Annotated in this window: 99 protein-coding genes and 2 tRNA genes (1 of these 101 cut by a window edge); 57 read left to right on the plus strand and 44 right to left on the minus strand. The window is 65.5% G+C overall.

What is annotated here, in order from left to right:
* On the plus strand, positions 1-3,506 hold a 3,506-nt coding region (locus QMB55_RS04805; protein ID WP_497587537.1), incomplete at its 5' end, for a tandem-95 repeat protein.
* 103 nt (positions 3,507-3,609) lie between these two features.
* On the opposite strand, the gene QMB55_RS04810 is transcribed toward QMB55_RS04805, so the two are convergent.
* The gene (locus QMB55_RS04810; protein WP_497587538.1) at positions 3,610-5,529 is read right to left on the minus strand and encodes a bifunctional diguanylate cyclase/phosphodiesterase; all 1,920 of its coding nucleotides are present in this window, start codon (positions 5,527-5,529) and stop codon (positions 3,610-3,612) included.
* 36 nt (positions 5,530-5,565) lie between these two features.
* Entirely contained in the window at positions 5,566-6,285 is a 720-nt protein-coding gene (locus QMB55_RS04815; protein WP_497587539.1) for a transglutaminase-like cysteine peptidase, read from the minus strand.
* Between the two features lie 147 nt (positions 6,286-6,432).
* Here QMB55_RS04815 and QMB55_RS04820 point away from each other — a divergent pair, with 147 nt between their 5' ends.
* The 7 genes from QMB55_RS04820 (at position 6,433) to QMB55_RS04850 (ending at position 17,864) form a co-directional block, all read left to right on the plus strand.
* On the plus strand, positions 6,433-8,361 hold the full coding sequence (locus QMB55_RS04820) for a TolC family outer membrane protein (protein WP_497587540.1): 1,929 nt from the start codon (positions 6,433-6,435) through the stop codon (positions 8,359-8,361).
* Between the two features lie 10 nt (positions 8,362-8,371).
* Complete coding sequence (locus tag QMB55_RS04825) at positions 8,372-9,277, plus strand: amino acid ABC transporter substrate-binding protein (RefSeq protein ID WP_497587541.1); 906 nt, start codon at positions 8,372-8,374, stop codon at positions 9,275-9,277.
* Between the two features lie 105 nt (positions 9,278-9,382).
* Positions 9,383-10,912, plus strand: coding sequence for a threonine ammonia-lyase, biosynthetic (ilvA, locus tag QMB55_RS04830; protein ID WP_497587654.1), 1,530 nt, complete (start codon positions 9,383-9,385; stop codon positions 10,910-10,912).
* 151 nt (positions 10,913-11,063) lie between these two features.
* Positions 11,064-12,059: a sulfate ABC transporter substrate-binding protein gene (locus QMB55_RS04835; protein WP_497587542.1), complete on the plus strand. Its 996-nt coding sequence runs from the start codon at positions 11,064-11,066 to the stop codon at positions 12,057-12,059.
* A 66-nt stretch (positions 12,060-12,125) separates the two neighbouring features.
* A complete protein-coding gene (gene cysK, locus QMB55_RS04840) occupies positions 12,126-13,064 on the plus strand; it encodes a cysteine synthase A (RefSeq protein WP_497587543.1) in 939 nt (312 codons plus the stop codon).
* Between the two features lie 2 nt (positions 13,065-13,066).
* On the plus strand, positions 13,067-14,230 hold the full coding sequence (locus QMB55_RS04845; protein WP_497587544.1) for a MalY/PatB family protein: 1,164 nt from the start codon (positions 13,067-13,069) through the stop codon (positions 14,228-14,230).
* 70 nt (positions 14,231-14,300) lie between these two features.
* Positions 14,301-17,864 (plus strand): bifunctional diguanylate cyclase/phosphodiesterase, encoded by a 3,564-nt coding sequence (locus QMB55_RS04850; RefSeq protein ID WP_497587545.1) that lies wholly within the window; start codon positions 14,301-14,303, stop codon positions 17,862-17,864.
* Between the two features lie 175 nt (positions 17,865-18,039).
* Here the strand turns inward: QMB55_RS04850 and QMB55_RS04855 are convergent, their stop codons facing one another.
* On the minus strand, positions 18,040-18,648 hold the full coding sequence (locus QMB55_RS04855; RefSeq protein ID WP_497587546.1) for a 5-formyltetrahydrofolate cyclo-ligase: 609 nt from the start codon (positions 18,646-18,648) through the stop codon (positions 18,040-18,042).
* 43 nt (positions 18,649-18,691) lie between these two features.
* Between QMB55_RS04855 and QMB55_RS04860 the strand changes: the two genes are divergently transcribed.
* The 6 genes from QMB55_RS04860 to QMB55_RS04885 all read left to right on the plus strand — a co-directional run bounded on the left by QMB55_RS04860 (position 18,692) and on the right by QMB55_RS04885 (position 25,743).
* Positions 18,692-20,641, plus strand: a complete 1,950-nt coding sequence (locus QMB55_RS04860; RefSeq protein ID WP_497587547.1) for a lytic transglycosylase domain-containing protein — start codon at positions 18,692-18,694, stop codon at positions 20,639-20,641.
* Between the two features lie 79 nt (positions 20,642-20,720).
* Positions 20,721-21,686: a complex I NDUFA9 subunit family protein gene (locus QMB55_RS04865; RefSeq protein ID WP_497587548.1), complete on the plus strand. Its 966-nt coding sequence runs from the start codon at positions 20,721-20,723 to the stop codon at positions 21,684-21,686.
* A gap of 24 nt (positions 21,687-21,710) precedes the next feature.
* A complete protein-coding gene (locus QMB55_RS04870; protein WP_497587549.1) occupies positions 21,711-22,337 on the plus strand; it encodes a glutathione S-transferase family protein in 627 nt (208 codons plus the stop codon).
* Between the two features lie 10 nt (positions 22,338-22,347).
* Positions 22,348-23,568: a multifunctional CCA addition/repair protein gene (locus QMB55_RS04875; RefSeq protein ID WP_497587550.1), complete on the plus strand. Its 1,221-nt coding sequence runs from the start codon at positions 22,348-22,350 to the stop codon at positions 23,566-23,568.
* 41 nt (positions 23,569-23,609) lie between these two features.
* Positions 23,610-24,227 carry a glutathione S-transferase family protein gene (locus QMB55_RS04880; protein WP_497587551.1) on the plus strand — a complete coding sequence of 206 codons (618 nt, stop codon included), beginning with the start codon at positions 23,610-23,612 and terminating at the stop codon, positions 24,225-24,227.
* Positions 24,228-24,456: 229 nt separating this feature from the next.
* Positions 24,457-25,743 (plus strand): sensor domain-containing diguanylate cyclase, encoded by a 1,287-nt coding sequence (locus QMB55_RS04885; protein WP_497587552.1) that lies wholly within the window; start codon positions 24,457-24,459, stop codon positions 25,741-25,743.
* A gap of 51 nt (positions 25,744-25,794) precedes the next feature.
* On the opposite strand, the gene QMB55_RS04890 is transcribed toward QMB55_RS04885, so the two are convergent.
* Positions 25,795-25,998 carry a putative motility protein gene (locus QMB55_RS04890; RefSeq protein WP_497587553.1) on the minus strand — a complete coding sequence of 68 codons (204 nt, stop codon included), beginning with the start codon at positions 25,996-25,998 and terminating at the stop codon, positions 25,795-25,797.
* An 88-nt stretch (positions 25,999-26,086) separates the two neighbouring features.
* Positions 26,087-27,259 (minus strand): class I SAM-dependent methyltransferase, encoded by a 1,173-nt coding sequence (locus QMB55_RS04895; protein WP_497587554.1) that lies wholly within the window; start codon positions 27,257-27,259, stop codon positions 26,087-26,089.
* Between the two features lie 95 nt (positions 27,260-27,354).
* Here QMB55_RS04895 and QMB55_RS04900 point away from each other — a divergent pair, with 95 nt between their 5' ends.
* Positions 27,355-27,534 carry a hypothetical protein gene (locus QMB55_RS04900; protein WP_497587555.1) on the plus strand — a complete coding sequence of 60 codons (180 nt, stop codon included), beginning with the start codon at positions 27,355-27,357 and terminating at the stop codon, positions 27,532-27,534.
* A gap of 86 nt (positions 27,535-27,620) precedes the next feature.
* Here the strand turns inward: QMB55_RS04900 and QMB55_RS04905 are convergent, their stop codons facing one another.
* The 7 genes from QMB55_RS04905 to cobT all read right to left on the minus strand — a co-directional run bounded on the left by QMB55_RS04905 (position 27,621) and on the right by cobT (position 33,409).
* Complete coding sequence (locus tag QMB55_RS04905; RefSeq protein ID WP_497587556.1) at positions 27,621-28,511, minus strand: DMT family transporter; 891 nt, start codon at positions 28,509-28,511, stop codon at positions 27,621-27,623.
* Positions 28,512-28,533: 22 nt separating this feature from the next.
* Positions 28,534-28,890, minus strand: a complete 357-nt coding sequence (locus QMB55_RS04910; protein ID WP_497587557.1) for a hypothetical protein — start codon at positions 28,888-28,890, stop codon at positions 28,534-28,536.
* A gap of 62 nt (positions 28,891-28,952) precedes the next feature.
* The gene (locus QMB55_RS04915; RefSeq protein ID WP_497587558.1) at positions 28,953-30,107 is read right to left on the minus strand and encodes a GGDEF domain-containing protein; all 1,155 of its coding nucleotides are present in this window, start codon (positions 30,105-30,107) and stop codon (positions 28,953-28,955) included.
* A 12-nt stretch (positions 30,108-30,119) separates the two neighbouring features.
* Positions 30,120-31,010, minus strand: a complete 891-nt coding sequence (locus QMB55_RS04920) for a DMT family transporter (RefSeq protein ID WP_497587559.1) — start codon at positions 31,008-31,010, stop codon at positions 30,120-30,122.
* Positions 31,007-31,552, minus strand: coding sequence for a histidine phosphatase family protein (locus QMB55_RS04925; RefSeq protein ID WP_497587560.1), 546 nt, complete (start codon positions 31,550-31,552; stop codon positions 31,007-31,009). Before QMB55_RS04925 ends, QMB55_RS04920 begins: the two co-directional genes overlap by 4 nt.
* On the minus strand, positions 31,537-32,295 hold the full coding sequence (locus QMB55_RS04930) for an adenosylcobinamide-GDP ribazoletransferase (RefSeq protein WP_497587561.1): 759 nt from the start codon (positions 32,293-32,295) through the stop codon (positions 31,537-31,539). The genes QMB55_RS04925 and QMB55_RS04930 overlap by 16 nt, the downstream gene beginning before the upstream one ends.
* Before the next feature lie 58 nt (positions 32,296-32,353).
* Positions 32,354-33,409: a nicotinate-nucleotide--dimethylbenzimidazole phosphoribosyltransferase gene (gene cobT, locus QMB55_RS04935; protein WP_497587562.1), complete on the minus strand. Its 1,056-nt coding sequence runs from the start codon at positions 33,407-33,409 to the stop codon at positions 32,354-32,356.
* A gap of 55 nt (positions 33,410-33,464) precedes the next feature.
* Here cobT and cobU point away from each other — a divergent pair, with 55 nt between their 5' ends.
* The 7 genes from cobU to uxaC all read left to right on the plus strand — a co-directional run bounded on the left by cobU (position 33,465) and on the right by uxaC (position 39,132).
* Complete coding sequence (gene cobU, locus QMB55_RS04940; RefSeq protein WP_497587563.1) at positions 33,465-34,013, plus strand: bifunctional adenosylcobinamide kinase/adenosylcobinamide-phosphate guanylyltransferase; 549 nt, start codon at positions 33,465-33,467, stop codon at positions 34,011-34,013.
* Between the two features lie 50 nt (positions 34,014-34,063).
* Complete coding sequence (locus tag QMB55_RS04945) at positions 34,064-34,516, plus strand: universal stress protein (protein WP_497587564.1); 453 nt, start codon at positions 34,064-34,066, stop codon at positions 34,514-34,516.
* A gap of 125 nt (positions 34,517-34,641) precedes the next feature.
* On the plus strand, positions 34,642-35,460 hold the full coding sequence (locus QMB55_RS04950) for an IclR family transcriptional regulator domain-containing protein (protein WP_497587565.1): 819 nt from the start codon (positions 34,642-34,644) through the stop codon (positions 35,458-35,460).
* 177 nt (positions 35,461-35,637) lie between these two features.
* Positions 35,638-35,991: a cupin domain-containing protein gene (locus QMB55_RS04955; RefSeq protein ID WP_497587566.1), complete on the plus strand. Its 354-nt coding sequence runs from the start codon at positions 35,638-35,640 to the stop codon at positions 35,989-35,991.
* The gene (kduI, locus tag QMB55_RS04960) at positions 35,988-36,824 is read left to right on the plus strand and encodes a 5-dehydro-4-deoxy-D-glucuronate isomerase (RefSeq protein ID WP_497587567.1); all 837 of its coding nucleotides are present in this window, start codon (positions 35,988-35,990) and stop codon (positions 36,822-36,824) included. The genes QMB55_RS04955 and kduI overlap by 4 nt, the downstream gene beginning before the upstream one ends.
* A 43-nt stretch (positions 36,825-36,867) precedes the next feature.
* The gene (kduD, locus tag QMB55_RS04965) at positions 36,868-37,638 is read left to right on the plus strand and encodes a 2-dehydro-3-deoxy-D-gluconate 5-dehydrogenase KduD (protein WP_497587568.1); all 771 of its coding nucleotides are present in this window, start codon (positions 36,868-36,870) and stop codon (positions 37,636-37,638) included.
* A 72-nt stretch (positions 37,639-37,710) separates the two neighbouring features.
* Complete coding sequence (uxaC, locus tag QMB55_RS04970) at positions 37,711-39,132, plus strand: glucuronate isomerase (protein WP_497587569.1); 1,422 nt, start codon at positions 37,711-37,713, stop codon at positions 39,130-39,132.
* A gap of 125 nt (positions 39,133-39,257) precedes the next feature.
* Here the strand turns inward: uxaC and blaOXA are convergent, their stop codons facing one another.
* Positions 39,258-40,073 carry a class D beta-lactamase gene (blaOXA, locus tag QMB55_RS04975; protein WP_497587570.1) on the minus strand — a complete coding sequence of 272 codons (816 nt, stop codon included), beginning with the start codon at positions 40,071-40,073 and terminating at the stop codon, positions 39,258-39,260.
* Positions 40,074-40,190: 117 nt separating this feature from the next.
* Positions 40,191-41,666, minus strand: coding sequence for a DASS family sodium-coupled anion symporter (locus QMB55_RS04980; RefSeq protein ID WP_497587571.1), 1,476 nt, complete (start codon positions 41,664-41,666; stop codon positions 40,191-40,193).
* A 478-nt stretch (positions 41,667-42,144) separates the two neighbouring features.
* Between QMB55_RS04980 and QMB55_RS04985 the strand changes: the two genes are divergently transcribed.
* From QMB55_RS04985 to QMB55_RS05000, 4 genes are all read left to right on the plus strand, one after another.
* The gene (locus QMB55_RS04985; protein WP_497587572.1) at positions 42,145-43,719 is read left to right on the plus strand and encodes a tetrathionate reductase family octaheme c-type cytochrome; all 1,575 of its coding nucleotides are present in this window, start codon (positions 42,145-42,147) and stop codon (positions 43,717-43,719) included.
* Between the two features lie 11 nt (positions 43,720-43,730).
* A complete protein-coding gene (locus QMB55_RS04990) occupies positions 43,731-44,324 on the plus strand; it encodes a cytochrome b/b6 domain-containing protein (RefSeq protein WP_497587573.1) in 594 nt (197 codons plus the stop codon).
* 64 nt (positions 44,325-44,388) lie between these two features.
* Positions 44,389-44,781: a hypothetical protein gene (locus QMB55_RS04995; protein ID WP_497587574.1), complete on the plus strand. Its 393-nt coding sequence runs from the start codon at positions 44,389-44,391 to the stop codon at positions 44,779-44,781.
* Between the two features lie 25 nt (positions 44,782-44,806).
* Positions 44,807-45,961, plus strand: coding sequence for a rhodanese-like domain-containing protein (locus QMB55_RS05000; protein WP_497587575.1), 1,155 nt, complete (start codon positions 44,807-44,809; stop codon positions 45,959-45,961).
* Between the two features lie 44 nt (positions 45,962-46,005).
* On the opposite strand, the gene QMB55_RS05005 is transcribed toward QMB55_RS05000, so the two are convergent.
* Positions 46,006-46,182, minus strand: coding sequence for a hypothetical protein (locus tag QMB55_RS05005; RefSeq protein ID WP_497587576.1), 177 nt, complete (start codon positions 46,180-46,182; stop codon positions 46,006-46,008).
* Between the two features lie 186 nt (positions 46,183-46,368).
* Between QMB55_RS05005 and QMB55_RS05010 the strand changes: the two genes are divergently transcribed.
* The 4 genes from QMB55_RS05010 (at position 46,369) to QMB55_RS05025 (ending at position 49,643) form a co-directional block, all read left to right on the plus strand.
* Positions 46,369-47,730, plus strand: coding sequence for a sigma-54 interaction domain-containing protein (locus QMB55_RS05010; RefSeq protein ID WP_497587577.1), 1,362 nt, complete (start codon positions 46,369-46,371; stop codon positions 47,728-47,730).
* Positions 47,731-47,842: 112 nt separating this feature from the next.
* Positions 47,843-48,292: a YeeE/YedE family protein gene (locus tag QMB55_RS05015; RefSeq protein WP_497587578.1), complete on the plus strand. Its 450-nt coding sequence runs from the start codon at positions 47,843-47,845 to the stop codon at positions 48,290-48,292.
* 7 nt (positions 48,293-48,299) lie between these two features.
* Positions 48,300-48,731 (plus strand): DUF6691 family protein, encoded by a 432-nt coding sequence (locus QMB55_RS05020; protein ID WP_497587579.1) that lies wholly within the window; start codon positions 48,300-48,302, stop codon positions 48,729-48,731.
* A 30-nt stretch (positions 48,732-48,761) separates the two neighbouring features.
* Positions 48,762-49,643, plus strand: coding sequence for an MBL fold metallo-hydrolase (locus QMB55_RS05025; RefSeq protein WP_497587580.1), 882 nt, complete (start codon positions 48,762-48,764; stop codon positions 49,641-49,643).
* Between the two features lie 31 nt (positions 49,644-49,674).
* Here QMB55_RS05025 and QMB55_RS05030 read toward each other — a convergent pair whose 3' ends face one another.
* Complete coding sequence (locus QMB55_RS05030; RefSeq protein WP_497587581.1) at positions 49,675-51,162, minus strand: cobyric acid synthase; 1,488 nt, start codon at positions 51,160-51,162, stop codon at positions 49,675-49,677.
* A gap of 41 nt (positions 51,163-51,203) precedes the next feature.
* On the opposite strand from QMB55_RS05030, the gene cbiB reads away from it, so the two are divergent.
* From cbiB to QMB55_RS05055, 5 genes are all read left to right on the plus strand, one after another.
* Positions 51,204-52,166 carry an adenosylcobinamide-phosphate synthase CbiB gene (gene cbiB, locus QMB55_RS05035; protein WP_497587582.1) on the plus strand — a complete coding sequence of 321 codons (963 nt, stop codon included), beginning with the start codon at positions 51,204-51,206 and terminating at the stop codon, positions 52,164-52,166.
* A complete protein-coding gene (gene cobD / locus QMB55_RS05040; protein WP_497587583.1) occupies positions 52,159-53,175 on the plus strand; it encodes a threonine-phosphate decarboxylase CobD in 1,017 nt (338 codons plus the stop codon). The genes cbiB and cobD overlap by 8 nt, the downstream gene beginning before the upstream one ends.
* The gene (locus tag QMB55_RS05045) at positions 53,172-54,062 is read left to right on the plus strand and encodes a cobalamin-binding protein (protein WP_497587584.1); all 891 of its coding nucleotides are present in this window, start codon (positions 53,172-53,174) and stop codon (positions 54,060-54,062) included. Before cobD ends, QMB55_RS05045 begins: the two co-directional genes overlap by 4 nt.
* 202 nt (positions 54,063-54,264) lie before the next feature.
* Positions 54,265-54,341: transfer RNA gene (locus QMB55_RS05050), tRNA-Arg, on the plus strand.
* Positions 54,342-54,445: 104 nt separating this feature from the next.
* Positions 54,446-56,026 carry a DUF6538 domain-containing protein gene (locus QMB55_RS05055; protein WP_497587585.1) on the plus strand — a complete coding sequence of 527 codons (1,581 nt, stop codon included), beginning with the start codon at positions 54,446-54,448 and terminating at the stop codon, positions 56,024-56,026.
* A 182-nt stretch (positions 56,027-56,208) separates the two neighbouring features.
* On the opposite strand, the gene QMB55_RS05060 is transcribed toward QMB55_RS05055, so the two are convergent.
* The 4 genes from QMB55_RS05060 to QMB55_RS05075 all read right to left on the minus strand — a co-directional run bounded on the left by QMB55_RS05060 (position 56,209) and on the right by QMB55_RS05075 (position 58,787).
* On the minus strand, positions 56,209-57,042 hold the full coding sequence (locus QMB55_RS05060; protein ID WP_497587586.1) for a hypothetical protein: 834 nt from the start codon (positions 57,040-57,042) through the stop codon (positions 56,209-56,211).
* Positions 57,011-57,229, minus strand: a complete 219-nt coding sequence (locus tag QMB55_RS05065) for a hypothetical protein (RefSeq protein WP_497587587.1) — start codon at positions 57,227-57,229, stop codon at positions 57,011-57,013. The genes QMB55_RS05060 and QMB55_RS05065 overlap by 32 nt, the downstream gene beginning before the upstream one ends.
* A 4-nt stretch (positions 57,230-57,233) precedes the next feature.
* The gene (locus tag QMB55_RS05070; protein WP_497587588.1) at positions 57,234-57,560 is read right to left on the minus strand and encodes a hypothetical protein; all 327 of its coding nucleotides are present in this window, start codon (positions 57,558-57,560) and stop codon (positions 57,234-57,236) included.
* Between the two features lie 219 nt (positions 57,561-57,779).
* On the minus strand, positions 57,780-58,787 hold the full coding sequence (locus tag QMB55_RS05075; protein WP_497587589.1) for a hypothetical protein: 1,008 nt from the start codon (positions 58,785-58,787) through the stop codon (positions 57,780-57,782).
* A gap of 107 nt (positions 58,788-58,894) precedes the next feature.
* Between QMB55_RS05075 and QMB55_RS05080 the strand changes: the two genes are divergently transcribed.
* Complete coding sequence (locus tag QMB55_RS05080) at positions 58,895-59,299, plus strand: hypothetical protein (protein ID WP_497587590.1); 405 nt, start codon at positions 58,895-58,897, stop codon at positions 59,297-59,299.
* Positions 59,300-59,309: 10 nt separating this feature from the next.
* Here QMB55_RS05080 and QMB55_RS05085 read toward each other — a convergent pair whose 3' ends face one another.
* Positions 59,310-59,876: a recombinase family protein gene (locus QMB55_RS05085; RefSeq protein ID WP_497587591.1), complete on the minus strand. Its 567-nt coding sequence runs from the start codon at positions 59,874-59,876 to the stop codon at positions 59,310-59,312.
* A gap of 641 nt (positions 59,877-60,517) precedes the next feature.
* On the opposite strand from QMB55_RS05085, the gene QMB55_RS05090 reads away from it, so the two are divergent.
* Positions 60,518-60,594: transfer RNA gene (locus QMB55_RS05090), tRNA-Arg, on the plus strand.
* Positions 60,595-60,677: 83 nt separating this feature from the next.
* Here QMB55_RS05090 and QMB55_RS05095 read toward each other — a convergent pair.
* Positions 60,678-62,396 (minus strand): methyl-accepting chemotaxis protein, encoded by a 1,719-nt coding sequence (locus QMB55_RS05095; protein ID WP_497587592.1) that lies wholly within the window; start codon positions 62,394-62,396, stop codon positions 60,678-60,680.
* Positions 62,397-62,921: 525 nt separating this feature from the next.
* Between QMB55_RS05095 and QMB55_RS05100 the strand changes: the two genes are divergently transcribed.
* From QMB55_RS05100 to QMB55_RS05115, 4 genes are all read left to right on the plus strand, one after another.
* A complete protein-coding gene (locus tag QMB55_RS05100; RefSeq protein ID WP_497587593.1) occupies positions 62,922-63,995 on the plus strand; it encodes a lysylphosphatidylglycerol synthase transmembrane domain-containing protein in 1,074 nt (357 codons plus the stop codon).
* A gap of 159 nt (positions 63,996-64,154) precedes the next feature.
* Positions 64,155-65,840, plus strand: coding sequence for a formate--tetrahydrofolate ligase (locus QMB55_RS05105; RefSeq protein WP_497587594.1), 1,686 nt, complete (start codon positions 64,155-64,157; stop codon positions 65,838-65,840).
* 81 nt (positions 65,841-65,921) lie between these two features.
* Complete coding sequence (ada, locus tag QMB55_RS05110; protein ID WP_497587595.1) at positions 65,922-67,061, plus strand: bifunctional DNA-binding transcriptional regulator/O6-methylguanine-DNA methyltransferase Ada; 1,140 nt, start codon at positions 65,922-65,924, stop codon at positions 67,059-67,061.
* Positions 67,062-67,066: 5 nt separating this feature from the next.
* Entirely contained in the window at positions 67,067-68,278 is a 1,212-nt protein-coding gene (locus QMB55_RS05115; protein ID WP_497587596.1) for an MFS transporter, read from the plus strand.
* A 59-nt stretch (positions 68,279-68,337) separates the two neighbouring features.
* On the opposite strand, the gene QMB55_RS05120 is transcribed toward QMB55_RS05115, so the two are convergent.
* Positions 68,338-69,510, minus strand: a complete 1,173-nt coding sequence (locus QMB55_RS05120; RefSeq protein ID WP_497587597.1) for a sugar diacid recognition domain-containing protein — start codon at positions 69,508-69,510, stop codon at positions 68,338-68,340.
* Between the two features lie 184 nt (positions 69,511-69,694).
* Between QMB55_RS05120 and QMB55_RS05125 the strand changes: the two genes are divergently transcribed.
* The 5 genes from QMB55_RS05125 (at position 69,695) to QMB55_RS05145 (ending at position 77,132) form a co-directional block, all read left to right on the plus strand.
* Positions 69,695-71,029, plus strand: coding sequence for an MFS transporter (locus QMB55_RS05125; protein ID WP_497587598.1), 1,335 nt, complete (start codon positions 69,695-69,697; stop codon positions 71,027-71,029).
* A gap of 69 nt (positions 71,030-71,098) precedes the next feature.
* Positions 71,099-72,382 carry a glycerate kinase type-2 family protein gene (locus tag QMB55_RS05130; protein WP_497587599.1) on the plus strand — a complete coding sequence of 428 codons (1,284 nt, stop codon included), beginning with the start codon at positions 71,099-71,101 and terminating at the stop codon, positions 72,380-72,382.
* A 33-nt stretch (positions 72,383-72,415) separates the two neighbouring features.
* Positions 72,416-73,834, plus strand: a complete 1,419-nt coding sequence (pyk, locus tag QMB55_RS05135) for a pyruvate kinase (RefSeq protein WP_497587600.1) — start codon at positions 72,416-72,418, stop codon at positions 73,832-73,834.
* Between the two features lie 288 nt (positions 73,835-74,122).
* Entirely contained in the window at positions 74,123-76,735 is a 2,613-nt protein-coding gene (locus tag QMB55_RS05140) for a response regulator (RefSeq protein ID WP_497587601.1), read from the plus strand.
* A gap of 82 nt (positions 76,736-76,817) precedes the next feature.
* The gene (locus QMB55_RS05145) at positions 76,818-77,132 is read left to right on the plus strand and encodes a hypothetical protein (RefSeq protein WP_497587602.1); all 315 of its coding nucleotides are present in this window, start codon (positions 76,818-76,820) and stop codon (positions 77,130-77,132) included.
* On the opposite strand, the gene QMB55_RS05150 is transcribed toward QMB55_RS05145, so the two are convergent.
* The gene (locus QMB55_RS05150; RefSeq protein ID WP_497587603.1) at positions 77,129-78,040 is read right to left on the minus strand and encodes a LysR family transcriptional regulator; all 912 of its coding nucleotides are present in this window, start codon (positions 78,038-78,040) and stop codon (positions 77,129-77,131) included. The two genes, QMB55_RS05145 and QMB55_RS05150, sit on opposite strands and share 4 nt — an antisense overlap.
* A 244-nt stretch (positions 78,041-78,284) precedes the next feature.
* On the opposite strand from QMB55_RS05150, the gene QMB55_RS05155 reads away from it, so the two are divergent.
* Positions 78,285-79,814, plus strand: a complete 1,530-nt coding sequence (locus QMB55_RS05155) for an SLC13 family permease (RefSeq protein ID WP_497587604.1) — start codon at positions 78,285-78,287, stop codon at positions 79,812-79,814.
* A gap of 40 nt (positions 79,815-79,854) precedes the next feature.
* A complete protein-coding gene (locus QMB55_RS05160; protein WP_497587605.1) occupies positions 79,855-80,460 on the plus strand; it encodes a histidine phosphatase family protein in 606 nt (201 codons plus the stop codon).
* A 70-nt stretch (positions 80,461-80,530) separates the two neighbouring features.
* On the opposite strand, the gene QMB55_RS05165 is transcribed toward QMB55_RS05160, so the two are convergent.
* Both QMB55_RS05165 and QMB55_RS05170 read right to left on the minus strand, forming a co-directional pair.
* Entirely contained in the window at positions 80,531-81,004 is a 474-nt protein-coding gene (locus QMB55_RS05165) for a threonine/serine exporter family protein (protein ID WP_497587606.1), read from the minus strand.
* Positions 81,001-81,813: a threonine/serine exporter family protein gene (locus tag QMB55_RS05170; RefSeq protein WP_497587607.1), complete on the minus strand. Its 813-nt coding sequence runs from the start codon at positions 81,811-81,813 to the stop codon at positions 81,001-81,003. The genes QMB55_RS05165 and QMB55_RS05170 overlap by 4 nt, the downstream gene beginning before the upstream one ends.
* A gap of 267 nt (positions 81,814-82,080) precedes the next feature.
* Here QMB55_RS05170 and QMB55_RS05175 point away from each other — a divergent pair, with 267 nt between their 5' ends.
* The 7 genes from QMB55_RS05175 (at position 82,081) to QMB55_RS05205 (ending at position 90,838) form a co-directional block, all read left to right on the plus strand.
* Positions 82,081-82,257: a hypothetical protein gene (locus QMB55_RS05175; RefSeq protein ID WP_497587608.1), complete on the plus strand. Its 177-nt coding sequence runs from the start codon at positions 82,081-82,083 to the stop codon at positions 82,255-82,257.
* 78 nt (positions 82,258-82,335) lie between these two features.
* A complete protein-coding gene (locus QMB55_RS05180; RefSeq protein WP_497587609.1) occupies positions 82,336-83,454 on the plus strand; it encodes a Y-family DNA polymerase in 1,119 nt (372 codons plus the stop codon).
* A gap of 1,014 nt (positions 83,455-84,468) precedes the next feature.
* Positions 84,469-86,730: a formate C-acetyltransferase gene (pflB, locus tag QMB55_RS05185; RefSeq protein ID WP_497587610.1), complete on the plus strand. Its 2,262-nt coding sequence runs from the start codon at positions 84,469-84,471 to the stop codon at positions 86,728-86,730.
* Between the two features lie 7 nt (positions 86,731-86,737).
* Positions 86,738-87,517: a pyruvate formate-lyase-activating protein gene (gene pflA, locus QMB55_RS05190; RefSeq protein WP_497587611.1), complete on the plus strand. Its 780-nt coding sequence runs from the start codon at positions 86,738-86,740 to the stop codon at positions 87,515-87,517.
* A gap of 55 nt (positions 87,518-87,572) precedes the next feature.
* Entirely contained in the window at positions 87,573-88,499 is a 927-nt protein-coding gene (locus QMB55_RS05195) for a formate/nitrite transporter family protein (protein WP_497587612.1), read from the plus strand.
* Between the two features lie 131 nt (positions 88,500-88,630).
* Complete coding sequence (locus QMB55_RS05200; protein WP_497587613.1) at positions 88,631-89,881, plus strand: hypothetical protein; 1,251 nt, start codon at positions 88,631-88,633, stop codon at positions 89,879-89,881.
* Between the two features lie 102 nt (positions 89,882-89,983).
* Entirely contained in the window at positions 89,984-90,838 is an 855-nt protein-coding gene (locus QMB55_RS05205; RefSeq protein WP_497587614.1) for an NAD(P)-dependent oxidoreductase, read from the plus strand.
* Between the two features lie 48 nt (positions 90,839-90,886).
* On the opposite strand, the gene QMB55_RS05210 is transcribed toward QMB55_RS05205, so the two are convergent.
* The 15 genes from QMB55_RS05210 to QMB55_RS05280 all read right to left on the minus strand — a co-directional run bounded on the left by QMB55_RS05210 (position 90,887) and on the right by QMB55_RS05280 (position 108,511).
* Positions 90,887-91,597 carry an ABC transporter ATP-binding protein gene (locus tag QMB55_RS05210; RefSeq protein WP_497587615.1) on the minus strand — a complete coding sequence of 237 codons (711 nt, stop codon included), beginning with the start codon at positions 91,595-91,597 and terminating at the stop codon, positions 90,887-90,889.
* Positions 91,597-92,361 carry an ABC transporter ATP-binding protein gene (locus tag QMB55_RS05215; RefSeq protein WP_497587616.1) on the minus strand — a complete coding sequence of 255 codons (765 nt, stop codon included), beginning with the start codon at positions 92,359-92,361 and terminating at the stop codon, positions 91,597-91,599. The genes QMB55_RS05210 and QMB55_RS05215 overlap by 1 nt, the downstream gene beginning before the upstream one ends.
* Positions 92,361-93,446 (minus strand): branched-chain amino acid ABC transporter permease, encoded by a 1,086-nt coding sequence (locus QMB55_RS05220; RefSeq protein ID WP_497587617.1) that lies wholly within the window; start codon positions 93,444-93,446, stop codon positions 92,361-92,363. The genes QMB55_RS05215 and QMB55_RS05220 overlap by 1 nt, the downstream gene beginning before the upstream one ends.
* Positions 93,446-94,339, minus strand: a complete 894-nt coding sequence (locus tag QMB55_RS05225) for a branched-chain amino acid ABC transporter permease (RefSeq protein WP_497587618.1) — start codon at positions 94,337-94,339, stop codon at positions 93,446-93,448. Before QMB55_RS05225 ends, QMB55_RS05220 begins: the two co-directional genes overlap by 1 nt.
* A 240-nt stretch (positions 94,340-94,579) precedes the next feature.
* Positions 94,580-95,728, minus strand: coding sequence for an ABC transporter substrate-binding protein (locus tag QMB55_RS05230; protein WP_497587619.1), 1,149 nt, complete (start codon positions 95,726-95,728; stop codon positions 94,580-94,582).
* A gap of 276 nt (positions 95,729-96,004) precedes the next feature.
* Positions 96,005-97,642, minus strand: coding sequence for a methyl-accepting chemotaxis protein (locus QMB55_RS05235; protein WP_497587620.1), 1,638 nt, complete (start codon positions 97,640-97,642; stop codon positions 96,005-96,007).
* A 201-nt stretch (positions 97,643-97,843) separates the two neighbouring features.
* Entirely contained in the window at positions 97,844-98,662 is an 819-nt protein-coding gene (locus tag QMB55_RS05240; protein WP_497587621.1) for a M55 family metallopeptidase, read from the minus strand.
* A gap of 162 nt (positions 98,663-98,824) precedes the next feature.
* Positions 98,825-99,931 carry a DmpA family aminopeptidase gene (locus QMB55_RS05245; protein WP_497587622.1) on the minus strand — a complete coding sequence of 369 codons (1,107 nt, stop codon included), beginning with the start codon at positions 99,929-99,931 and terminating at the stop codon, positions 98,825-98,827.
* Positions 99,932-99,944: 13 nt separating this feature from the next.
* Positions 99,945-100,853, minus strand: coding sequence for a glutathione ABC transporter permease GsiD (gene gsiD, locus QMB55_RS05250; RefSeq protein WP_497587623.1), 909 nt, complete (start codon positions 100,851-100,853; stop codon positions 99,945-99,947).
* A 5-nt stretch (positions 100,854-100,858) separates the two neighbouring features.
* Positions 100,859-101,779 (minus strand): glutathione ABC transporter permease GsiC, encoded by a 921-nt coding sequence (gene gsiC, locus QMB55_RS05255; RefSeq protein ID WP_497587624.1) that lies wholly within the window; start codon positions 101,777-101,779, stop codon positions 100,859-100,861.
* A gap of 62 nt (positions 101,780-101,841) precedes the next feature.
* Positions 101,842-103,398, minus strand: a complete 1,557-nt coding sequence (gene gsiB / locus QMB55_RS05260; RefSeq protein WP_497587625.1) for a glutathione ABC transporter substrate-binding protein GsiB — start codon at positions 103,396-103,398, stop codon at positions 101,842-101,844.
* A gap of 63 nt (positions 103,399-103,461) precedes the next feature.
* Positions 103,462-105,339, minus strand: coding sequence for a dipeptide ABC transporter ATP-binding protein (locus QMB55_RS05265; protein ID WP_497587626.1), 1,878 nt, complete (start codon positions 105,337-105,339; stop codon positions 103,462-103,464).
* A 40-nt stretch (positions 105,340-105,379) separates the two neighbouring features.
* Positions 105,380-106,360: an isoaspartyl peptidase/L-asparaginase family protein gene (locus QMB55_RS05270; protein WP_497587627.1), complete on the minus strand. Its 981-nt coding sequence runs from the start codon at positions 106,358-106,360 to the stop codon at positions 105,380-105,382.
* Positions 106,357-107,349 (minus strand): MurR/RpiR family transcriptional regulator, encoded by a 993-nt coding sequence (locus QMB55_RS05275; protein WP_497587628.1) that lies wholly within the window; start codon positions 107,347-107,349, stop codon positions 106,357-106,359. The genes QMB55_RS05270 and QMB55_RS05275 overlap by 4 nt, the downstream gene beginning before the upstream one ends.
* A gap of 151 nt (positions 107,350-107,500) precedes the next feature.
* The gene (locus QMB55_RS05280) at positions 107,501-108,511 is read right to left on the minus strand and encodes a glycerophosphodiester phosphodiesterase (protein ID WP_497587629.1); all 1,011 of its coding nucleotides are present in this window, start codon (positions 108,509-108,511) and stop codon (positions 107,501-107,503) included.
* Between the two features lie 139 nt (positions 108,512-108,650).
* Between QMB55_RS05280 and QMB55_RS05285 the strand changes: the two genes are divergently transcribed.
* Positions 108,651-110,666, plus strand: a complete 2,016-nt coding sequence (locus QMB55_RS05285) for a methyl-accepting chemotaxis protein (protein ID WP_497587630.1) — start codon at positions 108,651-108,653, stop codon at positions 110,664-110,666.
* Positions 110,667-110,699: 33 nt separating this feature from the next.
* On the opposite strand, the gene QMB55_RS05290 is transcribed toward QMB55_RS05285, so the two are convergent.
* The 3 genes from QMB55_RS05290 to QMB55_RS05300 form a co-directional block, all read right to left on the minus strand.
* Complete coding sequence (locus QMB55_RS05290; protein ID WP_497587631.1) at positions 110,700-111,122, minus strand: hypothetical protein; 423 nt, start codon at positions 111,120-111,122, stop codon at positions 110,700-110,702.
* Between the two features lie 69 nt (positions 111,123-111,191).
* On the minus strand, positions 111,192-112,475 hold the full coding sequence (locus tag QMB55_RS05295; protein WP_497587632.1) for a Y-family DNA polymerase: 1,284 nt from the start codon (positions 112,473-112,475) through the stop codon (positions 111,192-111,194).
* Positions 112,476-112,491: 16 nt separating this feature from the next.
* Positions 112,492-112,932 carry a LexA family protein gene (locus QMB55_RS05300; RefSeq protein ID WP_497587633.1) on the minus strand — a complete coding sequence of 147 codons (441 nt, stop codon included), beginning with the start codon at positions 112,930-112,932 and terminating at the stop codon, positions 112,492-112,494.
* 126 nt (positions 112,933-113,058) lie between these two features.
* Here QMB55_RS05300 and norR point away from each other — a divergent pair, with 126 nt between their 5' ends.
* Positions 113,059-114,461, plus strand: the 5' portion of a protein-coding gene (norR, locus tag QMB55_RS05305; RefSeq protein ID WP_497587634.1) for a nitric oxide reductase transcriptional regulator NorR. 181 nt of this gene lie beyond the right edge of the window; only the first 1,403 of its 1,584 coding nucleotides appear in the window; its start codon is at positions 113,059-113,061; its stop codon lies off the right edge, out of view.

Genomic DNA, 114,461 nt, shown 5'->3' on the forward strand with positions numbered 1-114,461 from the left:
TCACCGACGGGGTCAATACGGACACCTCGACGCTGAGCCTCACGGTCACCCCGGTGGCCGATGGGCTCACCGACGCCAATGAAAACGTCACGATTGACGAAGACAGCAGCGCCAGCGGCAACGTGCTGGCGGGGACCACGAGTGTCGACGGCACGCTGAGCGTGACCGGCTTCACGGTGGGCGGCACCACCTACACCGCCGGCCAGAGCGCGACGATTGCGGGCGTAGGCACGCTGACCATTGGCGCGGACGGCGCCTACAGCTTCGTCCCGGTGGCCAACTACAACGGCCCGGTGCCGGTGGCCACCTACACCGTCACCGACGGGGTCAATACGGACACCTCGACGCTGAGCCTCACGGTCACCCCGGTCAACGACGCCCCGGTGGACGGCGACGAAAGCAACACGGTGACCGAAGACGTTACCTTGACGGTTACGAACGGTGCGATAGGCGACCTGCTCAATAACGCCACAGACGTGGACGGTAATTCGCTGAGCATTACGGGATACACCATTGCCGGCATGAACGGCACGCAAGCGGTGGGCAGTGCGGTGAGCATTGCCGGGGTTGGCAGTCTCACCATCAACGCCAACGGCAGTTACAGCTTCGTTCCAGCGGCCAATTACACGGGTGCGATTCCGGTGATCACCTACACCGTGAGCGATGGGCAGGGCGGTAGGGACACTTCGACGCTGACGCTGACGATCAACCCGGTGAACGACGTGCCGGTCCTAAACAATGTGACGGCGATCGTTTCCGAAGAGGGGCTGGCCAGCGGACTGAAGGATACAACGGGTTCACCGAGTGACAGTACGGATACGACCGTGGCCACCGGGAAATTGTTTACTGATGTCGATGGCGACGCACTATCGGTCACCCTGACAGGTCCGGCAAGTCTGACTTCAGGTGGGGTGGCCGTGACCTGGAGTGGAGGGGCAAACGGAGCACCGCTGGTTGGTTCTGCGGGCGGAGTTGAGGTTTTGCGCGTAGCTGTATCGAGTAACGGCGACTACACAGTAACACTGTCGAAACCCATCGATCATGCTAGCGGCAATGGTGAAAACATCCGTTCTTTGCAGTTCGGAGTCTCGGGGAGCGATGGCAAATCTCCGGCGGTGACGGGTAATTTGACGGTCAACATCGAAGATGACGCACCAACTGCGCAGAGCAGCAGCCAAGTGGTGACGTTGCCGACCTTGAATACCAATCTGCTCATCACCCTGGATCTTTCGGGGAGCATGAACGATCCTTCCGGCGTTGGTACAAAGACCAGGCTGCAGGTGGCCAAGGAGGCGATTGCCCAACTGCTAGATCAGTACGACAACTTCGGCGACGTCAAAGTCCAATTGGTGACCTTCAGCACCTATGCTTCAGTTCCGAGTGCTTCTTGGATGACGGTTGCCGATGCCAAGGGACTCATTGCTTCCTTGACTGCCACGGGAGGAACCAATTACGACGATGCTTTGGCGAAAACGGAAACCGCATATGCCGGGACCGGAAAAATCTTAGGTGGGCAGAACGTCGCCTACTTTTTCTCGGATGGGGTGCCGACCTATGGCATGGGTAATACGAGTTCCTATTCTGGAGGATCTCTGAATGGCACTGGATACGATACCACGGGTCGAGATGTCGGCATTCAGGGTAACGAAGAAACGCTTTGGAAGCAGTTTCTGACGAGTAACGGTATTTACGCAAATGCAATCGGTTTAGGAACCGAGATTACGGCGAGCTATCTCGGCCCCATTGCCTATGATGGTGTGAACAACACCGATCTCAATGGACAGGTCGTGACTGATCTCAATGATCTGACCAATGCCCTGCGTGACACAGTTATTCCGCCGAGTGTGGGTAGCTTGCTGACCGGTGGCTCCATCGTCGATGGCGTGGGGCTTGGGGCTGATGGCGGAAGTTTGCAAACTTTGATCATCGATGGCACGACCTATACCTACAATCCGGCTAATGGCGGGTCGTATACCGCCACGGGAACAAACCGTGCTGTCTTTGATACCGCTGAGAACATCCTGACGATCCAAACATTGCTCGGAGGTAAGTTCGTCATCGATCTCGATACCGGAGCTTATACCTACACGGCCCCGCCCACGATCGTCGTCGCTAAGAACGAAACCTTCAATTTCACCGTACGAGACAGCGATGGTGATACTGCAAGCGGAACGTTGACGATCAAGGTGCGGCCTTCGCTTAATACTCCTCCGGTAGCTGCCGACGACTACGCATTCACGACGGCAAATACTCCGGTCACGGTTGCCGTCCTTGCCAACGATGGCGATGCTCAAGGTGATCCCTTGGTGGTGGGGGCGCCGACCTTGATTTCCGGACAGGGGAGTGTGCTCCGCAATGCAGACGGTTCTCTGACGTTCACGCCAGCTCCCGGGTTTATCGGCGAGGCCCGGATCGGGTACACGGTCAGCGACGGTTACGGCGGAACGGATAACGCGGTGCTGGTGATTACGGTTGCCAATCCGCGAGATGCCATCCGTGGTGACAGCGGCAATGACCAGATCACCCTGATGTCTGGTTTGGAGGATACGTACTACCTCCAGCTTGGAGGTTTCGGTAGCACGCCAAGCCAGGTTCAAACGGTTGTTTCCGCGACGCTCGATCAAATCATCGACTCGCGTGGTGGTAACGATTATGTTGAAACCGGGCGCGGCAACGACGTGCTCTTCCTCGGCGATTCGGGTGCCAATGCGCATCCGGTGAGCGGTCAGTTGCCGACCGTGGCCAACGTGATGGCGACCAATCTGATGCAGCTTGCAGATGGGTCAATGGTGGGCAGTGACGGCAATCTGAATCCGTCGGCTCGGTACACGACGGCCAGCGACAACCGTTCCGCAGCGGAATGGGCTGATCTGGGCCATTCTGGAGCCGGGGCGGATCGGGTCTACGGGCAGGCCGGCGTCGACCTCATCTACGGAGGCGCAGACAACGACACGCTGTCTGGCGGCGAGGGTATCGACGGCGTGCGCGGCGGTAGCGGAAACGACATCCTGTCTGGCGGATCGGGAAGCGATGTTTTGCGCGGCGACCTCGGTGCGGACGTGTTTGCGTGGACACTCGGCGACGAGTCTCAGACATTCGGCAGTTCTGCGGCAGGAAGCGGCAATCCGTATGGGCTGACGAATACCGCGGTCAATGTGGTCAATGGAGCGACCGACGTCATCCTCGACTTCAATCGCAGTAACACGACGACCGATCATGACAAGCTCGACCTGCGCGATCTCTTACAAGGCGAAGCACGTAGCGGCACGGATGTCGGCAATCTCGCTAATTTCCTGCACTTCGAGAAGTCAGGCTCGGATACGGTGATTCATGTCAGCACAATCGGTGGATTCGCTAACGATACCCACACGGCAGGCGGGAGCTACAGCGCCATGAGTGAAAATCAGACCATCATTCTGAAGGGGGTTGATCTGACCCTCGCAGGGACGACGGACACGGCGATCATTCAGGACCTGCTCAACAAGGGAAAACTGATTACCGACTGAAGAATCGCAATGCCGTAGCCATGACAACGGGCACCGGATTTATCCGGTGCCCGTTTTTATTTTGTCGAGTAAGTACGGGTGTCCAGGCAAAGCCAGCAATGGATTAATTTACCGGCGTTGTGATGCCCGGCCCCGTCGCCCCGTCAAAGCCGAGCTCACCCAGTGCCGCGAGGTCGTCGGGGTGGGCGACGCCTTCGGCGATGACCTGCAGGCCGATGCTGTGGGCGATGGCGGCGAGCCCTTTGAGGAACGCGGCGTTGCCGAGGTTGCCGGCGACGCCGCGCACGAAACTGGCGTCGATCTTGAGGTAGTCGAGGCCCAGGTCGTGCAGTTGGCCGATCTGGCTGAAGTGATGCCCGTAGTGTTCGAGCCCGACCCGACAGCCGGCCGACTTGAGTTCGCGGCACAGCGCACGCAGGTCCTGCAGGTGGCGTAGGGCGCCGCTTTCCGGAAGCTCGAACCACAGACGGCGCGCGGCCTGCGGCTGGGCGGCGAGAAGCACGGCGAGGGCCGGGCGGAAGCTGGCATGGGTCAAGGAACTGGCCGAGAGGTTGATCGCCAGGCCGGCAAGCTCCGGTCGGGCGGTGAGTTCGGCAAGCCCGAGGCGGACGGCAGCGAGGTCGAGCTGCGAGGTCAGTTGCAGGCGTTCGGCGACCGGGAGGAAACGGCCGGCCGGCTGCCATTCCTCGCTGTCGGCAAATTTCAATCGTAACGGGCATTCGACGTGCAGCGAGCGGCCATCGAGGGCGACGACCGGGAACGCGATGAGCTTGACCCGCTCAGCCTCCAGCGCGCCCAGGATTTGCCGCGCCCAGGCTTCGGCGTTGCCAGGCTGGTGTTCGATGCCGCCGACTGCGATGCGGCTGACGCTGCGGCCGCAGGCTTCGGCTTCGGCGAGCGCAGAGTCGGCCTGCGCCAGCAGTTCGCCGATCGGCATGCCCGGTGCGTAGTGGGCGCCGCCGAGGCAGACGCAGGGTTCGACATCGAGGAAGGGGGCGACGACGGTACAAAGTTCCTCGCGCAGCCGTTCGGCCGCGCCCGCGAGGTCAGTCTCGGCCGGCAGGACGAGCCCGAAGTCGGCGCCGTTGAGGCGCGCGGCAAAGCCTTGCGGGCGAGTCGCGGCGCAGGCCGCGACGCGGGTCGCGGCAAGCTTGAGGTAGTCGTCGGCGACGGTGCGTCCGAGACGGCGGTTGACGCCCGCCAGGTCGGGCAGGCGGACGAGAAGCAAGGCGCCGCCGGCCGTTTCCTCGCTGGCGAGCACGGCGCGCAGGCGGGCCATGCCGTGCTCGCGGTTGGCGAGTCCGGTGAGCGCGTCGCACATGGCTTCGCGGCGCACGCTCTCCAGGCGCGCGGCTTCCTCGGCGAACATCGTCTTGAGACGAATGACGGTGGCGTTCATCGCGGCGGCCAGTTGCTTGAGTTCGGGCACCCGCGGTTCCTCGATGGTGACGAAGCGACGTTCGGTGATCGCCTTGGCCTGTTCAATCACGGCCCCCAGCGGCGCCTTGAGGCGGCGCAGGATGCGTGTGCCGAGGAGGCCGGCGAGGAGGCCGGCGAGGGCCAGCGCGGTCAGCATCTGCAAGGCGCTCTGCCACAGTGCGGCATAGGCGAAGCGGCTATGGCTGACGAGGATGACGGTGCCGAACTGACTCCACCCATCGGTGATGCGGGCTTGCCCGGGCGTCGCGCGCAACGGCAGGAGGTGGGCGAACCAGGCTGGGGCGTCGATCTCATCGACGCTGACGACGCGTTCGACGATCAGGCGCTCCATCGGATCGACGACGCGGATGGCTTCGTAATGGCCGCTGTCGAACAGGGCGCTGACCGCAAGCTCGACGCTGACCGCATCGGGCTTGCCCTGGCTGAGCGTGAGGGCAAGCGCCGCGGCATTGTCGGTATTCTTCATCGAGAGCTGCGTCTCGAGATAGCTGCGGGCGCTGAGCAGCGAGGCCAGCAGGCTGCCCGTGAGGGCGAGCAGCGTGCTGACGACGATGGCGAGCCAGAGTTGGCGGTACATGGACATGGTCGGTTACTCCCGGGTAAGCATGGGTTCTTGGCCTCAGTCGAGTCCTTCTGCGGCGATGCGGCGCAGAACGTCGGCCCAGCGCGACAGGCGGCCGACACCGGAGGCCGCTTTGTCGCGGCCGGAGATGCCGGCGTAGATGCCGTCGCTGTTGAAACTGAAGACCGGGGTCAAGTCTTGGCGTTTACCGGCGGGCAGGATCGCCGGATTGAGGTTGTCGAGGACCAGCGGTTCGGCGTTGGGCGTCGCGTAATAGGCGAGGACCATGTGTGCCTGAACCTGCGGGCCGACCGGCGTTTGCAGGCGGGCCTTGACGTAGATGAGGCGCAGGTGTGAGTCCTGCACGCCCGCCTGACGCAGCGAAACGTACTTGAGAATGGCGAAATCCTCGCAATCGCCGCGCCCCTGGCCGATGGTTTCGATCGGCGTTGCCCAGTAGTCGGACTGCTGCCAGACGCTGATGTCAGACTCGAAGTTGATGTTGCGATTGACGAAATCGTTCACCCGCCGCAGTTTGGCGTCGTCGCCGCCCTGGCTGCGGGCCTGGTTGAGCATCTGCAGCCAGTCCTTGAGCAGGCTTACGCGCGCCGGTCCGAAACGGGTGACCAGTTCGCGCTGCAAAGCCTGCGGATCGGGCGCGGCGACGCTGAAGGCCGCAAGCGCGGCGAGCAGGGTCAGGGTGGCGGCGAGCGCAGCCAGCGCGGCTCGCCAAGCAGCGTAGGCAGGGCTCTTCACGGCGCGGAAAAAGCGGGGCATGCGCTTGAGGGTTGAACGGATCGGCGCCGCAAATGTCAGGAAATATCAGCGAAACGCGTGACTTACTACGCAAAGGCTGGAGGCCTGTCCCAGTATAATCGGCCCGTTGAAATGGCGTAACGCCATTGCATACACGCGAAGAGACCAATGACCAAGACTCATAGTATCCGATTTTATGCCCTGATCGTGGCCTTTGGCACGCTGCCCGGCGCGGCGTTGGCTCAGTCTTCGTCCGCTCCGGCCAATGCCGAAGCGGCGCCGCACTTTACGCTGAAAGAAGCCGCCCAAGCGGCGGTGCTCAAAAGCCCTGACGTCCAGGCGCGCTGGCACGCCTTCCGCGAGGCGAGCGAAGAAGTGGGCGTGGCGCGCGGCGGCTTCCTGCCGCGCCTCGACCTGTCGGCCGGGACCGGCAAGCAGAAGCAGGAACAGGATCGCATTCGGCTCGATTCGTCTTACAGCGGTAACGAGTCGCAGCTCAGCCTGCGCCAGATGCTGTTCGACGGCTTTGCGACCTCCAGCGAGGTCAAGCGCCTCGGCAAAGCCAAGCTGGTGCGCTATTTCGAACTGCTCGACGCCTCCGAGAACATCGCCCTCGAGGCCGGTCGCGCCTACCTCGATGTGGTGCGTTACCGCTATCAGGTCTATCTCGCCGAGGAAAACTACATCCAGCACCAGGCCGCTTATGAGCAGCTCAAGCAACGCGCCGATTCGGGCGTCGGCAAGCGGGTCGACGTCGAGCAAGCGGCGAGCCGTCTGGCGCTTGCCGACATTAACCTGACCACGGCCTATGCCAACCTGCACGACGTTTCGGCACGCTATACGCGCATCGTCGGCGAGCAGCCGGCCAAGGTCATGTTCGCGCCGGCGCAGCTCTCCAAAGGTTCGCCCAGCACCGCCGAGGTCGCCCTGCGCGAGGGCCTCGCGCACAACCCGGCCCTGCGCGCCAGCGTCGAGAACCTCGAAGCCTCGCAGTACCAGCTGGAAGGCAGCCGTGCGCCCTTCATGCCCCGTTTCGACCTCGTTGCCAGCCGCAACAACTACAGCAACTACCAGGACAATGGCACGCGCGACGAGAGCAAGGTCGAACTGCGCATGAACTTCAACCTCTTCAACGGCGGCTCCGATCTGGCGCGCAACCGCCAGTACCGGGAGCGCAAGAACACTGCCCTCGACCTGCGCGAGAAGGCCTGCCGCGACGTGCGTCAGAACCTCGCCATCGCCTACAACGAAACCCTGCGTCTCAACGACCAGCTGTCGCACATCGGCATTCAGGTCGGTCTGCTCGAAAAGACCCGTGCCGCCTACCGCGACCAGTTCAACATCGGCCAACGCAGCCTGCTCGACCTGCTCAATACGCAGAACGAGTATTTCGACGCCCGCCGCTCGCAGGTCAATGCCGACGTCGATCTGGCGGTCGCTTACCTGCGCACCTACGCCGGCATGGGGCGCCTGCTCGAGAAGCTGGAACTCAAGCGCGTCGAGGCCGAGGAAACGCCTGCGAGCGAGGATTTCGCGGCGCTCGACGCGAGCCAGTTGTGTCCGCCGACGGCGCCGGTCGGGACGACCCTCGACCGCGAGGCGCTCGCGCGCAAGGCCAAGGAAATGATGGAAGACATGGGCGGTGGCTTGGTCGGCGCCCGGCCGACGGCGCTCAATGTTGCGCCGACCCCCGCGCCCGTTGCCGCGGCAATGCCCGTGTCGACGCCGGAGCTGGCGGGTGAGGCCGACGTGCGCGGCTTGATCGCGACCTGGGCCGCAGCTTGGGCGGCACGCGACGTTGAGGCTTATCTGGCCCACTACGCGCCGGATTTTGTCCCCGAAGGCGGCATCGGCCGTGACGCCTGGGTGCGGCAACGCCAAGAGCGGATCGGCAAAGCCAGCGCGCCGAGCGTCGACGTGCGCGACCTGACGGTCACCGATGCCGGCAGCGCGACCCTGGAGGTGCGTTTCCGCCAGGACTACGCTGCAGGTACGTACCGTGATGCAAGCGACAAGCTGCTCGTCTGGAAGCAGCAGCGTGACGGGCGCTGGCTGATCGTACGCGAAAGCGCGCGTCGCCTTGCGGCCGGGCAGTGAGGACGCGGCCATGAAGACTGCATTCGGGAAACTCGCGCTGACGCTCGCCGGGCTGATGCTCGCCGCGACGGTTCAGGCGCAGACGCCGCGTTCGCCGACGCTGGACAAGATTGCCGCCAGCGGGACGATCTACCTCGGCTATCGCGAGGCCGCGCTGCCCTTTTCCTACCTGAATGGCCAAGACGCTCCGCGCGGCTACTCGATCGAGCTTTGCCAGCACGTGGTCGAGGCGGTCAAGCGCCGACTCGGGCGGACGCAACTGAACGTCGTCTATGTGCCGGTCAGTACGGGATCGCGCCAGATGCTGCTCGAGACCGGGACGGTGGACCTCGAATGCGGCGCGGCGAGCAACACCCTTCAGCGCCAGCGTTATGTCGGCTTCAGCGTCACCACCTTCGTTGCCGGAGTCAAAACCCTGGTGCGCAAGGATACGGGCATTCGTTCGCTCGATGACCTGCGCGGCAAGGTCGTGCTGACCGATCCGGGCACGAGCTCGGAGGCCGCGCTCAGAAGCGCCGCGCTGCGCCAGGGGGTGGGTCTCACTTACCGCGCTGGACGCGATCCTGAGGACGCCTTGCAGCAGGTGCTCGACGGGCGCGCCGAGGCGATGGTGTTCGATGAGGTTCAGCTCAAGGCGCTGTTGCTCGGCCGCGATGCCGCCGAGGTGGCGCGGCTGATGATGCTCGACGACAGCATGGCCGCCGAACCCTACGCATTGGTGTTCAAGCGCAACGACCCCGGCTTCAAGTCGCTGGTTGATGCGACGCTGGTCGACCTGATGCAGCGCGGCGAATTGGCGCGCATCTACGAGCGCTGGTTTGTGGCCCCCATTCCGCCCTCAGGGCGCAGCCTCGAGCTGCCGATGAGCGAACTGCTCAAGCAGTTGATCGAGACCCCCAACGACCGCGGCGTCTGATTTTCCATTCCGGTACCGCCGCGCTGCGCTTCGGCGGCGCGCCGCTTGCCCGCGCCGAGCCTGTGCGGGGCAATCCGGCGCAACGGCTGTTAGAATCGACGCTCCCTGCACAGAGACGCCGCCATGCATCCCGATTACCTCGAAAAAATCCTCACCGCCCAGGTCTACGACGTCGCTGTTGAAACGCTGCTGGAGCTGGCGTCCAACCTCTCGGCGCGGATCGGCAACCGGCTGCTGCTCAAGCGCGAGGACATGCAGCCGGTGTTCTCGTTCAAGCTGCGCGGCGCGTACAACAAGCTCGCCCGACTCTCGGCCGAAAAGCTGGCGCGCGGGGTGATCTGTGCCTCGGCAGGCAACCATGCCCAGGGGGTGGCGCTTTCCGCAGCCAAGATCGGTTGCCGCGCAGTGATCGTCATGCCGACGACGACGCCGGCGATCAAGGTGCAGGCGGTGAAAAGCCGCGGCGGCGAAGTGGTTCTCGCGGGCGACTCCTACGATGAAGCCTACGCACACGCACTCGAACTCGAAAAGCGCGACAAGCTGACCTTCGTGCATCCCTTCGACGATCCCGACGTGATCGCCGGGCAGGGCACGATCGGCATGGAAATCTTGCGCCAGCATACCAAGCCGATTCATGCCGTCTTTTGCGCCATCGGCGGCGGCGGCCTGATTGCCGGGATCGGCGCCTACCTCAAGCGCCTGCGCCCCGAGATCAAGATCATCGGCGTCGAGACGCACGACGCCGACGCTATGGCGCAATCACTCGCCGCGGGGAAGCGTGTGCGCCTGTCGCACGTTGGGCTGTTCGCCGACGGCACCGCGGTCAAGTACGTCGGCGAAGAAACCTTTCGCGTTTGCCGTGAAGTGGTCGACGAGGTGATCCGTGTCGACACGGACGCAATCTGCGCCGCAATCAAGGACGTCTTCGAAGACACCCGCTCGATCCTCGAGCCCTCGGGCGCACTGGCCATCGCCGGCGCCAAGGCCTACGCCGCGCAGCACGAGCTCAAGGATAAAACCCTGGTGGCCGTTGCTTCGGGGGCCAACACCAACTTCGACCGCCTGCGTTTCGTCGCCGAGCGCGCCGAGATCGGCGAGCAGCGCGAGGCGGTCTTCGCCGTGACGCTGCCCGAGAAGCCCGGCAGCTACAAAAAATTCCTCGCTCTGATCGGCGCGCGCAGCATCACCGAATTCAACTACCGTTACAACGAGCGTGCCGAAGCACACGTTTTCGTAGGCGTCCAGGTCGCTTCGCGTGCCGAGTCGCTCAAGCTCGTCGAGCAACTGCGCAAGGGCGGCTACGCGACGCTCGACCTGACCGACGATGAAATGGCCAAGCTGCACGTCCGTCACCTCGTCGGCGGGCACGCGCCTCAAGTCGATCACGAACTCGTCTACCGCTTCGAATTCCCCGAGCGTCCGGGCGCGCTGATGAACTTCCTGAGCCAGATGAGCGCCGGTTGGAACATCAGCCTCTTCCACTATCGCAACCACGGCGCCGACTACGGCCGGGTGCTGGTCGGGATGCAGGTGCCGCCGAACGAGATGAAGCAGTTCCGCGACTTCCTCAAGAATCTCGGGTACGCGCATTGGGACGAGACGGGGAATCCCGCGTACAAGCTCTTCCTCGGCTGAGCTTGAAGGTGGAAGGGCGTTGCCGCGAGGCGGACGCCTTCTTTATATCTCTAATCGATCTATTTAAGTAACAAACCATTCTTTTGTGGAATAAGCTGCCGCGATTAGACTTTTGTCATCGCGCATTCGCGCCGCCCACAGGAGAATACCCATGGCTTTCCGTCCTGCGGCCGTTCTGGCCGCTTCGTTCGCACTGCTCGTTGGTGGGCCCGCAGCGGCTCAGGTGTCGCTGCTCAACGTGTCCTACGATCCGACGCGCGAGCTGTACCAGGAAATCAACGCCGCCTTCGTGCGTCAGCACAAGGAGAAGACCGGGCAGACCGTGTCGATCCGCCAGTCGCACGGCGGTTCGGGCAAGCAGGCGCGCTCGATCACCGAAGGGCTGGAGGCCGATGTGGCGACGCTGGCCTTGGCGCCGGACATCGATGCCCTGGCCGACTACGGGCTGATTCCGGCCAACTGGCAGCAGCGTTTGCCGCACAATGCGGCGCCTTACACCTCGACCATCGTTTTTTTGGTGCGCAAGGGCAACCCGAAGGCAATCAAGGACTGGAGTGACCTCGCCCGGCCGGGGGTTGCGGTCATTACCCCGAACCCCAAAACCTCGGGCGGCGCGCGCTGGAACTACCTTGCGGCCTGGGGCTACGCGCTCAAACAGCCGGGCGGCGACGAGGCCAAGGCGCGCGATTTCGTACGTCGGGTGTTTGCCAATGTGCCGGTGCTCGATACCGGAGCGCGCGGTTCGACGACCACCTTTGTCGAGCGCGGCATCGGCGATGTGCTGATCGCCTGGGAAAACGAAGCTTGGCTGGCGGTGAAGGAAATCGGGCCGAACAAGGTCGAGATCGTCGTGCCGTCGCTCTCCATCCTCGCCGAACCGAGCGTAACGTTGGTCGACCGCTACGCCGACAAGCACGGGACGCGCGAAATCGCCCAACGTTACCTTGAATTTCTCTATTCTTCAGAGGGTCAAAAGATCGCCGCCAAGCACTATTACCGGCCGCGTGACGCTAAAGCCGCCGAAAGCGCCGGCCTGCCCAAGCTGAAACTGTTTACCGTCGATGAGCTGTTCGGCGGCTGGCGCAAGGCGTCGCAGGCGCATTTTGCCGACGGCGCCAGTTTCGACCAGATTTTCACGCGCCGTTAAGGCCCGCCCGATTTCCTTATTTCACCCGTGGGCGCTGACCGCCCCAAGCATGCTGGAGGACTTTTCATGACGCTCAAAATCGCCAACAACGTGACCGAACTGATCGGCAATACGCCGCTCGTCAAACTGGGCCGCCTGGCCGCCGGGATCGACGGCACCATCGCCCTCAAGCTCGAATTCTTCAATCCAGCGCACAGCGTCAAGGACCGCATCGCTGCGGCGATGATCGACGCGGCCCAGGCCGCGGGCAAGATCGGCCCCGACACCGTGGTCCTCGAACCGACTTCGGGGAACACCGGCATCGGTCTGGCGATGGTCTGCGCCGCGCGTGGCATCAAGAGTTGTTTCGTGATGCCCGAGACCATGAGCCGCGAACGCCGTCTGCTGCTCAAGGCCTACGGTGCCGAGTTGGTGCTGACGCCTGGGCCGGAGGGGATGGGCGGCGCCATTGCCAAGGCCAAGGCTCTGGCCGAATCCGACCCGAAGTACTTCATTCCGCAGCAGTTCGAGAATCCGGCCAACCCGGCGATCCACCGCGCGACGACGGCCGAGGAAGTGTGGCGTGACACCGACGGGCAGGTCGACATCTTTGTTGCCGGGATCGGCACCGGCGGTACGATCACCGGCGTCGGCGAAGTGCTCAAGGCGCGTAAACCGGGGGTGCAGGTGATTGCCGTCGAGCCCGACGCCTCGCCCGTGCTTTCGGGCGGACAAAAGGGGCCGCATCCCATCCAGGGCATCGGCGCGGGCTTTGTCCCGGGGGTGCTCAACGTCAAAGTCTATGACGAAATCGTGCGTGTGACCGCCGACGACGCCTTCACCACGGCGCGCCGGCTGGCAACCGAGGAAGGCCTGCTGGTCGGCATTTCTTCCGGGGCTGCCGTGTGGGCGGCGCTCAAAGTCGCCGCGCGCCCTGAAAACGCCGGTAAACTGACGGTCGTGGTGATTCCCTCGTTCGGCGAACGTTACCTTTCAACCCAGTTGTACGCCCATTTGGAGGTTTAGACATGGTGGCTTCGGGCACCGCGTTTGATTTCGAACACGTGCCCGAACGGCGCGGCAGCGATTCCGTTAAGTGGAACAAGTACGCCGGGCAGGACGTCCTGCCCTTGTGGATCGCCGACATGGATTTCGCTTCGCCGCCGCCCGTGCTCGCGGCCCTGCAGGCACGCGTGGCACGCGGAGACTTGGGGTACGCTGAACCCTGGCCGGCGCTGGTCGAGGCCGTGCAGGCCTATTGCCAGCGCCACTATGACTGGCGGGTTGAGGCCGATTGGCTGGTCTGGTTGCCCGGCCTCGTCTGCGGCATCAACCTCGCCTGTCGCAGCGTCGACGGCGAGGTGCTGACCGCCACCCCCGTCTATCCGCCCTTCCTTTCTGCACCCGGTTTGTCCGGGCGCGGCTTGGTGCGCGTTTCCCTGCGCGAGGAGGGCGGTCGCTGGTCCTGGGATTTCGCCGCGCTTGAAGCGGCCGTGACCCCGGCGACTCGCCTGTTGCTGCTCTGTCATCCGCACAACCCGGTCGGGCGGGCCTGGGACGCCGACGAATTGCAAGCGCTGGCCGAATTCGCTGCGCGGCATGACCTGGTGGTCTGCTCCGACGAAATTCACTGCGATCTGGTGCTCGATCCCGAGCGCCGCCATGTGCCCTTCGCGCGCCTGGGCGAAGACGCGACGCGGCGCAGCATTACCCTGATGGCGCCGTCCAAGACGTACAACATCGCCGGCCTGGGCTGTTCGCTGGCGATCATCCCCGATCCGGCGCTGCGTCGGCGTTACCAGGCGGCGCGGCGCGGCATCGTGCCGGACGTCAATGTGCTCGCGCTCACCGCCTGCGCCTCGGCGCTGCTCGAAGGCGAGGCCTGGCGGCAGGATCTTCTGGCCGTGCTGCGCGCCAACCGCGACCGGGTCGAAGCCGCGGTGAACGCGATGCCCGGCCTGAGCCTTGGGCACGTCGAGGCGACCTACCTGGCCTGGATCGACGCGCGTGGCCTGGGCGTCGACGCTCCGGTCGAGTTTTTCGAAGCCGCCGGGGTCGGCCTTTCGGACGGGCGCGATTTCGGGCTTCCGGGTTGGGTTCGGCTCAACTTCGGTTGTGCGCCCGCGCTTCTCGACCAGGCCCTGGGCCGCATGCGCGCGGCGTGCCAACAACACCGGCTTGTCATTGCCTAGGTTTTGCATCTTCAGCGTTCTGCTGTAGTCTGCGCCCTTTAAAGAAAAACAAATACAGCCGGGCGAGGAAATGACAACGTTGGAGGGGGACCGGACCGTACGCGATCGCGCGTGGGTCATTCTCTTTTGCGTCGGCGTGGCGGGACTGATCCTGACCTTCTGGCTGGCGCGGTTCACGGCGCAGGCCGCGAACGAACGACTGGAACAGCGTTTCGAAATCGCTGCGCGCGAACGCGCGGCGAGCATCGTCGAAGAGTTCCGGATTCCGATCGAGCAGTTGTTCTCGGTCCGTCGCCTGTTCGACAGTGTCGGCGGGGTCGAGCGCGAGGTGTTCGAGAACTTTTCCGAGCCCATCATGCGTCGCTACGGCGTGCGCGGCATTCGCTGGGCGCCGTACATCCAGGCCGACGAGCGGGACGATTTCGAGCGCAATGGCAAGCGCCTCTGGGGGCACGACTTCTCTATTCTGGATCACGACGCAGAAGGGGTGTTCTTCCGGGCCGGGACGCGTGCGCAATATTTCCCTGTGCTCTACGCCTTGCCGCGGGCCGAAACGCGCAAGAGCATCGGCCTTGACCTGTACGCACACCACGAGCGTGGCGAGGTGCTGATGCAGGCCATCGAACAGGGGCAGGCGGTGGCCAGCGAAGTCGGGCAGTCGATCGGCGACGGTCTGCATTTCGACGAGATTGTGGCCATCGCCCTGCCGGTGTATCGCGCCGGGCAGCGTCCCGAGCAGCGCGAAGCGCGTCTGCGCGAGGTGCGCGGAGTCTTGGTCGGGCTGCTCGACATCGGTGCCCTGTTTGATTCGGCCAACGCCAAAGGCGCCAATCACGGCCTGCGCACCGTGCTCTTCGACCACGCCAGTCCGACGATTCCGATCCGCTCCTGGCAGGCTGAAGGGAGTGCCGCCGCAGAGTTGCCCTCGGCGGGCGTGCTGACGCACACCCAAAGCTTCGAACTCGCCAATCGCCTGTGGATGGTGCGCATCGTGGCCGAACCCGCCTGGATTCAGGCCAATAGCACGCGCAGCATGGAGGTCGTGGTTCTGAGCGGCTTTTGCCTGACGGCGTTGATGCTGGTGGGGCTCAACTGGCTGTTGCGCCGCAGCCGTCGGGTGACGACTCTGGAGACCGAGCTTGAACTCGGCCAAGCGCGCCAGCAGGCGGCGGAAGACTGGGCCAAGAAACTGTCGCTGGCCGTCGAGCAGAATCCGGCCAGCATCATCATCACCGACATCGACGGCAAGATCGAATTCGCCAACGACACCTTCCTGGCGACCACCGGGTACGCGCTCGACGAAGTGCTCGGCAAGACGCCGCTGCTGGTGCAGTCGGACGACACGCCGCGCGAGGCCTACGCCGAGCTGTGGCGCGAAATCTCTGCCGGCCGGATCTGGCGCGGCGACTTGCAGAACCGGCGCAAGGACGGCGGCCAGTATTGGGAGCGGGTGCTGGTTGCACCGATCAAGGCACCCGACGGCAGCATCGCCAGCTACATTTGGATCAACGAGGACATCACCGAGCTGCGCGCCCTGTTCGACCAGTTGCGCGACAGCGACAGCCGCTTCCGCGGGGTGTTGGCGACCATGGTCGAGGGGGTTGCGGTGCTCTCGCCGAAGGGGCACTTCATCTACAGCAACCCCGCCGCCGAGAACGCTTTCGGCTGCCCGGACGGCGGCCTGATCGGGCGACGCCCCGAAGAATTGCCGGTCGAGCGCCTGCGCGCCGACGGCTCGCTCTGCCCGCCGGGTGAATTCCCCTTGCTGGTGACGCTGCGCGAACAGCGCGAACTGCGTGACATCACCCAGGGCATCCGCGCCCGCGACGGCAGCGTGCGCTGGCTGCGTGTCAATACCTGCGTGCTGCGCAGCAGCGGCGAGGGCAGTCACCACGGCGTGGTGCTGACCTTCACCGACGTGACCGAGCGCCAGCACGCTGAAGAACAGTTGCGCCTGGCCTTCGAGGTCATCAACCACACCAGCGAAGGCGTCATGGTCAGCGACGCCCAGCACCGCATCCTGTCGATCAACCCGGCACTCGAACGAATGATCGGCCTGCGCAACGCCCAGATCATCGGTCGTCCGTCGGGCGCTTTCGTGCGCGCCCTTGACGACGCCTCCTTCGCTGCGGTGAACGATGCGCTGGTCAGCGGTCGCCCCTGGCAGGGCGAAGTGCGGTTGAAGAAGAAGACCGGACGCTCCTTGCACAGCTGGGCGGCGATCGCCGTGGTGCGCGATAACGAGAACCGGATCAAGCACCACATCTCGGTGTTCTCGGACATGACCGAGCGCAAGGAAGCGCAGGAGCGCATCGAGTTCCTGGCCCACCACGACCCGCTCACCGGCCTGCCCAACCGCCTGCTGCTGCGCGACCGTGTGGCGCAGGCGCTGGCGCAGGCACTGCGCATGCAAAACCGCGTGGCGTTGATGTTCCTCGACCTCGACCGCTTCAAGACGATCAACGATTCGCTTGGCCACCCGGTCGGCGACGCGCTGCTCAAGGAAGTCGTCGAGCGCTTGCGGACCTGCGTCCGCGACACCGACACCATCTGCCGCCAGGGTGGCGACGAATTCATCATCCTGCTCAACGACGTGCGCGACAGCGAAGCCGTCTCGCGCATCGCTGAAAAGATCCACCTGCGCATGACCGAGCCGGTGCTGGTCGGCAAGCATCAGCTCTCGACCTCGTTCTCGATCGGCATCGCGCTCGGACCGGATGACGCCAGCGACTTCGACACCCTGTTGCAGAAGGCCGACACGGCGATGTACCACGCCAAGGAGGCGGGGCGGAACAGCCATCGTTTCTTTACCGAGCAGATGAACCGCCAGGTCGTCGAGCATCTGACGCTGGAGAACAAGCTGCGGCGGGCGCTCGACAACCGCGAGTTCGTCCTCTACTACCAGCCGCAGATCGACCTCGCCGAAGGGCGCATCGTCGGTGTCGAGGCCCTGATCCGCTGGAACAGCCCCGAAGACGGCCTGGTTTCGCCCGGGCGCTTCATTCCTGTTGCCGAGGCTTCGGGCCTGATCGCCCCGATCGGTGCCTGGGTGCTGCGCGAGGCCTGTCGTCAGGCGCGCGCCTGGCAGGATGCCGGCCTGCCGCCCTTCGTCGTGGCGGTGAACCTTTCGGCGATGCAGTTCAAGCGTCCCGACCTCATCAACACGGTGATCAACGCCCTGGTTCTCGCCGATCTCGACTCGCAGTGGCTCGAACTCGAACTGACCGAATCGATCCTGATCCAGGATGCGGAGTCGACGGTCGATTCGGTGCGTCGCCTGAAGGCGCTCGGGGTCAAACTGTCGGTCGACGACTTCGGCACCGGCTACTCAAGCCTTGCCTACCTCAAACGTTTCGCCGTCGACAAGCTCAAGATCGACCAGTCCTTCGTGCGCGACCTCGGGCACGATCCGGAGGATTCGGCCATCGTTCGCGCCATCGTCCAGATGGCGCACAGCATGAAACTGACGACGATCGCCGAGGGCGTCGAGACGCAGGAACTGGCCGACCTGCTGCGCCTCTTCCATTGCGACGAGGCGCAAGGGTTCTGGCTGGCCAAGCCGCTGCCGGCCGACGAACTCGAAGCCTTCGTACGGGCGCGCATGAAGGTGCCCGGCGACGGCGTTTCGATCTGATCCCGTCGAGGGCGCGCGCGGGGAAACCTGACTGCGCCACAAAGCTCACGACGCGAAGCAAAATCGGCGAACCCGGGTCGGAGACGTCCATCCGGGGCCATTCGTTACTTCAATGGCGTCCGTTTATTCAGCGCGCGTTACGTGCTGGGCCTTGTCCTCTGCCGTGCGTGAGCTTCTAAGGGCGGAAAACGCCAGCTTCAGTGACCACCGCGTCGAGCGCCACGTCGTGCGCGGCGGGGACGATGCTCTCGACCCGCGCCAGTTCGAAGCCGATGCCGATCGTCAGCGGGCGCGGCGTGAGCGCGGCGAGGGTGCGGTCGAAGAAACCGCCGCCATAACCCAGGCGGAAGCCGGCGGCGTCGAAGGCGTTGACCGGGATGAGCAGGGCCTCGGGGCGCACGAACTCGCCTTCGGGCGGGTAGGGAATGCCGTAGCGATCCTCGATCAGCGGCGTGCGGTCGTCCCAGGCGCGGAAGGCGAGCGGCGTTGCCGGTGCGACGACCACCGGCAGCAGGGCGGCGAAACCCGGCCGGCCCGTGGCGCGCCACTGGGCGAGCAGGGGGCGCAGGTCGGGCTCGTTCTGGATCGGCCAGCAAAAACCGACGCGTAACCCGGCCAGTTGCGGGAAGGCCGTCGCGAGGTGCTCCTGGATGCGCGCCGACCATGCGGCGATCTGTGCCTCCGGCTGCGCGCGGCGCAGGGCGATGAGCCGTTCGCGCAAGGCCCGACGCGTCTCCCGCGCGGGCGAATCAGGGGGCAATGCGGGCGGCGCTTGGGCGTCCATGTGGTATGCTGCAAGACAGTATTGGCCTGCCTCCCAGCTTATCATGAAGTCTTTTCTGCGCGCCCGCGTCGCGGCGCTGTGCCTTGCCATTCCCATGTTCGCCGCCGCGCAGGGGAACGGCACTCCCGATGACCGTTTCCTGGCGGCACGCGATGCCGCGCGCAGCGGCGACCGAGCCCGGCTCGAACGCCTGGCCGGCGAGTTGCAAGGTCATCCGCTCGAAGCCTACGTCGAGTACTGGCGCCTGCAGCCGGACCTCGCCACCGTCGATCCCAACGTCGTCCGCGCTTTCCTGCAGCGTTACGAGCGCACCTACTTGGCGGACAAGCTGCGTAACGACTGGATCAAACAGCTCGGCAAGACGCAGCAGTGGGCCGAGATCAACGCCGAATATCCACGTCTCGTCCAACCCGAGCCGGAAGTGAACTGCTACGCGCTACAGGCTCGCCGGGCGAACGGCGACGCGAGCGCGCTCGACGAGGCGATGCCGCTTTGGCTGACGTTGATCGAGCCGCCCGAAGGCTGCTATCCGGTGCTCGAAGCGCTGATCGTCGCCAAGCGGGTGCTGGCCGACGACGTCTGGGCGCGCATCCGCCGCCAGATCGAAGCCAACCGCCCAGCGGCAGCGCGCTTTTCCATGAACTACCTGCCGCCGAGCCAGACGCCCGACGCCAAGACGGCGCAGGCGGCGACCGAGTCGTCACTGGCCTGGCTCGCCAAGCTGCCGGCCAACTTCGCGCAGAGTCGCATGCAGCGTGAGCTGGCGGCGATCGCCGTGGCGCGCGTGGCGCGCAACGACCCGCGCATGGCGGCCGAACAACTCGCCCGTCTCGAAGGCAAGCTGCACGCCGACGCCCGGGCCTGGGCCTGGAGCATCGTCGGCTGGCAGGCTGCGCAACGTCACCAGCCCGAAGCACTGGATGCCTACCGTCAGGCCGGTGAGGCGCCGCTTTCCGACGAAGTCAGCCAGTGGAAGGTGCGGGCCGCCTTGCGGGCGCAGGACTGGGGGATGGTGCGCAATGCCATCGAACGCATGCCGCAGGCCTTGTCCAGTCAGCCGACCTGGATCTACTGGCTGGGCCGCGCGTACCGTGCCGAAGGGCGTGGCGACGAGGCCAACGCCTTGTTCGCGCGCATTGCCGGACAACCCAATTTCTACGGCAACCTGGCCGACGAAGAACTCGGGCGCGGCATCGTCGTTCCGCAGCGCGCGCCGCAACCGACGCAGGGCGAAGTCGCGCAGATGGCCGCCCGGCCGGAGATCGTCCGTTCGCTTACCTTGCTGCGTCTGGGGCTGCGGGTCGAAGGCGTGCGCGAGTGGAACTGGGCGATGCGCGGCCTGAACGACCGCGAGCTGCTGGCCGCCTCGGTGGTCGCCGAGCGTGCCGGCAACTTCGATCGGGCGATCGCCGCCGCCGACCGGACCAAGGAAGAACACGACTACTCGCTGCGTTACCTGACGCCGTACAGCGAGGAAGTGCGTCCGGCGGCGCGCCGCCAGTCGCTCGACGACGCCTGGGTCTACGGCCTGATGCGCCAGGAGAGCCGTTTCGTCACCAACGCCAAGTCGAGCGCGGGGGCCTCCGGGCTGATGCAGCTGATGCCGGCGACGGCCAAATGGGTGGCCAACAAGATCGGTTTGCGCGACTACCACCACGGTCGGGTAAACGACACCGAGACCAACCTGCTGCTCGGCACCAGCTACATGCGCATGGTGATGGAGAGTCTGGACAACCACCCGGTGCTTGCTTCGGCAGCCTACAACGCCGGCCCTGGACGGGCGCGCCGCTGGCGCGCCGAACGGCCGCTCGAAGGCGCGATCTACGCCGAAACGATTCCATTCACCGAAACCCGCGATTACGTGAAGAAGGTGATGAGCAACGCGGTGTATTACTCGGCGTTGTTCGAAGGGCAGCCGCAGTCGATCAAGACCCGCCTGGGCACGGTCGCGCCGCGCGTGAACGGCGACGCCAAGGCCGAGGAATTGCCCTAGAATCCAGTCAGGCGGGGCGTTTTTCGAAACGCCTTCCCTTGCTCTCGCAGCGCGCGTCGCATTTCCAAGGAGGTGTGCCATGGCGGTTCGCAAGGTTCTCTTGATCGGTGGCAGCGGTTTCGTCGGAGGCTGGGTCGCCAGCCGGCTTTCGGCCGCGGGCGTCCGGGTGACGATCCCGACCCGGCGGCGGGAAAACCGCAAACGGCTCCTGCTGCTGCCGACCGTGTTCGAAGTGCAGGCCGACGTGGGCGACCCGCAGACGCTGGCCGCTCTGGTCGAGGGTGTCGATGCGGTGATCAACCTCGTCGGCATCCTGCACGACCGCGACGACCGTGCGCCCTACGGCGCCGCCTTTGCCGCCGCGCATGTCGATCTGCCGCGCCGGATCGTCGCCGCGATGCGCAGCGCCGGGGTGCGTCGGCTGTTGCACATGAGCGCGCTGGCGGCGGCGAGCGACGCACCTTCGGCCTACCTGCGTTCCAAGGCCGACGGCGAAGCGGCGGTGCTTGATGCAGCGGGCGAGCTTGACGTCACGGTATTTCGTCCGTCGGTGATCTTCGGCCCCGGCGACGCCTTCCTCAACACCTTCGCCGGCCTGTTGCGCCACCTGCCGGTGCTGCCGCTGGTCGGCGGCGAAGCCCGACTGCAGCCGGTGTTCGTCGGCGACGTCGCCGATGCCTTCGTCGCCGCGCTCGGCGACCGCGACAGCTTCGGGCGCACCTACGAACTAGGCGGCCCGCGCGTTTACACCCTGCGCGAACTGGTGCGCTACGTCGCCGACCTCGGCGGCCATCCGCGTGTGCTGGTCGACGTTCCCGCCGGCGTGGCCGCGCTGCAGGCGCGTGTGCTCGGCTGGCTGCCCAATCCGCCGCTGTCGCCCGATAACCTGCGTTCGCTCACCGTGCCCAACGTCACCGACGGCAGCCGCAATCCCCCCGCCTGGCAACCGCACGCCCTCGAAGCCGTGGCGCCGGGCTACCTCACCCCGCTCAAGCTGCACCAGCGCCTCGGCTTCTACCGCGGGCGCGCCGGGCGCAGCACTTAACCGCACTCAAGGAGATTCCATCCCATGCAACTCGTCATCGGCGACCATAACTATTCCTCCTGGAGCCTGCGTCCCTGGCTCGCGCTCAAGCAGGCCGGCGTGGCCTTCGAAGAAGTGGGGGTGCGCTTGTATGCCGGCAACACGCGCAGCGAGATCCTCAAGCATTCGCCCTCGGGCAAGGTGCCTTGCCTGATCGACGGCGACACCGTGGTCTGGGATTCGCTGGCCATCTGCGAATACGTCGCCGAGCAGGTGCCGGCACTGTGGCCGGCCGACCGCGCCCGCCGCGCCGAGGCGCGCGCCGTCAGCGCCGAGATGCATTCGGGCTTCATGGCCCTGCGCAAGGGCTTTCCGATGGACGTTCGCGCCGCGTTGCCGGATCACCCGCGCGACGCCGAGATCGAGGCCGACGTCGCACGCATCGTCGCCATCTGGGAAGGCTGCCGGGCGCGCTTTGCCGCCGACGGTCCCTTCCTTTTCGGGGCTTTCTCGATCGCCGATGCGATGTACGCGCCGGTCGTCTGGCGCTTCCATACCTACGGCGTCGCCTTGCCGCCGGCCGCGGCAGCCTGGGCCGAGCACCTGCGCGGCCTGCCGGCGATGCAGGAATGGCGCGCTGCAGCGCTGGCCGAACCGGCGCGCGGCGCCTAGCGGAGCGGGCATGCGGATTTACACCGTGGGCGGCGCCGTGCGCGACGCCCTGCTCGGGTTGCCGGTGCAGGACCGCGACTACGTGGTCGTCGGCGCCACGCCCGAGGCCATGCTGGCGCGCGGTTTCAAACCGGTGGGCAAGGACTTTCCGGTCTTTCTCCACCCCAAGACGCACGCCGAATACGCGCTGGCGCGCACCGAGCGCAAGTCGGGGCACGGCTATACCGGTTTTACCTTTCATGCGGCGCCCGACGTCACCCTGGAAGAAGACCTCGCGCGTCGCGATCTGACCATCAACGCCATCGCCCAGGCCGAAGACGGGACGTTGACCGACCCTTACGGCGGCGCTGCCGACATCGCGGCGCGGGTTTTTCGCCACGTCGGTCCGGCCTTCATCGAAGACCCGGTGCGTATCCTGCGCGTTGCGCGCTTCGCCGCGCGCTTCGCTGATTTCTCGGTGGCGCCCGAGACGCTCGAACTGATGCAGCGCATGGTGGCCGACGGCGAAGTCGATCATCTGGTGCCCGAACGGGTGTGGCAGGAATTGTCGCGCGGGCTGATGGAAGCGGCGCCTTCGCGCATGCTCGAAACCCTGCGCGCCTGCGGCGCCCTGCGCGTGCTGCTGCCCGAGGTCGATGCGCTCTTCGGCGTGCCACAGCGGGCCGATTACCATCCCGAAGTCGATACCGGCGCGCACGTCCTGCTCGCCCTCGATTGCGCGGCGCGGCGCGCAGCGCCGCTGCCGGTGCGCTACGCGGTGCTGCTGCACGATCTGGGCAAGGCGCTGACTCCGGCGGACGACTTGCCGCGCCATCCAGGGCACGAGGCACGCGGTCTGGCGCGCGTCGATGCGGTCAGCGCACGCCTGCGCGCCCCGGTCGAATGCCGCGACGTGGCCCGTCTCACGGCGCGTTACCACGGCGACATCCGGCGGGGGCCGCAACTGCGGGCCGCGACGGTGGTCAAACTGCTCGAAGAGTGCGATGCCTTGCGCCGTCCCGAGCGCTTTGCTTTGGTCCTTGACGCCTGCGCCTGCGATTTTCACGGGCGGGCGGGTTGGGAAGCGCAGCCTTTGCCGGCGCCGACCCTGTTTCCCGATGCGCTGGCCGCCGCGCGGGCTGTCGACGCCGGTGCGATTGCCCGCGCCTGCAGTGAGCGCGAGCAGATTCCGGCGCGGGTGCATGCGGCGCGTGTTGCAGCGGTGCGTGCCGCCCTGGCGCTGACCGAATAACAAGGGGTTGTAGGTCGGGTTTTTTTGCCGAAGGAGCCGTGATGATTACGCTTTACACTTGGGGAACGCCCAATGGGCGCAAGGTCTCGATCATGCTCGAGGAGTGCGCGCTGCCGTACCGCGTCGAAGCGGTCGATATCACCCAGAAGCAGCAGTTCCGCCCCGAGTTCGTGGCCATCAACCCCAATTCGAAAATCCCGGCCATCGTCGTCGACGAAGGGCCGGACGGGCAGCCGATGGCCCTGTTCGAGTCGGGCGCCATCCTGATCTACCTGGCCGAGAAAAGCGGACGGTTCCTGCCGGCCGACGCGCGGGCGCGTTATGCGGCCCTCCAGTGGCTGATGTTCCAGATGGGCGGCGTGGGGCCAATGTTCGGCCAGACGCATCACTTCCTGCGCTACGCGCCCGAGCCAGTGCCTTACGCGATCGAGCGTTACCGCACGGAGACGGCGCGGCTGTACGGGGTGCTCAATCGCCGTCTGAGCGAAGCCGATTTCCTGGCGGGCGAATACTCGGTGGCCGACATTGCCACCTATCCCTGGGTGGCGCGCCACGAATGGCACGACATCAGGCTCGCTGACTACCCTAACGTCGCGCGCTGGTACGCGGCCATCGGCGCGCGTCCGGCTGTGCAGCGCGGGATGGCGGTGCCGGCCTGAAACGCCGGGCGCATTTCAACGTTCATCCGGCGCGGCGAACGAGACCTGAGGAGGCCTTGGCGCCGCTGTTTTTGCCGACGTCGTGTCAGATAAGTCACAACGCTTGACGCACGTCGTGCTTACCTTGAGTCGGAGGATGTGCCGACGGTGGCGCCGGCGCGCTTGAAGAAACGGGTGTCGTCGCTCAATACTGAATGCCGATCAATTTTCACTGCGTCCAGAATGCGGAATGGCTACGACTGAGGATCTGTCCAGAATCGGGGAGACACCCGACGGCCTGCTCGAGCATCTGCTCAACGGCGTCGCCTATTGCCGCCTGCTTTATACACAGGGCCGGGCACATGATTTTCTCTACCTCTACACCAATCCGGCCTTCCATGCGCTGACCGGGCTGGGGCGCGTCACGGGGCGCCGGGTGAGTGAAATCCTGCCCGAATTCAGCGCCACCGATTCGCCTTTCCTGCAGATGTGCGACCGGGTGGCCCGGGGTGGCGCGCCGGAACCGTTCGAGATGTTCGTCGCCGCCTGGGGGCAGTGGTATTCCGGGCGGGTCTATGGTCCGCAGGCCGGGCATTTCGTTGCCGTTTTCGATGCAACCACCGGGCACAAGCGCACCGAGTTCGCCCTTCAGGAAAGCCTGACCCAACTCCGGTTCGTGCTTGAAGGTTCGGAATTGGGCTTCTGGGACTGGGACATTGCGAACGGTACGGTCGAGCGCAATGCGCAGTGGGCGAACATGCTCGGCTATACGCACGCGGAGTTGCAAACGACGACGCAGCAATGGTCGGACTTCGTTCATCCGGAAGACCGGGCGCGCGCCTGGGACTCGATCTTCGCCGTGGTCGAGGGGCGATCGGCAGCGCACAAGCTCGAGTACCGGATGCTGCACAAGGACGGCGGCGTCCGCTGGATTCTCGACCAGGCCAAGGTGATGCAACGCGACGCGCAGGGACGGGCGACGCGCATGTGCGGCACGCACACCGACATCACCGAGCGCAAACTGCTCGAGGAAGAATTGACGCGGCAGGCCCGGGTCGACGAACTGACCGGCGTCCACAACCGGCGTTTCTTCATGGCCCGCGCCGAAAGCGAATTGCGTCGCGCGGTGCGTTACGGCAAACCGCTGTCGTTGCTGATGCTCGATGTCGATCATTTCAAGCAGATCAACGACAGTCACGGGCACAAGGTCGGGGATGCTGCACTGCAGACCTTGACCGCGACCTGTCAGTCGGCCTTGCGCGACATCGACGTGCTGGGGCGTTTGGGGGGCGAGGAATTCGCCGTGTTGTTGCCTGAGACCGACCTCGGGCTGGCGCTCACCGTTGCCGAGCGCCTGCGCGCAGCCGTCGCGCGGGCACCACTGCCGCTCGAGGACGGCGGGTCGGTGCAACTGAGTGCCTCGTTTGGGGTGGCGTCAATGCTCGGTGCGGACGATAACCTCGATGCTTTGCTCGGACGCGCCGATCGGGCGCTGTACGCGGCCAAGGACAGCGGTCGGAACGCAGTGCGTTCCTGATCGGAGGCTAAGGGTGAGTGGTGGCGTGCGCGCGTCGATCGCGCGCGGCGTTCAGGCGAAGGTGTTGACGCTGTTGCCGAGGTGCGGCGGGTTGCTCGCTGCGGCAGGCGCCGGTTCGGGCAGCGCGGCGATCAGCTGTTGCGCGTTCTGCGCCTGAAGGTCGAGCGTTTTGCGCAGCACCGCGAGGGTGACGGCGTCGCCGGTACGCGCTTGCTGCGCGGCACTGACGCTGGCGGCGACGGAGGCGATGTCCATGGAGCTTTCCTTTCCCAAGTCCGCGCATGGCAGCGCGGTCAACCTGATTGTAGGCGATTGCAGGCGTCGAGGTCGACCCTGTGCTTTTCTACAGGGTCGCGCTGCGGTCGCCCTGGGCGAAGCCGAGCAAGGTGTCCTCGATGCCCTTGCCGAGCGCCATGACCTTGAACAGTTCGCCCATCTCGCTCGGGCCGAGCAGCTTTTGCGCCGAGGCGGCGAGCGGCAGGTAGTGCGCGCGGTCCTCGTAGGGCGTGCGTGCCAGCACCTCGGTCAGGCCACAGTTGAGGAGGAAGACGCCTTGCGTCGTGTAGCCGAGGAAGTCGAGCCCGGCCGCGTGCCCGGCTTCGACGACGGCGGTGAAGTCCACGTGCGCGGTGATGTCCTGCAAGCCCGGCAGGTAGAAGGGATCGGCGTGGGCGCGGTGACGGTAGTGGCACATCAGGGTGCCTTCGCTGCGTTGCGGATGGTAGAACTCGTGCCGGGGAAAACCGTAGTCGATCAGCAGCAGGGCGCCATGGCCGAGGATGGGCGCCCAGGCGGCGGTCCAGTCGCCTGCGGCGAGGCCGATCTCGCTCAGGTAGCCGGTGGGCAGTTCGGTTTCGGCGGCGAGCTGCTGCGCGCGTTCGAGCAGCCGTCCGCTGGCCGGTCGGTCGCGCCAGACGAAACGTTCGCTTTCGACGCTCACCCCGCGCTCGAAGACCGCCTCCGGCGCTTCCTCAGCCCCCCAGACGACAAGGTGTACCGGCAAGGCGTCGAGCAACTCGTTGGCCAGCACCAGTCCGTCGAAACGCTCGGGCAGGCGGTCGAGCCAGCGGACGCGCGGCACCAGGTGCGGCGCGCGTTCGGTCAGCGTCGCCTGTTGGCGGGCGCGCAGTTCGCCCGAGAGATCGAGGATGGCGTAGCTCTCGGGCAGCGCCGCGCGTGCTTCGAGTTCAAGGAGCAGATCGGCAGCGAGCTGGCCCGAGCCGGCGCCAACCTCGACGATGTGCGGCGCGCTGAGGGCCATGATCTGCGCCGTCTGTGCGGCCAGCGTCTGGGCGAAGAGCGGCGAGAGTTCGGGCGCGGTGACGAAGTCGCCGGCAGCGCCGAACTTGTGTGTGCCGCCGGCGTAGTAGCCGAGGCCGGGGGTGTACAGCGCGCGTTCCATGAAGCGCGCGAATGACAGCCAGCCGCCGGCAGCGTCGATTTCAGCGGCGATCAGCCGGCACAGTGCAGCGCTGGCAGCCTGGGCGTCGGGAGAGGGCAGGGGCAGGGCGGTCATGGGGTGGTGAGGCGACAAAAGGGCGATTGTCGCACGGGGAGTGCTAGCCATTTGCCGATCCTGCCGTTTGGTTTTGCCGGTGCGAAGAATCTATAGTGAAACTGCCGGATCGGCAGAATTGCCGGAAGGAGGCGATGATGGGAAAAGCACATGAATCGAGCAAGGCGGTAAAAAAAGTCCCGATGATGACGCCCAAGGAAAAGAAAGCCGCGAAACGGGCCAAGAAAAGCCATCGCGGCAATCCACCCTTCCTAGATCTACATCACGAGAGTTGAGCGTTCCGAACCATGCGAAAAGGCCGATGCCGGAATATGGCATCGGCCTTTTTATCGGCTCCGCGCCCGGGGTCAGCGTCCTGAACCTAACGGGACAGGATCAGTGCCGTGCCGATGACGGTGATCGCAGCGCCGCACCACGCGCCTTTGGCCGGAACGCGACGCAGTCGCAGCCAGAGCAGAGGCAGCAGCAGGATGGGCGTGACCGAGGACAGAATCGCGACCATGCCCACGTCGCCCCGTTTGAGCGCCAGCAACAGGAGCGTCATGCCGAGCGCCACGCTGACCAGCCCGCTGAGACCGGTTTGGATCAGCACGGGTAGGGTGGGGCGGCGGACGGGCTGAGCCACCTTGACCCCGAACCACAGCAGGCAGAAGTGGGCGGCGCAGGCCACGGAAACGCGTATGGCCGACGCTTCGACCGGGTCCATGCCGTCGGCCATGGCGGGTTTGGCGACCAGGGTGCCGAGGGCCTGGCCCAGCGCCGCGACGAGGCCCAGCACGATGCCGATGCCAGGATGCCCCTGGTTGGTCTCCCAAGCGTGGTTGTCGGTTTTTCGCTGGCCGAAAAGGATGGCAATCATCACCCCTGAAATCGTCAGGGCCGCGCCGGCCAGGGCCTGGGCCGACATGCGTTCGCCGAAGACGGCAAAGCCGAGCAGTGCGCTGAAGATGGCGTGGGTGGCGAAAAGGATGCCTGCGCGCCGCGGCCCGAGCCGGTTCATGGCCGAGAACAAGGCGGTGTCGCCAATGAAGATGCCGATCAGGCCGCTGAGGGCCATCGTGCCGAAGTGGGTGAACGAGGGCGTCTGAACGCCGTTCAAGACCAGGGTCGTCGCCCACAGCATCGCTGCGACCAGGAGCATGCGCCAGCGCGTGTAGGAAAAAGCCCCCAGATGACGCGAGGCTTCGACCGACAGCAGGCTGCCGAACGCCCAGCACGCGGCGGCGGCGAGTGCGAAGACGTCGTAGGGCATGGGCAAGGTCTGCGGTGCCGGGTCAGCGCCGTCCGACCGCCCATTTTCCGGCGCCGCCGAGGGCCGAGGCGGCGGCGACAAGGAGCAGGAAAAGGCCGTGCAGATTGCCGAAGACGGGCGCCCCGTGCCACCAGCCGGAAACGAGCGGCCAGCCGATGATCAGGGTCAGGCCGAAGCTTGCCAGCGGCATCCACAGCCCGAGCAGCATGAACACGCCGCACAGCATTTCGGCCAGATGCAGTCCCCAGTGAACGGCGAGGGCCTGCGTCGTCGGCAGGCGGGCGTGCAGCAAGGGCATCAGTCCGGCCAGGAAGGCCATGCCGCCGACGGCGAGGCGGAGAAGAAAGAGGGACCAGTCGGTGCGTACTTTGGAAGCCATGGCGCGGTATGTTGTTTGAATTGTTTGGATGCGTGGGGCGGAGTATAGCCTGTGCCCGGCGCTCAGGCTTCCTGCAAATGGCCGCGTCCGGCGTGTTTGGCCGCATAGAGTGCGCGGTCGGCACGGCGACGAAAGGTGGTCAGGTTGGTGTCGTCGGGGCTGCGGCAGGCGAGGCCGGCGCTGAAATCGAGGGCGAAGCCGAGGTCGGCGCGCGAGCACGCGGCCAGGGCCGCACGCAAACGCCGGTCGAAGCTGTGCGCAGCGTCCGGGCGGGCCATCTGGAGCAGGACGCAGAATTCTTCGCCGCCCAGGCGCGCGGCGATGTCGCTCGCGCGCAACTGCGACTGCAGCAAGCGGCCGAAGAGGCGCAGGGCGCGGTCGCCGGCGTCGTGGCCACGGGTGTCGTTGATCTGCTTGAAGTGGTCGAGGTCGAAGGTCAGCAGGGCCAGCGGCTGCTCGTAGCGCTGCGCCGAAGCGAACAGGCGTTCGCCCTGGTCGTTCCAGCCCTGGCGGTTGAGGACGCCGGTGAGCGGGTCGATCAACACCATTTCGCGCAACTGCTGCTCGGCCTCTTCGCGCCAGGCGACGAGGACGGCGACGTTGCTGAGCACCATGGTGACGTTGGCGAGGAGGAAAAGAAGGGTGTTGATCGGGTGTGGTGTCGTGAAACTCGGGTAGGTGCTGGCAAACAGGGTGATGAAAACCGCGTGCGTGAAGACGAGGGCGGTGATGACCGCGAAACAGAGGCCGAGGACGTGTCGCCAAGGGCCGACGCGGCGCGTGGGGAAGCGGGTGGCCAGGGTGAGCAGGGCGACCTGTGCGGCGATCAGAACATAGGCCCAACTGACCCGGGCAGCGTAGTACTCGAACAGCAGGGCGTAACCGATCGGCGCGACGACGACCAGGCCCAGCAACAGGCGGCGTCCGCGACGGGGGCCGAGCCAGGCGCCGAGGGCGCGGTAGATCAGCCAGTTGCTGGTGCTGTAGGCGGCCATCGCCAGCGTCGAGAGCAGGAGCCCGGCCCAGGGCGGGACGTGTTGCTTGGCGAGGATGATGGCGGTCCAGGCAACGGCCTGGACGATCAGCGAACGGCGCGCGTCGCGTGCCGCCGGGCTGAGGCGACGTCCCATGATGACGGGCAGCAGCACGGCGAGCACGAGCAGATTGACGACGTTGACGACGAGCAGGGTGTACGGGTCGAGCGGCAGGGCGGGCACGGGCGGACGTCCTCAGTGCGTCCGGCTCGCGGCGCGCAACTGGCGCGGCGAAAAGCCGGTGACCAGCGCGGTGCCGGTGAGCACGGCGATGCCGCCGGCGAGCGTGTGCCAGCCGATCGGTTCGCCGAGGAAGAGGGCGCCCCAAAGGATGCCGAAGACCGGGATCAGGTAGGTGACGGTCAGCGCCGGAACGGCACCGAGCTCAGCGATCAAGCGGTAATACATGAGGATGGCGACGCCGCTGCAGACGATGCCCAGCGCGGCGACTGAGAGCAGCACCGTGGCGTCGGGCAGGGCCGGCGGCAAGGGCGCACCGGCAGCGAAGGGCAACAGCAGGAGGGTCGCTGCGCTCATGCTGCCGAGCGCGTTGCTGTGGGGCGGCACGTCGTGCAGCGACTTGGCGTAGAGCGAGGCCAGCGCATAGCAGGCCGAGGCGCCGGCGGCGACCGCGATGGCCAGGCCGCCGCCGGGCGGCAGGGTCAGGGATTCGACGCCGGCGAGCAGGCTCACGCCGGCGATGCCCAGCAGCAGGCCGCCCACGGTGCGCGGGGCGAACCCGCTGCGCGTCCAGAGCGCGGAGAAGAGTGCAGCCCACAGCGGCGCGGTGGCGTTGAGCACGGCAAGCAGGCCCGCCGATGCGGTTTTGGCGGCGAAGGCGAAGAGGGTGAACGGTACGGCGGCGTTGAGCAGACCGAGGACCAGGAAGTGGCGCGCGTGCTGCCGCAAGGCGAATGGCTGCCGGGTGATGAGGACCACGCCAGCGAGAAACAGGGCGGCGAGGCCGACGCGCAGGACGACGAGTACGGTCGGCGACAGGACTGGCGCCGCCAGGCGCATGAACAGGAAGGAGCCGCCCCAGATGGCCGAAAGGGTAATCAGGCGGAAGGCGTTGGCAAGGCTCATGGTGACGGAGGGCGTGCGAGATCGAGCACGCTCAGACCGCCGTAGGCGAAGGCAAGTTGCGTCCACTCGTCTACGGGCAGGGCACGCCAGCGGCCGACGAGGGCACGCAACATGCCGGCATGACTGACGACCGCCGCGTGCGCATGGCCGCCGGCCTCCAGGACATCGGCAAAGGCGTGGGCGCGGATCTGGAGCGCGGCGACCGATTCGCCGCCGGGCGGCGCGTAGCCAAGCACGTCGGCGGCCCAGGCGTCGATCTCGGGACGGGCGATGGCGTCCCAGCGTTGTCCTTCCCAGGCGCCGAAGTCGATCTCACGCAGGCGGTCGTCGAGGCGCAGGTCGGCCTCGAGCGCTTGCGCCAGGGCTTCGGCGAGCCGGCGGGCGCGGCGCAACGGGCTGCTGAAGATGAGCGTTCCGGGGGGGATCAGCGGGTGCAGCGCCGCGGCGTAAGGGGCCGGGTCGGCGCAGTCGAGGTCGAGGCGACCGTAGCAAATTCCGGCCTCGACGCAGGGCGGCGGGTGGCGGATCAGGAAAACCTGCACAGCAGCCCGGCGTAAAAGGCGACTTCGGCGAATTGTTGCACGGCCCCCAGGCAGTCGCCGGTGTAGCCGCCGATGCGGCGCTTGAACATGCGCGCCAGCCATACGGTGGCGAGCGCCGCGAAGGCGACGCCGAGCAGCATCTGCCCGGGCGGCAGAAGCAGCATCGGGACCAGCGCGGTGAGGGCGGCGAAGACGAGAGCGCCTTTGCTGATGCGGGTGGCGAGCGGTTTGGCCTTGCCTTCGTCGCGCACGTAGTCGAGGGTGTAGAGGAGCGAGGTCGAGCACAGGCGTGAGAAAGCGTGTCCGGCGATCAACACCACCGGCAACAGCGTGGGCTCGATCTCGATCAGGGCGAAGAACTTGGCGAGCAGGATCAGGACCAGGGCGATGGCGCCGAAGCTGCCGATGCGCGAATCCTTCATGATGGTCAGGATCTGCGCCTTCTCCCAGCCGCCGCCGAAACCGTCGACGGTGTCGCCCCAGCCGTCCTCGTGGAAGGCGCCCGTGACGTACAGGGTGGCGGCCATCGAGGCCAGAATGGCCAGGGTTTTCGGCCAGATGAAGAAAAACAGCCCGAAGACCAGGGCGCCGAGGCCGCCGACGATCAGCCCGACGGCCGGAAAATAGCGCGCGGAACGTTCGAGGGCCGCGCTGTCGTGGCCGACCCAATCGGGCACCGGCAGCCGCGTGAAGAAGCGGATGGCGCCGAGGAAGTGTTCGAGTTCAGAGCGGGGCTGGGGCACGGCGGGGTCCTTGTCGATGGGCGCCGGGCGCGCGAGCGCGCCCGGGCAGGCGGGAAGCTTACAACTTTTCGGCCACGCCGGCCGATTCGAAACTTGCCATCTCGTTGAGGAAGCCCGCCGCAGCCTTGACGAGCGGCCAGGCCAATGCAGCGCCGGTGCCTTCGCCGAGGCGCAGGCCGAGGTCGAGCAGCGGGTCGGCGCCGAGCGCGTCGAGTTGGGCGAGGTGGCCCGGTTCGGCCGAACGGTGGCAGAAAATGCAGTAGTCGACGACTTCCGGCGCGAGGCGCGAGGCCGCGAGCAGGGCCGAAGTGACGATGAAGCCGTCGACCAGCAGGATCATGCCGCGTTCGGCGGCGCCGAGCATGGCGCCGGCCATGGTGACGATCTCGAAGCCGCCGAATTCGGCCAGCACGCGCTCGGCCGGGGCGTTTGCAGGCAGCGCGGCGCGCGCCACGGCCTGCGTCAGCAGTTCGCGCTTGCGGGTCAGGCCGGCGTCGTCGAGGCCGGTGCCGCGCCCGATGCAGTCGATGAGCGGGGTGCCGGTCAGGGCGTGGGTGATGAGCGACGCCGAGGCAGTGTTGCCAATGCCCATTTCGCCGAAGCCGACGACGTTGCAGCCGGCGTCGGCCCGTTCGTGCGCCAGTGCCTGGCCGCGGGCGAGTGCGGCGGCGCAGGCCTCGGCGCTCATCGCCGGTTCGACGACGTAGTTGGCGGTGCCCGGGCCCTGCTTGGCGTCGACCAGACCGTCGCGAACGCCGAAATCGTGTGCCACGCCGCAGTCGATGACCTGGATCGAAAGGCCGTTGTGACGGGCGAAGACGTTGATCGCAGCGCCGCCGGCGAGGAAGTTCTCGACCATCTGCCAGGTGACGTCCTGCGGGAAGGCCGAGACGCCTACCTTGGCCGCGCCATGGTCGCCGGCGAAGACGAGGATGTGCGGCTGAGTCAGCGTCGGCGTCAGCGTCTGCTGCATGCGCCCCAGGCGCAGGGCGACCTGCTCGAGCTGGCCGAGCGCGCCGAGCGGCTTGGTCTTGTGGTCGATCTTGCGTTGCAGGGCGGGAACGATGGCCGTGTCCGGCGCGGCGATGGAAAAGTCAGGAAGGTGGGCGGTCATGGCGGTGGGCAAAAAGGAAAATTATACGCCCGGCCTCCCGTGATAATCTTGTGGCATGAAGGAATTGATCGTCGGTGGCGCCCGTTCGGGCAAGAGCACCTTGGCCGAGCGGCGGGCGCTGGAGAGTGGCCTGCCGGTGACGTACATCGCCACCGCGCAAGCGCTGGACGGCGAAATGACGCGCCGCATCGCGCTGCACCGGGCGCGCCGGCCGGCGTCCTGGGGCTTGCTCGAGGCGCCGCTGGCGTTGCCGGCGGCGATCCGCGAACACGCCGCGCCCGGGCATTGCCTGCTCGTCGATTGCCTGACGCTGTGGCTGTCGAACCTGCTCTTCGCGGGCGATGCGGCGCGCCAGGCCGAGGCCGGCGAGGCCGTCGACTGCCCGCTGCTGACGGCGCAGACACAGGCGCTCGTCGAGACGCTGACGGCGGCGCCCGGGGAGATTTTGCTGGTGTCGAACGAGGTCGGTTGGGGCGTTGTGCCCATGCACCCGGTGTCGCGCCTGTTCGCCGACGAGCAGGGGCGGCTCAACCAGCGCGTGGCGGCGGTGTGCGAACGGGTGACACTCGTCGCTGCCGGGCAGCCGCTGCGCTTGAAGGCTTGAAGCGAAGGTCGGGAACGGAAGGCAGTCCAACGTCTGAACGGAGGTTGAACATGTATTCACGGATCATGGTGGCCATCGACAGCGATTCCGCGCAGGGGCCGGCATTGGCGGCGGCGGTGGAATTGGCCCGCATGTGCGGCGCGCGGCTGGCGGTGTGTCATGCGCTCGACGAGACGATTTTTGCGACGCGGACGGCCGAGGTGCTGTTGCCGGGCAGCGTCGGTCAGGCCGGACGTCAGCTCGCCGACGGTGCGCTGGCCTTCCTCGAGGCCGCAGCCAACGAGGCGCGCGCGGCGGGCATTGACGTCGACGTGCGACTGGTCCGGTCGGAACGTGCGCACGCCGCCGAGATGATCGCGGCGGCGGCGGCCGAGTGGCGGGCCGATCTGCTGGTGGCTGCGGCGCACAACCGGCGCGGCATCGAGCGCCTGTTCGTCGGCAGTTTCGCCGAACAACTGGTGCGCAAGGTCGGTGCTTCGCTGTTGCTGGTGCGCGGCACGTGATGCGAAAGTCATCTGAAAACTGTTTTTTGATGGAGCAAGGCATTGACGACGAAGGTGTTTTTAGGTAGTTTGAAACGATGTTCCATTTTTGTTCGCCGCGGCCTTCGGCCCGGCGTCCAGTGCCGATGAAGACGACGACGAAAAAGCCTGCCGCCAAGGCGCGCAGCAAGACCCCGGCGGTGCCTCTGGTCAGCGCTGCGGTGCGCGTCCTGGCCGTTCTCGATCAGCTGTCGCGACAGCGCGCCGTCGGTCTGGAGGATTTGTCGCGTCAGCTCAAGCTGGCCAAGCCCACGGTCTACCGCTTCCTGCTTACCTTGCAGGAGCTCGGGTATGCGCGGCGCGTCGACGGCGAGCGCTGGGCGATGTCGATGAAGCTGTTCAACATGGGATCGCGTGCCCTTGATCACCTCGACCTGCATGCCGCGGCACGGCCGGTGGCGGAGGCCCTGGCCGACGAACTCGGCGAGACCGTGCACATGGGCGTGCTCGATGGCGACTCGGCGGTCTATGTGCTCAAGATTGAATCGAAGTACACCATCCGCATGTATTCACGCGTCGGCCGGCGCATGCCTTTGTACTGCACGGCGATCGGCAAGGTGCTGCTGGCCTGGATGACGCCCGAGGAGCGCGACGAGGCGCTGGAAGGCGTGCGTCTGGTGGCGTTCAACGAACGTACGCTGACCACCCGTGCGGCGCTTGAGGCCGAAGTGGCGCAAGTGCGGACGCTGGGGTACGCGGTCGACAACGAAGAACGCGAGGAAAACGTGCATTGCATCGGCGCGCCGGTGTTCGACTACACCGGTGCGGTGGTGGCGGCGATTTCGGTGTCCTGGCCGACCTTCCGTTTCACGCCCGGCGAGGAGAGCGAGAAAATCGCCCACACCATGGCCGCGGCGGCGCGCATTTCCGCCATCCTCGGCTACGAGCCTGCGGCGGCAGGCTGAGCCTCGAGACGCAGCCCCGGCGGCTCAAGACAGGCGGCGCCTTTACGGCGCCGTTTTTCCGTCTTTGAAGTGAAAATGGAACAATGTTCCAAAATACTTGAGCGGTGCCCGGACATGGTGTAGATTGCGTCTGTTGCCGTCGTCGAAGACGGCTTTGTCTTCAGGATGGGGTTTGCCATGAGCACTTGCTTCTTCCCCGATGCCGAACTGGCGCTGGAGTGCGTCGAGCCCGGCCTGATCGAGCGCAAGATCCGCGCCTGTGGCGGTTCGCTGATGATGGTCGAGGTGGTCTTTGCTGCCGGCGGCGTCGGCGCGCTGCACAGTCACCCGCATGAGCAGGTGACCTACTGCCTGTCGGGCGTTTTCGAATTCACCATTGCCGGCGAGACGCGTCTCGTGCGCGCCGGCGACTCGCTCTACGTTCCCGGCGGCGCCGAACATGGCACCCGCTGCCTGGAGGGCGGGCACCTGCTCGACGTCTTCACGCCGCAGCGCGAGGACTTTCTCAAGAACACCACGGAGGACGCATGAAACTCGAAACCCGCTACGCGCACCATCCCGAGGACGTCAAAGGCTACGACACCGAGGCCCTGCGCCGGCATTTTCTCGTCGAACAGGTCTTCGCCATCGGCGAGATCAATCTGGTCTATAGCCATGTCGACCGCGTCGTCTTCGGCGGTGCGATGCCCACCGTCGAAGCGCTCGAACTCAAGGGCGGCAAGGCCTTTGGTGGTGACGTCTTCCTCGCCCGGCGCGAACTGGGGGTGGTGAATGTCGGCCCCGCGGGGCGGGTGACCGTCGACGGCGAGACCTTCCCGTTGGCCTCGGGAGACGGGCTTTATGTCGGCATGGGCGCGCGTTCGGTGCGTTTCGAAAGTGACGAGGCTTCGCGCCCGGCGCGCTTCTACCTGATGAGCAGCCCGGCGCACGCCAGCTACCCGACGGTGCGCATCACCCGTGCCCAGGCGAACCCGCGCCGTCTCGGCGCGCCCGAGACCTGCAACGTGCGCACCATCTACCAGTACGTGCATCCGGCCGTGTGCCAGAGCTGCCAGCTGGTGATGGGCGTCACCGAACTCGAGCCGGGCAGCGTCTGGAACACCTACCCGCCGCACACCCACGAGCGGCGCATGGAAGTTTACTTCTACTTCAACATGGCGCCGGCGACGCGCGTTTTCCACCTGCACGGGCAGCCGTCGGAGACCCGCCACATCGTCGTTGGCAACGAACAGGCTGTCATTTCGCCCTCGTGGTCGATCCACTCCGGCGTCGGTTCCGGGGCCTATGCCTTCATCTGGGGCATGGCCGGCGAGAACCAGACCTTCGACGACATGGACACCCTCGGCCCCAACGATTTGCGCTGAACCGTCGCGCTCCAACGAACACGCTTATTCAAAAGGAATGACCATGGCAGGAATTCTCGATGCATTCAGGCTCGACGGCAAAATCGCCGTCGTCACCGGTTCGGAACGCGGTCTCGGTCGCGGCATGGCGGTCGCGCTGGCGCAGGCCGGTGCCGACGTGCTCGGCGTCACCTACGCCGCAGCGGCGCCGGAAACCGCAGCGGCGATCGCCGCCGCCGGTCGGCGCTACGTGCATGTCCAGGCCGACCTTTCCAGCCTTGAGCCGATGCAGCGCGTCATTGACGCCGCCCTGGCTGCTTACGGGCGGATCGACATCCTGGTGAACAACGCCGGCATCATCACCCGCAACGACTCGGTCGATTTCACCGAGAAGGAGTGGGACGACGTCATGAACATCAACATCAAGGCTGCCTTTTTCATGTGTCAGGCGGTGGGGCGCCAGTTTATCGCCCAGGGCGGTGGCGGCAAGATCGTGAACATCGCCTCGATGCTCTCCTTCCAGGGGGGCATCCGCGTGCCATCCTACACCGCCTCGAAGAGCGGCATCAAAGGCATCACCATGCTGCTGGCCAACGAATGGGCCAAGCACGGGATCAACGTGAACGCCATTGCCCCGGGCTATATGGCGACCGACAACACCACCGCGCTGCGGGCCGACGAAGCGCGCAACGCCGCGATCCTCGACCGTATCCCGGCCGGGCGCTGGGGCACGCCGGAAGATCTGGGCGGCGCCGTCGTCTTCTTGTCGTCGGCTGCGGCCGACTACATCAACGGCTACACGCTGGCCGTCGACGGCGGCTGGCTGGCGCGTTAAGCCGCAGTTTTTTCGCCCGGTGGGCGCCCGGCGCCGCCGGGCGCGATGAATCACGAGGATGGGAGCGAAGCGATGAAACCTTTCATGAATGCCGATTTCCTGCTGCCCGACGCGAGCTCGCAGCGCCTGTACCACGAGCACGCGGCGCACATGCCGATCATCGACTACCACTGTCACCTGCCGCCGGCCGACATCGCCGGCGACCACGGTTTCCGCAACCTGGCGCACGCCTGGCTGGCGGGCGACCACTACAAGTGGCGGGCGATGCGTGCCAACGGTGTGCCCGAGTCCGAGATCACCGGGCATGAGCCCGATTACGCGACCTTCCTCGCGTGGGCGAAAACCGTCCCGGCGCTGATCGGTAACCCGCTCTACCATTGGACGCACCTCGAACTGCAGCGTTATTTCGGCATCGACACCGTGCTCTCGGAGAAGACCGCGCCGATGATCTGGGAGGTGTGTAACGCCCAGCTGGCGACGCCCGAGTTCGGCGCCCGGCGCCTGCTGATGCGCATGAACGTGCGCGCCGTCGGCACCACCGACGATCCGGCCGACACGCTGGAGCATCACCTGGCCTACGCTGCCAAACGGCAGCCGGGCGAACCGGTGATGGTGCCGAGCTTCCGTCCCGACAAGGCCATCGCCGTCGACGATCCGCTGGCCTGGCAGGGCTACATCGCCCGCCTTTCGGCCACCGCCGACGTGGCCATCGACAGCTATGCCAGCCTCATTGCCGCGCTCGACAAGCGGCATGCTTTCTTCCACGAACTCGGTTGCCGCGCTTCGGACCACGGCATCGTCGGTCCCTTCGCGCGTTTTGTCGGCGACGCCGAGTTGCAGGCCGCCTTCGCCCGCCTGCAGGCCGGACAGGCGCTCGACGCCGAGGCGGCGGAAGCCTTCCGCACAGGGGTGATGCTCGAAGTCGGCCGCATGAACGCGCGCCGTGGCTGGGCGATGCAACTGCACCTCGCGGCGATCCGCAACTTGAACAGCCGCATGTTCGCGCGCCTGGGGCCGGACACCGGTTATGACGCGGCGACTGACGGCGCCATCGCGCCCAAGCTCGCGGCCTTCCTCGACGCGCTCGAACGCGACGGCCTGCTGCCCAAGACCATCCTCTACTCGCTCAACCCGAACGACATGGAGGTGCTGGCGACGGTGATGGGCTGCTTCCAGGACGGCAGCGTTCCGGGCAAGCTGCAGCTCGGCTCGGCCTGGTGGTTCAACGATCACATCGACGGCATGCGTCGGCAGATGGTCACCCTGGGCAATATCGGCCTGCTGGCGCGTTTCGTCGGCATGCTCACCGATTCGCGCAGCTTCCTCTCCTTCCCGCGTCACGAGTACTTCCGCCGCATCCTGTGCGCGCTGGTCGGCGGCTGGATCGAGGCCGGTGAGGTGCCGGCCGACTTCGAGACCTTCGGCCGGATGATCGAGGACATCTGCTTCAACAACGCCCAGGCTTACTTCGCCATCCCCGGCGTGGAGCGCTGATCGAGTTTGCAGGCCAGACCACATGCTTACCGCCCGCTACGGCGGGCGGCGCGTAGTCTGCACTTGCCGCGTGTCGCCACCCCCTATCGGCGGCACGCGGCGTTTTTTTGCCTGGAGATCAGCGTTTACGGGGCGGGCAGGGCGCCGAGCTCGCGCAAGGCGGCGCGGACGATGGCTTCGCGTTTGGGCGCATCGGCGATGCCGCCGGGCATGTCCAGGTTGAGCGCGAAGAACACCGGTCCTTCGGGACGCTCGACCCAGCCGACCCACCAGCCGACCGATTCACCGTTGCGGTTGAACCAGCCGGTCTTGGCCCGCAGGATGAAATCGCGGCCTGCCTCGACGACCATCAAATCCTTGACCAGGCGTTGGTGCGCGAGCTCGAACGGCAGGCGGTTGCGGTACAGGCGCTCGAGAAAGTCGATTTGTTCGTGCGCCGAAACGCGCAGGCTGCCGTCGAGCCAGAAGTCGTCGACGCGCGCACCGATCGTGCGGTTGCCGTAGTCGAGGTGGGCGAGGGCGGCGCGTTCGGCGGTCTCGCCGATCTTGCGGGCGAGGTCCTGATAGACCCAGACGACCGAATGGCGCATCGCCGAACGCAAGTCCTGGTCGCGGTTCCAGGCCGGGGCGCCGTGCCGGCGGCCGTCCCAGATGATGCGCGAAAACTCGTCGGCGACGGCGTGCTGTTCGAGCGCGATGAGGGTGTGCGGAAGCTTGAAGGTCGAGGCCGGCGCGTAGCGCGTCGCCGCGCGTTCGGGGGCGTAGACCTGGCGCGGCGCGTCGGGGCTGCGCTGATCGAGGATGAGCAGCGTGCCTTGCGCCGACTCGCGGGCAAAGTGCTGGGACCAGTCCGGGCGGACGATTTCGGTCGGAGCGGCCAGACCGAGCAGCGGCGCGGCGGCGATAAACAGCGCCAGAACGGCTTGGCGGGTAGGGGGCATAACGGGTGCAGCAGTGACAAAGGCGGAATTATCGCCTGCCGAGGCCCTTAACCCAAGCCGAAGCGTAAAAAAAGGACACCCCGCGGGGTGTCCTGGTGACAAGCTGCACGCCGTTTTTTAAAGGTAACCGAGCACCTGCCACCAGACGGCGCCGACGACGACCATGATCAGGATGTTGATCACGCTCATCACGAAGCCGGCGAACCACCACTCGTTGAGCGTCGTGTAGCCCGAGCCGAAGATGATCGGCGCAGTGCCCGTCGCGTAGTGGGTCAGCGACATGTTGAGCGAGGACGAGAACGAGAGCAGCAGCCCGAGCAGCAGGGGCGGCGCGCCGAGCGCGACGCCGGCGGCGAAGAAGGCGGCGAACATCGCGGTGACGTGTGCCGTGGTGCTGGCGAAGAAGTAGTGGGCGTAGAAGTAGACCAGCACCAGCAGCGCCGTCGACGCCATCCAGCCAAAGCCCATGCCGCTGATCCCGAGCTCCATGCTCTTCGAGAACCAGCCGATGACCCCGAGCTTGCCGAGGAAGGTTGCCATCATCACCAGCGCCGCGAACCACATCAGCGTGTCCCAGGCGCTCTTGGCCTTGAGGATGTCCTCCCATTCGAGCACGCCGGTCAGCAGCAGGATGGCCAGGCCGAGGATGGCGGTGGTCGTCGGATTGACGGCATAGGCCTTGCCGAGCAGCCACTCGGGCACGCCGGCCCACAGGCAGAGCATGCCCAGCAGCACGCCGATGGTGATCTTCTCGGTCAGCTTCATCGGCCCGAGCTTGCCGAGCTCGGCCTCGGCCATCTCGCGCGCGGCCGGCGTTTCCTTGATCTCGGGCGGGTAGAGGTAGTAGAGGATGAGCGGCATGAGCAGCAGCATCACCGCGCAGGGCAGCAGCGCGGCGAGCGCCCACTGGCCCCAGGTGATCTGGATGTTCAGGTTGGTCGCCTTGGCGATCAGTTCGACGCACAGCGGGTTGGGCGCGGTGGCGGTGATGAACATCGTCGAGGTGATCGGGTTGGCCTGGTAGTTCACCAGCGCCAGATAACGCCCGATGCGGCCCTGGGTGCCTTTCTCCGGCGCGGAACCGAAGCTGTCGGCGACCGAGCGCATGATCGGGTGGATGATGCCGCCGCCGCGCGCGGTGTTGCTCGGCGTCACCGGGGCGATGACCAGCTCGGCGGCGACCAGGCCGTAGGCGACCCCCAGCGTGCGTTTACCGAAGAGCTTGATGAAGTAGTAGCCGATGCGGGTGCCGAGGCCGGTCTTGTTGAGCGAGAGCGAGACCAGGACGGCGATGACGATCAGCCAGATCAGGGAATTGGAAAAGCCGCTCAGCGCGTCATTGAGCGCGTTGGCCGATTTGCCCGGGCTGGTGACGCCGGTGATGGCGACCAGGGCGATGGCGACGACTGAGATCGAACCGATCGGCATCGCCTTGCCGATGATCGCGGCGATGGTCCCGATGAACAGCGCCAGAAGTTGCCAGGCGTTGGGCTTGACGCCCTCGGGCACCGGGATGACGAACCAGATGAGCAGGGTCAGGCCGATCGCAATCGCGCTCGGCAGTGGTCTGGGCAGAACCAGATTGTGTTGCATGAACTCCCTCCAAAAGCGTTGGTACTCCAAATGGAAAAACTGAGCGTGTCGTTCTTTTTTGGCGTGCAGCTTGAGGAACGTTTCGGCGCTGGTTCAGGCCGGTGCCGGTGTTAACCGGCTCGGCGCAACCCGGGGCGCGTGGGCGCTTATTTTTATGTCATGACGAGCGAGAGTGTTGCCGAAAAGCCTCGGCCTGACAATCAATTTCCGGTGTGCGGAGCGCGCGTTCTCAGGCCCTGTTGCGCGGCCTCGACGGGCCGTCGTGGCGGGCTTTGCGGCGTTTTTCGAAAGGCGGTGAAAAAGCGTTCGTGCCGACATGACGGACGTTTTTTTGCCGCTTGAAAAAACAAATTTGCTGCGTTAAATTATTAGTACGTGCTTATACAATAACTTTCATATGCAGTAACGATCATTGCCGGGAGAGGCCATGAGGCAAGGCGCGTTTCGAGGGGTGAAAGGGTGGTTGGGGGCCGCGTTCATGGCGGCGTTGCTGTGCGGAGCGTGGAACGTTCTCGCGGCGGACGCGCCCAGGCCGGTCAAGCTGAACACCACGGCCGACCATTCCAAGTTCAAGGAACTGCAGCGTGAATTCGCTTCCGGGCCGGAGGTGACGCAGGCCTGCCTCTCCTGCCACACCGAGGCGGCCGGGCAGATCCACCGCACCAAGCACTGGACCTGGGAGTACAAGAACCCGCAGACCGGGCAGGTGTTGGGCAAGAAGCACGTGCTCAACAATTACTGCATCTCGGTCGAGACCAACCTCGGCGCCTGCGCCAGCTGCCACGTCGGCTACGGCTGGAAGGACAACAACTTCGACTTCGCGTCGGAGAAGAACGTCGATTGCCTGGTCTGCCACGACACGACCGGCATCTACAAGAAGCCGGCCGGTTTTGCCGGCAATCCGGTGCTCAAGGACGTCGAAGTACCACCCGGTTCAGGCAACGTGATCAAGGGCATCGACATCGCCAAGGTGGTGCAGAAGGTCGGCAAGACCAGCCGCGACACCTGCGGCGCCTGCCACTTCTTCGGCGGCGGCGGCGACGGCGTCAAGCACGGCGACCTCGACAGCTCGATGGCGGCGCCCGACCGCGAGCTCGACGTGCACATGGACGCCACCGGCCTTGACTTCACCTGCGCCACCTGTCACAAGACCGCGAGCCATGATGTGGCTGGCAGCCGCTACACGCCGACGGCAGTGGATACCGGCGGCGCGCACCTGCGCGGCAAGGCCGACAACAGCAATCCGGCCACCTGCGTTTCGTGCCACGGCCAGGCGCCGCACAAGCGGACGGCGCTGCTCAACACGCACACCGACAAGCTGGCTTGCCAGACCTGCCACATCCCGGCCTTTGCGCGCGGCGGGGTGCCGACCAAGATGAGTTGGGACTGGTCGACCGCCGGCGAGCGCGACGCGGAGGGCAAGCAGGTCACGCGTAAGGATGCCAAGGGGCATGTGATCTACGAATCGCGCAAGGGCAGCTTCACGGTTGCCGAGAACGTCAAGCCGGAATACCTCTGGTTCAACGGGCAGGTGAACTACACCCTGGCCGAGGACAAGATCGCCGATCCGGAGAAGATCGTGCAGGTCAATTCGATCGGCGGCAGCCCCGGCGACGGCAAGTCGCAGGTCTGGCCGTTCAAGGTCTTCCGCGGCTCCCAGCCTTACGACAAGGAGCACCGGACGTTGGTCAAGCCGCACGTGGCCGGCAACGACGACACCGCCTACTGGAAGAACCTGGTGTGGGACAAGGCCGTGGCCACCGGCATGGCCTCGGCGGGGCTGCCGTTCTCGGGCCAGGTCGGCTTCGTTACGACCGAGATGTTCTGGCCGGTGACGCACATGGTGGCGCCGAAGGAAAAGTCCGTACGCTGCACCGAATGCCACAGCCGCGACGGACGGCTGGAGGGCGTGCCGGGCCTTTACATTCCCGGGCGCGACCGCAATGCGCTGGTCGATACCCTGGGTTGGGCGCTGGCCGGGCTGGCGTTGGTCGGCTCCTTGGGCCATGGGCTGCTGCGCATCGTCGCTCGTCGCCGCGAAACCAAGGAATGAGGAGAACGGACATGAGCGAGCGCATCTACATCTTCAAAGGCTTCGAGCGCTTCTGGCACTGGGCGCAGGCGGCGCTGATCATCACCCTGCTGCTCACCGGGTTCGAGATTCACGGCAGTTATAAGCTGTTCGGCTTCTACAAGGCGCTGGACACCCACACGACGGCGGCGTGGGCGCTGATCGGGCTGTGGGTCTTCGCCATTTTCTGGCACGTGACCACCGGCGAATGGCGGCACTACATCCCGACCACCGACAAACTGCTGGTCATCGCCCGCTATTACGCCTCCGGCATCTTCCGCGGCGAGCCGCACCCGTTCAAACCCAGCAGCCTGAACAAGCACAACCCGCTGCAGCGGCTGACCTACCTCGGCATCCTGGTGTGCGTGAGCCCGCTGTTGTGGATCACCGGCTGGCTGCTCTACTTCTACGGCAGCTGGAAGGCCTGGGGGCTCGAAACGCTGTCGCTTGAAGCGGTGGCCGTGGCGCACACCGTAGGCGCCTTCCTGATGCTGGCCTTCCTCATCTCGCACCTCTATCTTGTAACCACGGGGCGGACGCCGACGGCGCACCTGAAGGCCATGGTCACGGGCTGGGAGGAGCATTGAAACCGCGACACTGAGGCGGCCTTGCCGCTGACGCACCGATCGTTTTTCAACAGGGAGAAGTGACATGGGGATCAAACAAGTGGTGGTCGGCGCGGTGGCGCTGGCTGCCCTCGGGGTCGCCGCCCAGGCTACCGCTTACGACGGCGACTGGAAGCGCGGTCGCATTTACTACCGCAGCGTGTGCACCTCGTGCCACGTCGCCTCGCCGGTCGGCGGAATCAACCCGAGTTCGAAGACCAAGGCTGAGTGGAACGCCTATCTGCAGGCCGACAAGCACGCCAAGGGCAAGGACGCGGTGAGCCACTACGTCAGCCAGGGCTATCGCAACAGCATCAAGGCGGCGAACAAGGCGGCCGAGAAATTCGCCGATGTGCCCGACAAGGAGCTGGCCGAGGACATCAAGGCCTTCCTGCTCAAGGGCGCCAAGGACGGCGACGCGCCGGCCAGCTGCAGCTGAACGTCCATCCATTCAGGAGACGACCATGAGCCTCAGGCAATCCGCGGTGCTGGCGCTGCTTGCCGCCAGCCTTCTTTCCTTTGCGCCGGCCCCGGTGCAGGCCGCCGACCCGTCCGCCGCGACTGCGCTTCAGCCGCGCGAGGGGTGGTACAAGCAGCTCGTCGATTTCGATTTCATGCGCGCCAACGTTGACATCCCACCCAAGCCGGGGGTGCTGATCGTCGATTCGCGGCCGGCGGCGCGGCAGTACGATCCGGGCCACATTCCCGGGGCGATCAACATTCCCGATACCCAGTTCGACAAGCAGGTCGCCCGCCTTCCGGCCGACAAGAACTCGCTGCTCGTCTTCTACTGCGGCGGCGTCGATTGCCCGCTCAGCCACAACTCGGCGTTCAAGGCCGAGCAGCTCGGCTACACCAACATCAAGGTCTATCCGCAAGGGATGCCCGACTGGGCGGCGCGCGGCGGCCAGGTGGCGGTGTCGGCGGCGTTCATCAAGAAGCTGATCGACGAGAAGGGCGCCTATGCCCTGATCGACGCGCGCCCGAAGCGGGTGGCCGAGAAAGGCATGATCCCGACCGCGATCAACATTTCCGACACCGAGTTCGACAAGCAGACCGACAAGCTGCCGACCGACAAGGCGACGCCGCTGATCTACTACTGTGGTGGTTTGGAATGCGTGCTTTCCGACAAATCGGCGGCCAAGGCCAAGGCGCTCGGGTACAGCAACGTCCTGACCTACCCCGAGGGCTATCCGGAATGGGAAAAGCTGCACGGCGCAGCGCCGGCGGTGGTCGCATCTGCAGGCAGTGCGCCGGCACCCGCAGTGGCGAGCCCGAGCCTGATCGCGGGCAAGGAAAAAGGGTCGGTGACCGTGGCCTCGTTCGAGCAGGTCTGGAAAACGGCGCCGGCGAACCTCGTCCTCGTCGACGTCCGCGACGCCAAGGAGTACGCCGCGGGGACGATCAAGGGCGCGCAAAATCTGCCGATCAATGACCTCGAAAAACAGGTCGGCACGCTGCCGACGAACAAGCCGGTGGTCTTCTTCTGCAGCACCGGCGCCCGCGCCGGCGAAGCCTACGACACCGTCAAGCTGCTGCGCGGCGAGGTTCAGGCTTACTTCCTCGATGCCGGCATCAAGTTTTCTGGCGACGGCGCTTACACGATGACGCAAAAGTAAGCGCCGTCATTCCCCTCAAACGGTCGCGCGTGCGGCCGTTTTTTTTATAGTTCGAGGTGGGCCCGGGCGCGCGCGAGCAGTTCCTTGCAGCAGCGACAGGTGACGCAGGGGATGAGCAGCGGCAGGCAACCGATCAATCCGGCGAGCAGCACGGGCGCCAGGGTGATGGCGCGCAGCAGGCGTTCAGCACGGGACAGACGCAAGGTGCGGTTCATGATCATGATGCTCTCCTGTCGGCAGGGATGGTGTACCACGATCAATTTGCGTGCCATGTGCCGCCAGCCCTTGCAGGGTGGGCAACACGGCTGAAGGCGGGCGTTGGTGGCTGGCGCTGTGCTGTCAAAACCGGCAGAAAATCGCACGTGTGCGGGCTATAGTGCTGTCAGAGATGTCAGCGCGAGGCCGCCATGGACTATCCTGCAGCATCGCTTTCCGAACTGGTGTCCTTCCTCGACAGCCAGGACGAGCCGAGCATCGTGATGGATGCGGACTACCGCATCCTTGCCGCAAATCGGGCGTATACCGCGGCGTTCGGGCGGATGGGGGCGGTGACCGGGCGCCACTGCTACGAAGTCTCGCACCGCTTTGCCGCGCCCTGCGACCAGGCCGGCGAGCCTTGCCCCCTGAACATGAGTCGGCAGAGCGGCCAGGCGCAGCGTGTGCTGCACCTGCACCACACGCCCACGGGCGAAGAACACGTCGATGTGCAGACGACGCCGATCCGCGATCGGCACGGGCGTCTCGCGTATTTCGTCGAGACGATGCACGTCGTCCGCCAGGCGTCGAGCCGGCCCGCGGCCGAGGGGCTGGTCGGGCGCTCGCCCCGCTTCCAGAGCATGCTGGCCCTGGCGCTGCGCGTGGCCCCGACCTCGGCCAACGTGTTGCTGCGCGGCGAAACCGGCACTGGCAAAGAACTGCTGGCGCGGCTGATCCACGAGGCCGGGCGGGCGGCGCGTGGCCCCTTCGTGGTCGTCGACTGCTCGGGGCTGAGCGAAACCCTGTTCGAGAGCGAGTTGTTCGGCTACGAGAAAGGCGCGTTCACCGGCGCCCAGCACCGCAAGACCGGCCTCGTCGAGGCGGCCAACGGCGGCACGCTCTTCCTCGACGAAGTCGGCGACATCCCCGGTAGCCTGCAGGTCAAGCTGCTGCGCCTGCTGGAGAACGGCACCTTCCGCCGGGTCGGCGGCGTTGAGGTGCTGCGCAGCACCTTCCGCCTGATCTGCGCCACTCACCGCGACCTTGAAGGCATGGTCGGTGCCGAGCGTTTCCGGCGCGACCTCTACCACCGCATCAACACCTTCCCGATCCTCGTGCCGGCGTTGGCCGAGCGCGGCGAGGACATCCCCCTGCTGGCCGCCTCCTTCCTCAAGCGGGTGGCCGGCGAACGCAGCCTGCGCCTGTCGCCCGACGCCGTGGCGGCGCTGCAGGCGCGGCCCTGGTCGGGCAACATCCGCGAACTGCGCAACCTGATCGAGCGCGCCACCGTCCTGGCCGACGGCGACACCCTTGAAGCCGCGCATTTCGACATGGACGCGGTGACGGGCGCAAGGTCACCCGAAGCGAGGCCGACGACGAGCGAATTTCATGTCGGCGAGATGCTGCCGCTGGCCGAAGTCGAACGCCGTTACCTCGCCTGGGCGATGGCACAGCCGGGCGGGCGCGAGGCGCTGGCCCGATGCCTGGGGCTGGGCGAGCGCACCTTGTACCGCAAGCTGGCCGCGTTGAAGGCCGGAGGCTTGGGCGGGGCGAGCGCCGCCGGACAGGGCTGACGCGCACGGGCGCGGAACTCTTGCCGGTTCTCGCACACTAACAAACATTAGAGATTTATAATATTCTTGTTTTAACCCCGGGGTGCTGCCGCGGACTGACGCCGCCCGCCCCATGTTCTGGAGATTCCCGGTGCTGATCGACTGGACCCATTTCACCCCCGGCGCCGCCTTGCTCGGCGGCGTCCTGATCGGCCTCGCGGCTGCGGCGTTGATCCTCGTCAACGGGCGCATCGCCGGCATCAGCGGCATCGTCGGCGGGCTTTTCCGGCCGCAGCGCGGCGAGGTCGGCTGGCGGCTGGCCTTCGTCGGCGGCTTGCTCGCGGCGCCGTTGCTGTATGGCCTGTGGGCGCCGCTGCCCGCGGCGCGCATTGAAGCTGGGCCTTTGCTCATCGTCCTGGCCGGCTTGCTGGTCGGCGTTGGCACCCGTTACGGCGCCGGTTGTACCAGCGGGCACGGGGTGTGCGGCCTGTCGCGCCTGTCGCCGCGCTCGCTGGTGGCGACGCTGGTGTTCATGGTGGCGGGCTTTGCCACCGTTTTCTTTGTCCGCCATCTGTTCGCCTGAGGTGTGCATGAACATCCGTTTGAATACCTTTTTCGCTTTTCTCGTCGGCCTGCTGTTCGGCCTGGGCTTGATCGTCTCGGGCATGAGCGACCCCGCCAAGGTGCTCGGTTTCCTCGACCTGGCCGGCGCCTGGGACCCGTCACTGGCGCTGGTCATGGGCGGGGCGATCGGGGTTGGCTTCGTTGCCTTCACCCTGGCCGGGCGGCGCCAACGCTCGCTGCTCGGCTTGCCGATGCAATTGCCGACGGCGCGCCAGATCGACCGCCGACTGGTGCTCGGCAGCCTCGTGTTCGGCGTCGGCTGGGGGCTGGCCGGGATCTGCCCTGGGCCGGCGCTGGTGTTGTTCGGCGCCGGAGCGCCCGAAGGCGCGTTGTTTGTCGCCGCGATGCTGGTCGGCATGGGCGCGTTCGAAATCCTCGAGCGGCGCCGGGTGCACTAAGATCAAGCGTAAGCGAACAGGGAGAACGCGATGAACGTACAGACTCCTCAGGTTGAAGGCTTCTACGATCCCGCAACGTCGACGCTCAGCTACCTGCTGCTCGACCGCGCCAGCGGCGCGGCGGCGCTGATCGACAGCGTCCTCGACTACGATCCGAAGTCCGGGCGCACCCGCACCACCTCGGCCGACCGCCTGCTGGCGCGCGTCGCCGAACTCGGGGCGCGGGTCGAATGGATTTTGGAAACGCACGTGCATGCCGATCACCTCTCGGCGGCGGCTTACCTTAAAGAGAAGCTCGGAGCGAAGGTGGCCATCGGCGAGCGCATCGGTGCGGTGCAGCAGGTGTTCAGGCAGCTGTTCAACGCCGAGCCGGAATTCGCCACTGACGGCCGCCAGTTCGACCGCCTGCTCGCTGATGGCGAAACGCTGAGCCTGGGCAGCCTTGAAATCGAAGCCTGGCAGACGCCCGGGCACACCCCGGCCTGCCTGACGTATGTGGTGCGCGGTGGTGGCGAAACGCAGGCCTTCGTCGGCGACACGCTGTTCATGCCCGACTATGGCACGGCGCGCTGCGACTTCCCGGGCGGCGACGCGGCGACGCTCTACCGCTCGATCCGGCGCATCCTCAGCCTGCCCGAGGCGACGACGCTCTATATGTGCCACGACTACCGGCCGTCCGGGCGTGACGTCGCTTACGTGAGCACGGTCGGCGCGCAGCGCGCGGCCAACGTGCACATCCACGACGGGGTGGATGAAGCCGCGTTCGTGGCAATGCGCCAGGCGCGCGATGCGCAGCTCGAAGCGCCGGTGCTGCTCCTGCCCTCGGTGCAGGTGAACATGCGCGGCGGCGAGCTGCCGCCGGCGGAAGCCAACGGCACGCGCTACCTGAAGATTCCGCTCAACGCGCTTTGATTCCGCCGCCCATGCCGCGGCGGCGAGAGTTTTAGCCTGAAATCCCCGGGAGCCAGCGTTCGAGCTTGGCCAGATCCATGTGCTCTTCGACGGCGTCGGCCAGGCGGTCGAGGTCGGCTTCGCGTCGGGTGGCGGGGTCGAAGGCGGCGCTCGGCGTGTGACCGGCCCAGGCCAGCAGCGCGGCCAACGCTTCCGGCGTGTCGAAAAGGCCGTGGCAGTAGGTGGCGAGAATCTGCCCGTCGTCCGACGCCGCGCCTTCCGCGTTCCCGCCCAGTTGCACGACCGGGCGCGCCAGCGCCGGGCCGTGGGTGACGCCCATGTGGATGCGATAGCCGGCGAGCGGCGCCTCCGGTTGCCCGGGCAGGCGCAGCGTGCCGGTCACATTCTCCAGCGTCTTGTGCGCTTCGAGCGTCGTTGCGTAGTCGAGCAGGCCGAGGCCCGGCGCGCTGCCGGGGGCGCCTTCGAGCCCCTGCGGGTCGTGGAGTTGGGTACCGAGCATCTGCAGGCCGCCGCAGATGCCGATCACCTTGCCGCCGTAGCGCAGGTGGCGGCGCAAGGCATCCTCCCAACCCATCTCGCGCAGCCAGGCGAGGTCGGCCTGGACGGCCTTGGAGCCGGGAAGGACGATCAGGTCGCAGGGCGGAATCTCGCCGTGCGGGCCGACGAAGTTGAAATCGACGTCGGGATGGAAGCGCAGCGGGTCGAGGTCGTTGTGGTTGGAGACGCGCGGGTAGGCCGGGGCGATGACGCGCAGGCGGGCGTGTTCCTTGGCCGTGCGGCCGCGCGGCACGGCGTCTTCGGCGTCGAGGTAGAGGCCGTGCAGGTAGGGCAGGACGCCGAGCACGGGCTTGCCGGTGCGTTCTTCGAGCCAGGTCAGGCCCGATTCGAGCAGGCCGATGTCGCCGCGGAAACGGTTGATGACAAACCCCTGCACCCGCGCCTGCTCCGAGGGCGAGAGCAGATCGAGCGTGCCGACGAGGTGGGCGAAGACGCCGCCGCGGTCGATGTCGGCGATCAGGATCACCGGGCAATCGACGGCCTCGGCAAAGCCCATGTTGGCAATGTCGCGCGCGCGCAGGTTGATCTCGGCCGGGCTGCCGGCGCCTTCGACGATCACCGCGTCGTATTCGGCGTGCAGGCGAGCCCACGATTCGAGCACGGCTTTCATCGCGCGCGGCTTGTACTCGTGGTAGGCGCGGGCGTCGAGGTCGGTGATCGCGCGGCCGTGGATGATGACCTGGGCGCGCTTGTCGGTCGCCGGCTTGAGCAGGATGGGGTTGAAGTCGATCCGCGCCGGAACGCCGGCAGCCAAGGCCTGCAGCGCCTGGGCGCGGCCGATCTCGCCGCCGTCGACGGTGACCGCCGAGTTGAGCGCCATGTTCTGCGGCTTGAACGGGGCGACGCGCAGGCCGCGCCGGCGCATGACGCGGCAGAGCGCGGCGACGAGGACCGATTTGCCGGCGTCGGAGGTGCAGCCCTGAACCATCAGGGCGGGCTTGGGGGTGGGGGTGGCGTGCATATTCGGCGTAGAATCCGCAATTCGTTGTGCCCGATTTTCTCATGCCTGCCGAATTTTCTCCCGTCGCTTTCGCCGCCTCGCTCCCCGCTTCGTTCTGGCTGCCGCTCGCCGCGCTGGCCGCGGTTGCGCTCGACCGCCTGCTCGGCGAGCCAGCGCGCTGGCACCCGCTGGTCGGTTTTGGCGCTTTGGCGAGCCGCTTCGAAGCCGCGCTCAACCGTGGCAGCGAGGCCCGTCGGCGGGTGATGGGTGTGCTTGCCTGGGTGCTGGTCGTGCTGCCCTTCGTGGCGCTGGCCGGCGCGCTCAAGCCCGTCGGCCTCGCCGGCTGGGCGCTCGACGTCGTCCTCCTCTACCTCGCGCTGGGCGGACGCAGCCTGGCCGAACACGCCGAGCGCGTCGGCGCCGATCTGGCGTGCGGCGACCTGAATGCCGCGCGCGAGCATGTGGGCTGGATCGTCTCGCGCGACACCTCCACGCTCGATGAGTCCGGGGTGGCCAAAGCCTGCGTCGAATCGACGCTGGAGAACGGCAACGACGCCGTCTTCGGCGCGCTGTTCTGGTTCATGCTCTTCGGCGGCGCGGGCGCGGTGCTCTTTCGCCTCGCCAACACGCTCGACGCGATGTGGGGCTACCGCAATGCGCGCTTCAACGCCTTTGGCTGGGCGGCGGCACGCATCGACGACGTACTCAATTACCTGCCGGCGCGGCTTACCGCGCTGGCCTACGCGCTGTGCGGCGAAACGCGGCGCGCGCTGGCCTGCTGGAAGCAGCAGGCGCCGCACTGGGAAAGCCCCAACGCCGGGCCGGTGATGGCTGCCGGCGCGGGCAGCCTGGGCCTCGTCCTCGGCGGTGCGGCGATCTATCACGGCCGGCTCGAAGAACGCCCGCCGCTGGGCGACGGCGTGCCCGCGCGCGGCGCCGACATTGGTCGCGCGGTGCGTCTCTTGCGCCGCGCCACGGCCCTCTGGCTGGCGGCCTTCATCATCGGAGGATGGCTCAGTGCTTGAACACGGCGGACGCCTGCGCCGCGCCGCGGCCGAACATCAAATCCCGCTTGCCGACTGGCTGGACCTGTCGACCGGCATCAACCCGGCCGGCTACCCCGTGCCGCCCATCGACCCGGCGTGCTGGAACCGCCTGCCCGAAGACGACGACGGCCTGGAAGCCGCCGCCGCCGCCTACTACGGCAATCCGCGCTTGCTGGTGCTGCCTGGCTCGCAGGCCGGCATCCAGGGTTTGCCGGCCTTTTTGCCGCGCGGCGTGGTGGCCTGTGTGGCGCCGCTCTACGAGGAGCATCCGCAGGCCTGGGCGCGCGCCGGGCACAAGCTGCGCCGTCTACCTTCGCTCGCCCGCGCGCTGGCGGCGGCGACGCCCAATGTGCTGCTCTGCAACCCCAATAACCCGACCGCGACGGCGCTCGACCGCGAGACGCTGCTCGCCGCCGCCGAAACGCTGCGCCGGCGCGGCGGTGTGCTGATCGTCGACGAAGCCTTCGCCGACCCCGAGCCCGAGCGCAGCGTCGTCGACCTCGCCGGCAGCGACGCGGCGCCCAACCTCATTGTGCTGCGCTCGCTGGGCAAGTTCTTCGGCCTTGCCGGCGCGCGCGTCGGCTTCCTCTTTGCCGGCGAAGCCCTGCGCCAGAACCTGCGCGAAGCGCTCGGCCCCTGGCCGGTGGCGCACCCCTCGCGCGCCGTGGCGCGCGTAGCGCTCGCCGACTTCGCCTGGCAGGCGGCGGCGCGTGCGGCCTTGGCCGAGGCCTCGCAACGCTTGGCCGACCTCCTCGCCCCGCTGGGCAAGCCCGATGCCGTGACCCGCACGCCGCTCTTTTGCACCTTGCGCGTGGAGGGGGTGGATGCCCCGGAAACCCTGGCCGCGCTCGACGCGCACTTTGCCCGGCGCGCCATTCTCATCCGCCGTTTCGACGAACACAGCCTGCTGCGCTTTGGCCTGCCGCCCGACGCGGCCGGCTGGGAGCGCCTCTCGGCGGGCGTTGCAGCCTGGCTGGAGGGCGCATGAATAAAGGCTTCCAGGCCGGTGTCTGCCTCGCCCTCGCGCTGGCGGCGGCGAACCTGCGCGCCGAAATCCAGGTGGTCGACGACGCCGGGCGCAGCGTGCGCCTCGCGCGCCCGGCGCAGCGCATCGTCACCCTCGCGCCGCACATGGCCGAAACGCTCTACGCCGCCGGCGCGGGCGAGCGCCTCGTCGGCACCGTCGAATTCAGCGACTACCCGCCGGAGGCGCAGAACGTGCGCCGCGTGGGCGGTTACTCGCGCGTGGACCTCGAAGCCGTCGCCGCCTTGAAGCCCGACCTCGTGATCGGCTGGCAGAGCGGCAACGCGCCGGCGACGCTGGACGCGCTGCGCGCGCTGGGGCTGACGGTGTACGTCTCGCAGCCCGACCGCATCGAAGACGTGGCGCGCGAGATCGAGCGCTTTGGCCAACTGGCCGGGACGGAAAAAATCGCCCAGCCCAAGGCCGCCGAACTGCGCCGCCGCCAGGCTGCGCTGCGACGCGAATACGCTGGCCGGCCGACGGTGCGCGTCTTCTACCAGATCTGGAAACAGCCGCTCGCCACCATCGGCGGCAAGCAGATCATCTCCAGCGCGATCCGCCTCTGCGGCGGCGAGAACGTGTTTGCCGCGCTCGAAACCCTGGCGCCGACGGTGAGCGTCGAGGCCGTCATCGCTGCCAACCCCGAGGCCATCGTTGCCAGCGGCATGGACGCCGCGCGCCCCGAATGGCTGGACGACTGGAAGCGTTGGCCGACGATCGCCGCCGTGGCGCGCGGCAACCTCTTCTTCGTCCCGCCCGAACTCATCCAGCGCCACACCCCGCGCCTCCTCGACGGCACCGAAATCCTCTGCCGCCAGCTTGAAAGCGCGCGCGAGCGGCGGCCCAAGTAATTCCATTTCCAAATCCTCCGTGCCTTTGTCGACTTCGCCTTGCCGTGCTATTCGCACTGTCTGCGGCTCGTCTTCGTGGCACGAATGATTTAGAAATGGAATAAGACCGCCCGCTCGCCCGCGCCGGCACAGGCAAGGCCTTGTTTCATCATCGTTAGGATGGACGCGGCGCGGCAAACCCGTTAGACTTCGTCCCCTCTGCGCGCCCGTAGCTCAGTTGGATAGAGTACTGCCCTCCGAAGGCAGGGGTCGGACGTTCGAATCGTCTCGGGCGCGCCAAAGACTGTCTAAGGGGCTGATTCCGCAAGGGTTAGCCCTTTTTCATGCACTTACAGATGCCGTGCTGCTACACAGAGCTGTTACACAGCCGATAGAATCTTGGCATGGACAAGGGCATGAAAGATCAAACGGGCCTCGTAAGGCGAGGTTCCATCTACTACTACCGGCAGCGCATTCCCACTGACTTATTGCCCCACTTCGACAAAGCAGAAGTCTGGCGTTCTCTACGTACGTCGAACAAGACGGAAGCCAAGCAGCGTGCCAAGCTAGAGGCGCTGAAGTGGGAACAGGAATTCCACCAGAAGAGAAGTCTGCGGGAAACCTCCGAGGTTACGCAGATAAGCGCAGACGAGCTTGAGCGCCTTACCGCAATCTACTATGCGGAGCAGCTTGAGGGCGACGAGTACATTCGAGCTACTGGACGCCTCTCAGGCGGAGTGTTCGAGTCGTACGGGAAGGCCCTGGAGAAGTTCGACAACGAAGACGGACGGCGGGTTGCTCAAGGAGTGACGGGCGAGCGGGACCAGGAAATGGACGCTTTCCTACAAGGCTACGGTATCCGGTTAGCGTCGGCGCCAGAACAATACATGCTTACGGCGTATGCCTTTGCGAAGGTTCGGAAGCGTGTAGGGGAGGCTGTGCTAGCTCGGCAAAGAGGTCAGGTGGTTGATACGCCTATTCCTCCTGCATTTGCACTGCGTGTCGTTTCTGGCAGCAATGAAGGTGACAGCCTTGAAGCGTTGCTGAACTATTGGAAAACGCAGGGAGAGAAGGCACACCGGACGCTGCTGGAAGCGAGTACCGCTGTACGGCTTTTCTCGGAATCGTTGCAAGGCATCCCTGCGTCCAGAATCACCAAAGTTCATGTGGTCGCCTTCAAGGACAAACTGCTGGCCGAGGGCAAGGCGCCTGCGACCGTGTTAAAGCAAGTCGGGCTTCTCAAGGCGATATTCGAGACAGCCGCAGCGAACGGGAAGCTGTCCGGCAATCCGGCTCAGGGAGTGAAGGTTCCTCGCCCAAAGATTGAGCAGAAAAAGCGTGTCTCGTTCTCTGCGACAGACCTTTCCGCAATCTTCAATTCTCCGGTATTCACTCAAGGGGCAAGGCCGCTCGGAGGACGCGGAGAGGCCGCCTACTGGATTCCTCTGCTCGGCCTCTGGTCGGGTGCCCGCCTTGAGGAAATCGGGCAGTTACTCACAACAAATGTGGAGGAAGAGGACGGTATTCATTTTCTGCGCATTACCCATGACGCAGAAGCTGGGCAGACCGTGAAGACAGCAACATCACGGCGTCGCGTTCCGCTCCATCCTGAGCTGATTCGTTTGGGCTTCTTGGACTACGTTCGCAACTTGGAGAGAGAAGGGACCGCGCGCCTATTCCCGTTGTTGGTCTCGGGGGCTTCCCGCCAATTGACGGCAAGCTGGTCTCAGTGGTGGGGGCGCTATCTCCGTAAGGAGGTCAAAATCACCGACAGCCGCAAGGTGTTCCACTCTTTCCGTCACGGCTTCAAAGATGCCTGCCGAGATAGTGACATTCCGAAAGAGTTGAACGACCGCCTGACAGGGCACGGCGGCGGCGGCGTTGGAGATAGTTATGGTGCCGATGATTACCCGCTCCGTCCGTTGGCTGATGCAATGAACAAGTTGCGGTATCGCGGTCTGGATTTGGCCCACCTTGCGATGTAGGAGGCGGCGGGGCGTACGTGCCAGCATGTTGTGCGTAAAAACAGGGGATCACCGTTGAACGTGGAATCCCCTGCCAGAAGCTTCGGGGTATGAAATTTCACCCCCGTAGAAGTGCAGACTGAAGAGGTCTGACGACCCCTCCAGTTCTCTTTAGATGCCCGTGCTGGGGCGGATGTGGAGGTTCAGAACTCCGGTTCCTCTTCTTCTAGGCCAAGGTCGGAGACATCGACCACGCCATGCCAGTACTCCGCAAAGAAGCTCGGCAGGCTCCTGTCGTAATGCTCCAGTGCTCGTGCCAGAACTTCGGGCATGCCGTGTCGTTGGAAGCGATGCCCTAGGAGCTGCATGAGTTTGCCTGCAAGCTGCTTCGCTTCCTCCTCCATCGCGGCATCCCAATCCTTGTTCTCGTCCATTTCCTTGCCGTCTGCTTCGCTCCTTGCTCGCGGCCAAGAAATTTCCGTCAGGTCCCGTTCAGGCTCCTTCTGGAGCAGCGTCCGTTTGGTGGCTCGCATGGTAAAGACTTGCCGCTCCGAGACGGTCGATGCAAGGGCGATGGCCTTGGCGCTGGCCTCTCCTTTTGTAGTCAAGACGACCAACTCCCATGCCGCTTGTGCTTGCTCGCGCTTCGTCATTTGGAGTTTTGTAGGTGCGTTGGACTGGACCGACCTGAGCATGGCGCTGACGACCGTGCCGCGATGGACCTGAACCGGCACAGGGTCCTTCTTGGGCCATCTGCCGACTTCGTAAGCATCCAGACGGTGGTGACCGTCGATGCAATACCAGCCATCCCCGCCCCACCAGACGAGCAGCGCTTCTAGCGCCTGCCCATCTTTGACCTTCCGTGCCATCTCGTGAATGTGCGTCCGGCTCGCATATTCCGCTGGTCGTCGGAATTGGTACAACTCCGGGATCCGCTTGATGTCGCCGAGAAGGAGGCTCTTCGGGTCCTCGGGAGGGGGCTGCGTACCACTCTTGACCTTCCGTTCAAGCGCCTGTCGTGCTTCTGGTCTGCTCATTGCGTTCTCCACGTTCTACATTCATTCGTTGATGCTCGGCCAGGATGATGGCAAGCGTTTGGTTGTTGTTCAGCCGGACCCCCTGTGCCCTTTCGCGGGAACGTTGGAAGTCCTTGAGGTAATCGAAGGATGCGACCGAGAAAGCCACTTGCCGGAAGACAAGTGCTGCGGGCTTGTGCGCCGTCATGGGCTTACTCTTCCCAGGGCGCTGCGCTGGCGTTGGGGCCGGAGGTTGGCGACTCCCCGCGAACGGTCTTGGGTATTGCCTCCTGCTCGTCAAAGAGGGCGAGGAATTCAGCGTTCGGCTTAGTCTTCTTGTTGAGCGTGTTGCGGGCATAGGCGAACTCCCAGGCAATCGGCTCATACGTACCGTTCTTTACGGCATGGTGGTAGCGTCCAAGGGCTTTCTTCAAAGCCTGACTCGGCGCACCACCAGGGGACAGCGCCCATGAATTGAGGGCGTCGATAATCTCCTTCAGGTCACCCGAACGGGTTGCGAGGTTGGTTGCGTACTTCACGTCTGTTTCTCCATTGGTTGGGTTAGGGGGCGCACAAAGATCACGCTCCAGTCGGAAGGAGCGTTTTCTCTATGCGATAGCTAGGTTTTATCGCCAAAACCCGCCTCAAACCCTTGCCAATCAAGGCTTTCAGAGCGACAAAAAGGGCCGCCGAAGCGACCCGCGTTTGATCTGCAGAAGCAGCTTCAAATCCTTCGCAGCATTGTCATCCAAACATTTCTACGAAAAATTAGAGGTACTGTGCTCTGCTGCAGGAGTCCAGATTGCTCCCTCTGGAATCGAATCCAAAATCCCTGTTTCTTCGTTCAGGCGCTCAAAGAACAATGTGGTTTGATGCTCTCTTTTCCTTCCATGAAGAACACTCACAGCGAGTTGTGTATCAGGATTGAAGAACCCTACCGAGGCGTTTTTGGAGATAAATAAGATTGCTCGCTCCGTGGCGTGCTGTTGAGCATAAACCTCCTCTGCGTAGTCAAGCTCTCTCCGAATGGTGATGGCTCGTTCGACTGCCAGAACAGATGAACCATCCATCGAAATGCCAAATCCTGGGGTCAAAAACATCTTCCCAGCGAGCGTGATAGGCACAGACACTCCACTTCTGCGTAGAGCAATGTAATCCGCAGCCGAATGCTGTTTCCCAGGCAGAATCCCTTTGAGTTCAAACCTGTCGATGGTTTCAGGCCAATTGCGATAGAGCGTCTCAAGAAGTTCGATCTTGCCCCATAGATCCCCGAATCCCCTCCCGTGCGGGACCACATCGATTAGGTAAGCTGCGTCATCAGTAAGGCGCGCTATCAAGACTCGACGGGAGCGCATAACCCGCCCACCTTTGCCTTCCAAGTCTGCGCCAAGATGAAAATGCAGGAGACCCCAGTCAGCAAAGAAGATGTCGTGGTTCGCCCACTTTCGTTTTCTATCGTTGTTACTACGCCTTCGAATTGAGGCTGTCGTATCGCCAAGAAAAGACAGAAGAGAACCGCCCCTCGCCATTGCGGAACAGAGCTGCCGAATGCCGCTTAGTTCATAAGGCGACAGAATGCGCTCATGCGTAAGGACGTCAGAGAAATAAATGCGCCTGGTTCTTCTGGACGGAATCCTACCAAGCCACTCAATGACATCAATGAGCCGCAACTCTGGTTTTGGGGGTAGGGGCGATTGCGTTTTCTCATAGACATCTGCAAGGAGAATCGGCAAGTCTCTACACCAAATCAGAGCATCATCCTTCATCTCAGAGCGCTCCTCAGAAGGGGGCAAAGTCAAGGAAAATGCCGTCAAGTTGTCGTGAACAGGATTGTCGAATACTATGCTTTCAGAATGTGACTGTAGAGGCTTCTATGGAAACAATCCTGGCCAACCTTGCAGACCCTTCGTGGTGGTTTAGTAGCTTTTTCCCCGCTGTGGTCATCATTTTGCTCCCACGGTTATTTAGGCCGCTGTGGGCGCGCACAAAAATATTCCTAAGAACTCGCCGCGCAAAAGAACTCAGCAAAATTAAAAGACTCCGCTGGGACGATATGCAAATTACTTACGAGATGCAGAAGGCTGCCGCCTTGCTTGTCATCTTTATTCTGTCCATCGTCCTGGCCCTTGTGTCGCTCCTCTTAAGCCCCGTCACCAAATCGACGCTGCATGTCATTATCGTAAGCATTCCGATTCTGTGGTCAGAACTGGCTTGGTTGTCACGTGACAAGCTCGTGAAGGAAGTGATTCTGTACCGTAAAAAACTGAATCGACCGTAAAAACAGGGAATCAGGCAGACGCCTTCAGATACTGATACAGGGTCTCCCGGCTGATACCGTACTCCTTGGCGAGGGCCGCCTTGTTGCTCTTGGGCTCCCCTGCCTTGGCCTTCAGTTCCTCCACCTGGGCCGCTGTAAGGGCCTTCTTGCGTCCCTTATAGACGCCCTTGGCCTTGGCGATGGCGATGCCCTCCCGCTGCCGCTCACGGATCAAGGACCGCTCAAACTCAGCCACCGCTCCCAGCATCGTCAGTAGCAGGTGCGACATGGGCGAGTCATCCCCGGTGAAGGTCAACCCTTCCTTGTGGAAGCGAACCACGACGCCCCTTCCGGTCAGCCCCTTGACGATGCCCCGGAGGTCATCAACGTTACGGGCGAGACGGTCCATCGAATGAACGTGGAAGGTGTCCCCCTCCCGGAGGTAGTCCAAGGCGGTCTGTAGTTCGGGGCGGGCGACATCCTTCCCGCTGGCCTTGTCGGTGAAGGTCTTATCGAGAGGGACGCCTTCAAGCTGCCTGTCGGTGTTCTGGTCCAGTGTCGAGACACGGACGTAGCCAATGTGCTTGCCTTTGCTCATGGAGGTCTTCCCTGGTTGAAGTGTCAGGAAAGACTCTAAGACGTACAATGGCTTGTGTCAAGAAAATCCAAAATGGACCCTATCCCTACGCACCTGAAGGGGCCTGGCTGACGTCAGGCTGGCCTACACCCCACACTGACGACGGCACCAGGACACAAGGAAGAAGGCTGTTTGTGGTCGTGACCCGTGATGCCTCGGGCGTTCCACTCAGCTTAAGAAGGGGCCCGGCCCGTAAGGTGATGGGCACAAGATGGGAGGTGACTTACCCCATACGGGGGGAGTTCTCAGGAGCGAGAATATCGTATGCCCTCTCGGATTTTCCCAGCAAAACATTCTGCCCTTGCTTGTCGGTTGAGGACACGTTTGGAGGGCGTAACGCTCTGGGGCGTTCGGCTGGCGAGAGCAGAAGAGCCTCCGATAGAACTGTAGTCGAGGTATTTTTCGCTTCTAGGTGATTATTGTGAGAGAATGCGCACCCTGCGGTGCAGGATAGCACCACAAACCTGTTACACAGCTGTTTTGACTGGCCGTCGTAAGTGCTTCAAAGACAAGAGATTTATCTCTGGTTCCTCGAATCGTCTCGGGCGCGCCAGTTCAAAATCGAGAGCCGGCCGACAGGTTGGTTTTTGTTTTTTGGCAGCGCGCCCGTAGCTCAGTTGGATAGAGTACTTGGCTACGAACCAAGGGGTCGGGCGTTCGAATCGCTCCGGGCGCGCCAAGAATTGAATGGGCTAGGTGATCATCACCTAGCCCATTTTTATTTTGCGCAAACCCGTGCCGGTGCGGGATGATTTGTTTTGGCTAATGCGCAATCTGGAACCGTCCGACGTCATCTCGCAAGCGGATTGCCAGGTGATCGAGTTGAGTGGCGGTGTCGGCCACCGTTTCCATGGAGTGGTTGTTGCCGTCGATCATCTGCGCGATGGTTTCGACGCGCCCTGCAATGTCCTGGCTGGCGACGGCTTGCTCTCTGAGTGCGCGGGAGACATCGTCCACGATCGCGACCACCTGCGTTGCGCCTCCGAGGATGGCCTCGATGGAGGCGCCAGTTTTTTCTGCAATGGCCATGCCTGCTTTCACTTGCTCGACCGACAAGGTCATTTGCGAAGCCATGGCTTGAGCGCCTTGCTGCATGGATGTAATCATGGTGGCGATCTCTTGGGCCGAGGTGCCGGTTTTCTCCGCTAGTTTTCGAACTTCATCGGCAACCACCGCAAAGCCGCGGCCTTGTTCTCCGGCGCGGGCGGCTTCAATGGCCGCATTTAGGGCCAGCAGATTGGTCTGGTCGGCCACTTCCTTGATCACGGCAGTGACATTGGAGACTTGGTCCGAAGCCTTTTGAAGCGCCTCGGCCGATTGTGCAGCGGTTTCTATGGATCGGGCGATGAGGCCGATGTCATGGACCATGGCGTGGATCTGTTCAGAGCCTTTTTGGGCTGCTTGGCCCGATTCGCTCGAAATGCGTTGCGCTTCGGCGGACAAGTCCGAGACGTGCGTGATGCTCGTCGACATTTCTTCCAGTGCTGCTGCCATCGAGGCGGTGGACTCCGACTGTTCTTCGGAGCCTTTGAGAACCTGGGCAGAAATCGCGTTGAGCCCGTTGGATGCGTTTCCAAGATCCACGGACTGTGCTTGAAGGTCGCGCAGCATTCTGGAAAGTTCGGAGACCATCGTCACCGTTGCACGCTGCAGGCGTGCCAGTTCATCCTTGCGGGATGTGTCGACTTGGATGCGCACGGTGAGATCGCCAGCAGAAACTTTTTCCATGGTGCTGACCGTTTCATTCAAAGGAGAGACGATCGATTTTCCGAGGGCGAGACCGAAAAGCACCAAGGAGACGACAGCAGCAAAGAAAACCGAAATGGCTGCCGTCTGCGCAAAACTGGCGGCATTGAGCGCGAAATCCACACTCTTTTTTGCTTCCCTTGTATTTAATTCGATGATGGCTTGAAGGCTTTCGCCAAGTTCGCGAGTGATTGCGCGACGTGTTTCCACCATTTTTTGGTGCTCATTGGCCGCATTGCGCAAGGACTCGTCGCTTAGATTGTCGATCGTGGATTTGTGGATGGTGAGTACTTTTTTCTCCAGTTCAAACCAGTTGTTCCATGTCCCGTGAAATTTATTCCAAGCGGCCTGTTCTTCTGCATCCGCAGGCAAGGCTTGGTATTGTTTGATCGCGTTTTCCGCGCGTTTGATCGCATCCAGCTTGCGGGTGTAGGCAATTTCGATCTCTGCCTTTTTCTTTTCCAAGGAAGGGAGGCGATCCGCAGCGGTAAAGGTGTAGAGGTTGCGAGACAGGTCAGTGATGGCTTCTTTGATGACCAGAAGGTAATTGACCGATGGCATCCGATTGTGCCCGATGTCGGCAATCGCGGCGTTATTCTTGGCGAGGCCAATGACGCCGACCCCACCCACAATCAGAATTGCCAAGCAACTGACAGCAATCAGAAGAAGTAATTTTTTTTGAATTGTCATTGCTGCTCCCGCGGCGGTTTGATTGATACGGATTCCTGCGTGCACGACTTTGATTCAGGGCTTGAAAAACAGTCGATGGAACGTTCTTTCAGATTGATCTGAGACGACTCCCGGGTTACAAACTGTCCAAAACAATCGAGGGGAGGTGATGGCGCGCAGGTCGCCACGGAAAGCATGACGGCCGGCACGGGCCAGGCTTTGCGGCGCCTTTTCTGATGCCGCGTCCTCCGTAACCAAATCTAAGTCCACAATTTTGGTGTGGGCAATAATTGTTTTACGGTTACCAAGCCCTTGGAACGACAAATGTCTTTCAGCCAACGACGGGGCAATTTTCCGGAGCCAAGCGCTTGTGTTTCGACAAGGGTCCGGGGGCACGAAGGCGCCCGCTCCGGGCTATGACCTTCGTTTGATTTGTGAATGGGTTTTTTTGTGGTAAAAACGCAGCGCCCAGTAGGGGCATGCTGCGTTTTCGTGCCCGGCGACCGTTGTCGCGGGGCGCCTGATCCCGGCATCCGGACTGCATTTCAGTACTCCCGCAGCTTCTCCCGCCGCACTTTCGAGCCGTTGTTCATGAGCGCTTTTTTAACGCCCCCCTGGTTTCCGCGAGCCAAAAAAATCTTCTGGTTGTCCGTCGTTTTTGGCGTCGTGGCCTGGTCGCTCTGGCTCTTGTACTTGAAGTTGTGCGCTGAAGTTGCGAGCGACCCGGCCGCGCGCGCGCTGCTGGTCTCGGGCGGGTTCTGGGTCAGCCTCAAGGTCATTGCCGAATCGATCGGCAGCAGCATCTGCAACGTTTCCAAGGCGAGCTATATGCTGGCCGCAGCGTCGGCGCTGCTGGCCTACGCGGCGTTGGCGTGGTACGACCGCATTGCGCTGATCCACCTCAATCGCCAGGACGAGATTTCCTGGCCTTTCGTGGCCTCGTGCTCGTTCGTGACCTATGCGCTGGGGCACAACATCGGGGCCTCGGTGCTGTCGGGCGGGCTGGTGCGCCTGCGGGCCTACGGCTCCTGCGGGCTCAGCGCGGCAGAAGTCGCCATCCTCGTCGCCTTGTGTTCATTCACCTTTGCCTACGGCACCGTGCTGTTGACGGGTTTTGTCCTGTTCGTCGAGCCGGAGATCGTCCAGCCCTTGGCCACGCTCATCCCGCGGCTCGACCTGCCCGCGGGGGTGGTTCAGGCGGTGGGGGCGACGATGCTGGGGCTGTGCGCGCTTTACGTGCTTGGCTCGTGGCGCCACTTCAAGCCGCTGCATTTCCGCTCGGTGCATATCGTCTATCCGCGTCTGCCCGTGGTGGTTCGGCAGCTGATCGCCGCGCCGCTGGAGCTGATCGCCGCGGCGGGCATCATTTACTTCGTGCTGCCGGAGACGGGGAACCCCGGTTTCCTGGTGGTCCTCGGCGCCTTCATGCTCTCGTTCTCGGCGGGTTTGCTGTCGCAGACCCCGGGCGGGATCGGCGTCATGGAAGCCGTCTTCCTGGCGCTTTTGCCTTCGGTGCCCCCATCCGACACCGTCGCCGCGCTCCTCATCTGGCGCCTGATGTACCTCATGATTCCCTTGGCCCTGTCGGTGCCGCTCATCGTGGCCTTCGAACGCCTCCAGCTGCGCGACGGCGGCAAGAAGCTGGCGGCCTCGCCCGCGAACTGACGAACCGGGCGTTGGCCTGCGGTGCGCGTCGAACCGGCACGCAAGGCGCTTCGCCGGTGCCGCTGTAGCACGCCTCCGAGGCCGATTGCAGGCGTTCTGCGGGCTGCGCAGGGCGCGCATCCGATAGAATGTGAGGCTCCCGCTCACAAGGAATGAAACATGATTTCGAAAATCGTCAAAAGCGACCTGGAAATCGCGCAAGGCGCCGTACTCCCTCACATCAACGACATCGCCCGCGGTCTGGGCGTCGATCCCGAAGTGCTCGAGCACTACGGCAAATACAAGGCCAAGCTGCCGCTCGATCTGATCGACCCGGCCAAGGTGGAAAAAGCCAAGCTGGTGCTGGTGACGGCGATTACGCCGACGCCGCCGGGCGAGGGCAAGACCACGGTATCGGTGGGCCTCACCGATGGCCTCAACCGCATCGGCAAGAAGACCACGGTGGTGCTGCGCGAACCGTCGCTCGGGCCGGTGTTCGGCATCAAGGGCGGGGCCACGGGCGGCGGCCATTCGCAGGTGGTGCCGATGGAAGACATCAACCTGCATTTCACGGGCGACTTCGCGGCGATCGAGAAAGCCAACAACCTGCTGGCGGCGCTGATCGACAACAACGTCTACTACCCGAAGGGGAACCTGGGCATCGACCCGCGCACGGTGAAGTGGAAGCGGGTGCTGGACATGAACGACCGCTCGCTGCGCAGCATCATCACCGGCCTCGGCGGCCGCCCGGGCGGGACGCCGCGCGAGGCGGGCTTCAACATCACGGCGGCGTCCGAGATCATGGCCATCCTGTGCCTGGCCGAGTCCTTCGCCGACCTGAAGACCAAGCTCGGCAACATCTACGTCGGCGACACCTACGACAATGCACCGGTCTACTGCCGCGACCTCAACGCGCAGGGCGCCATGGCCGCGTTGCTCAAGGATGCGATCAAGCCCAATCTGGTGCAGACGCTGGAGGGCAACCCGGCGATCATCCACGGCGGTCCCTTCGCCAACATCGCGCAGGGCACCAATTCGATCCTGGCGACCAAGCTGGGCCTCTCGCTCTCGGATTACGTGGTCACCGAGGCGGGCTTCGGCGCCGACCTGGGGGCGGAGAAGTTCCTCAACATCAAGTGCGGCTATTCGGGCCTCAGCCCTTCGGCGGTGGTCATCGTGGCCACCGTGCGGGCGCTCAAGTACCACGGCGGGCACGACCCGAAGGCGCTGACCACGCCCGATCTGGCGGCGCTCAAGGCGGGCTTCGTCAATCTGGAAAAACACCTCGAGAACATCGCCCACTTCGGCCTGCCGGCGGTGGTGGCGATCAACCGCTTCGCCAGCGACAGCGAGGAAGAACTGGACTACCTGAAGACGGCGTGCGCAGCCCTCGGCGCGCGCACCGCGCTTTCCGACGGTTGGGCGCGGGGCGGCGCGGGGATGACCGATCTGGCGCAGGCGGTGGTGGAGACGGCGGAAGGGTTCAGCGGTCGCTACCGGCCGCTCTACGACTGGAACAGCGACATCAAGAGCAAGGTGGAAACCGTGGCGCGCAAGATCTACGGGGCCGGCTCGGTGAGCTTCCAGGCCAAGGCGCTGGCCGACATCAAGCACATCGAAAGCCTGGGCCTCGCCCATCTGCCGGTGTGCATCGCCAAGACGCAGAAGTCCTTCACCAACAACGAGGCGCTGGTCGGGCGCCCGAGCGGCTTCGATTTCTCGGTGCGCGAATTCGAAATCGCCGCCGGGGCGGGCTTCCTGGTGCCGATCGCCGGGGCGATGATGCGCCTGCCGGGCCTGCCGGCCTCGCCCGCGGCGCTGAACATCGACATCGACGAACGCGGGGTGATCAGCGGCCTTTCGTGATTCGAGCGCAAGCCGCGGAGTGCGGCGCGCTGGCGTGGGCGGGCATCATCGGGGCATACTCTCCCGATGAGGCCTGAGCCCATGACCCCCACGAAGACGAAGGAAACGCGGCCCGACGACCGCGACGAGGCCCGCTGGCAGGCCGTGCGGACGCGCGATGCCAAAGCCGACGGCAGCTTCTGGTACGGCGTGCGCAGCACCGGAGTGTATTGCCGCCCGTCCTGCCCGTCGCGGCCGGCGCGGCGCGAGAACGTGAGCTTCTGGTCCAGCCCCGCCGAGGCCGAGGCGGCAGGATTCCGGCCGTGCAAGCGCTGCCGCCCAGAGGCCGGTGCAGCGGCCCCGCACGCGGCGGCCATCGAGCGCACCTGCCGCGCCATCGAGGCCGCCGAAGCTGCCGGGGCCGACGCAGCGCCGCCGTCGCTGGACGCGCTGGCGCAGATCGCCGGGCTGAGCCCTTACCACTTCCATCGCGTGTTCAAGGCCCTGACCGGGCTGACGCCGCGCCAGTACGCGGCGGCGCGGCGGGCCGCGCGAGTGCGGGAAGAGCTGCGGCCCGGACGCAGCGTCACGGCGGCGTACTACGAGGCGGGTTTCAACTCCTCCGGCCGTTTCTACGAACACGCCGGAGATTTGCTCGGCATGCCGCCGCGCCGCTACCGCGACGGCGGCGCGGGCGAGACCATCCGCTTCGGCGTCGGCCAATGCCGGCTCGGCGCCCTTCTCGTTGCCGCCACCGAACGCGGCGTCTGCTGCATCGACCTCGGCGACGACCCGCAAGCGCTGGTGCACGGCTTGCAGGATCGCTTTCCCAGGGCGGAGCTGGTCGGCGGCGATGCGCAGTTCGAGGGCTGGATGGCCGCGGTGGTCGGGCTCGTGGAAGCGCCCGCCGGTACGGGCAGAGACGGCGGGCTGCCGCTCGACGTGCGCGGCACGGCCTTCCAGCGGCGCGTCTGGCAGGCGTTAAGCGAAATTCCGCTCGGTTCGACCGCAAGCTACACCGAGGTGGCCGCGCGCATCGGCGCGCCCAGCGCGGCGCGGGCGGTGGCGCGCGCCTGCGCCGACAACCGGCTGGCGGTGGCGATTCCGTGCCATCGGGTGGTGCGCCAGGATGGCGGCCTCTCCGGCTACCGCTGGGGCGTGGCGCGCAAGGCGGCGCTGCTGGCGCACGAGGCGGAAGCGGTGGGCGCGGTGGATGCGGCCACTTGGCGAGGGCGCGAATGAGGGCGGTGGCCGAACCTTTCCTTCGTTTGGCGGCGTCCAACCTGGCGGCGCAGTCGGCCCAGCAGATCGGACTGGCGGCGGCGCCGCTGGTGGCGGTGCTGGCCCTGGGCAGCGACGTGGCCGGCACCGGGCTGCTGCAGGTGGCGCAGACCTTGCCCTTCCTCTTGTTCGCGGTGCCTTTGGGCGTGCTCGCCGACCGTACCGCGCGCCGCCGCCTGATGGCGGCGGGCGAACTGCTGCGGGCCGTGGCCTTCCTCGCCATCGTGGCGCTGGCGGCGGCGGGAAAGCTGGATTTGCTCGGCTTGGCGCTGCTGGCCTTTGTCGGTACCGTCGGCGCGGTGGCCTACAGCGTGGCCACGCCGGCCTTGATCCCCGCGCTGGTGCCGCACACGCGGCTGGCGCGCGCCAACAGCCAGATCGAACTGGTGCGCAGCCTGGCGCTGACGGGCGGGCCGGCCCTGGCCGGCCTGCTGGTCGGGCTGACCGGCGTCGGCGTCGCCTTCACCCTGGCCGCCGGCCTGTCGGTGCTTGCCGCCGCAGCCCTGATCGGCCTGCCCGAAGGGCCGGTGCGGCTGGGCGCGCGCCGCGCGTTCGCCACCGAGTTGTGCGAGGGCGCGGTCTTCGCGTTCAAGCAGCCCTTGCTGCGGCCGATGCTGGTCACCTCGATGCTCTTCAACATCGCTTACGTGGCCTTGCAGACGGCCTACGTGCCTTATGCGGTGCGGCAGCTGGGCCTGAGCGGCGGCGGCATCGGCCTGACCCTCGCCGCGTATGGCGTAGGCATGGTGACCTTCGCGGTGGCGATGCCCTTCATCATCCGGCGCTGGCGGGCCGGCGCGCAGCTGGTCATCGGCCCCTATGGTGCGCTCGTCGCCAGCGCCGCGATGCTGGCGACGCTGTACTGGCCGTCGGCGTGGCTGGCCGGCCTGTGCTTCTTCATCCTCGGCACCGGGTCGGTGTCCTGGAGCGTGACGGCCACCACCCTGCGTCAGGCGGTGACGCCGCCGTCGCTGCTGGGGCGGGTGTCGTCGCTGAACACGCTGGCCACCTACGGGGCGCGCCCGCTGGGCGCCGCGCTGGCCGCCGCGGTCGGCTTGCTGGGCGGCGAGGTGGCCTGCCTGGCCTTCTCGGCCTTGTGCTTCGCGGTCCAGGCGGTCTATCTCGCCGTTTCTCCCGTCCCCCGCTTGTCCCGCCTGCCCGAACCGACGGAGCGTTGAACCGGGGGGGCGGGAGGGTGGGGCTTGAGCCATAAAGGGCGTCGCGGCAAGCGCAGGGCTTATTCCTCCGCCGGCGGCCGGCGGCTCGCCAGCTGCATGCCGATGTACAGCATCAGCATGTCGTCGATCGAGTCGAGGTTCATGCCGGTGATCTCGCCGATCTTGCGCAGCCGGTAGTCGAGCGAGTTGCGGTGAATGTGCAGCGCCTTGGCGGTCAGGGTCGGGTGGCCGTTGTTGGCGAACCAGACGGCGAGCGTCTTGATGAGGACCCCGGACTTGGGATCGCTGCTGGCCAGCCGTTCGAGCGGCTTGAGAAAGCGTTCGTGCTTCCAGCCGAGGTCGAGGTCGGCGAGCAGGACGGGCAGGGGGTATTCGTAGAACGAGGCGCACGGCTGCTTGGCGCCACGGCTGCAGGCGACCGACAGCGTGGTCTTCGCCGACTGGTAGGACGCCGAGGCGCCGTCGAGCCCGGGCAGGCCGATGCCGGCGGTCAGCGTGTACTCGAGTTCGATGCTGTGGCTGACCACCCGGTCGAGTTCCTTGAGCCGCTTCTGCGCCCGCTGCAGGCATTCGGCCTGGGTGCCGCTGGCGTCGAAGGGTTCGAGCAGGGCCAGTTCGCGCGGGGAGATGACGGCGGTGAGGAGGTTGCTCCAGCGGCCGATCAGCTCGTTCTGGGCGCGTTGCAGGTTGAGCAGCAGGTGATCCGGTTCGGCGCGCGGGGCGTCGATGTGCAGCAGGGTCACCGAGCGCGCCTGGGTGAGGTCGACGCCCAGCCGGGCGGCCCAGGCCGACATGCTTTCGGCGGAGACACCGGTGCGCTTGAGCAACTGGAAGACGAACTCTTCGCGGTAGCGGCGTTCGCGCTGCAGTTCGCCGGTCAGCAGCGCCTGTTCGATCATCATTTCGGCGGTGATGCGCACGAGTTCGCCGAACTGGCGTGTTTCCTCCGGCGCGCCGGTGATGCCGATCACGCCGCAGATTTCGCCTCGGCCGTAGAGCGGCAGGTTGATGCCCGCCTTGGCGCCCGGAAGGCTGGACGCAGCCGCAGTGTCGATCTCCACCGCCTGCTGCCGGGTGAGCACCATCTGGGCGCCGGAATGCAGGTCGCCGATCCGCTGCGGCGTGCCGCTGGCGATGATGATGCCTTTGGCATCCATCACGTTGACGTTGAACGGCAGCACTTTCATCGAACGTTCGACGATTTTCTGCGCGAGTTGTGGGGCGATCATCATGGCAGGCTTCTCCGCAGGGAAACGCGATCTGGAATCGGCAGTGTAGTGCACATGCCAGTCTGATTGGTTTTTTTATGCTAAAAATTCTTACATGTGCACAATGACCGGATTTTTTGCTCCTCCTACGATGGCGCCGCTTCACAAATAAGTATTACGAGCACCATTCGTTAACCCAGGAGATCGCATGTCTATTGCAGCAGAAAGCACCCTGACTTCGGCAAGAGGGGCCGAACAGCAACAGGTCTTGGAGGGCGCATACCGGAAGGTCACCATCCACCTCATTCCTTTTATCTTCGTTTGCTACCTGTTCAACTACCTTGACCGGGTGAATGTCGGCTTCGCCAAGCTCCAGATGCTGGATGCGCTCAAATGGAGCGAGACCATCTACGGTCTGGGGGCCGGGATTTTCTTTGTCGGCTACGTGTTGAGCGGCGTGCCGAGCAACCTGCTGCTGCACAAGCTGGGCGCCCGCAAGGTCATCGGCACGCTGATGGTGGCCTGGGGAACGGCCTCGGCGCTGCTGATGTTCGTGAAAACGCCGGAGCAGTTCTACATTCTGCGCTTCATCACGGGGGTGTTCGAAGCCGGTTTCTTCCCGGGCATCGTGCTGTACTTCACGAGCTGGTTCCCGGCGTCGCGTCGCGGCCGCATCATGGGCCTGTTCATGTCGGCGATCCCGATCTCGGGCGTGCTCGGGAGTCCGCTCTCCGGCTGGATGATGGAAGCCTTCGCCGGACACGGCGGCATGGCCGGCTGGCAGTGGATGTTCCTGCTCCAGGGCGTGCCGACGGTACTGCTCGGTTTCCTGGTCTATGTCCTGCTCAATGACGGCATCGCCCAGGCCAAGTGGCTGAGCGGTGAGGAGAAGGCCCTGCTCAGCGCGGAACTGGCCAAGGACGAGCAGCAGCGCAAACAGACGGCGCAGACCGCGGACACCTTTGCCAGCGTCCTGAAGAACAAGAGCGTGTGGCTGCTCGGACTCATCTACTTCTGCATCCAGATGGGCGTGTATGCCATCAACTTCTGGCTGCCCACCATCGTCAAGGGCCTCGGCTTCCAGACGCCGGCCATGGTCGGCTGGGTCAGCGCCATTCCCTACTTCTGCGCCAGCCTCTTCATGATCTGGATCGGCCGTTCCGGCGATGCGCGCAAGGAGCGTCGCTGGCATCTGAGCGGTCCGCTGCTGATGGGGCTGTGCGGGCTGATGCTGGCCACCCAGGCCGGCGGCAACGTGATGATCGCCATGATCGGACTCTCGCTCGCCACCATGGGCGCGCTGGCCGGCCTGCCGATGTTCTGGCCGTTGCCCACCGCCTTCCTGAGCAGTGCCGCGGCGGCAGGCGGCCTGGCGCTGATCAACTCGCTCGGCCAGATCGCCGGCTTCGTCAGCCCCTTCCTGGTCGGCTGGATCAAGGACGCCACGGGCGGTACGACGGTCGCCCTCTATCTGCTCTCCGGTATCCTTTTCGTCGGCGCCATGCTGGTGCTGCGCATGCCGGCCAAGGTGGTCAATCGCTGATCGTTCGGTCGCTGGCGTGGCGCTCCGCCGCGTCAGCGACCGGCAACGTATTCCTTAAAGGTTTTAGCAATGAACGAAACAATTTCGCCGCGCGCTTTGTTGCAAGAGATGTTCGCTACCGCCATCGAGGCTGCGCAACCCAACCGCTGCATTCCCGACCATCTGCCCGCCAAACCTAAGGGCAAGCTGATCGTCATCGGCGCGGGCAAAGCCTCCGCCGCCATGGCGCGGGCGGTCGAACAGCATTGGGAAGGCGAGCTTGGCGGCCTGGTGGTGACCCGCTACGGTTACAAGGTGCCCTGTGAGCGCATCGAGATCGTCGAGGCGGCGCATCCCGTTCCCGACGACGCCGGCCTCCAGGCCGCGCAACGCATCCTGGACCTCGTCGGCGGCCTGTCCGCGAACGACACCGTCCTGTGCCTGATTTCCGGCGGCGGCTCGGCGCTGCTGCCCCTACCGCTCGCCGGCATCACGCTGGAAGACAAACAGGCGGTCAGCCGCGCCCTGCTCAAGTCGGGGGCGACGATCAGCGAGATGAACTGCGTTCGTCGCCACCTGTCGGCCATCAAGGGCGGGCGCCTCGCGGCGGCCTGCCATCCGGCGAAGGTGGTGACCCTGCTGATTTCCGATGTGCCCGGCGACAACCCGTGCGACATCGCCTCCGGGCCGACGGTCGGCGATCCGACGAGCTGCGCCGATGCGCTGGCCATCGTCCGTCGCTACGCCATCGACCTGCCGGCCAAGGTGCGCGAAGTGCTCGAGAGCGGCGCCGGTGAGTCGATCAAGCCGGACGATCCCCGTCTGCAGAACACCGAAACGCACATCATCGCTGCGCCCCAGATGGCGCTCGAAGCAGCGGCCAAAGTGGCGCGCAACGCCGGCCTCGACGCCTATGTGCTGAGCGACAGCATCGAAGGCGAAGCGCGCGACGTAGGCAAGGTGCTCGCCGCGCTGGCGCGCCAGGTGGCGCAGCATGGCGCGCCGTTCAAAACCCCGTGCGTGCTGATCTCCGGCGGTGAGACGACGGTTACCGTGCAGGGCACGGGCCGCGGCGGACGCAACGTGGAATTCCTGCTCTCGCTCGGCGTGGCCTTGAACGGCGAGCCGGGTGTGTATGCCCTGGCGGGCGACACCGACGGGGTCGACGGCCAGGAAGAAACGGCGGGGGGCTTCCTCGCGCCGGACAGTCTGGCGCGCGCCTGGGAACTCGGCGTGCGTCCCAAGGATCGCCTGGACGACAACGATGGGCACGGTTTCTTCAGTGCCCTGGGCGATTCGGTCGTGACCGGCCCGACGCTGACCAACGTCAATGATTTCCGGGCCATTTTGATTACCGGTGCGGCGCAGGCCTGAGGCCTTCGCGCGGCGCCAAACGCGAAAGAGAAAATGAACAGAAAACGTAATGCCAAGATCGTGGCCACGCTCGGCCCGGCCAGCAACACCAAGGAAACCATCCAGGCGCTGTTCGAAGCCGGAGCCGACGTCTTCCGCCTCAACTTCAGCCACGGCTCGCACGCCGATCACCAGCGCAACTACGAGATCATCCGCGAGATCGAGAGCGAACTCGGGCGCCCGATCGGCATCCTGATGGACCTGCAAGGCCCGAAGCTCCGCCTCGGCACCTTCGCCGACGGCCCGGTGACGCTGAAGGAAGGCGACAGCTTCCGCCTCGACCTCGACCTGGCGACCCCGGGCGACGCCCGCCGCGCGCCGTTGCCGCACCGCGAGATCTTCGCGGCGCTGGAAGTGGGCACCGACCTCCTGATCGACGACGGCAAGGTGCGCCTGTGCGTCGAGTCCTGCGGCCCGGACTTTGCCGAGACGCGCGTCGTCGCCGGCGGTGCCGTCTCCAATCGCAAGGGCGTGAACGTGCCGAGCGTGGTGCTGCCGCTTTCGGCGCTGACCGAGAAGGACCACGCCGACCTGCGCTTCGGCCTTGAGCTGGGTGTCGATTGGGTGGCGTTGTCCTTCGTCCAGCGTGCCGAAGACGTGGTCGAGATCAAGGGCATCGTCAACGGGCGGGCCGGGATCGTCGCCAAGCTGGAGAAGCCGACGGCGATCGACAGCCTGGAGCGTATCGTCGAGGAAACCGATGCGGTGATGGTGGCGCGCGGCGACCTGGGCGTGGAAATGCCGCCCGAGCAGGTGCCGGCGATCCAGAAGCGCATCGTGCGCGCCTGCCGCAAGGCCGGCAAGCCGGTGATCGTGGCCACCCAGATGCTCGAGTCGATGATCTCGGCCGCGGTGCCGACGCGCGCCGAGGCCTCCGACGTGGCGACCGCGATCTACGACGGCGCCGACGCGGTGATGCTCTCGGCCGAATCGGCCTCGGGCCGCTATCCGCTCGAAGCGGTGCAGATGATGAGCAAGATCATCGCCCAGACCGAAACCGACCCGCATTACCGCGAGGCGCTTGAGACCACGCGCACGCCGTCGCGCCCGGACGCTGCCGACGCCATCGGCGCGGCGATGCGCAGCGCCGTCGAGACGCTGCCGGTGGCCGCCTCGGTGGCCTACACGACCTCCGGCTACTCGGCCCTGCGCATGGCGCGCGAACGGCCGCAGTCGCCGATCATCGGCATGACCCCGGAAGTGACCACGGCGCGCCGTCTGGCGCTGGCCTGGAGCGTCTATCCGGTGCGCTGTCCGGAGGTTGCCGACGTGCGCGACATGAGCGACATGGCCTGCCGCGCGGCCAAGGACAAGGGCTTCGGTGGTGCCGGCGAGTACATCGCCATCGTCGCCGGGATGCCTTTCGGCACGCCGGGAACGACCAATCTGCTGCGTCTGGCGCAGCTCAAGTAGTTCCGGTCGCCCGGGCCTTGTCGGGCTCGGGCGCCGTGTTGCACCGTCCGTTGTCGTTTCCTCCAGCGCTGACGGGCGTTTTTTTAGGGCAGGCGCCGACCGGCGTCCTGCCCTTGTTTTTTGGCGGGTACGGACCGCCGGCGGTCGCCTAGGGCAGAAGACGCAGGATTCCGGCGCAAAGCGAACTACAATCGTTTGTAGTTGAGGTCGAAAGGCACGGGGTCGAACGAAGCGGCTTGCTGCGTGGTCCGCCGTTTCCTCTGCTTCCTCCGCGTGCAAGGACAGCCAATGAGGACTTCGGAGCGTGGTCGTTTTCTGACGGAATGGGGGCTGCTCGTCGCCGGGTTGCTGCTCGGCAGCCTGCTCATCGGCGGCGCCCAATACCGGGAATACGCCGACATCGACCGGCGCGAGCGCGAGCACCTGTCCACCCAGGCAGGGATCATCAACAAGAACGTCAGCCGTTCGTTGCTGGTCGTGGAGCGAGCCCTCAGCAACCTTAGCGACGAGCTTTCAGCGCGTGTGCGGGAAAAAAACGGAATGGCCCAGGTCAGCCGCCAGCTGCGTACGATCACCGACGTCATGCGCACTGTCCTGGCCTTGACGGTGCTCGATGCCCGGGGCCGGGTCATCGCCGCCAATCGTCCCGAACTGTTGGGGCAAGACCTCAGCCGGCAGCCGTATTTCCAGCGATTACGTGCCCCTTCCGCGCGTGATCGGCTCCATCTGAGTCCGCCTTTCCAGAGCGAAGACGGGAGCTGGACGATGAATCTGGTGCGCGTCCTGGTCGATCGTGGCGGTGAATTTTCCGGCGTGATCGTGGCGACTCTCGACCCGTCGGAACTGCGCGCGCAGCTTGGCGCCGTGCTCTACGGGCAGGACATGTGGGCCGCATTGGCGCACGGCGAGGGCGTGCAGGTGCTGATGGAACCGGATCGCCCCGAACAGAGCGGGAAAAACTTGGCGCAACCCGGTTCATTCTTCGCCCGCCACCTGGAGAGCGGCACGAAGGCGCAAGTGCTGGAAGGTGTGGTTGCGGCCACTGGCGAGTACCGGCTCATGGCCTTGCACACCATCCAGCCGCCCGAGTTGGCGATGGACGCGTCGCTGGTCGCCGCCGTGGGGCGCGACATGGGCGCGCTTTACGGCGTCTGGTGGCGCCAGTCTTTGCTGGCGGGCGGTTTGTTCCTGCTCTTGGTCGCGGTCAGCCTGCCTGGCCTTGCGTTCAGCCAGCGCCGGCGCCGGCGCAGCGAAGCGCAGGAAGAACGGCTGGCCGCGCTGCAGGCCGAGAACGTGCGCTTCATGCGTTCGCTGATCGACATCATCCCCGGGATGGTCGGCTACTGGACGTCCGAACTGCGCTGCACCTTCGCCAACATCGCCTACCGCGAATGGTTCGGCAAGTCGCCCGAGGAGATGCAGGGCATTCACATCGCCGATTTGCTGTCTGAGGACCTCTTCCGCAAGAACGAACCGCACATTCGCGCCGCGCTGGCCGGCGAACGCCAGCGTTTCGAGCGGACCCTGGTCAAGGTCGACGGTACGGTCGGCTATACGTGGGCGCACTACATTCCGGACATCGTCGAGGGACAGGTGCGCGGCTTCTTCGTGCTCATCCACGACGTCACCGAACTCAAGCAGGTTCAGGTGCAGCTGCAGGCGGTCAATGCGGCGCTCGAGAAACGCAGCATCGAAGCCGAGGCGGCGACGGTGGCCAAGAGCGCTTTTCTCGCCAACATGAGCCATGAGATCCGCACGCCGCTCAATGCGATCACCGGCATGGCCTACCTGCTGCGGCGTTCGGGCGTGACCCCGGCCCAGAGCGACAAGCTCGACAAGATCGAAGTGGCCGGCGCGCATCTGCTCGAGATCATCAACGCCATCCTCGACCTTTCCAAGATCGAGGCCGGGAAATTTACCCTGGAAGATCGTCCGGTGCAGATCGAGCGCCTCTTCGAGGACATTGCGTCGATGCTGGCGCAGAAAGCGCGGGACAAGGGGCTCGGCTTCCACATCGAGGCGGGCGTCTGCCCGGGGCCTTTGCGCGGCGATCCCACTCGCCTCGAGCAGGCTTTGCTCAACTATGCCGCCAATGCGCTCAAATTTACCGAACGGGGGCAGATCACCCTGCGCGTCGAGACGGTGGTGCAGGACGAGGCGAGCGTCACCCTGCGTTTCGAAGTCGAGGACACCGGCATCGGCATTGCCGCCGAGGCGATCCCCAAGCTCTTTACCGCCTTCGAGCAGGCGGACAACTCGACGACGCGCAAATACGGCGGCACCGGTCTCGGGTTGGCGACGACCAAGAAGCTCGCCGAACTGATGGGCGGAACGGTCGGTGTGCACAGTACGCCAGGCTGCGGCAGCACCTTCTGGTTTACCGCCGTTCTGCGCCGCGACGAGGCGCCGGCCGATCCTGCGACCCGGGCGGCGGCCTTCACCGGGAACGCCGAAGCGATGCTCCGGCGCGAACACCCCGGCCGGCGTGTCCTGCTGGTCGAGGACGAACCCATCAATCGGGAAATCGCCCAGCAATTGCTCGAGGATGTCGGGCTTGAGACCGACCTGGCGGAAAACGGTGAGCAGGCCGTTGCCATGGCGGCGGACGGGTCTTACGCCCTGATCCTGATGGACATGCAGATGCCGGTGATGGACGGGCTGGAGGCGACGCGGCGCATTCGTCAGCTCGACGGCTGCGCGGCGGTGCCGGTACTGGCGATGACGGCGAACGCCTTCGCCGAGGACCGGGTGCGGTGTCTCGAGGCCGGGTTGAGCGATTTCATCGCCAAGCCGGTGACGCCGGGCGTTCTCTACGCGACGCTGCTGACCTGGCTGACGCAGGCTGGTGCCGCCGTCGGCACAGCGCCGGCCTGCGCACCGCACGAACGGCGCGATCACTAGGCTGGATTCCGCGCCGGACGCGGCCCCCGTTTGCCGGAGGCAGTGGTAGCATCGGCGCATCCAGGGCTGGACGAAAAAAACCATGAACTATCTCGAAGGCGCGCTCCAGGGCTTCCTCTGGGGCTCTTACTGCGCGGCGCTGGCCATCCTGCTGCGGGTGGCGGTGTTCCCGCAGCTCACGTCGCGTAATTCGCGCCTCATGCTGGCCAGCATCATCCGCACCCTGCTCATCGGCGGCGGGTTGTGGCTGGCTGTCGGCTGCGTGGCGACCAGCCTGTGCTCGGTGGCTGCGCTTGGCTACACCTGGCTCGAGGCCGGCGTCGGCTTGGCGGCGATGCTCGCGACGCTGGGGCTGGCCTACAAGCTGTTGTACGACTACGTGCGGGTCAAAGCTTAGGGCGCAGGAGCGGCGGAGGCCGCATCGCCGAAATTGAGCGTGGCGAGGAAGCGCTGCGCCGCCGGGGAGAGCAGCTTGTCGCGGCGGAAGACGGCGCGGATGCCGCGTTCGAAGCGCAGCCCGGCAATGTCGACTTCGCACAGTCGGCCCGCGGCCAGCTCGTGGGCGACGGTGAAGCGGGAGAGGATGGACACGCCCAGCCCGTGCATGACCCCTTGCTTGATCGCCTCGGTGCTGGAGATGTGCATCTCGCGTCCGAGGCTGCCGCCGTGGGTATTGAGGACTTCGAGCAGAAAGGCACGCGTCGCCGAGGGCGCGGCCTTGATCAGGAAGGTGTCGTCGGCCAGTTCGGCGAGCGTGCCGCGGCCGGCCCGGGCCAGACGGTGATCGGGCGGAACGACGCAGACCATCTCGTCGCGGCAGAGGTCGCGGTGGTCGTGGCGCGCTGCGTCGAGGGGAATCCGGTCCGAAAGGATGAGGAATTCGAGCTTGTTGGCGTCGAGGCGTTCGAGCAGCTTGGCCGAAGGCAGGATGTCGAGCTCGAACTCGAGCTTGGGCGCGAGCTTGCGGTAACGGCCGAGAAAGGGCGGGATCAGATAGATGCCGATGAAGTTGCTGGCGCCGAAGTGGAGGGTGCCGCTGAGCGGGTCGTCCATCTGGTGCAGGTGTTCGGTCGCCGCCTGCAGGGTGCCGAGCAGCTTGCGCGCGTAATCGCAGAAGACGGCGCCGTTGGCGGTGAGGTGGACTTTTTTGCCGATGCGGTCGAAGAGCACCGTGCCCAGCGTTTCCTCCAGCCCCTGGATGCGTGCGCTGACCGCCGGCTGGGTGCAGTTGAGCCGGGCCGCGGTTTCCGTCATGTTCAGGCATTCGGCGAGGGTGAGGAAGGTCTTGATCTGGCTGATGTTCATGGCCCGGCTCGGGAGCGAAACAATAAATAAAGTTTATAACAAATCAACAAATAATAAGTTGGACCTTTTTTGATCGGCTACCGACAATGCGCTCCGCGGGGCCCCTTCCGCGACGAATTTTGCTGGGCGCAGGGGCGCGCAACGTGGAGGCAAGGCCGGTCTCCGTTTCGATTCGATGTATCCCGGGGCCGCTGGCGCGTGATGCGTTGTGCGGCAAGCCGGGGGTGTGGAGGAGAAAATCAATATGGCAGTGGATAATGTGGGGGCGATGACGGAGCGTCCGCCCGCGGGGGCGGTGGATCAAGAAGCCAAAGGCGGGAAGGACGGCGACAAGAACAAGGAACGCGCCGGTTTTCTGAAACGGAATGGGGTCATCCTGGCCGTGGCCGTTTTCCTGGTGCTGTTCTTCATGCCGACCCCGGCGGGCATGGCGCCGGCCGGTCAGAAGGCGCTGGCGGTGTTCTGCGGGGCGTTGACGCTCTGGGTGGCGGGGACGATCCCGATCTACCTGACCTCGATGATCGCCATCGTGGCGCTCATCCTGACCGGCACGGTCAAGGAGCAGACGGCGTTCCGCACGCTCGGCTTCGACGTCATCTGGCTGATGGTGTCGGCCTTCGTGCTGACCGCGGCGATGGTCAAATCCAATCTCGCGCGCCGTTTCGCGCTGTGGATGATCATGCATTTCGGCGGGACGCCGAAACGCACGCTGCTCATCCTGATTCTGGTCAATTTCGCCATTACGTTCTTCATCCCCTCGACCACGGCGCGTGCCAGCCTGATGGTGCCCCTGTGCATCATCCTGCTCGAGATCTACCGCGCGGTTCCAGGCGAGAGCAACTTCGGCAAACTGATGATGCTGACCGGCGTGCAGGCGGATGCGGTAGCGACGTCGGCAGTGATGACCGGGACGGCGGCGAACATGATCTCGGTGAAGTTCATCGAGGAACAGGCCGGCGCCCAGATCAGCTACATGGACTGGCTGATCGCCGGCATGCCGACGGCGCTGATCACCATGCTTCTGACCTTCCTGGTCGGCATGCGCTTGTTCAAGTTCAAGGATGAAGTGAGCGACTTCGAGGCGGGGAAATCCAAGCTCGAAGAACAGCATCGTTTGCTCGGCCCGATCACGCTCGACGAGAAGAAGGCGATGTCGATCTTCCTGATGACCGTCCTGCTCTGGGCGACCGAGGACTATCAGGAGGTGTGGTTCAATGGCTTCTCGATCTCGATCTACGTTACCGCGGTGATCGCCGCCATCTGCTGCATGATGCCGCGCATCGGGCTCCTGACCTGGAAGGAAGCCGGGATCAAGTGGGACCTGATGATCTTCGCCGCCGGAGCGTATGCCGCAGGCAATGCGCTGGAGTCGACCAAGGGCGCGCAGTGGGTGATCAACAAGATGGTTTATGGCCTCGGCATCGAGACCATGGACAAGATGCTGGTCTACGTGGTGGTGATCTTCATGTGCATGTTCAGTCACATGATCTTCACCTCGAAGACGGTGCGGACGACCATCATGATCCCCGCCATCATCGCGCTGGCCAAGACGCTGGGCATGGATCCGGTGAGCCTCGCGCTGGCGGCGTCCTTCACCCTGACCTACACCATCACCCTGCCGCCGCATTCGAAGGTCAACACCATCTACTTCGCGACCGGCTATTTCACGGTGCTCGAGCAACTCAAGTACGGCATCGTGACCTGTCTGATCGGTGCGACCGTGATTTCGATCTCGGTGTTCACCTGGTTCCGGGTGCTGGGGTACGGCATTTAAGCCGGCGTAACGCGAAGCGATTCGAAAGGTTGTTTGAACAATGAGACTGATTTTGTTGCGCCACGGCGAAACCGTGTGGAATATCGATAAACGTTTGCAAGGGCACGACAATTCGCCGCTTTCCACGCGCGGCGTCGAGCAGGCGAAAGCCATCGCCAGCACCGTGCGCGCCTTGGCACCGGCCCGTGTGGTGGCCTCGGACCTCGGGCGGGCGCGCCAGACGGTCGAGCTCATCGGCTATGCCGATGCGCCGAGCGATGAGCGCCTGCGTGAGCTGAATATGGGCGCGTGGACCGGCGAACGCAAAGGCGACCTGCTGAGCACCCAGCCCGAGCTGTATCACGACTGGCGTGCCGGCCGTTATACGCCAGCGGGGGGCGAGGGCTGGGACGAATTTGTCCATCGCATCCGGACCGGCCTGGAAGATTGGGTTTATCAGGGCGCAGGCGATCTGCTCGCCGTCGTGCACAGCGGGGTCGTGCGCGCGGCCTGCTTTTCGTTCCTCGGGCTTAAGCCGGCGCAGCTTTTGCCGGTCACTCCCGGGACGCTGACCATCCTCGAGTTTGATGCCGACCGTGCCTCGCCGCCGCGCCTCGAAGCCTACAACCTCGGCGCCTTCGTTCCCGACAGCGCCGTGGCCGACTGAGCGCCCATCACCGATCGACCTGCTCTACGAGCCGTTCCCGTCCGGGGCGGCTCGTTTTTTTATGCGCGTTTCAGATCAGCGGCCGCTGGCGGTAGAAGACGAGGCCGGGGACGGCGAGGCCGACCGCCAGCGCGGCGACGATCAGGCAGGCGCTGAGGCCCGAGTTGATGGCCGTGGCCAGAAGTTCGGGGGTGACGGCGTTCTGCTGCATCTGGGCCAGCGCGATCAGCGCGGTGAAGATCTGCACGCCGGGGATCATCGGAATGACGGCGGCGACGGTGAAGGCCTTGGGGTGCGCGCGCAGCCGTTTGGCGACATAGACGCTGGCCAGGCTGACGCTGGCCGCGGCGACGAAAGTGGCCCAGGCGATGGGCATGCCGAGGTCGGTCTCGACGAGCAGGAAGCGCAGGCCGCGGCCGATGGCGCCGCCGGCGGCACAGAAAATCAGCACCCGCGCCGAGACGTTGAAAACGACGCCGAAGCCCGCCGCGGCGATGGCGGCCAGGACGGCCTGTTCGAGAAAGGCGAAGAGCAGCGCGTTCATAGCCAGTTCCAGACGTTCCAGACCGAGGTGGCGAGCAGGATGCCGCCGCAGGTGGCGATCGAGAGCATGGTGGCGACGGCCCAGCGCGAGATGCCGGTGTTCATGTAGCCCTTGACCATGTCGGAAACGGCGTTGATCAGCGGGAAGCCGGGGACCAGCATCAGCACGCTGGCCGCCATTGCCGTCTTGGGCGCTGCGCCGATGCCGTAGAGCAGGCTCTGGGCGGCGATCGAGGTGGCGACGAAGGCGGAGGTGGAGAAGGTCACCAGCGGGCTGAAATGCAGCGCGGCGAGGTGCAGGCGGACGTACATGGCCACGGCGCTGGCGGCGAAGGCGACGAGGCAGCTCACCGCGTCGGCGTGGGCGAGGCGGGCGAAGGCGGCGCAGGCGATGCCCACGGCGAGGACCACGGCCCAGCGCGGGTAGCGCGCCGGGCTGAGCGTTTCCAGACGCTGACGGTAGGCTTCGACGTCGAGCAGTCCGTTTTCGACGTCGAGTACCAGGCGCTGGAGCTCGATCACGAGGTCCATGTTGATGCCGTGGTCCTTCTGCCGGCGGACGGTGGTGATGCAGTGCTCGCCGCTCAGCGTGGTGATGACGATGGCGCTCGACATCAACGCGATTTCGACTTCGCAGCCGCCCAGGGCGTGACCCAGACGACGCACCATGTTTTCCACCAGGGCGCTTTCGGCGCCGTGCTGCATCAGCAGCAGGGCGGTGCGCGCGCACAGGCGCGTCACCTCGCGCTGGGTCGGCTCGTCGAGCGCGAGCGGAGCGCTCAGAGGGAGGGCGGACGACAGTATGGGCATGAATGATCCTTGGGATGAGGGCGGCAGCGATGGGCAGCAATCGGCTGCGGCCGGCGCTGTTGGTCTAGCGCGCGGGCGAAAAGTTCGCCAGCCCCGATGGTAATCGGGATGACGCCGGCTTTCCAACCGTTGGGGCCTTGCCCGGGGCATCGATCCGACGTGGGCGTACGAACAAAAAACACGAATACTGTACATGCGTACAGTATTCGGTTAATCTTCGAGGGTCGGCCTGCACATGCGCGTGGCCCAGTGTTCGAGGAGAGCAAGATGCAACAGCTACAGGAGTGGTTTGACCGCCTGGCCGGAGTGTCGGCACAGGCCACGGCACGGCAGCGAGCGGTGGAGGCGGTGTTCCGCCAGCCCGGTTTCGATCCGACCCCGTTCGAGCGCCCCGCGTTCTGGCGCCGGCGCGCGCGCGTCGCCCTGGGGCGGGCACGCGGCTGAAATCCCGGCTGCAGTGCGTTTCTCTGGCGTCTACGCCTGTCCTGTCCCTTGTCGATGCGCCGGATTGCCCACCTGGACATGGACGCGTTCTTCGCGTCGGTCGAACTGCTGCGCTACCCCGAACTGGTCGGCGAGGCTGTGGTGGTCGGCGGGCGGCGGGCGCATGCGCCGGTGACGCGCGCGGACGGGCGCCGCGACTACGCCCGTCTGCGCGATTACACCGGGCGCGGTGTGGTGACGACCTCGACCTATCCGGCGCGCGCGCTCGGCGTGTTCTCGGGCATGGGCCTGATGCAGTCGGCGCGTCTGGCGCCGGAGGCCATCCTGCTGCCGGCCGACTTCGAGGCCTATCGCTACTATTCCCGCCGTTTCAAGGCCGCCGTGGCGGCGCTTGCGCCGTGCATCGAGGACCGCGGCATCGACGAAATCTACATCGACCTCACAGCGCATGCCGAAGCCTCGCAGCCCTTGGCCGAGCGTCTGCGCGACGCGGTCTTCGCCGCCACCGGACTGTCGTGTTCGATCGGCATCGCGCCGAACAAGCTGCTTGCAAAACTCTGTTCGGACCTCGAGAAACCCCGGGGGGTCACCGTGCTGACCGCTGATGAGGTGCCGACCCGCATCTGGCCGCTGCCCGCCAAGCGGATCAACGGCATCGGCCCGAAATCGAACGAGCGTCTGGCGCGGCTCGGCATCGAGAGCATCGGCCAACTGGCGGCGACGCCTCTGGAAGTTTTAGTGCGTCACTTCGGTGCGGCGAACGGGGCGTGGATGCACCGCGCAGCGCGGGGTGAGGACGCACGTCCGCTGGTCATCGCCGCCGAGCCCAAGTCGCTGAGCCGCGAGAGCACTTTCGAGCGCGATCTGCACGCCCGCCACGACCGGGCCGAGCTGGGCGAGATCTTCACCGGCCTGTGCGTGCGCCTTGCCGACGACCTGGCGCGTAAGGGCTACGCCTGCCAGACGGTGGGCATCAAACTGCGCTACGCCGATTTTCGCGCCGTGACGCGCGACCTCACCCTCGATGCGGCGGTGGCTGATGCCGCCGCCCTGCGCCGTGCCGCCGGCCAGTGCCTGAAGCGGGTTCCGCTCGAAGCGCGCCTGCGCCTGCTTGGCGTGCGCGCCGGCAAGCTGGTGCCTTTGAGCCGGGTCGGCGCCGTCGTTCCGGGCGCACGCCAAGGCGAACTGGTGTTTTAGGTGAAGTTTCGGTCGTTGGCGGGGGAGGGGGAATTTGACATCATCTGACCGCATTCTTGTATACATCTGGTTATGTTCAGCGGGCACGATGTGCTACCGAAAAATCAATTTCACATCGCAAGATAATAGGTCGTATCGTGAAAAAAAATGCCTCAAACGATTTCCCCTGAGATAAAATGGGCTTCGTCGGTTCGGCACAGTTGTTTCCGGATAATCAGCAGCTTAGACCTTAGTCATATGGGGTTTAAGGGTCCGGAAGTCGAACCCGGTCGGAGTGCATGGTGCCTTCGGCCCGCCAACGAAGGTTCGACTGGCTGTCTGCCAAAAAATGAATACAGCGTCCTGGATTGCCCCTCGCCCCGATGACGGGGATGGTGCAAGCCAAATTCCGGTCCCCTGCGCGCTTGCCCTCCGGCCTGTTGCGCGAGGCGAAGCTCATGCCGTCGGCACGCTACGCTAGCCTCCGGGCCTCCTGGAATCTCAAGACGCGCCGGGCGACGTCCGGCAGCACTCCCTACACGCACCTGTCGTTTTCAACGGCCGCATTGACCGGATTCGGTAATGCGGCATTTAGCCATTTGAGCGGAGAGGAGAAGGGCGACCACCACCCGTAGTCTTCGCCGGCGCCCGGTGCCGCGGCCATCCCGCAGCGCCCGAACCGGCCAGGCGCATGTGCCACAAGCACGTTGGAAAGCAGGCGAGAGATTCAAGCTCTCCGCCGTCAAAACGAGACGCAGTCTTCCGGCTGCCGCGGTGCTTACCCCCTGCCCCGCCCATCCGGCAAACGCGATCGAGCGCGACGGTCCCGGAACGCCCCGCAGGGCGCCGGCAGTGCGGCAGGAACGGCAGCCCAGTGAGGGCGCCCAGGGCCGCGAAGACTTCCCCAACGTGACGGGTTTCATGCGACGGAGCGCCAAACGCTTCGTCCGATGCTGCCGAGCGCAGCGCCGACCCGAGGACGCCCCGACCCAATCCGGATACCGATTTCACTTAAGACCACAAGAGGAGTTAGTAATGAATGCACCACTGACCGTCACGACCCGCCAGAATGCGTGGGAAGGCTTTGCCGACGGTGAATGGCAGACCTCGATCAACGTTCGCGACTTCATCCAGAAGAACTACACCCCGTATGAAGGCGACGCTTCGTTCCTGGCCGGCCCGACCGCCCGTACGACGGCCCTGTGGGCCAAGATGGCCGAGCTGCTGAAAAAGGAACAGCAGTCGAAGGGTGGCGTTCTGGACGTCTCCGCCAACATCCCGACCAGCATCACCGCGCACGACGCCGGTTACATCGACCAGTCGCTGGAAGTCATCGTCGGTCTGCAGACCGACGCCCCGCTCAAGCGCGCCATCGTCCCGAACGGCGGCCTGCGCATGGTCGAGCAGGGTCTCGAGTGCTACGGCTTCGAGAGCGACCCCCTGGTCTCGGAAATCTGGACCAAGCACCGCAAGCACCACAATGCCGGCGTCTTCGACGTCTACTCGGACGAAATCCTCAAGTGCCGCAAGTCGGGCATCCTGACCGGTCTGCCGGACGCCTACGGCCGTGGCCGCATCATCGGCGACTACCGCCGTGTGGCCCTGTACGGTGTGGACGCCCTGCGCGCCGACAAGAAGCGCGAGTTCAAGGAGCTCGACAACGCTGAATTCGTCGAAGGCACGATCCGCCTGCGCGAGGACCTCTCGGAGCAGATGCGCGCCCTGAACGAACTGAAGGAAATGGCCGCCAAGTACGGCTTCGACATCAGCCGTCCGGCCGCCAATGCCCGTGAAGCCGTGCAGTGGACCTACTTCGCCTACCTCGCCGCGGTCAAGGAGCAGAACGGTGCCGCGATGTCGATCGGCCGTATCGCCACCTTCCTCGACGTCTACATCCAGCGCGACATGGACGCCGGTCTGCTGACCGAAGCCGAAGCGCAGGAAATGATCGACGATCTGGTCATCAAGCTGCGTATCGTCCGCTTCCTGCGGACGCCGGATTACGACCAGCTGTTCTCGGGCGACCCGACCTGGGTGACCGAATCGATCGGTGGCATGGGCGAAGACGGCCGCACGCTGGTCTCCAAGAACAGCTTCCGTATCCTGCACACGCTGTACAACCTCGGCCCGGCGCCGGAACCCAACCTGACCGTGCTGTGGTCGGAAAACCTGCCGCAGGGCTTCAAGGAATTCTGCGCCAAGACCTCGATCGACACCTGCTCGGTGCAGTACGAGAACGACGACCTGATGCGTCCGTACTGGGGCGACGACTACGGCATCGCCTGCTGTGTCTCGGCCATGCGCATCGGCAAGCAGATGCAGTTCTTCGGCGCCCGCGCCAACCTCGCCAAGGCCATGCTCTACGCGATCAACGGCGGCCGTGACGAGCAGTCGGGCGACCTCGTCGTCCCGGGCTTCGAGCCGATCACCGGCGACACGCTGACCTACGACGAAGTCGTCGCCAAGCTGCTGCCGATGATGGAATGGCTGTCGGGTGTGTACATGAAGTCGCTGAACGCCATCCACTACATGCACGACAAGTACCACTACGAGCGCATCGAGATGGCCCTGCACGACCGCGACATCCTGCGCACGATGGCGTGCGGCATCGCCGGTCTGTCGGTCGTCGCCGACTCGCTGTCGGCCATGCGTCACGCCAAGGTGTCGATCATCCGCGACGAGCGTGGTCTGGCCACCGACTTCAAGATCGACGGCGAGTACCCGGCCTACGGTAACAACGACCAGCGCGTTGATTCGATCGCTGTCTGGCTGGTCGAGACCTTCATGGGCCTCCTGCAGAAGCAGAAGACCTACCGTGAATCGGTCCCGACCATGTCGGTGCTGACCATCACCTCGAACGTGGTCTACGGCAAGAAGACCGGTAACACCCCCTGCGGCCGTAAGGCTGGCGAACCGTTCGCCCCGGGTGCCAACCCGATGCACGGTCGCGACAACAAGGGGGCACTGGCCTCGATGTCGTCGGTCGCCAAGCTGCCCTACGCCTGCTCGCAGGACGGCATCTCCTACACCTTCACGATCATCCCGAACGCCCTCGGCAACAGCGCCGACGAGCGCATCGGCAACCTGGTCGGCATGCTCGACGGCTACTTCGCCCAGAACGGCCACCACATCAACGTGAACGTGTTCGATCGCGAGACGCTGATGGACGCCATGGAGAAGCCGGAACTGTACCCGCAGCTGACCGTGCGTGTTTCGGGCTACGCGGTGAACTTCATCAAGCTGACGCGCGAGCAGCAGCTTGACGTCATCAGCCGTACCTTCCATGCAGGAAGCTAACTCAGGCTTGAGTTGCCCGCGCCCCTCGCAAGAGGGGCGCGGTACCACCCCCGCCCTCGAAGGCTGGGTGCACTCGACCGAAACGTTCGGCACGGCCGATGGCCCGGGGATCCGCTACATCCTGTTCCTCGCCGGCTGCCCGTTGCGCTGTCAGTACTGTCACAACCCCGACACCTGGCACCGCAAGGACGGCACGTTGACCTCGGTCGAAGACATCCTGTCCGACATCGCCCAATACCGGAATTTCTTCGGTCGCGGGCGTGGGCGCGGCGGTGTCACCATCAGCGGGGGCGAACCCCTGGTGCAGCCGAAATTCTGCAAGTCCATCCTGCGCGGTTGCAAGGAGATGGGCCTGCACACGGCACTCGATACCTCGGGCTACCTCGGCAAGGACGCGGACGACGAACTGCTCGCCGACCTCGACCTCGTGCTGCTCGACATCAAGGCCGCGACCGGCATGAAGTACAAGTCGCTGACCAACGTTTCGCTCGATCCGACGATTCGGTTCGCCGAGCGTCTGGCGCACCTGAACAAACCCGTCTGGCTGAGGCATGTCCTCGTGCCGGGCTATACCGACAACGTTACCGACCTCGAAGCCCTGGCCACATTCGCGGCCGGCCTCGGCAACGTCGAACGGGTCGATATCCTGCCCTTCCACCAGTTGGGCGAACACAAATGGCGCGAGCGCGGACTCGACTACAAGCTGGCCGGCGTGCGTCCGCCAGCGCCCGAGACCGTGATCAAGGCGCGCGACATTTTCCGTGCGGCGGGCCTGCTGGCGTACTGAGCCGGTTTGCCCGCACGCGAATTTCCCGTTATTTTTTTCTGGATTAACCAAGACCATGCTGAAAAAGGTCGACAAGGGCCTCCTTGCGAAGGAAGAGGCTGAAGCCAAGAAGTCCAACTACGCGTCCGAGGCGCCGGCATTCGAGCCGCTGCTGCCCGATGCAATCGCCGTCTCGGCGGAAAACGCCGGTATCAAGAAAGCCAAGCAGGGCCTGTCCACGCAGTTCATGCTGGCCGCGCTCGGCGGCGCCTTCGTCGGCCTCGGCGCGATGTTCGCCATGATCACCATCACCGGCGCCGAAGGCATCATGTCCTACGGCCTGACCCGTCTGCTGATGGGCGTCACCTTCTCGCTCGGCCTGCTGCTGGTGGTCATTGCCGGCGCCCAGCTGTTTACCAGCGACTGCCTGATGGTCATGGCCTGGGCCAGCGGCCGTCTCGACACCGGCCGCATGCTGCGCGTGTGGACCACCGTCTGGGCTGGAAACTTCGTTGGCTCGGTTGCGCTCGCGGCGATCATCTTCCTCTCCGGCCACTACATGGCCGCCCAGGGCGAAATCGGCGCCACGGCGATCTCGCTCGCCTCGTACAAGAGCCAGTTGCCGGTCGGCAAGGCCTTCTTTGCCGGAATCCTCTGTAACGTGCTGGTCTGTCTCGCGGTGTGGCTGACGCTCTCCGCCCGCAGCCTGACCGACAAGGTGTTCGCCATCCTCTTCCCGATCAGCGCCTTCGTCGCCGCCGGTTTCGAGCACTGCGTCGCCAACATGTTCTTCATCCCCTACGGCCTGATGATCAAGCACGGTGCCGCCGACGCCTTCTGGGCCACCGAAGCCGGCCTGCGCGTGGCCGCGCTCGACATCCCGATCGACACCTTCGCCCGTAACATGGTCTTCGTCACCCTCGGTAACTGGGTTGGCGGCGCCTTGCTCGTCGGCGCGGTCTACTGGGTGATCTACCGGCGCGGCAAAGCGGCGACGCACTAAGCGTTTGCGACGAGCCGTCGAACGAGCGGCGTAGTCCTCAACTGGGCCAGTCCTCTCCGGACTGGCTTTTTTTTGCCCGGAATCCGGCTTGTTAGAATGAGCGTCGTAGCGATGCTGGAAAGGAAAGCGCGATGATCCATTCGCAATACCTCCGACGCCTGTTTCTGTCGGTGCTTGTCGCCGGCGGGCTGGCTCCGCTGACTGTTCAGGCCAACCCGGTGACCGTGCTCGACGCTGCCACGGTGCTGCCGGCCGAGATGCTCGAAGGCCCGAATTTCTGGGTCGATCCCGAGGTGCGCAACGACGGGCTGGTCAATACCTACCGGGTGAAGACGAAATACGGCACGCTCGAGATCGAGGGCTCGCCGTTGTTGTTCGAGCGCATCGGCGAGTTGCGCGGACTCGACCAGATCGAGAAACTGGAAAAAAGCGAGGTCTATCAGTCGGCGCTCAAAGCCGGGGCGAAAAGTCCTTTGCGTGGCGCCGAGGCGCTGATCGACAACCCGGTCGGCGCGGTCACCGGTGCGGCAAAAGGCATCGGGCGCTGGATGAGCGACATCGGCCGGGCGGCGACGAGCGGCGATCCGCATCAGGCCGGCGTGACAGAGACCGCGCTTGGGCAGGCGACGGCCAAGCGGGCTTTCGCCTACCAGTTCGGGGTCGATCCCTACACCCGCTTCAAACCCCTGCAAAAAAGCCTCGACGAGCTGGGCTGGGCGGCCGCCGGGGGCGGTCTGACGACCAAGGTGGCCTTGGCTTTCCTGCCCGGAACGATGGGCACCGTGGTCGCAGCGACCGGAACCACCGATTCGATGAAGGCCTTGGTGCGCGACAAGAGCCCGGCCCAGCTCGACAGCCTCAACCGCGACAAGCTGCGGGCCATGGGCGTGCCCCGTACGGGCATCGACGCCTTCCTGGATAACCCGGTACTTTCCCCCCAGGACAAAACCATCATCGTTGGCGAACTCGAGACGCTCAAGGGCAGCAAGGGGCGCGCCGCCTTTGTTGCCGCGGCGGCGAGGGCGGAGGATGAGGCGATGGCGCTGTTCATGCGCTACCGGGCGCAGATGATCGGTCGCTTCGCGAGCGAAAAGGGGGCGGTCGAGAGCTTCGTCCGGATCGATCGGACGCTGTTCGTTCGGACCTGGCGCGGCGAGATCGTCGGCCTCTTCCCCATCGATCGCATCGCTTACGACGAGGAGATGAAGGAGAAGCTTGCCGTGCTCGACCGGGCGATCGGCAAGCTGAACGGGGTGCACAGCAAACAATTGTGGATCGGCGGGCCGGTCGATCCCGCGGCGCGGGAACACCTACAAGCGCGCGGCTGGACGGTGCGCGATCGCCTGTTCGAGAAGATCATGGCCGCATCACGTCGGGAGTAAGCCGTGGAGGCGTCGGTGCTGCGGCGTCAATCCGGGTAAGATTCTCTCCTCCCGATGACCCTTCAGCGCCTTTCCGGATGCGCTTTTTTCAGGAGACGACCCATGGCCAACATCACCTTTCTCGGTACGGGGCTGCTCGGCAGCGCATTCGCGGAAGCCGCAGCCAAACGCGGCGACACGGTCAGCGCATGGAACCGCTCGCCGGACAAACTGCAGGCATTGATCCCATTCGGAATCAAGGCTGCGGCAACGCCGGCGGATGCTGTCCGCGGCGCGACGCGTGTGCACCTCATCCTCAAGGATGACACCGCGATCGAGGCGGTCATCGCTGCCGCGCGCCCCGGGCTGGCCGCCGACACCATTCTGATCGACCACAGCACCACCCTGCCCAGGCTCACGGCCGAACGCGCCGCGCGCTTGCAGGCTGAAGGTCTGCACTATCTGCATTGCCCAGTGTTCATGGGGCCTGCGGCGGCGCGCCAGGGGCTGGGTTCGATGCTGGCGGCCGGGCCGAAAGCGCTGTTCGAGCGCGTCCAGGGCGAGCTTGCCAAAATGACCGGTCGCCTGGAATACCTCGGCGAGCGCCCCGACCTGGCGGCGGTCAACAAGCTCCTGGGCAACACCATGCTGATCGGCAGCTGGGCGGTGATCGCCGACGTCCTGACCCTGGCCCGGGCCGGTGGGGTGGGCGCCGAGGACGCGATCAAGCTGCTCGGCCTGCTCGACATGAACAACATTGTTGCGCTGCGCGGCGGCAACATGGCCAAGGGCAACTTCGCGCCGAGCTTCGAGCTGGCGATGGCGCGCAAGGACGTCGGGCTGATGCTCGAGGCGACGGGCGAGCTGCCGCTCGCCACCTTGCCCTCGATCGCCGCCCGGATGGACCAGCTCCTCGCCGCCGGCCACGGCGCTGACGATGCGAGCGTGCTGGGCATCGACGCAGTCGGACGACGCTGAAACCGGTGGGCGCGGCCCCAAGCGCGCCCATCGGTCGGGGGGCTGCGCTCAGTGCTCCCCGAGGTAGGCCTTGCGCACCCGGTCGTCGGCGAGGAGGTCTTTGCCCGAGCCGGAGAAGCTGATCGTTCCCGTCTCCATGACGTAGCCGGTGTCGGCGACGTCGAGCGCGGCCTTGGCGTTCTGTTCGACGAGCAGGACGGTGACGCCCGAAGCGTTGATCTCGCGGATGATGTCGAAAATCATGCCGACGAAGATCGGCGCGAGGCCCAGCGAGGGTTCGTCCATCATCAGCACGGTCGGCTTGCTCATCAGGGCGCGGCCGACGGCGAGCATCTGCTGCTCGCCGCCCGAGAGCGTCCCGGCCTTCTGCTTGTGCCGCTCCTTGAGGCGCGGGAAAAGGCCGAAGACGCGTTCGCGGTCGGCCTCGATCTCGGCTTTGTGCTTGCGCGCATAAGCGCCGAGGGTGAGGTTTTCGTCGACCGAGAGGTTGGGGAAGACGCGGCGGCCTTCGGGCACCAGCACGATGCCCGATTCGACGATGCTCTTGGTGCCGGCGCCGCGCATTTCCTGGCCGTTCCAGCTGATCGAGGAACGCGGGCCGGATTTGACGAGGCCCATGATCGAGTTGAGCGTGGTGCTCTTGCCGGCGCCGTTGGCGCCGATCAGGGTGACGATCTGGCCGGCCGGCACGTCGAAGCTGATGCCGCGCAGGGCGTGGATGCCGCCGTAATGGACGGAGAGGTTCTGGATCGACAGCATTATTCGGTTCCCAGGTAGGCTTCGATGACCTTCGGGTTGTTCTGGATTTCCTCGGGCGTGCCGTGCGCGATGGTGACGCCGTAGTCGAGCACGTACATGCGCTTGCAGACGCCCATGACCACCTGCATGTGGTGTTCGATGAGGACGATGGTGAGCTTGAACTGGTCGCGGATCTTGAGGATGAACTCCATCAGTTCGACCGATTCCTGCGGGTTCATGCCCGCCGCCGGCTCGTCGAGAAATAGCAGTTGCGGCTCGGTGGCCAGTGCGCGCGCGATTTCCAGACGACGCTGCTTGCCGTAGGGCAGGCTGGTCGCCGGGGCGTTCTCGTGCGCCGAGAGGCCGACCTCGTCGAGCAGAGCGCGCGCGCGTTCGTGGATGGCGTGTTCCTTCTTCAGGTAGGACGGCAGGCGCAGGGTGGCTTCGACGAAGTTGGTGCCCATGCGCATGTGTTGCGCCACGAGCACGTTTTCGAGCACGCTCATGTCCTTGAACAGGCGGATGTTCTGGAAGGTTCGGGCAACGCCGAGGCGGGTGATGCGGTGCGGCGCCAGGCCGACGATGTCGCGTCCGGCAAAGCGGATCTGCCCGTTGGTCGGGGTGTAGACGCCGGTGATCAGGTTGAACGAGGTGGTCTTGCCGGCGCCGTTGGGGCCGATCAGGCCGACGATCTCGCCGGCCTCGACCGTCATGTTGAGGTCGGTGACCGCGGCGAGGCCGCCGAAGAGTTTATTGACGCCGGAGGTTTCAAGCAGCGCGGCCATCACTTGCCCTCCCCGCCGGACTTGCTGCGTTTAGGCAGGAGGCCGAGCTTCGAGAGGCCCTCCCAGCTGAATTCGGCTTTGCCCATCAAGCCCTGCTGGCGGTAGATGACGACGATCATCAGCAGCGCCGAGAAGAACACCATGCGCAGGCCGGGGATGCCGTTGGTGGCGAAGAAGCCGAAGTTCATCGGGCCGTCGAGGAAGCGTAGCGCCTCCATCGAGACGGTGACGACGATGGCCGCGATCACCGAGCCGGTGATCGAACCGACGCCGCCGAGGACGACGATCAGCAGAATGTCGAAGGTCTTGAGGAAGATGAACTGCTTGGGATCGATCGTCGTCAGGTAGTGCGCCAGCAGGCCGCCGGCAAGCCCGGCGAGGGCGCTGGAAATCGAGAAGGAGAGGACCTTCATGCCGAAGACGTTGATGCCCATCGATTCGGCGGCGATCTCGTTGTCGCGGATGGCCTTGAAGGCGCGGCCGTAGCTCGAACGGATCAGCAGCACGAGGAACAACGTGACCACGATGGCCATCCCCCAGGCCCACCACATGGTGGTGAAGCGCGGCAGGCCCTTCAGGCCCAGCGAGCCGTTGGTGATCGTCTGCGTGTTGGTGAGCACGACGCGGATGATCTCCGAGAAGCCGAGCGTGGCGATCGCCAGGTAGTCGTCGCGCAGGCGCAGGGCGATCACCCCGAGCAGCCAGCCGATGACCCCGGCCACCAGCGTTGCCATGATGAGGCCTGGAATGAAGCCGATGTGGATGTTGGCGAGCCAGGGCACGATGGGCTGCAGGAGGAAGTTCGCTTCCTTCTGCTCGGGCGACATGGTGAGGATGGCGCAGGTGTAGGCGCCGACGGCCATGAAGCCGGCATGCCCGAGGCTGAACAGGCCGGTGAAGCCGTTGATCAGGTTGAGCGACAGGGCAAGGATGATGTTGATCGCGCAGAGCTTGAAGATCTGCATCGTGAACGTGTCGAACGTGGCTTCGAAAACGAGCAGCAGCGCCAACCCGACGGCGGCGGCGATCAGCGTCTTGAGGTCGTTCGGGGCGAGTTTCGGTGGCGTGGTCATGGCGGGGTTCATCAGACTTTCTCTCCCTGGTTCTTGCCCAGGAGGCCGGTGGGTTTGACCAGGAGCACGATGATCAGGAGGACGAAGGCAAAGGCATCCTTGTAGCCCGTGAGCTGGGGCAGGAAGGCGATCGTCATCATCTCGATCAGGCCCAGAAGCAAGCCGCCGAGCACGGCGCCGGCGATGCTGCCGATGCCGCCGATCACCGCGGCAATGAAGCATTTGAGGCCGGGCATGATGCCCATCAGCGGTTCGAGACGCGGATACTTGAGGGCGAACATGATGCCGCCGATCGCGGCGAGCGCGCTGCCGATGGCGAAGGTGAGCGAGACGATGCGATTGACGTCGATGGCCATCAGGCGGGCGGCGTCGATGTCGGTCGACACGGCGCGCATGGCCATGCCCACGCGCGTGCGGTAGACGATCCACAGCAGCACGGCGAGCGCGACCGCGGTGACCAGCGGGATGATCAGGCTGACGCTGGCGATATGCACGCCTTCGACGACCAGGTTGCGGGCGAAGAACTCGGGCACCGGGAAGGCCTTGGGCCGGGCGTCGAAGAGCACGATGGCCAGGTTCTCGATAAGGAAGGAAGCGCCGATGGCGCTGATCATGATAGAAATCCGCGGTGAGTCGCGCAGCGGCCGGTAGGCGGCGCGTTCGAGGCCGATGCCGAAGATCGTGGTCAGGCCGATGGCGACGGCGACGGCAACCCACCAGGGCATGAAGAAGGTGGTCACGGCGTAAAAGGCGAGGTAGCCGCCGATCATGAAGATGTCGCCGTGCGCGAAGTTGATCAGGCGCAGGATGCCGTACACCATCGTGTAGCCGATGGCGATCAACGCGTACAGGCTACCGAGCGACAGTGCGTTGACGAACTGTTGCAGGAAGGTCTGAAAATCCATGTAATCCCTTTTGCGTCCCCGGGGGCTTAACAGCCCGTGGGCCGGCGGCATCAGCGTGCCGTCGGTGCGACCCCCGCGTATCCCGTTGACGAAACGCGACTCGCCGCAGCGAGTCGCTTATTGTTTTTATGTCGAGTTGAAACGAAGCACGGAAGCGGCGTCTGGCAGACCGGACCGGGACGCCTGTGCGGCGCATCCGGCCCGGTGTGTTTGAACGTCAGCCTCCGCCGATGAGACCGATCAGGGCTTGACGGTGGTCAGGAAGACGAACTTGCCGTCCTTGACCGTCTTGAACACGGCGGCCTTGTCGGCGTTGCGTTCGGCGTTGATGGTGATCGAGCCGGCCGAGCCTTCGAAGTCCTTGGTCTGCGCAATCGCGTCGCGGATCTTCTGCGGGTCGGTCGAGTTGGCGCGCTTGATGGCGTCGAGGATGACCATGTAGGCGTCGTAGCCGAGGGCGGCGACAGCCGGCGGTTCCTTCTTGTACTCGTCGCGGAAGGCCTTGAGGAAGGCTTCTGAGGTCTTGTTGATCGGCACGTCGTTGGCGAAGAAGGTCGAGAAGGTGGCGCCTTCGACCGCTTCACCGCCCACTTGCTGGAAGGCGACCATGTCCCAGGTGTCGCCACCGAGGAATTGGGCGGTCATGCCCAGCGCGCGCGCCTGCTTGATGATCAGCGCCGATTCGGTGTAGTTGCCGGGGGCGAAGATGACATCGGGTTCAAACTTCTTGATGTTGGTCAGCTGCGCGGTGAAGTCCTGGTCGCCGGTGTTGTAGTCGGAGGTGGCGACGACCGCAGCCGGATCGCCCGCGAGCTTGACGAACTCGTCGACGAAGAACTTGGCCAGGCCGACCGAGTAGTCGTTCGAGACTTCGCGGATGATCGCGACCTTCTTGGCCTTCAGGGTGTTGAAGGCGTAGGAGGCGTTCACCGTGCCCTGGAAGGGGTCGAGGAAGCAAACGCGGAAGTAGAAGGGGTTGCCCTTGGTGACGTTGGGGTTGGTCGCCGAGACGGCCACCGCCGGCACCTTGGCTTCGGCGAAGATCGGGCCGCCGGCCATCGACAGCGAGCTACCCCAGGAGCCGATCACGGCCTTGACCTTCTCTTTTTGCACCAGCACGGTCGCGGCGTTGGCGGCCTCGACCTTGTCTGACTTGTTGTCGACGGCGACGAGCTGGACTTTCTTGCCGAGGACGGTCGGCGCCAGCTTGTTGGCCAGCTTGATGCCATCGTATTCATCGGCACCGCCCGCGCCGTTGGCGCCGGTCAGGGGTTCGAAAACGCCGATCTTGATCACATCGCCGTCCCCGGAGGAACCGGAGCAACCGACGAGCGTGGCGCCGGCGGTCAGCGCGGCGGCAATGGCGAGGTAAGACGCTAATCTTTTCATGACATCCCCTATCTTTGATGGTTATTACGGGTTTGAGTCACACCGAACCGACTCGGCGATCCTATACAGCGCGTATTCATGCGTCAAGGACGGAATCGCGATGCGGACGATTGCATTTTAGAATTTCGGCATATTGATGTGAAAACGTGCAATCCTTTGCGGGGCATGCCTTCCAAGGGCGACAAAAAACGCCGCCCGGAGGCGGCGTTGGTGTGGAGGGGGCGAGGGTGGGTGCGGCCCCGGGCGCCGCGTCGGCGGCGCGGGAAGGTCAGGTCGTCAGACGCGATAGCGGCGGATCGCCTGATCGAGCGACTGGCTCAGTTCGTGCAGACGCTTGCCCTCGTCGGCGGTCTTGGTGGCGGTCTCGCTGCTCTCCTCGCTCATCTGGGCGACGCGCTCGACCTGCTGGGCCATCAGCGAACTGGCGGAGCTTTGCTCGCGCATGGCGGTGGAAATGTCGCTGACCTGCTCGACCACCCGGTCGGCGCTGGCCCGGATGTCCTGAATGGCGACGCTGGCCTTCTGCGCCTGGGTGACGCCGGTATCGACATCATGCACGGTCTGGCCCATGGCGCTGACGGTCGCGTTGGCGCCGCTCTGGATGGCGTTGATGGTTTCGATGATCTCCTGCGTCGACGACGCGGTGCGTTCGGCGAGCTTGCGCACCTCGTCGGCCACCACCGCGAAGCCACGGCCCTGCTCGCCGGCGCGGGCGGCCTCGATGGCGGCGTTGAGCGCCAGCAGGTTGGTCTGATCGGCGATGTCCTTGATCACATTGACCACGGCGCCGATGCTCTCGGTGCGACCCTTGAGCTCATCGATCTGCTCGGCGGCGGCGCGCACGCGGGTAGCGATCTCGTTGATGCTGGTGATCGTGCTCTCGATCACCTCGCCGCCGGCGGTGGCCAGGCGACCGGCTTCGCGGGCAGTGCGATCGCACTCGTCGGAACGCTCGGCGACGTGACTGATGCTCACGGTGACCTGCTCGACGCCAGCGGCCATGCTGGAAGAAGACTCGCTGACCGAATGCGAGATCGAAGACATTTCGCGGCTGGCGCCGGAAAGGTGTTCTACCGAAGTGGTGACCTGGCTGACGACGTCGAGTACCTGACGGAAGCTCGCCTGCAGGGTGTCGAGCAGGCCGTTAATCGCCTTGAGCGTCTGGCCGATCTCGTCGTCGCTGCTCACCGGCATCCGTCGGGTGAAGTCGTAGTCGCTGCTGACTTCCTGCACGAAGCCTTGCAACTGGCGCAGCGGATGCGTGACGCTGCGTGAAATGATCCAGGCCAGACCGCCGCCGATGGCGATGGAGGCCAGGGTCAGGATGAGCATTTCGATCTGGATCGTCGATACCCGCTGGTTCGTTTCCTTGACCTTGGCCTGGTTCAGCGCGTCTTCGATGTCGGCGAGCTTGCGCTGCGCCTCGGTGAGTTCGCTCATCGCCGGCAGCGCCTGGGTGGTGATGACCTGACGAGCCTCATCAAGACGGCCCGCGTTCGCCAGTTCGAGCACCTTCTCCACAGCCGCCAGGGCGGTGCCTTGCGCACTCTTGATCTTGGCGAATGTGTCCTTTTCCTGGGGTTCGGGCGGGTAACTCGGGTTAGAGAACAGTTTCTCGAGTTCCTGGGTGTTTTGCAGCAAGCGTTTGCGCGCCTCGTTGAACGACGCCTGCGTCTTGGCGCGGGCTTCCGGGGTCGTGTCGAGCAAGGTCTGGCGGTAAAGCACCCGGATTTCCTGGGTGTCGTCGAGCAGATCGACCGCCTTGGCTTGCTGGCGGGCGTTGACCTCGACGATCTCGTACATGTCATCCTTCATCGTGCCGATGAAATAGCTGGCCAGAAGCTGGCAGATGAGGGTCAGCGCAACGAGCGCAAAAAAACCCAGGCCAAGACGTTTGGTAACGGTCAGGGTCATGAGGAACCTCGGAATGAAGAGAGTTGAGCGCAGGGAGAATGGCAGCGCTTTAACTCTAGTGCATACGCCGCGCTTGTCGAGGTCAAACCGTGAGGCGGCGTGCCGTGTGAAGCCGCGGCGTGCCGATAAGCAACGCCGCCCGGAGGCGGCGTTGTGGGGAGACCCTGCGGTGGGGGGCGGGTATTCCGCCCGCGCGAGCGCCTAACGCAGAACAGCGGACATCGCGCTCAGGGCGTTGAGGGTGCGAACCGTGTCCTGCACGCTGGCGGCTTCGAAGGCGATCACGTCGGGCGCCTCACGCTCAAGCGTTGGCCACAGGCTGAACAGGTCGGCGAGCGCCGGGGTCTGGGTTTGCAGACGTACGGCCAGTGGTGCGGCAAGGGTCAGCTCGGGGCGGGCCGGTACGACGCGCAAGGCCTGCACCATACCGGCGCGGATGGCGGCGCACGCGGTTTCAGGGGCGAGGCTGACGCCGCTCCCGTTGCCGCTGGCGGTCTTGGTCTGGACGAAGGTCGCGCTCGGGAAGAGCGGCCGCGTCTCGGCGATGAACACGTCGTCGCCGCTGGCGAAGGCGACCGGCACGCCGAATTCGCCGGCCAGCGCGCCGTACAGCCCGGCCTCGCCGTACTCGACGCCATTAATGGCGATGCGCGCAAAGGCGAAGCTGTTGATGGTGTGCGCCAGGATGCCGGCGGCCTTGGCCTTGGCGTGGTAGCCGACGAGGGCCACGGCATCGACGCCGAGATCGACGCCGGCCATCATCCCGAGCCGGCGCGGTTTGCCTTGCACAGCCTGGGCGCGCGGGTCGAGCTGTTCGGCGATCAGGTTGCGGAAGTCGCCGTGCGAGTCGTTGACGAACACCGCTTCGGCGCCGGCGTCGAAGGCGCCGGCGATGGCGGCGTTGGCCTCCTGCGTCATCAGGCGGCGGGCGCGTTCGTATTCGCCGTTGCCCATGCGCGTCTGCTCGGGGCTGTAGACGCCAGCGACGCCTTCGATGTCGGTCGAGATCAGGAGTTTCATGTCAGTCTCCGCGGGGATTCAGGGTAAGGTTTGAAAAGCATTAACCACGGAAATCGCAGAGCGCACGAAGCGAAATCGGGATGGTGTTGACGACCTCGGTGGCGGGAACGCAGTTCTCGTCGTACCGTTATTCGCGATCTCCGTAGTTAAGGTTTTCCAGGCTCAGGGCGCCAAGTACCTCCAGTCGGGCAGCAGTTCGGCGAGCGTCGCGCGGCGGTGGCCGGCGCGGCCGATCACCGGCGTGGCTTGCCAGAGCGCGTGCAGGATGGCTTGTTCGCAGCTGTCGGCGACGGCTTGGAAAAGCGGGTCGATGCGCCCCTCGTGGATCAGGGCGACGGCCGGCATCGGGCGCGCGGGGTCCTGGGGCAGGGTGTAGGCGGTCGAGAAGGCGAGCGCGATGTCGCCGCTGCCGTGGCCGTAGACCGAGCCGGTGCGCGCCAGGCCCGCGCCGGCGCGCACCGCCAGGCGGCGCAACTGGCGCGCATCGAGCGGGGCGTCGGTGGCGACGATGAGGATGATCGAGCCTTTTTCCGCCGCTTCAGGCAAAGCGGGCGGTGCGGCTTCGAAGGCCTTGAGGCGCTCGGCGAGCGTGTTGCCGAGTGCGTCGCCGCAGAGTGTGATTTGCGGCAGACGGCCGAAGTTGGAGAGAACGAAGGCGCCGACGGTGTACTCCGCGGCCGCCGCCGTGCCGACTGCCGGCAGGGAAACCCGGCGCGAGGCCGTGCCGATGCCGCCCTTGAGGCCGAAGGACGACATCCCGCGTCCGGCGCCGACGCTGCCTTCGACGACCTCCGCGCTGGCAGCGGCACAGGCGGCGCGGTAGTGCGCGTCTTCGATGGCAAGGGCCTGGATGTCGTTGAGGTAACCGTCGTTGCATTCGAAGACGAGCGGGTTGACGGTCGACAGGCTGCGCCCGGTTTCGGGGTTGGCGGCAATCGCCTGGCGGATCTGCGCTTGCGCGACCGCGCCGACGGCGAAGGTGTTGGTCAGTGCGATCGGCGTTTCGAGCACTCCGAGTTCCTCGACCTGGACGAGGCCGACGCTCTTGCCGAAGCCATTGATCACGTGCGCGGCAGCGGGGACGCGGTCCTGGAACAGATCGGCGGCGTGCGGGACGATCACGCTGACCCCGGTCTGCCGTTCGCCGTCGGCCAGCGTGCAGTGCCCGACGCGGACGCCGGGGACGTCGGTGATCGCGTTGCGGGGGCCGGGCGGCAGGGCGCCGACCTGCGGCAGGCGGTGGCGGGCGATGGTCGGGGTGGCAGGCATGGCGCGTCCTTCCTTACTGGCGGTCGATCTTCGGGTCGAGGGCGTCGCGCAGGCCGTCGCCGAGCAGGTTGAAGGCGAGCACGGTGAAGAAGATCGCGAGGCTCGGGAAGAGCGCGACGTGCGGCGCATTGACCATGTCGGCGCGCGCCTCGTTGAGCATCGCACCCCATTCCGGCGTCGGCGGCTGGGCGCCCATGCCGAGGAAGGAGAGGCTGGCGGCGGTGATGATCGAGGTGCCCATGCGCATCGAGAAATAGACGACGATCGACGAGATCGTCCCGGGCAGGATGTGGCGCACCAGGATGATCCAGTCCGAGGCGCCGATGCTGCGTACGGCTTCGATGTAGGTCATCTGCTTGAGTGCCAGGGTGTTGCCGCGCACCAGGCGGGCGAAGGCCGGGATGCTGAACACCGAGACGGCGACGACGACGTTGACCATGCTGCTGCCGAGTACGGCGACGATGCCCAGGGCGAGCAGGATGCCCGGGAAGGCGAAGAGCACGTCCGAGATGCGCATCACGATGCGGTCCCACCAGCCTTCGTAGTAGCCGGCGAGCAGGCCCAGCGCGGTGCCGACGATGCCGCCCAGCGCCACCGAGAAGAAGCCGGTGGCGAGCGAGATGCGCGCGCCGGCGACGATGCGGCTGAAAATGTCGCGCCCGAGCGGATCAACGCCCAGCCAGTGCTGCCACGAGGGGCCTTGGTTGAGGCGGTCGTAGTCGAAGAAATTCTCCGGGTCGTACGGAACGAGGAGCGGGGCGAAGAGTGCAACGAGCACGAGCAGGACGACGAAGCCCAGCGCGCCCATGGCCACCGGCTGTTTCTTGAACTTGCGCCAGAATTCGCTCCACGGCGTGCGCACCGTGTCGTTGGCGGTCACGACGGGGCTGGAGGCGTTGGCGGTAACGGTCGGGGTGGTCATGGCGGCTACTTGAAGCGGATGGTCGGGTTGATGAAGGCGTAGAGCATGTCCACGACCAGATTGATCAGGATGAACTGCAGCGAGAAAAGCAGCACCAGCGCCTGGATCACGGGGTAGTCGCGCATGTTCACCGAGTCGACGAGCAGGCGGCCGAGGCCGGGCCAGTTGAACACGGATTCGACGACGATCGAGCCGCCGAGCAGGAAACCGAATTGCAGGCCCATCATGGTGATCACCGGGATCAGCGCGTTGCGCAGGCAGTGCTTGGCGAGCACCACGCGTTCGCGCAGGCCTTTGGCGCGGGCGGTGCGGACGTAGTCTTCCTGCACCACTTCGACGAAGGAGGCGCGGGTGAAGCGGGCCATCACCGCGGCGACGGCGGCACCGAGGGTCAGCGACGGCAGGATGTAGTGTTTCCAGGTGTCAGCGCCGACGGTGGGCAGCCAGCCGAGCCAGACCGAGAAAATCTCCATCAGCAGCATGCCGAGCGCGAACGCCGGGAAGGAAATGCCCGAAACGGCGACCGTCATCCCGAGGCGGTCGGGCCAGCGGTTGCGGTTGACGGCGGAAATGATGCCGATGCCCATGCCGAAGACCACGGCCCAGGCCATGCTGGTCAGCGTCAGGTAGAAGGTCGGCGCGAAGCGTTCGGAAATTTCCACCGACACTAAGCGGCGGGTGCGCAGCGACTTGCCGAAATCACCCTGCACGGCGTGCTTGAAGAAAGTGACGAACTGCTCGGGCAGCGGTTTGTCGAGCCCGAGCTCCTGGCGAACGAGTTGCACCGTCTGCTCGTCGGCATCGATGCCGGCGGCCAGGCGTGCCGGATCGCCGGGCAGCATGTGCACAAAGAAAAAGACCAGCACGGCGACGATGAGCAGGGTCGGCGTCAGGCCGAGCAGGCGTTTGATGAGGTAATTGAACATAGTTTCAGGCTGGCAGGCGTGCGCCGCCGTTTAGGATGCGGTGGCGCACGCGGTTCGTGCGATTACTCGACGGACATGGTCTCCGAATAGATGCTGCCGTCCGGCATCATCACGATGCCCGAGAGGCGCTTGCTGGTCGCGAAGAGCAGCTTGTCGACGGTGAGCACGGCCCACGGCAGGTCGGCCATGATCTGGTCCTGCGCCGTCTTGTAGAACGCGGCCTTCTCCTGGTTGTCGGTCGACTTCAGCGCGCCGGCGATGGCGTCGTCGACGACCTTGTTGCTGTAGTAGGCGGAGTTCTGCAGCTTGGGCGGCCAGGCTTCGGTGGCGAATAGCGGGCGCAGCGCCCAGTCGGCGTCACCCGTCGACGACGACCAGCCGGCGTAGTACAAGCGCACCTTGGCGGCTTGCGGGTCGCTCACGCTCTGTACCCACTCGACGCGCTGACCGGGTTCGAGCGCCTGGACGCTGACCTTGATCCCAACCTGGGCGAGCTGCTGCTGGACGAACTGGATGACCTTGCTCGTCGTGGTGTTGGCATAACCGCCCCACAGCGTCGTCTCGAAACCGTTGGGGTAGCCGGCCTCCTTAAGCAGTTGGCGCGCCTTGGCCGGATCGTAGGCCGCCGGGGTGTATTTCTGGGCGAACTCGATCGACGCCGGGACGACGCCCGTGGCCGGTTTGGCGTAACCGTTGAAGGCGACCTTGGCCAGCGCGTCGCGGTTGATCGCGTGGTTGATGGCTTGGCGCACCTTGGGCTCGCTGAACGGCTTCTGGAGCGTGTTCATCGAGAGGTAGCGGGTGACGATCGAGTCGATCGAGTAGAGCTTGAGCTTGGGGTTTTTCTCCAACTCGGCGGCTTGCTCGAAGGGGACCATGTAGATGAAGTCGGCCTCGCCGGTCTGCAGCATCGCGGCGCGGGTGTTGTTCTCGAGCACAGGCTTCCAGGTCACGCTGTCGACCTTGGGGTAGCCCTTCTTCCAGTAGCCGTCGAATTTCTTGCCTTTGACGAAGTCGGTCTGCTTCCACTCGGTGAACACGAAGGGGCCGGTGCCGACGGGGTTGAAAGCGATGTCCTTGCCGTATTTCTTGAGCGCGGTCGGCGAGATCATCGCCGCCGACGAGTGGGCGAGCGAGTTGATGAAGGGGCCGAAGGGCTCCTTGAGCGTGATGCGCACGCTGTACGGGCCGGTCGCTTCGACCTTGCCGATGCGGTTGAACTGGTTGAAGCGGGCGAGCTTGTTCTCGGGGTTCATCACCCGCTCGAGGTTGGCTTTCACCGCCTCGGCGTTGAACGGCGTGCCGTCGTGGAACTTGACGCCTTCGCGCAGCTTGAAGGTGTAGGTCAGGCCGTCCTTGGAGGTGGTGTAGCTTTCAGCGAGGACGTTCTGCACCTTGAGGTCTTTGTCGAACTCAAAGAGGCCCTGGTAGAAGGACTTGGTCACCGCCGTGGTCAGCGTGGTGTTGGTGTTGTACGGGTCGAGCGAGTCCGGCTGGTTGCTCAGGGCAATGACGACGTCCTTGCCGGCGGCGAACGCGGCGCCGGCGCCGAAGGCGCAGAGCGCGGCGAGGCCGGCGACGACGAACTTCGGACGCAAGGGTTTGCAGGTCTGGGTCATGGTTATACCTCCTTGGCGTGGTGGCGGGTTGAACAGGAATGACGGAGCGGGAACAGCATCGGGCTAAAAGACTTTGGAGACGCGGTGGCGGGCGACGAAGTGCCCGGCGCCGACCTCGACCAGCGGCGGCACCTCGGGCTCGTCGCCGACGGCGCGGATCGGGCTGGGAATTTCGTCGTTCATCAGCTGGCGTTCGCGCTTGCGCGTCGGATCGGCAATCGGCACCGCGGCCATCAGCTTACGCGTGTAGGGGTGCTGCGGATTTTCGAAGATCGCCTGGCGCGGGCCGATTTCGACGATCTGGCCGAGGTACATCACCGCCACGCGGTGGCTGACGCGTTCGACGACGGCCATGTCGTGCGAGATGAAGAGGAAGGCGATGCCCAGCTCGCGTTGCAGGTCGAGCAGCAGGTTCACGATCTGCGCCTGGATCGAGACGTCGAGCGCCGAGACGGACTCGTCGGCGATCACCACCTTGGGGTTGAGCGCCAGGGCGCGCGCGATGGCGATGCGCTGGCGTTGGCCGCCGGAGAACTCGTGCGGGTAACGCTGAGCGAATTCGCGCGGCAGGCCGACCTTCTCGAGCAGCCAGGCGACGCGTTCCTCAGCCTCGCGGCCTTTGGCGACGCCGTGGATGAGCAAGGGCTCCATGATCGAGAAACCGACCGTGAGGCGCGGGTCGAGCGAGGCGAAGGGGTCCTGGAAGATGAACTGGATGTTGCGCCGCAAGGCCTGCAAGTCCGGGCCCGAAAGCTCGCGGATGTTTTGCCCGGCGAACTCGATGGCGCCGCTCTGGCTATCGACGAGGCGCAAGAGCGAACGTCCGGTGGTCGACTTGCCGCAGCCCGATTCACCGACGAGCGCCAGCGTCTCGCCCGGGTAGAGGTCGAAGCTGACTTTCTCGACGGCATGCACGCGCCGTTGAACGCGGCCGAAGAAGCCGCCGCGCACGTCGAAGCGGGTGATCAGATCCTTGACGCGCAGGATCGGCGCTTCGGGGCGCACGGTGTCCTGCGGCGCCGCGACTTCGGGCGGCGCGTCGGGGGCGTCGACGCGCAGCAGGTCGAACTTGCGCGGCAGCGGGCTGCCCTGCATCGAGCCGAGCTTGGGCACGGCGGCGAGCAGGGCGCGGGTGTAGGGGTGCGCCGGGCGGGCGAAGATCTCGGTTGCGGTGCCGCTTTCGACGCCTTCGCCGCGGTACATCACCTGCACGCGGTCGGCAATCTCGGCGACGACGCCCATGTCGTGGGTGATGAACACCACGCCCATCTGCATCTCATGCTGCAGGGCGCGGATCAAGGCCAGAATCTGCGCCTGGATGGTGACGTCGAGCGCGGTGGTCGGCTCGTCGGCGATCAGCAGCGAGGGCTTGCAGGAGAGCGCCATGGCGATCATCACCCGCTGGCGCATGCCGCCCGAGAGCTGGTGCGGGAAGCGGGTGAGGACGTTCTTCGCCTCGGGGATGCGCACCAGGTCGAGCATGCGCAATGCTTCGGCGTTGGCCGCGGCGTGGTCCATGCCCTGGTGTTCGCGGATCGACTCGGCGATCTGCTCGCCGGCGGTGAACACCGGGTTGAGCGAGGTCATCGGCTCCTGAAAGATCATCGCGATGTCAGCGCCGCGGATGCTGCGCATCGTCGCGTCGTCGGCGCGGGCGAGATCGAGCATGCGGCCGTCGCGGCGGCGAAAGGCGAGGCGACCGCCGATGATGCGGCCGCCGCCGTGTTCGACGAGGCGCATTGCGGCGAGCGAAGTGACCGACTTGCCTGAGCCGGATTCGCCGACGATGGCCAGGGTTTCGCCACGGGCGACGTGGAAGGAGAGGTTCTTGACCGCGTCGACGGTGCGTTCCGAGGTCTGGAAGCGGACCGAGAGGCCGTCGACGGCGATGACGTGGTTGTCCGGGAGGAGCAGGTCGGGGGCGGAGGCGGCGTGCGGCATGGGACGAAAAGGCGTGGGAGCGGATGGGGAGTGAGCAGGGTCAGCGGTAAATGGCGGTGTGCGGTGCTTCGCCGACGCGGGCGTGGCCGCGGTACATGCCTTCGCTGTTGAACGGCAGGCAGACGTTGCCCTGGCGGTCGATGGCGATCAGGCCGCCGCTGCCACCGATCGGCGTCAGTCCTTCGAAGATGGCGGCATGCGCGGCCTCGTGCAGCGACTGGCCGGCGTAGGCCATGCGCGCGCAGACGTCGTAGGCCGTGGCGGCGCGGATGAACATCTCGCCGCTGCCGGTGCAGGAAATGGCGGCATAACGGTCGTCGGCGTAGGTGCCGGCGCCGATCAGCGGCGAGTCGCCGACGCGGCCGGGCAGCTTGTTGGTCATGCCGCCGGTCGAGGTCGCTGCGGCAAGGTGGCCGTGCGCGTCGAGGGCGACGGCGCCGACGGTGCCGAATTTGGTTTTTTCGTCGAGCGGTTGCTCGTCCTGCGTTTTCTGCTCGGCGTGGCCGCCGTCGTGGTCGAGCAGGGTGCGTCCTTCGGCGCGCGCGCGTTGCAACTGTTCGCGCCGGAAGTCGGTCGAGAAATAAGCGGGTTCGACCATTTCCAGGGCGTGCAGGCGGGCGAAGGTTTCGGCGCCGGCGCCGACGAGCAGCACGTGCGAGGTTTTTTCCATCACCGCGCGCGCGGCGTAGACCGGATGTTTGATGCGAGTGACGCAGGCCACCGCGCCCGCGCGCAGCCCGTCGCCGTCCATCACCGCGGCATCGAGTTCGTGCGTCTCGTCGCGGGTGAACACCGCGCCGTGGCCGGCGTTGAACAGCGGGCAGTCCTCGAGCAGGCTGACCGCCAGGGCGACCGCGTCGAGCGCGCTGCCGCCTTCGGCGAGGCAGCGCTGGCCGGCAACGAGGATGTCGTTGAGCGCGGCGTGGTAGGCGTTTTTCTGGGCATCGCTGACCAGACTGCGGCTCAGGGTGCCGGCGCCGCCGTGGATGGCGATGACGGGGGACGGAAGGGATGTGCTCATGGCGTGGCCTTGCGCGAAGGTTTGACGGAAGGTTGAGAAGGGGCGTTTGCGGCCGCGCGCCGGCGCGCAGCCGGACGGGGCGTCTCGTCGCACGCGGGCGGCGGGCGCAGGCAGCTTTGCGCGGTGCCGTGCAACCACGGCTGCGCGGCGGCGGCCAGCCGTCCGGTTGCCTGCACCGGGTCGCGGCTGTGGTGAGCGACGGCGCTGGCGAGGGCTTCGATCAGCGCCAGCGTGCTGCATTCGGAGTTGACGAAATAGCTGCTTTCGCTGGCCGCGTAGAGGCTGACCGAGGCGAGCGGTGCGAGCGGCGAGCTGCGCTTGTCGGTGAGCGCCAGCAGGGGAACCCCGGCTTGGTGCGCGCGCCGGGCGAGGAAAACGGTGTCCGCCGAGTAGCGCGGGAAGGCGATGGCGATCAGCAGGTCCGCGGGCCCCAGGCCCGAGAGCACGCGCGCGCCGTAGCCGGGGCCTTCGAGGCTGGCGAGCAGGTGGACCTGGCGGCAATACGGTTCCAGGGTCCGGTGCAGCAACCCGGCCAGCCAGCCGCTGCTGCCGTAACCGGCGATGGCGATGCGCTGTGCGGCGCCGATCGCGGCCACCGCCTGGCGGCAACTTTCCGCGTCGAGGGCCTGGCGGGTGCGTTCGACGTTGGCGCCGATTTCGCTCAGGGTGAGGGCGAAGACACCGGCATCGCCGACCGGGCGGCCGACCTGCTGGCGCACCTTGTCGACCAGGGCCAGCGCGCTTTCGAAGCCGAGCACCAGGGCCGCGCGGAACTGCGGGTAGCCGTCGAATTCGAGCGCGCGGGCGAAGCGGTTGGCGGTGGCCACCGAGACGCCGAGCGCGCTGGCCAGTTCGTCGATGGTCTGGGTCGCGGCCTGCAAGGGATGGGCAAGGACATAGTCGGCCATCCGCCGTTGCGCGCGGGTCAGCGTCGGCAGGAGGCGCGCGATGCGTTGCGCCATCGGCGGGTGGTGTTGGGAGCCGGCCATGACCCTCAATTCCGACTGGTATGGTAGAGCGGCAAATGTATAGCGGTTTACATTTTTCGGCAACAAGAAAACTCGGTTTTCATTGCCGCCGACGACCGGAAATTGCCGACGCCGGGCGAAAACCGTGTCGCAGCGCGCGCCGGCTCGCCGCTCACGGTGCCGACGAGCGTTCGCTCAGATAGCGTGCTCGGGCGCGGAAGGCGCTGTCGGGAAAATCGGAGAAAACGGCATCGACGCCGAGGCGGAAGAACTGCAGGTATTCCGCCTGCGGATCGGCGGCGTAGTCGGGGGCGAGAAAGATCGGCTCGTCGCGGAAAGTGTAGGGATGAACGAGCAGGCCGGCGCGGTGGGCGTCGGCGACCAGGGTGGTCGGTGCGGCGAGCGTGCGGTCGGCCTTGGCCGGGACGATCAGGCGCTTGCTCGGGCCGATGCCCTGGGCGAAGCGGGCGATCTTGGCCAGTTCCTCGGGGCGGGTGAGGTCGCCGTAGGTGCGCGGGTCGCCGGCGAGGACGAAGTCGTAGGGCTGGCGGTGCGCGGCTTCCATCAGGAAGACCAGCGGCGTCGAAATCATCGTGCGCAGCGCCTGCAGGTTGCCGTATTCGAAAGACTGGATGAAGCACGGGGCATCGGGCGCGTCGTAGCCGTTGGCCTTGAGGATGGCGACGAGCTTCTCTTCCAGGGGCAGGCCGATGCTGCGGAAATGGCTCGGGTGCTTGGTTTCCGGGTAGATGCCGATGGTCCGCCCGAATTCGGCGCTGGCGCGCTTGGCGAGGTCGATGACCTCCTGCAGGGTGAGGACCTCGTCGCGCCCGTCGTGCGCGTGGTTGCGGAAGGGCAGGCGCTCGCGGGCGCGCAGGGTCTTGATTTCGGCCAGGGTGAAGTCTTCAGTGAACCAGCCGGCTATGGTTTTGCCGTCCACCACCTTGCGGGTTTTGCGAGCGGGGTATTTCTGGGCGACGTCGGTGGTCTCAGAAATGTCGTTCTCATGACGGACGATAAGCTCGCCGTCGCGCGTGGAAACGAGGTCCGGCTCGATATAATCGGCGCCCGCGGCGATCGCCAGAATGTAGCCGGAACGGGTGTGTTCCGGCAGATGGCCGGCCGCGCCGCGGTGGCCAAGGATCAACGGTTGGCCGGCGAGGCCGGGCACGGAGAGGGTCATGAGCAGGGCTCCGGTCAGAAGGACGAGGCGTCGCATGGGATCGCGGTCGAGAAAAGAAAAATGAAGGGCAGCCCGCGTACGGCTGCGCCCAGAAAACATGAACATTATTGCAACCCCATCGCGGGGTGCGGGGAAAAAAATGAAGTTGCAAACGAAAATCCTGATCTATTTGGGCGGCAGCTTTGCGCTGGCCGGCCTACTGGTGGCTTTGCTGGTCGGTTTGCGCACCTGGCGTGACTTGAGCGACCAGTCGGTGGGTCAGATGCGCGCGCAATCGGCCTTGCTCGTCAATATGCTCGATTCCTACCGACAACAATCGGAACGTCTGGCCAACGACCACATGAAAGTGTTGGGCCAGTCGTTCAACGGGCACTGGCATTTGGCGCGCGAGACGCCGGTGGCCGGCGCCGGGGTCGAGTTGCCGGCCCTGCAGCTCAACGATCGGATATTGAACGGCGAGACCGCGGCGCTCGACCGCTTCACGGCCACGCTCGGGTCGGTCGCCACGATTTTCGTGCGCCAGGGAGATGCGTTCTATCGCATTGCAACCTCGCTCAAGCGCGAGGATGGCCAGCGTGCGGTCGGGACTGCCCTCGGCAATGCGCACCCGGCACAAGCGCTCTTGCTCCGGGGTGAGGTTTACCTCGGTCGGGCGCGGCTGTTCGGCCGTGATTACATGACGCGCTACGAGCCGGTGCGTGATGCGCGCGGCGAGGTTGTCGGCGCCTTGTTTGTCGGTGTCGATTTCACCGACAGCCTCAAGACGCTGAAGGATGAGATCAAGGGCATCCGGATCGGCAAGGAAGGCTATGTCTTCGCATTCGACGTCGGTCGCGGCGAGTCGCGCGGGAGCATGTTGATCCACCCGCGCATCGAAGGGCAGAACGCCCTGACCCTCAAGGATGGGCAGGACGAGCTTTTTCTGGCCAAGGTCGCCGATCAGGCCGAGGGCTTCATTCAGTACCGCTGGCGCGATCCCCAGCGCGGCTTGGTGGACAAGTACTCGATCTTCCGTACGTTCGCGCCGTGGGACCTGCAGGTGCACATCTCGATCGATGCGGACGAAGTGCACGCCCTGTCGAAACAGACGACGCAACTGATCATCGCCGCGATGTTCGTCGCCGCCTTACTGTTGGCGGTTTTGGCCGCCTGGCTGGTGCGTCGCTTGGTGCTGCGTCCGCTGGGAGGCGAGCCGCAGGACGCGGCCGCCCTGGCGGCGCGTATCGCCGCCGGCGATCTGAGCGGGCACATCGTTGCGCCGGCCGGCAGCATGCTCGATTCGCTGGCCCAGATGCAGCAACGATTGCGCGAGGTGTTCTCGGGCATTATCGACGAGGCTGGCGCCATCGCGCGCCGCAGCGAGTCGCTGGCTGCCGCCAGCCGCGAGATCGGCGAAGCCGCATCCAGCCAGGCGGAAGCGACGTCCGCCGCTGCCGCCAGCCTGGAACAGCTGACCGTCTCGATCGACGAAATGACGCACACCGCGCAGGCCACCGAGCAGAACTCGCAGCGGGTCGCGGCCTTGTCGACCGAGGGCGCGGCGATCGTGCATCAGGCGGCCGAACGGATTGGCGCGGTGCGGTCGACGGTGGTCGACGCGGCGGCCCAGATTCGGCTGCTGCAAAGCCGCTCGCAGGAAATCGGCGGCATCGCCGGGGTGATCCGCGAGATTGCCGAGCAGACCAATCTGTTGGCCTTGAACGCCGCTATCGAGGCGGCGCGCGCCGGCGAACAGGGGCGCGGCTTCGCGGTGGTGGCCGACGAAGTGCGCAAGCTCGCCGAACGCACCGGTACCGCGACCAACGACATTGCGCAGATGATCGAGCGCGTGCAGCAGGAGACCGGGCAGGCCGTGCTCGGCATGGAGGCGGCGGTGCCGCAGGTCGAGGACGGACGACGCATGGCCGACGCCGCGGCCGACGTGCTGGGCGAGATTCTGGCTCAGGCCAACGAGTCGCTCACCCGCGTGCGCGAGGTGGCGCACGCCACGGCGCAGCAGGCGAGCACGGCGACCGACATCGCCCAGCGCGTCGAGCACATCGCCGGCATGGCTGAGGAAGCCAATGCGACGATGCAGCACAACGCTGCCGATGCGCTCGAACTCGACCGCATTGCCGGAACGCTGCGCACCCAGGTCAGCCGATATCGCGTCTGATGCCGGGCGCGTCGGGGCGGGCTTGGGCCCGCCTTACCAGCGGAAGATTTTGTCGCGCCCCGTGGTCGTGGCCGCCAGCTCGATGTCTTGCCGTTGAGTGCGTTCGGCGTAGCGGGCTTCGATGCGGTAGTGCCCGGCCGGCAGGCGGACGTAAAGGAAGGGGCCGGCATCCTTGACCGTGAGGACGGTCTTGCCGTGCGCGTCGAGGATGCGGGCCTCGATGCCGGAGAGGTAGGTGCCGGACTGGTCGGCGAAGAGCAGGCGCAGGTTGTAGTCGCCGCGCACCAGGCGCAGGACGGCGAGTTCTTCTTCGCCGATGCCGCCGCTCACGTAGGGCAGGTCGCCGGGCGGCGTCTCGGCGTTTCCGGGCAGCGCCGTAACGAGGAGCGTGCAGGCGGCGAGGACGGCGCAGGCGTGGGCCGGGACGAAGCGGAGGCGGGTGAGGCGCGGCGGCATGACGGACTTCCTTGGAGGGGCGTTGGCCCGTTCAGGATAGCCGAAGGCGCGCGCGCCGCCCAGCGCGCCTCAGCCGGCGCGCACTGCCGGCAGGCCTTTCCAGTCGGTGGTGTAGTGCGGCGAGAGGTGGGCGCGTTTCATCTGCCAGGCCTGCGTCGTGCCTTCTGCAGCCAGGCGCAAGGTGTCGCGTCCCCAGCGCGCGTTGATGCCGTCGAGCGTCTGCATCAGGCGTGCGCTGGCCGGGGAGGGGTCCGGCGCGGCGAAGAGGTCGGGCTGGCGCGGCCGGCGTGGACAAAGTTCGCTCAGCAGGACGCCGGCCTTGGCGTAGGCGTAGCCCGGACGGTAGAGCGTGTCGACGAGGCGCAGCGCGGCTGTGGTGAGTATGCGCGTGTCGTCGGTCGCTGGCGCGAGCGGGCGGCCGAGGTGGGCGATGTAGCGCTCGTTCTCGGCGGCGTGCCAGCCGGTGCGCAGCGAGACGGCCAGGGCGCCGGCCAGCGAGCCTTGGGCGCGCAGGGCCTCGGCGGCGTGCGCGACATGGTGGCTGACCGCTTCGCGCAGTTCGGCGACGGCGTAGATGCGGCTGCCGAAGGAGCGGCTGCGCAGGATCTGCTGCCGCGCGCCGGCCACGTCTTCAAGGTCGAGGCAGGAGACCCCGCGCAGTTCATGCACGATGCGTTCGAGGACGATGGAGTGGCGGCGGGCGAGGCGCGCCGGGTCGGCGTCGCGCAGGGCGCGGACGTTGGCGAGCCCTTCGGCCTCGAGGCGCGGCGCGAGACGTCGGCCGACGCCCCAGACTTCGCCCACCGGCAGGCGGGCGAGGAGCACATCGAGCGCGGCCGGCGGCAAGGCGGAGAAATCGCAGATGCCATCGCGGCTGGCGAGGCCTTGTTTGGCGCAGTGGTTGGCGAGCTTGGCCAAAGTCTTGCTCGGAGCGATGCCGACGCAGACCGCGAGTCCCAGCCAGCGGCGTACGCGCTCGCGCAGGGCGGCGGCGTGCGCCAGTCGGGCGTCGGGCGGGACGGTGTCGAGGGCGAGGAAGGATTCGTCGATCGAATAGACCTCGATTTCGGGTGCGAAGGCGGTGAGCACTTCGACCACGCGCCGGCTCATGTCGGCGTAGAGCGCGTAGTTCGACGAGCGCGGGACGATGCCGTGGCGCTGCGCCGCAGCCCGTACCTGGTACCAGGGCTGGCCCATCGGCACGCCGAGCGCCTTGGCCTCGGCGCTGCGCGCGACGATGCAGCCGTCGTTGTTGGAGAGAACGACGACCGGCTTGCCGCGCAGGCGCGGGTCGAAGAGCTGCTCGCAGCTGGCGAAGAAGTTGTTGCAGTCGACGAGGGCGAAGACCGGCATGGCGAAGGGGGCAAGGTCAGACCGACAGGCGCTTGAACTTGCCGACGACGACGCCCCAGACGACAAGTTCAAGCGCTTCGTCGATCTCCAGCGGTGGATAGTCGGGGTGCTCGGCGAGCAGCGCGACGCGGCCGGCGCGGCGGTGCAGGCGCTTGACCAGACGCTCGCCGTTCACGAAGGCGACGACGATGTGGCCGTGGCGCGGCATGACGCTGCGATCGACGACCAGAATGTCGCCGGCGAAGATTTCGGCGCCCTCCATCGATCGCCCTTCGACGGGGAAAAAGAAGGTCGCCACCGGGTTGCGCACCAGATAATCGTTGATGTCGAGCGGGCGTTCGTCGTGGTCGGTGGCCGGCGATGGGAACCCGGCCGAAAGCGTGCCGCCGTCGAGCGGGCGCGGCGCGTACGGCGGAGCGGGGTGGGCCGAGTGCAGGTCGGCGGCAGGGGCGGGCATGCGTGCAGGCGTCGAAGTGACGACAAGTTAACTGTATATAAATACAGTACCACATGAATCAAAGACTTGCCAGTCCGGCGCTGCGATACTGATCCTCTCGCCGCGAGGCGTCTTCCGTGGGGTGCCATGCGTTTTCAGAAAGCCATCGATCGTGCCTTGTGGCAGATCGCCGTCGATCTCTCCACCACCATGCCCGGCGAGGTGCAGTTCCAGCGCCTGGTGTCGGCGATCGGCGAGGTGTTGCCGTGCGATGCCGTGACCTTGCTCCACCTGCAGGACGATGTGCTGGTGCCGATGGCCAGCCACGGCTTGTCGCCCGAGCTGATGGGGCGGCGCTTCGCCCCGGCGGCGCACCCGCGCCTGGCGCAGATCCTGGCCGCCGACGCGCCGCTGCGCTTTGCCGCCGACAGCCCCTTGCCCGACCCCTTCGACGGTCTGCTGCCCGGCGACCTCGAATCGGCCAAGCAGGTGCATGCCTGCCTCGGCTGTAGCCTGCACGTCGACCGCGAACTGGTCGGCGTGCTGACTCTCGACGCCGCCGACCCGCGGGCCTTCGATCAGGTTGGCGACGCCACCGTCGGCGCCTTTGCCGCGCTTGCCGCGGCGACGCTGCGCAACGTGGCGCTGATCCGGGCGCTCGAACAGTCGGGCGAACGCCAGCGGCAGATCGCGCACGACCTGATGCAGGAAGCGCTGCGCCGCGAGGGCCACCTGATCGGTCGCAGCGCGGCGATGCACGCCTTGCGGCGCGAGATCGCCGCCGTCGCCGCGACCGACCTCGCGGTGCTGATCACCGGCGAGACGGGGACGGGGAAAGAGCTCGTCGCGCGCACCGTGCATGCGCTGTCGCCGCGCGCCGAGCAGGCGCTGGTGCAGATCAACTGTGCGGCGCTGCCCGAGAGCGTGGCCGAAAGCGAGCTGTTCGGCCACAAGAAGGGGGCGTTCACCGGCGCGCATGCCGACCGCGCCGGCAAGTTCGAACTGGCGCACGGCGGTACGCTCTTCCTCGACGAGATCGGCGAACTGCCGCTCGGGCTCCAGGCCAAGCTGCTGCGCGCCCTGCAGCAGGGCGAAATCCAGCGTGTCGGCGCCGACGAGGCGGTGCGCGTCAACGTGCGCGTGATCGCCGCGACCAACCGCGACCTCTTGCAGGAAGTCGAGGCCGGACGCTTCCGCGCCGACCTCTATCACCGCCTGCACGTCTACCCGATCGCCGTGCCGCCGCTGCGCGGCCATCGCGACGACCTGGGCGTGCTGGCCGGCTATTTCCTCGACGCAGCGCGCCATCGTCTGGGCGTGGCGCGCATCGACCTGCACCCGCAAGCGCTCGCCGCGCTCGCCGACTACGACTGGCCGGGCAATGTGCGCGAACTGGAACACGTGCTGCTGCGTGCCTGCGTCAAGGCGGCGCGGCGCGACGGGCATGCGCGCGTGCTCTTGAGCGCCGCGGATCTGGCCTTGCCGGCCGCAAGCCTGGGAGACAGCGCTGAAAAGCCGGCGTTGGCGGTCCCGGAGGGCGCGCCACTGCG

Source organism: Propionivibrio sp. (genome assembly GCF_041441355.1).
Lineage (GTDB): Bacteria > Pseudomonadota > Gammaproteobacteria > Burkholderiales > Rhodocyclaceae > Propionivibrio.

Bases quoted from the DNA above. Each gene is read 5' to 3' on its own strand.
- QMB55_RS05020 (WP_497587579.1), top strand. From the start codon at position 48,300: ATGAACATCCGTTTGAATACCTTTTTCGCTTTTCTCGTCGGCCTGCTG.
- QMB55_RS05165 (WP_497587606.1), bottom strand. From the start codon at position 81,004: ATGAACGCGCTGCTCTTCGCCTTTCTCGAACAGGCCGTCCTGGCCGCC.
- QMB55_RS04845 (WP_497587544.1), top strand. From the start codon at position 13,067: ATGGTGGCTTCGGGCACCGCGTTTGATTTCGAACACGTGCCCGAACGG.
- QMB55_RS04955 (WP_497587566.1), top strand. From the start codon at position 35,638: ATGAGCACTTGCTTCTTCCCCGATGCCGAACTGGCGCTGGAGTGCGTC.
- QMB55_RS05175 (WP_497587608.1), top strand. From the start codon at position 82,081: ATGCAACAGCTACAGGAGTGGTTTGACCGCCTGGCCGGAGTGTCGGCA.
- QMB55_RS05025 (WP_497587580.1), top strand. From the start codon at position 48,762: ATGAACGTACAGACTCCTCAGGTTGAAGGCTTCTACGATCCCGCAACG.
- QMB55_RS05000 (WP_497587575.1), top strand. From the start codon at position 44,807: ATGAGCCTCAGGCAATCCGCGGTGCTGGCGCTGCTTGCCGCCAGCCTT.
- QMB55_RS05295 (WP_497587632.1), bottom strand. From the start codon at position 112,475: ATGCCGGTCTTCGCCCTCGTCGACTGCAACAACTTCTTCGCCAGCTGC.
- blaOXA (WP_497587570.1), bottom strand. From the start codon at position 40,073: ATGCCCCCTACCCGCCAAGCCGTTCTGGCGCTGTTTATCGCCGCCGCG.
- cobU (WP_497587563.1), top strand. From the start codon at position 33,465: ATGAAGGAATTGATCGTCGGTGGCGCCCGTTCGGGCAAGAGCACCTTG.
- QMB55_RS04875 (WP_497587550.1), top strand. From the start codon at position 22,348: ATGCGGATTTACACCGTGGGCGGCGCCGTGCGCGACGCCCTGCTCGGG.
- cysK (WP_497587543.1), top strand. From the start codon at position 12,126: ATGACGCTCAAAATCGCCAACAACGTGACCGAACTGATCGGCAATACG.
- QMB55_RS05180 (WP_497587609.1), top strand. From the start codon at position 82,336: ATGGACGCGTTCTTCGCGTCGGTCGAACTGCTGCGCTACCCCGAACTG.
- QMB55_RS05045 (WP_497587584.1), top strand. From the start codon at position 53,172: ATGAATAAAGGCTTCCAGGCCGGTGTCTGCCTCGCCCTCGCGCTGGCG.
- QMB55_RS05140 (WP_497587601.1), top strand. From the start codon at position 74,123: ATGAGGACTTCGGAGCGTGGTCGTTTTCTGACGGAATGGGGGCTGCTC.
- QMB55_RS04815 (WP_497587539.1), bottom strand. From the start codon at position 6,285: ATGCCCCGCTTTTTCCGCGCCGTGAAGAGCCCTGCCTACGCTGCTTGG.
- QMB55_RS05275 (WP_497587628.1), bottom strand. From the start codon at position 107,349: ATGGCCGGCTCCCAACACCACCCGCCGATGGCGCAACGCATCGCGCGC.
- QMB55_RS05215 (WP_497587616.1), bottom strand. From the start codon at position 92,361: ATGGCCGCGCTGCTTGAAACCTCCGGCGTCAATAAACTCTTCGGCGGC.
- QMB55_RS05290 (WP_497587631.1), bottom strand. From the start codon at position 111,122: ATGCCGCCGCGCCTCACCCGCCTCCGCTTCGTCCCGGCCCACGCCTGC.
- QMB55_RS05075 (WP_497587589.1), bottom strand. From the start codon at position 58,787: ATGAAGGATGATGCTCTGATTTGGTGTAGAGACTTGCCGATTCTCCTT.
- QMB55_RS05120 (WP_497587597.1), bottom strand. From the start codon at position 69,510: ATGATGATCGCCCCACAACTCGCGCAGAAAATCGTCGAACGTTCGATG.
- QMB55_RS05285 (WP_497587630.1), top strand. From the start codon at position 108,651: ATGAAGTTGCAAACGAAAATCCTGATCTATTTGGGCGGCAGCTTTGCG.
- ada (WP_497587595.1), top strand. From the start codon at position 65,922: ATGACCCCCACGAAGACGAAGGAAACGCGGCCCGACGACCGCGACGAG.
- kduD (WP_497587568.1), top strand. From the start codon at position 36,868: ATGGCAGGAATTCTCGATGCATTCAGGCTCGACGGCAAAATCGCCGTC.
- QMB55_RS05265 (WP_497587626.1), bottom strand. From the start codon at position 105,339: ATGCCGCACGCCGCCTCCGCCCCCGACCTGCTCCTCCCGGACAACCAC.
- QMB55_RS05245 (WP_497587622.1), bottom strand. From the start codon at position 99,931: ATGCCTGCCACCCCGACCATCGCCCGCCACCGCCTGCCGCAGGTCGGC.
- QMB55_RS05270 (WP_497587627.1), bottom strand. From the start codon at position 106,360: ATGAGCACATCCCTTCCGTCCCCCGTCATCGCCATCCACGGCGGCGCC.
- QMB55_RS05005 (WP_497587576.1), bottom strand. From the start codon at position 46,182: ATGATCATGAACCGCACCTTGCGTCTGTCCCGTGCTGAACGCCTGCTG.
- QMB55_RS05235 (WP_497587620.1), bottom strand. From the start codon at position 97,642: ATGACCCTGACCGTTACCAAACGTCTTGGCCTGGGTTTTTTTGCGCTC.
- QMB55_RS05030 (WP_497587581.1), bottom strand. From the start codon at position 51,162: ATGCACGCCACCCCCACCCCCAAGCCCGCCCTGATGGTTCAGGGCTGC.
- QMB55_RS04860 (WP_497587547.1), top strand. From the start codon at position 18,692: ATGAAGTCTTTTCTGCGCGCCCGCGTCGCGGCGCTGTGCCTTGCCATT.
- QMB55_RS04980 (WP_497587571.1), bottom strand. From the start codon at position 41,666: ATGCAACACAATCTGGTTCTGCCCAGACCACTGCCGAGCGCGATTGCG.
- QMB55_RS04850 (WP_497587545.1), top strand. From the start codon at position 14,301: ATGACAACGTTGGAGGGGGACCGGACCGTACGCGATCGCGCGTGGGTC.
- QMB55_RS05200 (WP_497587613.1), top strand. From the start codon at position 88,631: ATGATCCATTCGCAATACCTCCGACGCCTGTTTCTGTCGGTGCTTGTC.
- cbiB (WP_497587582.1), top strand. From the start codon at position 51,204: ATGCCTGCCGAATTTTCTCCCGTCGCTTTCGCCGCCTCGCTCCCCGCT.
- QMB55_RS05155 (WP_497587604.1), top strand. From the start codon at position 78,285: ATGGCAGTGGATAATGTGGGGGCGATGACGGAGCGTCCGCCCGCGGGG.
- QMB55_RS04985 (WP_497587572.1), top strand. From the start codon at position 42,145: ATGGCGGCGTTGCTGTGCGGAGCGTGGAACGTTCTCGCGGCGGACGCG.
- QMB55_RS05240 (WP_497587621.1), bottom strand. From the start codon at position 98,662: ATGAAACTCCTGATCTCGACCGACATCGAAGGCGTCGCTGGCGTCTAC.
- QMB55_RS05300 (WP_497587633.1), bottom strand. From the start codon at position 112,932: ATGCCCGCCCCTGCCGCCGACCTGCACTCGGCCCACCCCGCTCCGCCG.
- QMB55_RS05205 (WP_497587614.1), top strand. From the start codon at position 89,984: ATGGCCAACATCACCTTTCTCGGTACGGGGCTGCTCGGCAGCGCATTC.
- QMB55_RS05225 (WP_497587618.1), bottom strand. From the start codon at position 94,339: ATGGATTTTCAGACCTTCCTGCAACAGTTCGTCAACGCACTGTCGCTC.
- QMB55_RS05065 (WP_497587587.1), bottom strand. From the start codon at position 57,229: ATGACGGCGCACAAGCCCGCAGCACTTGTCTTCCGGCAAGTGGCTTTC.
- QMB55_RS04870 (WP_497587549.1), top strand. From the start codon at position 21,711: ATGCAACTCGTCATCGGCGACCATAACTATTCCTCCTGGAGCCTGCGT.
- QMB55_RS05170 (WP_497587607.1), bottom strand. From the start codon at position 81,813: ATGCCCATACTGTCGTCCGCCCTCCCTCTGAGCGCTCCGCTCGCGCTC.
- QMB55_RS05195 (WP_497587612.1), top strand. From the start codon at position 87,573: ATGCTGAAAAAGGTCGACAAGGGCCTCCTTGCGAAGGAAGAGGCTGAA.
- QMB55_RS05105 (WP_497587594.1), top strand. From the start codon at position 64,155: ATGATTTCGAAAATCGTCAAAAGCGACCTGGAAATCGCGCAAGGCGCC.
- QMB55_RS04820 (WP_497587540.1), top strand. From the start codon at position 6,433: ATGACCAAGACTCATAGTATCCGATTTTATGCCCTGATCGTGGCCTTT.
- QMB55_RS04855 (WP_497587546.1), bottom strand. From the start codon at position 18,648: ATGGACGCCCAAGCGCCGCCCGCATTGCCCCCTGATTCGCCCGCGCGG.
- uxaC (WP_497587569.1), top strand. From the start codon at position 37,711: ATGAAACCTTTCATGAATGCCGATTTCCTGCTGCCCGACGCGAGCTCG.
- QMB55_RS04920 (WP_497587559.1), bottom strand. From the start codon at position 31,010: ATGAGCCTTGCCAACGCCTTCCGCCTGATTACCCTTTCGGCCATCTGG.
- cobT (WP_497587562.1), bottom strand. From the start codon at position 33,409: ATGACCGCCCACCTTCCTGACTTTTCCATCGCCGCGCCGGACACGGCC.
- QMB55_RS05125 (WP_497587598.1), top strand. From the start codon at position 69,695: ATGTCTATTGCAGCAGAAAGCACCCTGACTTCGGCAAGAGGGGCCGAA.
- QMB55_RS05210 (WP_497587615.1), bottom strand. From the start codon at position 91,597: ATGCTGTCGATCCAGAACCTCTCCGTCCATTACGGCGGCATCCACGCC.
- QMB55_RS05085 (WP_497587591.1), bottom strand. From the start codon at position 59,876: ATGAGCAAAGGCAAGCACATTGGCTACGTCCGTGTCTCGACACTGGAC.
- QMB55_RS05230 (WP_497587619.1), bottom strand. From the start codon at position 95,728: ATGAAAAGATTAGCGTCTTACCTCGCCATTGCCGCCGCGCTGACCGCC.
- QMB55_RS05060 (WP_497587586.1), bottom strand. From the start codon at position 57,042: ATGAGCAGACCAGAAGCACGACAGGCGCTTGAACGGAAGGTCAAGAGT.
- kduI (WP_497587567.1), top strand. From the start codon at position 35,988: ATGAAACTCGAAACCCGCTACGCGCACCATCCCGAGGACGTCAAAGGC.
- QMB55_RS04950 (WP_497587565.1), top strand. From the start codon at position 34,642: ATGAAGACGACGACGAAAAAGCCTGCCGCCAAGGCGCGCAGCAAGACC.
- QMB55_RS05160 (WP_497587605.1), top strand. From the start codon at position 79,855: ATGAGACTGATTTTGTTGCGCCACGGCGAAACCGTGTGGAATATCGAT.
- QMB55_RS05010 (WP_497587577.1), top strand. From the start codon at position 46,369: ATGGACTATCCTGCAGCATCGCTTTCCGAACTGGTGTCCTTCCTCGAC.
- QMB55_RS04905 (WP_497587556.1), bottom strand. From the start codon at position 28,511: ATGCCCTACGACGTCTTCGCACTCGCCGCCGCCGCGTGCTGGGCGTTC.
- pyk (WP_497587600.1), top strand. From the start codon at position 72,416: ATGAACAGAAAACGTAATGCCAAGATCGTGGCCACGCTCGGCCCGGCC.
- QMB55_RS04825 (WP_497587541.1), top strand. From the start codon at position 8,372: ATGAAGACTGCATTCGGGAAACTCGCGCTGACGCTCGCCGGGCTGATG.
- QMB55_RS04885 (WP_497587552.1), top strand. From the start codon at position 24,457: ATGGCTACGACTGAGGATCTGTCCAGAATCGGGGAGACACCCGACGGC.
- QMB55_RS05080 (WP_497587590.1), top strand. From the start codon at position 58,895: ATGGAAACAATCCTGGCCAACCTTGCAGACCCTTCGTGGTGGTTTAGT.
- QMB55_RS05150 (WP_497587603.1), bottom strand. From the start codon at position 78,040: ATGAACATCAGCCAGATCAAGACCTTCCTCACCCTCGCCGAATGCCTG.
- QMB55_RS04910 (WP_497587557.1), bottom strand. From the start codon at position 28,890: ATGGCTTCCAAAGTACGCACCGACTGGTCCCTCTTTCTTCTCCGCCTC.
- QMB55_RS04880 (WP_497587551.1), top strand. From the start codon at position 23,610: ATGATTACGCTTTACACTTGGGGAACGCCCAATGGGCGCAAGGTCTCG.
- QMB55_RS04835 (WP_497587542.1), top strand. From the start codon at position 11,064: ATGGCTTTCCGTCCTGCGGCCGTTCTGGCCGCTTCGTTCGCACTGCTC.
- pflB (WP_497587610.1), top strand. From the start codon at position 84,469: ATGAATGCACCACTGACCGTCACGACCCGCCAGAATGCGTGGGAAGGC.
- QMB55_RS04865 (WP_497587548.1), top strand. From the start codon at position 20,721: ATGGCGGTTCGCAAGGTTCTCTTGATCGGTGGCAGCGGTTTCGTCGGA.
- QMB55_RS05015 (WP_497587578.1), top strand. From the start codon at position 47,843: ATGTTCTGGAGATTCCCGGTGCTGATCGACTGGACCCATTTCACCCCC.
- QMB55_RS05220 (WP_497587617.1), bottom strand. From the start codon at position 93,446: ATGAACCCCGCCATGACCACGCCACCGAAACTCGCCCCGAACGACCTC.
- QMB55_RS05130 (WP_497587599.1), top strand. From the start codon at position 71,099: ATGAACGAAACAATTTCGCCGCGCGCTTTGTTGCAAGAGATGTTCGCT.
- QMB55_RS04995 (WP_497587574.1), top strand. From the start codon at position 44,389: ATGGGGATCAAACAAGTGGTGGTCGGCGCGGTGGCGCTGGCTGCCCTC.
- QMB55_RS04810 (WP_497587538.1), bottom strand. From the start codon at position 5,529: ATGTCCATGTACCGCCAACTCTGGCTCGCCATCGTCGTCAGCACGCTG.
- gsiB (WP_497587625.1), bottom strand. From the start codon at position 103,398: ATGACCCAGACCTGCAAACCCTTGCGTCCGAAGTTCGTCGTCGCCGGC.
- gsiC (WP_497587624.1), bottom strand. From the start codon at position 101,779: ATGTTCAATTACCTCATCAAACGCCTGCTCGGCCTGACGCCGACCCTG.
- QMB55_RS04990 (WP_497587573.1), top strand. From the start codon at position 43,731: ATGAGCGAGCGCATCTACATCTTCAAAGGCTTCGAGCGCTTCTGGCAC.
- QMB55_RS05280 (WP_497587629.1), bottom strand. From the start codon at position 108,511: ATGACCCTCTCCGTGCCCGGCCTCGCCGGCCAACCGTTGATCCTTGGC.
- QMB55_RS05055 (WP_497587585.1), top strand. From the start codon at position 54,446: ATGGACAAGGGCATGAAAGATCAAACGGGCCTCGTAAGGCGAGGTTCC.
- QMB55_RS04895 (WP_497587554.1), bottom strand. From the start codon at position 27,259: ATGACCGCCCTGCCCCTGCCCTCTCCCGACGCCCAGGCTGCCAGCGCT.
- gsiD (WP_497587623.1), bottom strand. From the start codon at position 100,853: ATGACCACCCCGACCGTTACCGCCAACGCCTCCAGCCCCGTCGTGACC.
- QMB55_RS04890 (WP_497587553.1), bottom strand. From the start codon at position 25,998: ATGGACATCGCCTCCGTCGCCGCCAGCGTCAGTGCCGCGCAGCAAGCG.
- QMB55_RS04945 (WP_497587564.1), top strand. From the start codon at position 34,064: ATGTATTCACGGATCATGGTGGCCATCGACAGCGATTCCGCGCAGGGG.
- QMB55_RS05145 (WP_497587602.1), top strand. From the start codon at position 76,818: ATGAACTATCTCGAAGGCGCGCTCCAGGGCTTCCTCTGGGGCTCTTAC.
- QMB55_RS05100 (WP_497587593.1), top strand. From the start codon at position 62,922: ATGAGCGCTTTTTTAACGCCCCCCTGGTTTCCGCGAGCCAAAAAAATC.